The sequence below is a fragment of the Rhodanobacter glycinis genome (genome assembly GCF_006438785.1).
GTDB classification, from domain to species: domain Bacteria; phylum Pseudomonadota; class Gammaproteobacteria; order Xanthomonadales; family Rhodanobacteraceae; genus Rhodanobacter; species Rhodanobacter glycinis_A.
In genome coordinates this window covers 170,852-286,194 of the sequence record NZ_RCZB01000002.1, presented here as the reverse complement: position 1 = coordinate 286,194, position 115,343 = coordinate 170,852, and the positions used below count along the sequence as shown (strand labels likewise).

Here is a 115,343-nt window from a genome sequence, read left to right as displayed (position 1 = left end):
AAGCATGCTAGCGTGCGACGACGCAGCCTCCACTGACTCACATCAATAGCGCGACACGCCAGTCGTCGCGCGCAGAGGCTTGGATCGATGTCATATGCCCGTGACCTGGCCGGCCGGCGAGGCGGCAGAAGCACGCTCCGCACCGGAGAAGACGCCCAGATAGACAGCTGTGGGAACACATTCGATGATGCGGCCATGGCGCATGGTCGCCACTTCGTCTACCAGGGTGGACAGGCCACCGAGACGATGCGTTATCAGCAAGACGCTGCGCCCCGCCATGGCTGCTGCCAGCGCCTGGTAAAGCTGCGCCGCGGTGCCGGCATCCAGGCCTTCGGTGGGTTCGTCTAGTACCAGGATCGGCGCATCCGCGAGCAGCGCGCGAGCGATCGCGATGCGCCTCGCTTCACCGCCGGAGACGCGGACACCGTTTTCGCCCACCCAGGTATCCAGACCTTGCGGCAGGCTCGCCACATAGCCGTCCAGCTGGGCCTGCACGATCACCTTTTTCAGCTGCTCATCGGTGGCGTCGGGACGCGCGATGCACAAGTTGTTGCGCAGGCTGGCGTCGAAAAGATAGGGCTGCTGGTCGACCACCGCGATGCGGGCGCGCACGTCGTCGCCCTGCCAGGTATCGAGCGGCGTGCCACCAAGCGTGATCGATCCCTGGTACGGATACAATCGAAGCAGTGCGCCGACCAGACTGCTCTTGCCAGCCCCTGATGGGCCGACCACGGCCAGGCGATGCCCTTGCGGCAGGTCGAGATCCACGCCATCCAGCACCCATGGCTCCAGCGCACCGTAGCTCAGCCGCAAGCGGCGGATGGACAAGCCATCGTCATGGACCACCGGTGACGGCGCTTGCGGCTCGATCACCGGGGGCGGCGTGTCGGCCAACGCAAATACGCGGCGCGCGGAGGCCATCGTTGCGCCGAGTTGCGCCCACGCTTCCGGCAACGGAGCAATGGCATCGAACGCCGCCATGGCGAGCAGCACGAGCATGGTCAGGTCAGGCGGTGCAAGCGTTGCGGTGTGCAGGGCCGGCAGGCCGAACACGAGGACTCCGACGACGGCGAGCTGCGCCGCAAGAGCCACGCCGGCGCCGCTGATGGCCTCCAGCCGGTTGGTCTGCCGGCGTGCCTGTTGCAGTCGAATGGTGGCGGCAGCTATCCGTTCGGCATGAGCAGACTCGGTACCGTAGAGCGCCAGCTCGGCGCGTCCGCGCAGGCCATCGGCGGCCAGCGTGCGCAGGGTTTCCGCACACTCCACTACCGTGGCGCCCGGCGCCGCGCCTTTTTTCATCGCCCATCGCGGCAGCAGCACGCCACCGAGACCAATCGGCAACAGCAGCCACAGCGCCAGCACGGGTAGATAGAGCAGCGCCGTGGCGAGCACGATGCCTGTCACCACCAGCGCGACCAGCAGCGGTATCAATACCCCGAGATAGGCATGTTCCAGCGCATCCACATCGGCGCGCAAGCGGGAGAACAGCTCGGCACTGCGCAGTCCGCCCAGCCCGGCCGGTGCCAGCGGCACCAGCCGTCCGAACAGCCATATGCGCAACCGTGCCAGTACGCGCAGCGTGGCCTCATGGGTGATCAGCCGCTCGGCGTAACGGCCACCGGTGCGCAGGATCGCCAGCAGCCGGATCAGCGCCGCCGGCGTGTAGTAGTTGATCGCGGCGCCGCTGGCGCCGGCCAGCGCCATGCTGGTGATGAAGTGGCCGGATACGGCGAGCAGGCCGATGCCTGAAAGCGTACTCAGCAGCGCCAGCGCGGCGCCGGCTGCCATCCAGCCACGATGGCCGCGGGCGAGGCCGAGCAGGCGCCGCAGCACTTGGCCGGAATCGGCGAACGGCGCGTCGCGAGGATCGGGAGGGCGAGCGTTCATGCCGCGCGATCCGCCGCCAGCAGCCGCGCGAAGGCGCCATGCGAGGCACGCAGCACCGACGCCGTACCCGCTTCCACGATGCAACCGTCCGCCATCACGGCCACCTGTTCGTCGGCCGCGATAGTATCCAGCCGGTGTGCGATGCGGATCACCGTGCGGCCCTCGGCCAGCTTGGCCAGGGCGCCGTCGATGACGGCCGCCGTGGCGGCGTCCAGATGCTGGGTGGGCTCGTCCAGCAGCAGCAGCGGCGCATCGCGCAGCCAGGCACGGGCCAGCGCAAGACGCTGGCGTTCGCCGCCGGACAACCCCTGTCCGTGTTCGCCTAGCGGCGTATCCAGCCCCTGCCGCAGGCGTGCGATGACCGGTACCAGCGCCGCGGCCTGCACGGCCCGTTCCAGCTGCCTGGCATCGGCCTGCGGGGCGGCGATCAGCAGGTTGTCCCGCAGCGTGCCTTGAAAGACATGCACGCGTTGCGGCACCCAGGCGATGTGCCGGCGCCACGAGGCCAGCGCCAGCGTCGTGAGGTCCTCGCCGTTGATCAGGATCCGGCCGCTCTGCGGCACGGCAAACCCCATCAGCAGATGGAGCAGCGTGCTTTTGCCGCTGCCGCTCGCGCCGACCACGGTCAGCCGGGTGCCAGCTTCGACGCTCAGCTCGAGATCATGCAGCACCTGGCGATCGGACGTATAGCCGAAGCTGACCTGCTCAAGCGCGATGCCGATTCCGGCCGCGGCGAACACCTGCGGCGACGGGCCGGCCGCGACCGCTGCCTCCTCTGCCGGGACGGCCAGCAGCGCGATCAGGTCCTCGGCCGCGGCGGCCGCTTCCATCCGCCGATGCCGCTGCGTACCCAGTGCGCGCAACGGCATGAATAGTTCCGGCGCCAGCAGCAGCACGAACAGGCCGGGCCCGAAGGCGAGCGTGCCCCACATCAGGCGAAAGCCGATCAGCACCGCCAGCACGGCGATGCTGACGGTGGCGAAGAACTCCAGCACCAGCGCGGACAGGAAGGCGATCCGCAGTACCGCCATGGTCTCTTGTCGGTACGCTTCGCCGGTGGCTTCCAGTAGCGCCTGCTCGCGGGCCGTCGCGCGGCACAGACGCAAGGTGGTGAGGCCCGACAGCGCATCCATGAACCGCGCGCCCATCCGGCGCAGACGCAGCCAGCGGCGCTGGCTGGCCTGCTCGGCTGCGCGTCCCACCAGCACCATGAACAGCGGAATCAGCGGCGCGGTAAGCAGCAGCACCAGAGCCGACCATGGATCGGCCACAAGCACGACGAGCAAGATCACCGCCGGTATCAGCGCGGCCAAGGCGACTTGCGGCAGATAGCCGGCGTAGTACGGGATGAGCGCATCGACCCCGTCGACCAAGCGCGTGACCATGTCGCCGCTCGATTGCTGCGCGGCCCAGCGCGGCCCCAGCCGGCGCATCCGTTCCTCCAGCGTCGAGCGCACGCTGGCGCTGACCCGGGCACCCGCCTCGAACGTGACCTGCCGCTGCAGCAGCGTGAGCGCGAAGCGGGCGGCGGCCAGCAGCGGCAGCGCGGCCAGGGCCGGCCACAGTTCGCCAAGGCGGCGCCCGGCGAAGATCGCCTCGGCCAGCACGTGGGCCACCAGCCAGGCGCCCCCGCACATCAGCACCGCCTGCGCGGCGCCTGCGGCGATACCCGCCGTCAGCAGGCGACGCACGGGATGGGACTGTTCGCGCAGCCAGGCAGTCGGCGAGATGGCCATCGAGGATTCCGAAATGCGGAAGCCGGCGCAAAGCCGGCCCCCATCACACTAGTTCAGGAGCGGGATTCACGCATCTCCGGTTTTGATGCTCGCCGCATGCGCAGCATGCTCATCCTGCGCATCGAGCAACGCGCCGCCGGCCGCGGTGATCAGCACGATCATGCCGGTGCCGACCAGCCAGGCGAAATACCATGCGCCCAGCTCGCCGAGCACGATGGCCATGAGGATCACCACCGCCGCCATGGCCATGAAGAGAATGAATTGCAGAAAGGTTTTCATGGCGGATCCTCAGTAAGCGTGTTCGTCGGCGGAGACATGTTCGGCCTTGACCTTTCCGCGCATCACGTAGAAAGCCCAGCTGGTGTACCAGACGACCAGCGGCACGAAGACCGCGGCAAAGCCCACCATCCAGGTCAGGGTGAGCTGGCTGGAACTGGAATTCCACACCGTGAGGCTCTGCGCCGGCGTGCTGCTGGACGGCAGCAGGAACGGGAACAGTGCCGTACCCGCCGTGCCGATGACGCCGAGCCAGGCCACCGCGCCCAGCCACCAGGCCAGATGCGAGCGTCTTGCGCCGGCAGCGAGCAGGCCCAGCAGCATGCCGGCAAAGCCCAGCGCCGGCACCAGCCACAGCACCGGATAGGCATGGAAGTTGGCGAACCATGCACCATCGAGCAGCGACACGTTCTGTTGCAACGGTGTCTGCGCGATACCCGCGGCCGGGCCGCTGGTCAGCACGAAGCCCTGCATGCCGCGTACCCAGAAACCGCCGATCGCGAACAGCACGATCGCGAGCACCGACGACACCCTGGCCAAGGTGCGGGCTCGTGCGTGGATGACGCCTTCGGCGCCGTTCATCACGGTGACCGCGCCCATGAATACCGACAACGCCGCCGACAGCAGACCGCACAGAATCGCGAACGGATTGAGCAGCCCGAGGAAGGACCCCGTATAGGTCGAAGTCAGATTCCAGCTGAACTGGAACGGCGCGCCGTGGAACAGGTTGCCGAACGCGGCGCCGAACACCACCATCGGCACCAGGCCGCTGACCAACAGCGCCCAGTCCCACGTATTGCGCCACGCTTCGGACGGCAGCTTGCTGCGGTACTCGAAACCGAGGGGACGCATGATCATGCTCCACAGCAGCAGCATCATCACCACGTAGAAGCCCGAGAACGCGGTGGCATAGATCAGCGGAAAGGCGGCAAACACCGCGCCGCCGCCGAGCACGAACCACACCTGATTGCCCTCCCAGTGCGGACCGATGATGTTCAGCGCGACGCGACGCTCGAGGTCGGTGCGGCCGACGTAGCGCAGGATGGTGCCCACGCCCATGTCCATGCCCACCATCACGGCCAGGCCGATCAGCAGCACGCCGAGCAGGAGCCACCAGGTGATTTGAAGCAGTGCGTACGTTTCCATCGCTCAAGCCTCCTGCGCGTAGCCGGCCAAGCGGGCGGCCTGCGACGTGTCTGTGAGTAGACCGGCGCCCTCGCCGGAATGGGATTGATCGGGGCCGATGCGGATGGCGCGCACCATCAGATACATCTCGGCGACGATGAATGCGGTGTACAAGCCCACGAATCCGATCAGCGAAAAGATCATGTAGCCGACGCCGTGCGTGGATGCGGACATCCAGGTCGGCAGCATGCCGTAGACCGTCCACGGCTGGCGTCCAAGCTCGGCCACCAGCCAGCCCATCTCGCAGGCCAGGAAGGGCACCGGAATCATCCACACGGCGATCTTCAGGAACCACCGCTGGTGCTCGATGTTGTTGCGCATGCTGTAGATCACCGCCAGCACGAAGTACGCCAGCATCAGCAAGCCCATCAGCACCATCACGCGGAACGACCAGAAGATCGGTGCCACCTGCGGGATGGTGTCGCGCGCCGCGGTGGCGATCTGCGCATCAGTGGCCTGGGTCACGTCCGCTGCGTAACGCTGCACCAGGAAGCCATAGCCGAGGTCCTTCTCGTGCGCGTGGAAGGTGGCCAGCGCGAAGGCATCGCCGGGTGCGGCGGAGAGCGACTGCAAGGCCGCCACCGCCGGAATGCCGTTGCGGATGCGTGCGATCGCGTCCTGCTGCAGCCGGTCGACCCCGGGAACGGTGCCATCCATGGAGTGGGTGACCAGCAGCGACAGCGCATACGGCACCTGCAGCTGGCCGCGGTTCACCTGATCTTTCTGCGAGGGAAACGCGACCAGGTTGAACGGCATCGGCGCCGGCTCGCTCTTCCACAGGCCTTCCATCGCCGCCAGCTTGGTCGGCTGGGCCTGGCCGCCGATGAAGCCCAGCGCATCACCCAGGGTGATCACCCCGGCGGTGGCGAGCACGCCGAACAGCACGGCCATGCGGAACGAGCGGCGGGCCAGCTCGACATGACGCCGCTTCAGCAGATACCAGGCGCTGACGCCGGCCACGAAGATCGCTCCGGTGACGTAACCGGCGATGCTGGTATGCACGAACTTGGCCTGCGCATCGTGATTGAAGATCAGCTCGGTCAGGCTGCTCAGCTCCATGCGCATCGTCACCGGGTTGAAGCTCGCGCCCGTCGGCGTCTGCATGAAGCTGTTGGCGATCAGGATCCACAACGCCGACAGGTTGGAGCCGAACGCCACCATGTAGGTGACCGCCAGATGCTGTCCCCGCTTCAACCGCTTCCAGCCGAACACCATCAGGCCGATGAAGGTCGCCTCGAGGAAGAAGGCCATCAGGCCCTCGATCGCCAGCGGCGCGCCGAAGATGTCGCCGACGAAGCTGGAATAGAACGACCAGTTGGTACCGAACTCGAACTCCATGGTGAGGCCGGTGGCCACGCCGAGAGCGAAGTTGATCAGGAACAGCTTGCTCCAGAACTGGGTGATCTCCCGGTAGATCGGCTTGCCGGTGGTGACGTAAACCGTCTCCATGGCGGCCAGCAGAAAAGACAGGCCCAGCGTCAGCGGGACAAACAGGAAGTGGTAAAGCGCAGTGAGCGCGAATTGCAGACGTGACAGATCGACAACGTTGATGTCATGCATGACGTGGCGTCCTGACCAAGATGAGTGAAGCCCGGATGAGTGATGCCCGAATGGGTGAAGCCCGATACCGGTGCATTGTTTCTCTTCCGCCTCGATTGATTTTGATCACGATCAAGTCGCCGGCAGATTTCCGCGCGCGACGGCGAACTGCCGCGTGCGCAGACCTGTGGCGTAACGTCGCGAACCTGGCTCCCCGCCGGTGAAACTGACCTGGGTCAATTGTCCTGATGTGCTGTTTCGGAGAATGCGCGCGGCACACACCAACCAAGGACAACAACATGAAATTCCTGCTTTCCCTGTTTATCGCCACCGCCCTCGCCGCTGGCGCAGTATCCGCCGCGCACGCCGCCGACACCGATTCCTGGGTGGTCCGTTTCGGGGCGCACACCATCAATCCCCAGTCGGACAACGGTCATCTCGCCGGCATGAAGGCCAGCATCGACAGCGACACCAAGCCGACCGCCAGCCTCGAATACCTGTTCGCTCCGTCCTGGGGCGTCGAGGTACTCGCCGCGTTGCCGTTCAAACACGAAATCAAGCTTGATGGCCAGAAGGTGGCCAGCACCAAGCAGTTGCCGCCCGTGCTTGGCGTGAACTATCACTTCATGCCTGATGCGCAAGTGTCGCCGTTCGTCGGCGCCGGCATCAACTACACACGCTTCTTCAGCACCAAGGGTGAAGGCCTGCTGCAAGGCGCCAAGGTGAAGATCGACAACAGCTGGGGCGCGGCCGCGCACGCAGGCGTCGACGTCAAACTGTCAGAGCGCTGGCTGCTGACCGCCGACGTGCGCTGGATCGGCATCAAGGGCGATGTGCATGTCGACGGCGCCAACGTGGGCACGGCGAAGGTGAACCCCTGGGTCTACGGCCTGAGCTTCGGCTACCGCTTCTGATCTAAGGACGCCCGAGCATACCTTGGGGCGCTCGTGTCTTCCTTGAGCGCCCTTTCCTTTCGACACGCAGTCAGTGATCCGCAGCAAGGGCGGGTGGCGCTGCTGGGCGCCGCCCGGTTACGCGTACATCAAGCGGACACTGCAGGATGTACTTGTACACCGCTACCGTCGCGCACGATGACGTCCACCGCAATGCCGTGACGCACGCTTTCGGTGACGATGCAGAAGTCCTCGAACTGCGCCAGCAGCCGCTCGATCTGCACGTAGTCGGCAGCGGCCTCCGGCAGCTCGATCGCCACGTCGACATGCGCCACGCGCAGGCGCTTGTGCTCGTTGCGCTCCAGCCGCGCCTTCGCCCGGGTCACGATGCTGCCCGGATGGTTCTTGAACTTGCGCAGCGAGAACAACAGGCTGGCACTCAGACAGTTGGCCACGGCGGCGACCAGCATGCGCGACGGGTTCGGACCGGTGTCGTTGCCCAGCGGCGCGGATTCGTCGGTGTGCAGCGCGGGGATCGCGGTGTCGTCGAATTCGATGCGGAAAACGTAATCCGATTCCTGGGTCAGGGTAAGCGTGAATTCCTGGGTCTCGCTCATGCTCACGCTCCTTCGGCGCTGGATGTTTCGGGTAGCGGATGGCGCTGCAGCCATACGTAATACAGCAGCGGAATCACCAGCAGGGTCAGTGCGGTCGACACCAGGATGCCGAAGATCAGCGACACCGCCAGGCCCTGGAAGATCGGGTCGTCGACGATGAAGAAACCGCCGATCATCGCCGCCACCCCGGTCAGCACGATGGGTTTCGCGCGCACCGCCGCGGCGTTGATCACCGCCTCGCGCAACGGCTGTCCGGCGGCCAGCGCGTGGTTGATGAAGTCGATCAGCAGGATCGAATTGCGCACGATGATGCCGGCCAGCGCGATCATGCCGATCATCGAGGTGGCGGTGTACTGCGCGCCTAGCAAGGCATGCCCCGGCATCACGCCGATCACGGTCAGCGGGATCGGCGCCATGATGATCAGCGGCACCACATAGCTCTTGAACTGGCCGACCACCAGCAGGTAGATCAGCAGCAGGCCGACCGAATACGCCAGCCCCATGTCGCGGAACGTCTCGAACGTGATCTGCCACTCGCCATCCCACTTCACCGCGGGGCGGGTGGTGTCGGTGGGCTGCGCGATGAAGTGCTGCTGCAGCAGTTGGCCGTCCAGCCGCTCGTGGCGAAGTTCGCCGACCAGCGAGAACATGCCGTACAACGGGCTGTCGGTGGCGCCGGCATCGTCGCCGGTAACCGCGGCATAGGGCAGCAGGTCCTTGTGATAAATCGCCTTCTCCCAGTTCGCCGCCTGCACGCTGACCACCTCGGACAACGGCACCAGAGCACCGCTCTGCGCACGCACGCGCAACGCCAGCAACTGGTTCATCGCGGCCTGGTCGCCGGCGTCGAGGCGCAGGCGTATCGGCACCGCGTATTTCGCGTGACCATCCATCAGCCAGGTCGCATCGTCACCGGACAATGCGGTGCGCAACACCTGCGCGATGGATGCCTGATCCAGCCCCAGCCGCGCCGCGCGTGCGCGATCGACCACCAGCACCTCGCGCGGCGCATCCGCCTCCACGCTGGTGTCGACATCGACGATGTCGGGGTTGGCTTTGAATTTCCGCTCCAGCGCGCGCGCCGTGCGGCGCACGCCGGCGTAGTCCGGTCCGTAGACTTCGGCCACGATCGGTGCGAGCACCGGCGGGCCGGGCGGCACCTCGACCACTTTCACCGAAGCACCGTAGCGTGCGCCGATGCGGGCCAGCGCCGGCCGCACGGCCAGCGCGATGGCGTGGCTCTGGCGCGAGCGTTCGCTCTTGTCGACCAGGCTCACCTGCAGGTCGCCGACGATCGGACCGCTGCGCAGGTAGTACTGGCGTACCAATCCGTTGAAGGTGATCGGCGCGGCGGTACCGGCATAGCCCTGCCAGTCCTTCACTTCGGGCACGCCGGCCAGGCTCTGCGCCAGCTCGCCGAGCAGGCGGTTGGTGCGTTCCAGCGTGCTGCCCTCGGGCATGTCCACCACGATCTGGAACTCGGACTTGTTGTCGAACGGCAGCATCTTCAGCACCACCGCCTTGACCACCACCAGGCCCACGGCGGCCAGCACCAGCACGCCCATCGCGGCGAACAGCAGGCGGCGCCGGCGCGGCGCGCGGTCGCCGTCGAGGAACGGCAGCATCAGCCGATGGAACACACGGTGCAGGCGGCCGTCGCCGGCGGCATGACTGGCGGTCGGCGCAGCGTCGGTGTGGCGGTGATGGCCAAGCAGCTTGAGCGCCAGCCATGGCGTCACGATCAGCGCGACCGCCAGCGACAGCAGCATGCCGGCCGAGGCGTTGATCGGAATCGGCCGCATGTACGGCCCCATCAGCCCGGACACGAAGGCCATCGGCAGCAAGGCGGCGATCACCGTGAAGGTGGCCAGGATGGTCGGCCCGCCGACCTCGCTGACCGCCGCGGGAATCGCCTCGCGCAGGGTGCGCCCGCCCAGCGCCATGTGCCGGTGGATGTTCTCCACCACCACGATCGCATCGTCGACCAGGATGCCGATCGAGAAGATCAGCGCGAACAGCGAGACGCGGTTGATGGTGAAGCCCATCGCCCACGACGCGAACAAGGTCAGCGCCAGGGTGATGACCACCGCGCTGCCGACCACGATCGCCTCGCGCCAGCCCATCGCCAGTAGCACCAGCAGCACCACCGAGAAGGTGGCGAAGATCAGCTTGTGGATCAGCTTGTCCGCCTTGTCGGTGGCGGTCTGGCCGTAGTCGCGGGTCACCGTGACGTGCACGCCTGCGGGAATCACCACGCCTTCGAGCACATGCAGTTGCGCACGGATCGCGCCGGTGATGTCGGCGGCGTTGGTACCGGGCTTCTTCGCCACCGCGATGGTCACCGCCGCTGCGTTGCCGGCAGCGGGGCCGGCCTTGCCGGCGGGTGCGCCGAACCAGACATAGCGGCTGGGCAGGTCGGCGCCCTGATGGATCGTGGCCACGTCGGAGAGGAACACCGGCTGGCCGTTCTTCAGGCCGATCACCAGTTGCGCCACATCCGCCGCGTCGGCGAGAAAACGCCCGGCGGTCACCGGCACATTGTGATTGCCCGTCACGCGATCGCCAGCCTGGGTCACCACATTGGCCGCGCGCAAGGCATTCGCCAGGTCGCCGACCGCCATGCCGTAGGCGGCCAGTTTCGCCGCATCCAGATTCACCACCACCGCCCGCTCGGGCGCGCCGATGGTGTAGACGTCGCGCGTGCCGGGCACGCGCTTCAATTCGGTTTCCAGTGTATGCGCGACCTCGGCCAGCTGGGTCGGACCTTGCGCGGGGTCGTCGCTCCACAGCGTGAGCGCCATCACCGGCACGTCGTCGATGCCCATCGGCCGCACCAGCGGCTGGCCCACGCCCAGGTTGGGCGGCACGAAGCCCTGGTTCTGGAACACCTGGTTGTACAGCCGCACGATCGCGGTCTGCCGCGGCACGCCGACCTGGAACTCCACCGTGATTACCGCCATGCCGGGCCGGCTCATCGAGTAGACGTGCTTGACGCCTTCGAGCTCGGCCAGCTTCTGCTCCAGCGGATAAGCCACCAGGTTCTCGACGTCGTGCACGTCGGCGCCGGGGAACGGCACCATCACGTTGGCCATGGTCACGTCGATCTGCGGCTCTTCCTCGCGCGGCGTGATCATCACCGCGACCAGGCCAAGCAGCAGGGCCGCGATCGCCAGGATCGGCGTCAGCGGCGAACGCTGGAATGTGCGGGCGATGCGGCCGGAGAAGCCGAGCCGTGGCTCGCTCATGGCGCGACTCCGTGCCGGCTCTCGGTCAGCCAGCGCGCGGCGGCGGCCGGATCGGTGGCGACCCGTTCGCCGTCGTCGAGCCCGGCCAGTACTTCGACCTGGTCTGCGTAGCGATGACCGATACGCAACTGGCGCAACGCCGCACCGTGTTCATCGAGCACGTACACGCCCAGCAACTCGCCACGCTGCACCAGCGCGCTGGCCGGCACCAGCAGGCGTTTCGCCTCGCCGGTGGCGAAGGCGACCTTTACCGTCATGCCCGGGTACAGGCCGGTGTCGCCAGCGGGCAACTGCAGCCGCACATTGAAGGTATGCGTATTCGGGTCGGCATACGGAAACACGCTGATGCTGCTGGCGGCAACTCGTCGAGCGCCGCCGCCGAGCAGCACCTCGGCCGCATGAAAATGGCGGATGGCATCGACCGCGCTCTGCGGCACCTGCACGTTGACGCGCAGGTCGTCCAGCGCTTGTATCGTGATCAATGGCTGCGGCGATGGCGGACCCGCCTGCACGGCCTCACCCACCTGCACGTAGCGGCGGGTGATGATGCCCGCATAGGGCGCGCGCAGCACCGTGTAGTCCAGTGCCTGGCCCACCTGATCGAGCTGGGCCCGAGCCGATGCCAGCGCTGCCTGTGCCGCATCGCGCTGAGCACGCTGCTGATCCATCTGTGCCGCGGAGATGAAGCCCTTCGCGTAGACCGCGTCGATGCGCTTGTACGACGCGGCAGCCTCCTTGTAGGTCGCAGCGGCCGAAGCGACCTGCGCCTGTGCCGCGCTGCGCGCCGACTTCTGCTCGACGTCGGTAAAGCGCACTAACACATCGCCCTTGGCGACGATATCGTTGACGTCATGCGGCAACTCGAGCACCCGCGCGTTGGTTTGCGCCGTGATCGTGGCCTGGTTCACTGCCTCCACCACGCCGTCCCAGACCTGTTCGTCATGCGCCGTCTGGGCATGCACGACGACGCTGGCCAGCGCCGGTGGCGGGCTCTGCGTGGCAGCCGGCGGATTGCGGTTGCCGCAGCCGGCCAGCGCGATGACAACCAGCGACAAGGCGACCAGGTGCGGGACAGATCTCATGGAAATGGACTCTCGGTGTGTCATCGGGGTGGAATCGCGCCACCGGGCTGGGTCCCCGGCTTGAGCCGCTCGATGCCGAGGGCTTTCATCACGTACTTTTCGTAGACCGGCTCGGTGTTGCCCGAACGGATCTTGCGCATGAAGTATTTCTCGAATGCGACCTTGGCCAGATGCACCCACCTGCCCTGCTTCGCCCAGGTGACATTGCGCGGCGGGATCTGCGGAATGGCCACGAACGCCGCGCCGCTGTCGCCCATGTCGGCCAGGCACACCGCGTTCCAGGTCGCCTCGGCGGTGGCGGGCTTGCCGTCGATGGCGGCCTTGATGTTGGCGGCCAGCGCACTGACCATGGATTCGATCATGAAGCCGGTCTTGGGCGCCCCGGTCGGCACTGCCGTCACCTCCACCGGCGGGATCGCCACGCACACGCCGGCGGAGAAGATGTTCGGAAACGCCGGATTGCGCTGGTGCTTGTCGATCAGCACGAAGCCGCGCGGATTGACCAGTCCCTCGACGCCGCGTACCGCGGCCACGCCGGTGAACGCTGGGATCACCATCGAGTAGACAAACGGCAACGCGTGAGTCTCCAGCACCTGGCCGTGCGCGTCATGCTCGCTGACCTGCATCACTCCGGGTTCGACCTTGTCGATGCGTGCGTTGGTGATCCACTTGATATGGCGTTGGCGCAGCTCCTTCTCCAGCAAGCCCTTGGAATCGCCGACGCCGCCGAGCCCCATGTGGCCGATGTACGGCTCCGGCGTGACGAACGTCATCGGTACCCGATCGCGCAATTTGCGCCGGCGCAAATCGGTGTCGAGGATCATCGCGAACTCGTAGGCCGGACCGAAGCAGCTCGCACCCTGCGCGGCGCCGATCACCACCGGACCGGGCGCTTTCAGGAACTCCTCGTATGCCTTCCAGGCGGCGGTCGCATGCGCCGTGGTGCAGACCGATTGCGTGTAACCGGCTAGCGGTCCCAGCCCCGGAATTTCGTCGAAGGCCAGGCGCGGACCGGTGGTGATGACCAGGTAGTCGTACTGCAGCTCGCGGCCATCCTGCAGCTGCACGCGGTTTTCCGTCGGACGAACCGCGCTGGCCGGCGAGTCGACGAACGTGATGTCGTGCCGGCCCAGCGCCGACGCGGCATCGATCTGCACATCGGCAGGCTCGCGCCAGCCGATGCCGACCCATGGGTTGGATGGCGTGAACGAGAACAGGCCACCCTCACCGACCACCGTGACGCGATGGGCACTCCCCAACGCGGCCTTGATTTCATAGGCGGCGCTCATGCCGCCCAGACCCGCACCAACGATGACGACGTCGCACATGGCAGTCTCCTGCTCAGAGGGGATGCTGACAGCATGTGCCATCAGGGCCGGGGAGGACTTGAGCCTGGTCAACTCGGCGGGCAATGGCTGGTGCCGGCAAGACCCGCATGGACTTCGCGCAGGGATCGGACCTGGTCTCGGCGCCGCGGGACGCCGGCACGGCCGCGGCACTTCACCGGGCCTCGTCGATGATGCGCGTGACGACCTGCTCCACTTCGCCCGCCGTCGCCACCAGAGCGGGATCGGTCGAGAGCATGCCCAGCATCGGCACCGGCCGGATCATGCCGATCCAGGTCTTGCCGCCGTCGGTGTAGACCGAAATGCGGCAAGGCAGCGCCATGTTCAGCCGCATGTCCGCCGCCAGCACGCTGGCCGCCTGCTGCGGATTGCACACTTCGAACACCTTGCACTGGCGCTCGAACGCGACGCCCTTGCTGCGCAGGGTGGCGCCCAGATCGTGCACGTGCAGCACGCCGAAGCCGTTGCGTACGACCGCTTCGGCCAGGTCCGCGGCGGCCTGTTCCGGCGTCTTGGCTGTTTCAACGATGTAATACATGGTTCACCTCGGCTCGACGCAATGCCACTCAGGACGGAAAGGCGCAACCGGGCTTCAGGCCCAGCTTGCGCAGCAGCATCGCCAGCGGGCAGAAGCCGGTGAACGAGGACTGCAGCAGGTTGGCGCCCACGAACACCGGGAGCCAGATCCAGCCGGGCGCCACGAAATGCGCCAGCGCGATACCCACCAGCACGACGGTGCCGGCGAAACCCAGAACGATGCGATCGACATTCATGGCGGAACTCCTGCGATGGGGTGGAAACCGGCGGGAGGCCAGCAGCCGCTGGCCAGGTCCGTCCGGACAAATCAATTTCATCTAAATTAGACTTATCTTAATTAGACTTCCATGGTAAAGTCAACTCCATGAAACAGGCAATCGCACACACCAAGAAGGTTCACCCGATGAACATGCCGGCCGATGCGGATCTGGACCTCATGCAGTCGCGCGCCGAAGAGGCCTCGCAGCTGCTCAAGACGCTGGGCAATGCGCAGCGACTGCGCATGCTGTGCCTGCTGCTGGACGGCGAGATGTCGGTGGGACAGATCAACGAGCAACTGCCCGAACTCAGCCAGTCGGCGCTGTCCCAGCACCTGGCCCGGCTGCGCGACGAAGGCCTGGTCAGTACCCGGCGCGAAGCGCAAACCGTCTGGTACACCCTGCCCGCGGGCCCCGCGCACGCCATCATCGCCACGCTGTACGGCATCTACTGCGCAACCGACACCGACTCGCGCGGTGCAAGGAACCGGCGCGCGCGGTCGGCACCCGGTCGCACGCGCCGCACCGGCTGACGCGTCCGTTCGGTCAGGATCGGTCCTCCGACACGATCCGGGCTGATCCACGTCAACGCAGCCGCCCCGGGCAACCGCCACGATGCGCCCCGAACTCCCAGCTTCGAGGTGCTCATGCAACTGGTCTGTCCTGCCGGCAACCTGCCGGCGCTGCAAGCGGCGATCGACGCCGGCGCCGATGCGGTCTACGCGGGCTTCCGCGACCAGACCAACGCCCGCGCCTTCCCCGGGCTGAACTTCAGCGACGACGAACTGCGCGATGGCATCGCCTACGCGCACCAGCGCGGCAGGCAGGTCTACCTGGCGCTGAACACCTATCCCGACAGCGCGCGCCTGCCGCAGTGGTACAGCGCGGTGGACAAGGCCGCCGAGTTCGGCTGCGACGCGATCATTGCCGCCGAAATGGCCGTGCTCGACTACGCCACGCGCACGCATCCATCACTCAAGCGGCATCTGTCGGTACAAGGTTCGGCCACCACCGCGCCGGCGCTGCGCTATGCCTACGAGCGCTTCGGCATCAGCCGCGCGGTGCTGCCGCGGGTGCTGTCGATCCAGCAGGTCGAACGCCTGTGCGAAGGCTCGCCGGTGCCGCTGGAGGTGTTCGCGTTCGGCAGCCTGTGCATCATGGTCGAGGGCCGCTGCCAGTTGTCCAGCTACGTCACTGGCGCCTCGCCGAACCGCCACGGCGTGTGTTCGCCGGCCAGCTTCGTGCGCTGGGAGGAACACGACGACGGCCGCCGCAGCGTGCGCCTCAACCAGGTGCTGATGGACCGTTTCGAACCGCGCGAACCGGCCGGCTATCCGACCGTGTGCAAGGGCCGCTTCGAAGTCGGCGGCGAGATCTTCCACGCGCTGGAGGAACCGACCAGCCTGAACACGCTGGAGCTGCTGCCGCGACTGGCGCAGGCCGGCGTGGCGGCGCTGAAGATCGAGGGGCGCCAGCGCGGCGTGGCGTATGTGGGTTCGGTCACCCGCACCTGGCGTGCGGCGCTGGACCGCTACCGCGACGCTCCCGCCAGCTGGAGCCTGCAGCCCGGCTGGCAGCAGTCGCTGTCGAAACACGCCGAGGGTCACCAGACCACGCTCGGCCCCTATCACCGCTCCTGGCATTGACGATGACGACGATGAAACTGAGCCTCGGACCGCTGCAGTATTTCTGGCCGCGCGAACGCACGCTGGCGTTCTACCGCGAGGCCGCCGACTGGCCGGTCGACGTCATCTATCTGGGCGAGACGGTATGCAGCAAGCGGCGCGAACTCGGTACGCGCGACTGGATCGCGCTGGCCGCCGAGCTTGCCCGCAGCGGCAAGCAGATCGTGCTGTCCTCGCTGGCGCTGATCGAAGCCGAGTCCGAACTGGGCGCACTGCAGCGGCTGGTCGATCACGGCGACTGCTGGATCGAGGCGAACGACCTGTCCGCGGTGCAGCTGTGTCGCGAGCGCGGCGTGCCGTTCGTGGCCGGCCCCACGCTCAACGTGTACAACCACCAGGCGCTGGCGATGCTGATGGAAGACGGCCTGCGCCGCTGGGTGCCGGGTGTCGAACAAGGCCACACCTTGCTGCGCGAATTGCGCGAGGCGATGCAGGCCGAAGGCAGGACGATGCCCGAGCTCGAAGTGATCGCGTTCGGCCGGCTGCCGCTGGCTTTCTCCGCACGCTGCTTCACCGCACGCGCACTAGACGTGGCGAAAGACCAGTGCGGCTTCCGCTGCATCGACTATCCCGACGGCATGCCGCTGGCCACCCGCGAGGGCCGGCCGTTCCTGCGCATCAACGGCATCCAGATCCAGGGCGAGGAGATCACCGACCTCGGCCCCGAGCTGCCGGTGCTGCGCGAACTTGGCGTGGACATCTTGCGGCTGTATCCGCAGGCCGAAGGCATGGCCGAGATGGTGGCGCACTTCCACCTCGCCCGCCGCTCACCGGTGGCGCCGCCACGCATCGGCGCGCGCAACGGCTACTGGCACGGCGAGCCGGGCATGCGCATGACCGAAGCGCCGGCATGAACGCCGCCGCTCAGTACGCGTAACGCAACACCGTGGCGTAGTGGCAGCCGGTGCCGGCCAGCACGAACAGGTGCCAGATGAAATGGCTGTAGCGCAGCCGTTCGTGCAGCATGAAAAACACCACGCCCAGCGTATACGCCACGCCACCGCCGAACAGCAGGATCAACCCGCCCGTCGGCATATGCAGCCACAGCGGCCGGATCGCGATCAGCGCCATCCAGCCCATCGCCACATACAGCGCGGTGGACAGCCGCTCGAACCGCGCGCCCACCACCAGCTTGAACACCAGCCCGAGCAGCGCCAGGCTCCAGATCACGCCGAGCAGGGCCAGGCCCCAGCTGTCACGCAACACGCCCAGTGCGATCGGCGTGTAGGTGCCGGCGATCAGCAGATAGATCGCGCCGTAGTCCAGCCGCTGCAGCCACGCCTTGGCCCGCTCGTGCGATACCGCGTGATACAGCGTCGAGGCCATGTACAGCAGGATCGCGCTGCCGCCGAACACGGCCGCCCCCACCATCGCCGCGGTGCTGCCGATGCGCACCGCGTTGACGATCAGTACCGGCAAGCCAACGATGGCCAGCAACACACCGAGGCCATGACTGATGCTGTTGGCAAGTTCCTCGCCAAAGGTCGATGGGCGTGAGGCTGGGATGGATGGCATGGCGCTCTTCCGGAGGATGGGAGTGGTGAAAGGCAAGGGTGGCCGCCCGTGTGCAGGACCCGCTGGCGGGCCCTGCGGCGGCAGCGCAGGTGTTGCCATCACACCTTGGCGAACACCAGGCTGGCGTTGGTGCCGCCGAAGCCGAAGCTGTTCGACATCACCGTGTGCAGCTGCGCATCGCGGCTCGCACGCACGATCGGGAACCCTTCGGCGCGCGGGTCAAGCTCGTCAATATGGGCCGAGCCGGCGATGAAACCTTCGTTGAGCATCAGCAGGCTGTAGATCGCCTCGTGCACGCTGGCCGCGCCGAGCGAATGACCGGTCAGCGCCTTGGTCGAGGACAGCGGCGGCACCGCATCGGCGAAGACCTTGCGCACCGACTGCAGCTCGACGATGTCGCCCAGCGGTGTGGCCGTGCCATGCGTGTTGAGGTAGTCGATCGGCGCGCGCAGGTCGGCCATCGCCATCTGCATGCAGCGCACCGCGCCTTCGCCGGACGGCGCCACCATGTCCGCACCGTCGGAAGTGACGCCGTAGCCGACCAGCTCGGCATGGATATGCGCGCCGCGCGCACGGGCATGCTCGTATTCCTCCAGCACCAGCATGCCGCCGCCACCGGCGATGACGAAGCCGTCGCGGGCGACGTCGTACGGGCGCGATGCCCGCTGCGGCGTGTCGTTGCTGCCGGTGGACAGCGCGCCCATCGCGTCGAACTGCGCGGTCATGCCCCAGTGCTCCTCTTCGCCGCCACCAGCCAGCATCACGTCCTGCGCGCCATGCCGGATCAGGTCCGCCGCGGCGCCGATGCAATGCCCCGAGGTGGCGCAGGCGGCGGCGATCGAGTAGCTCAGGCCGAGAATGCCGAACGCGGTAGCCAGCGTGGCCGACACGGTGGAGCACATCGTGCGCGGCACCATGAACGGGCCGACCTTGCGCACGCCCTTGTTGCGCAGCAGGTCACCGGTTTCGATCTGCCAGCGCGGCGAGCCGCCGCCGGAGCCGGCGATCACGCCGGTGCGCGGGTGGCACACCTGCTCGATGGCCAGCCCGGCATCGGCGATCGCCGAACGCATCGCCACGTAGGCGTAGGCGGCGGCGTCACCCATGAAGCGGCGCAGCTTGCGGTCGATCTCGGCGTCCAGGTCGATCTCCGGCACGCCCGCCACCTGGCTGCGCAGGCCAAGCTCGGCGTAGCCCGGCATCGCGCGAATGCCGCTGCGGCTTTCTCGGAGCGCGCTCGACACCGTCGCCGGCTGGTTGCCCAGGCACGACACGATGCCCATGCCGGTCACCACGACGCGGCGCATCTCAAAAGCCCTCGGTGGACTGGAACAGGCCCACGCGCATGTCGCTGGCCTCGTAGATCAGGCGATCGTCGACGAAGGTCTTGCCGTCGGCGATCACCAGCCGCAGCTTGCCGCGCATCACGCGGCGGATGTCGATCTCGTAGCGCACCAGCTTCGCCGTCGGCATGACCTGCCCGGAAAATTTCACCTGGCCGACGCCCAGCGCGCGACCGCGACCAGGTTCACCCAGCCAGGGCAGGAAGAAGCCGCTGAGCTGCCACATCGCATCGAGCCCGAGGCAGCCGGGCATCACCGGATCGCCGATGAAATGGCAGCCGAAAAACCACAGCTCCGGATGGATGTCCAATTCGGCGTGGATCAATCCCTTGCCATACGCCCCGCCTTCGGTGGCGATATGGGAAATGCGGTCGAACATCAGCATCGGCGGCGCGGGCAGTCGCGCATTGCCGTCGCCGAACAGTTCGCCACGGCCACAGGCCAGCAGTTGTTCGTAATCGAACGAAGATGGACGTGTCATGGAAGGCTCGCTGGGTGAGGAAGCTGCAGTATGCACAACTGCGTCTGCGCGCGTCTTGACGAGAGTCACCAGCGCCACTGGTAATGGCCACGGCGGGCGTTGCGGCGTGGGGCATATCGCCGCAGCGCACCGCTTCAGCCGGAGCAGCCGCGATCAAGCCGGCAATGCGCGCCGAGGCTGCGCCGGCGCAACGCGGCCGCGCGCAGCAGCGACCTGGCCAGACGCATCTGCCAGCCGGCGTCCGCGGCAGCCGCACAGGCACGCCATGCGTCGCGCAATGACGATGCCTCGCGCACCGGACCGGCGGCATGCCACAGCAGCGTGCGCAACGCGGCCAGCGATGCCGGTGACAAACCGTCGCCACGCTCGACCCAGCGGTGGCTGCCCGGCCCACTGCGCACCGGCGCGGCAATCGCCAGCGCGGCGCCGAGCCGGCGACCGCACGCCACCCCTTCCAGCAGCGAATTGCTGGCCAGCCGGTTGGCGCCATGCACGCCGTTGCAGGCGACCTCGCCCACCGCGTGCAGGCCGGCCAATGTGCTGCGCCCATCCAAGTCGGTAGCGATGCCGCCCATGTGGAAATGTGCGGCGGGCGTCACCGGCAGCGGCACCTGCCGTGGATCAAGACCATGCGCCAGGCACGCCGCCAGCACGGTGGGAAAGCGGAGGTTCCAGTCGCCACTCACCGCCGTCGCATCGAGCCAGACCTTGCCGCCCTCGCGCTGCATCTGCCAGACGCGGCGGGCCACCACATCACGCGGCGCCAGATCGCCGAGCGGATGCAGGCCGCGCATCAGCGGTTGCCCGGCGGCATCGAGCAGGCGCGCACCGGCGCCGCGCAGAGCCTCGGTGATCAGCGGCAGGCAATGGCCGTGGACATCCAGCGCGGTGGGATGAAACTGCATGAACTCCAGATCGCGCGACGCGGCGCCGCTGGCCAGGCCCAGCGCCAGCCCCGCACCGTCCGCACCGACCGGATTGCTGGTGTGCGCAAACAGCGCACCGATGCCGCCGGTGGCGAGCACCACGGCGGCGGCCTCCATGTGTTGCCGGCGGCCGCGCTCGTCGCAGGTGCGCACGCCGACTACGGCACCATCGCGCAACAACAGCGCGTCGACATCGACGCCACCGCGCCACTGCACATGCGCCGACGACTGCACCCTGGCGCGCAACGCGCGCACCAGCGCCGCACCGGTGGCGTCGCCGCCGGCGTGCACGATGCGCGCGGCGCCATGGCCGCCCTCGCGACCCAGCTGCAGGCTGTCGTCGACGCCGCGATCGAACCGCACGCCCTGCTGCTGCAACCAGGCGATCGTGCCCGGCGCCTCGCCGGTCAGCCATTGCACCGCGGTCGCGTCGTTGTGCCGGGCGCCCGCCTCGATGGTGTCGCCAGCGTGCGCAGCAGTGCTGTCGTGCGGTTCGATCGCGGCAGCGATGCCACCCTGCGCCAGCGCGCTGGCGCTGCCGCTGCCGTCGTGCGCACGGCACAGCAGGCGCACCGGCGCCGGCGCCGCGGCATGCGCCGTGACCAGACCGGCCACACCACCGCCTACCACCACGATGGGTCGACGTTCGCGCCTCACACGGTTTCGCGCCGGCCCACGGCCAGCATCCGCTGCAGCGCCGCGCGGGCACGCACGGCAACGTGCGGCGGTACCTCCACGGCATGCCTCAGGTCACGCAGGGCTTCGTAGATCTTCGGCAGGGTGATCCGCTGCATGTGCGGGCACAGGTTGCACGGCTTGATGAATTGCGTCGCCGGGAACTGCGCGCGCAGGTTGTCGGCCATCGAGCACTCGGTGATCAGCGCGACGCGTGCCGGCTTTTCGCGTTCCAGCCACTTGCCCATGGCCGTGGTGGAACCGACGAAATCCGCCTCAGCGAGTACCTCCGGCGGACACTCCGGATGCGCCACCAGCATCGCGTCGAACTGTTCGCGCGCGTGCCGTGCCTGTTGCGCGGTGAACTTCTCGTGCACCTCGCAGCGGCCATGCCACAGCACCAGCTCGACCCGGGTCTGGCTGGCGACGTGGCGGCCCAGGTACTCGTCGGGCAGGAAGATCACCTTGCCCGCGCCCATCGACTCGACCACCTGCACCGCATTCGCCGAGGTGCAGATCGCATCGGACTCCGCCTTCACCGCGGCCGAGGTGTTGGCGTAGCTCACCACCGGCACGCCGGGGTGTTGCGCGCGCAGCGCACGCACATCGGCGGCAGTGATCGACGAGGCCAGCGAGCAGCCGGCTTCGAGGTCTGGAATCAGCACGGTCTTTCCCGGCGCCAGGATCTTTGCGCTCTCGGCCATGAAGTGCACGCCGCACAACACGATCAGGTCGGCGTCGCAGTCGGCGGCGGCCTGCGCCAGCCCGAGCGAATCGCCGGTGATGTCGGCCACGCCGTGGAAGATCTCCGGCGACTGGTAGCTGTGCGCCATGATCACCGCACCGCGCTGCTTCTTCAGCGTGTTGATGGCGTCGATCCACGGCAGGTGCAGGGATATTTCCAGACACGGCACCAGCGGTTCCAGGCGCTCGGCCAGCGCGGCGTACTCGTGTTCGAGTTCGTCGCGCCAGACCGGCACGGGCAGCGTTGCGGAGGCGGTCATCGTGATCGCTTTTCAGGGGAGGGAAACGGGATGGCTCAGACGGCTTCGCCGCGGTGTGCGGCGCGGGCAGCGCGGGCGAAGCGCGCGCCGCGGTTCAGCGCGATGCGCAGTCCCAGCGGCACCGACTCCCACGGCAATCGCTCCAGCAGGTTGCGCGCGGTAAGGCCGAGCTCGGTATCGCCGGTCAACTCCAGCGCGCGCTGGAAGAACAGCGTGTCGGCATCCTCCAGCCGGCTGGCCAGCAGCAGCAGATCGGTGGCACTGCCGCGCACGCTGGCTTCAGGTACGCCATCGCCGACGCACAAGCGTCCATCGCGCCACTCCAGCACCCAGCACAGTTGCAGGTCGCTGACCTCGATCCCGAGCCGGCGACCGCGCATGAAATCCAGCGTACCGTCCTGCAGCGGCACGGCGAGCACGCGCGCCATCGCACGCTCCAGCAGGTTGCGTTGCCAGCGCTGTGGCAGCGCGCGCAGCAGCGGCGCGAGCCGGCGCGGCGGTGGCAGCAGGCGCAACCAATGCAGTGCGCGGGATTCGGAGCGAAGCGTGTCGGGCATGATGGGCTGCATCATGGCGGGAGACGGCGCGAGCGCGCCTTGATCGAGGTCAATCGCCATGCCCTGCTGGCGACAGGCATCGACGATCGCCAGGTCCAGCAGACCCGCCGCGGTATCCGCTGGCAGATCCAGCCGATGTGCCAGCGACTGCGTGCGCGTGCGCACCTGCCGCTCGCGCGCCAGGTCACGCGGCGGCACGCCGGCACGCGGCTTCAGCGCCGCCACCACGCGCACCAGCCGACGGCGTGCGGCGAGCAACACGATCAGGCCATCGTCGACACGGTCGATCGCACCGCGCATGTGCGCCAGCGCGAGACGCTCAGGGTTGGGCAGCAACATCGGTTGGCTCCATGGGTGATCCGGCGGTCATCGCCTCAAGTAGTGCCTGCGCCGCCAGGCGCACCTCGGCCGCGTATACCTGCTGCGCCTCGGTGAGATTGAAATCGGCATGCTGGCGCTTGCGCACACCGTAGTCGGAGAGCACCAGGTGCGTGTCGGCGACGACGCCTGCATTCGCAAGACAGGCCGAGGCGCATTTCAGCACGCAGCCATCCAGCGCGAGGATGCGACGCCCGCTCTGCGCCGTGCGCACCAGACCGGTGACGCCACCACCGACGCCGGCGATGCAGGACATCTCGGCGATGCCTTCGCGATCCAGCTTCAGCGCCAGATGGTTGGCCATCTGCGCCGCACTCGAACAGCCGGAACAGGAATAGACCAGCGGCAACTTCGCGCTCACGGGCGATCCTCCAACGTCAACAGAAAACCATTCGCGCGTCTGCGTACGCCGCGCAGCGCCGACCACACGCCCAGCCACGCGAACAGCAGCGCCAACCCGGCGGCGCGGGTCAGCCATACCGAGGGCCACAGCGCCGCGGCCGGCAACAGCAGCAGCGGCAGTTGCGCCAGCAGCACACCGAGTTTGTCGCTGTCGGGCAGCAGGCGCTGCACACCGGGTAGCTGCACGCCGCGACCGCACACCCGGTGCAACTCGATCCAGCCGATGAAGGCGACGATCTCCAGCGCCATGCCGAGCAGTAGTAGCGGCAAGGCGATACCCAGCCCCAGCACCGCGGCCAGCAGTCCGCCACGCGGCCCGGCGACCAGTGCCAGCGCCGCCAGCGACAGCACGATCAAACCGGCGCGCCAGCTCCACAGCAGCGGGCTGCGGCGTTGCCGTGGCGCGCGCCACTGCAGCCACAGGGCGGCGCATGCAAACAGCGTTGCATGCAACGCCACCGTACCGATCAGCCAGCGGCCATCGGCGTGAGTCAAGCGCCACCACGCTGCGCCGGACAGCATCACCAGCGTGCTGCCGAGCCACAGCGCCTGCACCCGAGCGGGAAGCGTTCCGGTGCCCTGGAACATCGGCATCACCACCCGCGCCACGCTAGCCAGCAACACCACGATCCAACCCAGCACGCCCCAGCTGGCATGCACGTCGACAAGCGCGCCCACCGGCCACGCCCACCCGTCTGCAAGAGCCAGCGCCAGTGCACCACCGAGCAGCGCAGCGAGCACGCCGAACCCGATCGCCACGCCGAGCCCCGCGCGCAGCAGCCGCTGCCCGATCGCTGCCAGCAGGCCGGGCAAGGTCATAGCGGCGAGCAGCATGAAAGCCAGCGGCAATAGCACCGCGGCACCAAGCAGCGCCGCACGCCAGCTCTGATGCAGTCCCGCCACCAGCAGCAGCGCGCCGAGATTGAACAGGACATGCAGCGGCACTCCCAACAGCATGCTGCCACGCACCCGCACTCCGGCAGCCGCGGGAAGAAACTGCAGCACGCTGCCGAACATCACGTTGCCGAGCACGCCGAGCGTGAACACATGCACCAGCGCCAGCGTGGCCGGATGCCAGCGTGAGCGCAGCAAGGCATCACCGTCGACGAACAACAACAGGCCGGCGAGCATGCCCCACAGCGGCGCACTCAGCAGGAAGCGGCGCGGCAACGAGACCGCAGGTGCCTGATCAAGCGCCAGCCGGGCCATCATCATCCCGGCGGCGGATCAACACCCGAGCGGTGCCGCCCGGCAGCGTGACCGCCGACGTGTACAGCCCGCGCGTCGCCAACGCATCGAGCAAAGGTATCGGCAACAGCGGCGTGAGCACCTGCACCGCCTGCCCTGGCAGCAGCGCGTCGGCTGCTGCCAGCGCGCGCAACATCGGCTCCGGTGACGGCAGCCCGCGCAGATCGAGTTCGGCCGGCGCGGCGTTGTCGGCGCGGTGCGGGTACAACGACTGGATAGCTTGCATGGCGCTATATCAACGCAGCGCGAGCGCGGGCGCGCTGACCTGGGTCAACGCACCCGCAGCAAGGCTGCCATCGGTCAATGTGCGTTCGCCAACGCCTGCTGTCCACGCCATTCGAGTTGCAGCCACAGCTTGGCGCTGTCGCGACCCAGACCGTCGGCGCGATAGTCCGCCACCTTGATCAGGCCCGTGAGGCCCGTTGCCAGCGGAAAGCTCAGCGACGCATTCCACTCGCTGCCGTAACGGCCACCGCGATCGGCATGGTAGTCGTGGTACGACACCACCCAGCCCAGCTTGCTGACGAGGCCGGCACGACCGAGGTTGCCGCCGACGCCCACATAGCGATCTTCCAGGCCGCCGGCAGGCGTCACGTTGAACTGGTCATCCCAGCCATTGAACGCGTGCAGCGTGGCCAGCGGCGTCTGCAAGGCATGCTGGCCGTTGCCGCCCAGATGCTCCCAGCCCAGCTTGGCGGTGAACCCTTGCAGCGTCCATGTCGGTTCGAGCAACCAGTAGCTGTGCGCAAAGTGCAACGGGTTGTTGGCGTAGTCGACCTGCCGCGCTGCCTCCAGCGTCCAGCCCGGACCGTTGCCATCGTGCAGTGCCTTGCCGCTCCAGCGCAGGCCATAGGTCTCGCTGGACGCGCTGGCCACGTCGCGGTCTTCATGCAGGTAGGCATAGCCCACCCATTGCTGCGCGCCTTGCGTCCACGCGGCGTTCAACAGGTGGGTATTCAGCCGGCGCTCGCGCGCCAGCGGGTTGAGCGCATCGCGGCCGGCCACGCGGTGCACGCGATCGAGCCAGTGATAACGCACCGTCAACGCGGCCAGCGGCTGCCATTGCAGCGCCACCGCATCGTAGGTCTGCTCGTGCTGTCGCCAGCCGCTGTTGCCGACCCAGCGCTGGTTGTCCAGCAGCAGTCGCTGGCGGCCCGCGGTCACGCCGAACGCATCGCCCTGCCAGCCCAGCCAGGCCTGGTTGAGTTCGCTGCCGCGCGGGTCGGTGATCGCCGGATACGCGGTACGCCCGTTCGCACCACTGTTGTAGTGCTGACCGGCGCTGGCCACGCCGGCACCTTCCAGCAACGCGTTCCAGCCATCGCCGAAGTTCGCGCGCAGGCCGAGCCGCAGCCGCAAGGTGTCGGCATTGGCGTCGTGGCTGAAGGCGTCGTCGTCGACCTGCTCGTGGCGCAGACGCGCGTCCCACTCCAGTTGCAGCGGCGCGTTGACCGGCGCTGCCTGCGTGCCGGCGCCGTCGGCCCAGACCGATGGCGCGGTCATCGCCGTGGCCAGAAGGCATGCGACGGAAAGAATCCTGCGTGTCGTTTTCATCGTGGTTCCCCTTGTGGATGTGCGCAGTCTGCGCACACCAGGGCACCGACAAATTGACCGCGGTCAGGCCGGCTCGATGAATAGGCCAGCTGTGACAACACGCCACGGCCATGCACACGAGAACGCCGCCATGACGGCGGCGCTTCGATGCACGACGGACGTACAGACGTCCATATCGCGGGAGGCTCAGTGCCTGGAAACGGTCTCGGTGATCGCCTTGACGAAGGCCGGGTCGAGCCTGCCGATCACGTTGGTATGCGCCGCGATGCGGCCCTCGGCGTCGAGCAGGATCAACTCGCTGCTGTGGTTGAACTCGCCATCCGGCAATTGCCGGTACTGCAGGCCGAGCACGCCGGAAAGCTGACGCACCTGCGCCGGTTCGGCGCGGGCCAGAGTCCAGACGCGCGGGTCCAGATGGCGCTTCAGTGCATAGCCCTGCAGGGTGGCCACATCGTCCCTGGCCGGATTGAAACTCACCGCGAGCAGGTCGATCTGCGAGCGAATCGCCGGGTCCAGCGCATTGCGGGTCAGCCGCAGGCTGTCGATGATCAGCGGGCAGACCATCTTGCACGAGGTATAGAACATCGTCACCAGCTGCGGCCGGCCGCGCCGCGCCGACAGCATCTGCTGCCGGCCGTCCTGGCCGGTCAGCTGCACCGGCAACTGATAGACCGAATCACCGGGCAGCGGCTGGGCTGCGTGGGCGCTGCCGCCCAGCAGCAGGAGCATCGCAAGAGAGGACAGCAGACGTTTCATGACGGGTTCCTCAATCGGACTTCGCGCAGCGGAAGCCCATGTTGTTGGTGGTGTCGGCGGCCTTCATCGCGGACAGCATCGCGATGCGCATCAACACTGCGTAGTTTTCCTTTTCCTGCATGCTGAGTGCACCGGCGCCGCAGAACTTCAGCAGGTCCGGATCGCCCTGGTCGCGGCTGTCGCTGGCGACCATCAGCGCATTGAAATCGTCGACCCACTCCCACACCAGGCCATTGATGTCGCGCACGCCGTAGACGTTGGCGGCGCCGCCGATCTCCGGCAGCGCCGTGCTGGAAGGCCGCGAGTACCAGCCCAGGATGCTTTCGCGCCAGGCCGGGTCGGCGCGTGCATCGCGGCGGGTGGCATCGGCCGCTGCCGCAAACTCCCACTCGTACCAGCTCGGCAGACGCGCCTGCTCGCTTTCGCAATAGGCTTGGGCGGCAAACCAGCTGACCCGGGTCACCGGTTGACGCGGCAGCACTTCGTCACCCAGCGTATCGGTGCTGGCCCATTGCGTGAGGTAACGCGCGTCGGCAAGGATGCGCGCGACCTTGTCGCGCTGCCATTGCGGGTGGGCTTTCACGAAGGCCAGAAACTCGGCATTGGTGACCAGCTCGGTGCGCAGACGGAATGGCGCGACCTGCGCCGCGGCCGCCTTGCCGTCCGCCGGCAACACGCTGGTGAAACGCCCTCCCGGCAGGGCGACGTAATCCGCCGCCACTGCCGGAAGCGCCAGCAACAGGCCCAGACAGACCAGTGCCAATGCGCGCATCTCAGTGCGCCGCCGCCGGTGCCGGTGTCGCCGCCGCGCGTGCCTTGGCCACCTCGTCCTTGCTGAACTGGCCACCCGGGTTGCCCCAGCTGTTCAGCACGTAGGTCAGGATGTTGGACACTTCATCGTCGGTTAGCTGCGACATCGGTGGCATCACCGAATCGTATTCGTGACCGTTGACGGTGACCTTGCCGGTCAGGCCGTGCGTCACGATGGTCATGGCGCGCTTGGGATCAGCCGCGAGAAGATCAGACTTCGCCAGCGGCGGGAACACATTCGGCAAGCCTTCGCCGTTGGCCTGGTGGCAGACCGAGCAGGTGCCGGCGAACAGTTGCTTGCCCGCGGCGATCTGGTCTTCCTTGGTCAGCGTACCGGCGGCATGCGCCGTGGCAGCGGTGGTCACGGCCTGCAGGTTGCTGCCGGCGCGATCGCCCAGGTAGACCGAGTCCACCTCCTTGCCCGAGTAGACCGACTTGTTCTCCGGGCCGTCCACTTTCAGGATGCCCAGCGCGCCCTTGTTGAAGGCGCGGAAGATCGAGTGGTCGACCAGCACGTAACTGCCCGGCACGTCGGTGTGGAACTCCACGATCGCGGCACCGCCGGACGGGATCAGCGTGGTCTGCACGTTGTGCTGCGCCACCGTGCCGCCCTCGGGCTGCACCTTGTCGAAGATCTCGCCGATCACGTGGAAGCTGGAGACCAGGTTCGGGCCGCCGTTGCCCACGAACAGGCGCACGTTCTGGTTGGTCTTGGCGGTCAGCGCGTTGTCGCCGGTGATCGAGCCTTCCTTGCCGTTGAACAACACATAGGTCGGACGCTCGTCGATCGCCTTCTCCATGTCGAACGGCTGATGGCCCTTCTCGCGGTACTTGCCGGTGGTGTAGAAGTCACCCTGCATCACGTAGTACTCGTGGTCGACCGGGCTCAGACCCTCCGGTGGCTCGACCAGCAGCAGGCCGTACATGCCGTTGGCGATGTGCATGCCCACCGGCGCGGTGGCGCAGTGGTACACATAGATGCCCTGGTTGAGCGCCTTGAAGGTGAACTGCGACTCGTGCCCCGGCGCGGTGAAGCTGGATGCGGCGCCGCCGCCCGGGCCGGTCACGCCGTGCATGTCGATGTTGTGCGGCATCTTGTTGTTGGGGTTGTTCTTCAGGTGGAACTCCACCGTGTCGCCCTGGCGCACGCGGATGAAGCTGCCCGGCACGGTGCCGCCGAAGGTCCAGAACGTGTAGCTAACGCCCTCGGAAATCGGCATCTCCTTCTCGATCACCTCCAGCTCCACGATGACCTTGGCCGGATAGTTGCGATGGATCGGTGGCGGTACGTGCGGCGGGCTGGTCAGCACGGCGTGGATCGGCTCGCCCTGCGGTGGGCCGAAGTCGCCGCGCTCGGAGGCGACGGAGGTGCTGGCGGTGGGTGTGGCTGCAGTCGCGGCCGGGCCGGACGAGGCAGATGGTTTGCCAGAACATGCCGCCAGCGCAAGCATCGCAGCGGCGGCGAGGTAAAGGTGCGGACGTGTCATCAACGTTCTCCCTGGGATCTGCTGCCAGCCTATGAGAACGCAGTATGTCGTGTTTGACCTGGGTCAAACGGGAATGATTCGGGGCGTCGCTGCGTCACCCTGCCACAGCTCTTGGCTCGCCCTGCTTCAACCCGGCTTGCCGTCCACCCGCGGCGTCAGGTAGATCCACGCCGAACGCAGCACCCACGGCAGGAACGCCAGCAACCAGCCGTACGCGGCGATCACCAGCCACAGGTAGACGTCGCCGCCGAACTCGGCGCGGATGCGCACCAGCACCACCAGCTGCAACAGCGCGAAGCAAACCCACGGCACCGCACCCATCTGCATCGGCCGGCCCGAGTGACCCTGGGTCACGCGCGTCACCATCGCCACCAGCATCGAGCCGAAGTAGCCGATCGCCAGCGCATGCAGCGGCGCGCGAAAGAACAGCATTTCGCCGCGCATGGCGTAGATCACGTCCTGCACGGCATACAACGCGAAGGCCACCGGCAGCCACGCAAAGGACAGGTGCAGCACGGCGAGCACGCCGGGCCGCATCGCCTTCCACGGCTGCCATGCCAGCGCATGCCAGGCGAACACCAGCGCCAGCGGAATGTCGGCCAGCCACAACCAGCTCAGCGCGCCGCGCCAGTCCAGCAGCAGGTGCGCCAGCAGCAGCACCCACACCACCGGCAGGCTCCAGCGCGGGCGGACCACCGTGTAGCCCTTGATCATGTTGCCGCTGAAGAACGGCAGCATCCGGTGCGTCACCGAGAAGAAGATCGGCAGCAGCAGGCCGAAAGTGCCGATCCGCACGGCCAGTTGCGCACACTCGTCAGGTGCGCCAAACAGAAAGGCGATGAATGCGATCAGGCCCAGCGTGCCCAGCGCCATGCCCAGCACGCACGAGCGTGCGTGATCGTTGCGATCGCGCGATGCCCGCAGCACCGACGCCAGCGTGACCAGGCCGATCAGGTAACCGGCCAGCATCATCACGAAGCCCAGCTTGAGCAGCCACGGCAGATCCAGCAGGCCCACGTTGGCCAGTACATAGCCACCGAATACCAGGCCGGCCACCGGCACATAGCGCGAACGCGGCAGCGAAGGCTGGTTCAACCAGCGCGGAAACACCGTCAGCAGGAAGCCGAACATGAAAAGCGGAAACATGCCGTACTGGATCAGCATGCCATGGGCATACGCCGGCGAGATCGTCGGCTGCGGCCAGCTGCCCAGCCCGAAGCGCATCCAGGTCAACTCCACCGCCCACCACGCCATGCTCAGCAGCACCGCAACGGAGCCGGCCAGAAATAGCAGCCGGTGCGGCGCCGAGGCGAGCAGGGCCGGCAGTTCGGCAAACGTCGCCGGCTTGACGTTGGAAGTGGACGATTCAGCCATGGTGAGCCAGCTCGAATGAGAACGATTCGTCATGTTGGCAGATTGACGGGGGTGGCGGCCATGACCTGCATCAGTTGCCGCGGCAGCGCAGAACGGTGCTGCTCGCCGACGCAACGTGGCGTTCAATTGACCCCGGTCAACACCGGTCCGCGCCGCGTCGCGCACGCTGCACCCATCCACACGGGAGACACGACCATGGGCAGGCTGAGTGGCAAGGTGGCACTGGTGACCGGCGGCGCGGTGGGCATCGGAGCCGCCTGCGTCGCGCGCATGATCGAGTCCGGCGCGCAGGTAGCCATCGTCGACCTGCACGACGACATCGGCCGGAAGCTGGCCGCGCAGCTTGGCGACAACGCCCGCTACTTCCACGCCGACGTGTCGGCGGAGGCCGAAGTGGCGGCTGCGATCGCCAGTACCGTGGCGGCATTTGGACGGCTGGACGTCCTGGTCAACAACGCCGGCATCGCCGGGGCGAACAAGCCCACGCACGAGCTCACCGAAGCCGAGTGGGACCGGGTGCAGGCGGTCAACGTGAAGGGCGTGTTCTTCTGCACCAAGCATGCGATCGCGCCGCTGCGCGCGGCCGGCGGCGGCAGCATCATCAACCTGTCGTCGATCTACGGTCTGGTCGGCGCGCCGGATCTGCCGCCCTACCATGCGTCCAAGGGCGCGGTGCGGCTGATGAGCAAGACCGACGCGCTGATCTATGCAGCCGACCGCATCCGGGTCAACTCGATCCACCCCGGCTTCATCTGGACGCCGCTGGTGGAACAGCACCTCGCCGCGATGGGTGGCGACGCGCAGCAGCACCGGCGCGAAGTCGGCGCGCTGCATCCGCTCGGCCACATGGGCGAACCGGACGACATCGCCTGGGGCGTGGTCTACCTCGCCTCGGACGAGTCAAAGTTCATGACCGGCAGCGAGCTGGTCATCGATGGCGGCTACACCTGCCGCTGAATATTCATCCCTGTCGAGGAACCAGCCATGTTCAAGCACATCCTTCTGCCTACTGATGGCTCCGATCTGTCGCTGCGCGCGGCAAAGCTCGGCATCGAGTTGGCCAGGACCTGCGGCGCACGGGTGTACGCCCTGCATGTGATTGCGCCGTATCACACCATTGCCTACATGGCCGAGATGCTGGCAGCCACCGAGATCACCTACACCCAGGACGCCACCGTGCGCGCCGAGCAATACCTTGCCGAGGTGCGGCGCATGGCCGAGGCAGCCGGAATGGAATGTTCCACCGAATACGTGTTCGACGATCGCCCGCACGAGGCGATCATCCGCGCCGCGAGCGAGCAGCATTGCGATCTGGTAGTGATGGCAACGCACGGCTGGCGCGGCTTCACCCGGCTGCTGCTGGGCAGCGAGGTGCACAAGGTGCTGCTGGAAAGCGAGATCCCCGTGCTGGTCTGCCGTTGAGCCGGCGCCCACCGGTATCCGCGGCGCTCGAACGTAGCGACGTAACCTAGGAGACACCCATGTTCAAGCACATCCTGCTGCCCGTCGACGGATCCGAACTATCACTGCACGCGGTCGACCTCGGCATCGCGCTGGCTGCCTCACTGGGTGCCCGCATCCATGCGCTGCACGTGTTGCCACCGTTTCCGGCGGTGACGTATTTCGCGGCGATCGCCCAGGCCAACGAGACGATGTACATCGAGCGCGCCGTGGCCAGCGCCGAACGCGTGCTGGCCGAAGTGCAGCGGCGCGCAGAGGACGCCGGGGTTGCCTGCGTGGGGAGTCACGAGATCGACAGTCGCCCCGAATGCGCGATTGCCGCCGCTGTCTCGAAGTACCACTGCGACGTGATCGTGATGGCCACGCATGGCTGGCGCGGCATCGAGAAGCTGCTGCTGGGCAGCGTGACGCAGAAGACACTGCTGCTGGCCGATGTTCCGGTGCTGGTCTGTCGTTGAAGGACACGGTAGTTGCGGTCAATGCGCCATACCCGGCCGCGGCCCGGTGAGCAATCGTCGGCCGCTTTCCGTGGACGGCAACAGCGCACGCCAGGAGATCGCATGAGTACCGTGAGACCGCCCCAACCCGCCAGCCTGACCGGGCTGGATCCGGCCGAGGCCGCGCGCCGGCTGGCCGCCGAGGGTCCCAACCTGCTGCCGGGCAGCACGCCCAAGCCGATCCTGGCCATTGCCATCAGCGTGCTCACCGAGCCGATGTTCCTGATGCTGCTGGTGGCGGGCGGTCTGTATCTGGCGCTGGGCGATCGGGCCGAGGCGACCTTCCTGCTCGCGTCGGTCTTCGTGATCATCGGCATCACCCTGGTGCAGGAGCGCAAGACGCAGCGCGCGCTGGAGTCGCTGCGCGAGTTGTCCGCGCCGCGTGCGCTGGTGATTCGCGCGGGGCAGGAGATCCGCATCCCCGGACGCGAGGTGGTGTGCGGCGACGTGCTGGTGCTGCATGAAGGCGATCGTGTCGCTGCCGATGCCGTCTTGCGCGAGGGCGATCTGGACGTCGACGAATCGCTGCTGACCGGCGAGTCGGTTCCGCTCACCAAGTCGCCGGGCGAGACCGGCGGCCAGCTGTTCGCCAGCACCGTGGTGACCCGCGGCGTGGGTGTTGCCGAAGTAAGCGCCATCGCCACCGCCACCGCGGTGGGACGCATAGGCCAGGCACTGGCCCGAACCACCGAGCCGATATCCCGCCTGCAGCAGGCGTCCCGCCGACTGGTACGCAACCTGGCTATCGCCGGCCTGCTGCTGGCCATCGCCTATTGCCTGCTCAGCTGGCTGTGGGACGGCCATACCTTCATCGAAAGCGTGTTGTCGGGCGTGGCGCTGACCATGGCGATCCTGCCCGAGGAGATCCCGGTGGTGCTGACGGTGTTCCTGGCATTGGGCGCCTGGCGCATCTCGAAGCACAAGGTGCTGACCCGGCGCGTGCCGGCGGTGGAGACACTCGGCGCGATCTCGGTGCTGGCCGTGGACAAGACCGGCACGCTGACCCAGAACCGCATGCAGGTGGCCGAACTGGGGCTGGCCGATGCGGACTTTTGCGACGCCGGCGCGAGCGAGCTGCCCGAGCCGTTCCACGAACTGGTCGAGTTCGCCATGCTGGCGACGCCGCCGGATCCGTTCGACCCGATGGAAAAGGCGATCAGCCGCTTCGGGCTGCACTGGCTCACCGACACCGAGCACGTGCATGCGCAGTGGTCGTCGGAAATCGAGTACGGCCTGTCACCGGACATCCTGGCGATGACCCGCGTGTTCCGCGGCGAGGTGCGTACGCAACACCTGCTGGCGACCAAGGGTGCACCCGAGGCGGTGATCGACCTGTGCCACCTGGCGGCGCCCGACGCGGCAGTGATCCTGCGCCAGGTCGAGGCCATGGCCGCGCGTGGCCTGCGTGTGCTGGGCGTGGCGCGCGGCGAGTGGCAGGGTGACGCGTGGCCGCAGAGCCAGCATGACTTCACGTTCCGCTTCCTGGGCCTGGTGGGGTTGATCGACCCGCCACGCCCGGAGGTACCCGCCGCGATCGCCGAGTGCCGCAGCGCGGGGGTGCGCATCATCATGCTGACCGGCGACCACCCGGTCACCGCGCGCGCGATCGCCCGCCAGGTCGGGCTGAGCGAACGCGCCGAGGTGATCACCGGCCCGGAGATCGACGCCCTCGACGACGACGCGTTGCGCCTGCGCCTGCATCAAGTGGACCTGTGCGCGCGACTGAAGCCCGAGCAGAAGCTGCGGCTGGTGCAGTTGCTGCGCGACGGTGGCGAGGTGGTGGCGATGACCGGCGACGGCGTCAACGACGCACCCGCGCTGAAGGCCGCGGACGTCGGCATCGCGATGGGCGAACGCGGCACCGACGTGGCGCGCGAGGCGGCCGCCCTGGTCTTGCTGGACGACAGCTTCGCCAGCATCGTGGCGGCGATCCGCCAGGGCCGGCGCATCTACGACAACATCACCAAGGCCACCGGCTTCGTGTTCGCCGTGCACGTGCCGATCATCGCGCTGGCGCTGGTGCCCGCCCTGCTGCACTGGCCGGTGCTGCTGATGCCGGTACACATCGTGCTGCTGGAGCTGCTGATCGATCCGGCCTGCTCGGTGGTGTTCGAGGCGGAGCCCGCTGCCGACGACATCATGCGGCGGCCGCCGCGCGCCCCGTCGGACTCCCCGTTCGCCGCCGCCAACCTGCACTACGCGGTGATCCAGGGACTCGGCTTCGCCGGCATCCTGCTCTGCGGTTACGGCCTGCTGCTCGGCCGAGGCCTCGACGCTGCGCAAGGCCGCAGCGCCGTGTTCATCGCCCTGGTGATCGGCCTGTTCCTGCTGACCCTGGCCAACCGCGACCTGTCCCACCATGCACTGGCCCGCACCGCAGCGAAAAACCCCTGGCTGTGGCGGATGTTCGGCGGCGTGGCACTGATGCTGGCAGTCGTGGTCGGGGTACCTTTCTTTCGCAATGTGATGGGGCTGGCGGTGCCAGGCGTGTTCATGCTGCTTGCCATTGCCGGGATGCTGGCCGCTGCCATGGCGTGGCTGGAACTCCTGCGCCGCATGACGCACTGCGGCCTGCGCGAGGCGGCAGCACGCTGATGCGACCGCGCACGCCGAAGTGCCGCGCGCAGTGGAGGCGATTGCGCCCATCGCGCAACGAGCCCACGGCCTTGGCCGTGCTTCAACCCGCCCGCCGCAGCACGCCGGAAAGGCGGGTGCCTGGCGCGACCGTGTTGAACACCGTGCCGTACTTGCGCACGTTGTCGTGCAGTAGGGCCAGTCGCTGCTCGCTCTCGTCGCTGTCGACCAGGATCTCGTAGTCAATCGATTCCAGGCGCGGCGGCACGTCCTGGCGCACGCCATGCACGCGCACCTCGACCCCGCGCAGTTGGAACTTCAGGATCGGCGTGACGCGCTCGATGCCCTTGATCATGCAGGCCGACAAGGCGGCCAGCAGCAGTTCGGCGGGGTTGAACGCATCCATGCGGCCGGCCAGGTCGGTATCCAGCGACAGTTCGGCATCCTTGCAGCGGGCGACGCTGCCGTGGGCGTCGGTTCGACGTGCGCTGACCTGGAAGCTCAGCTTGCGGGTGGTTTCGGTCATGGGATTCTCCGCGGACATCCATGGGAGCCCGGTGGCTCAGACATATCCGGGTACATGCGGCGCGGCGCCCGCCACGCGTGGAAGGCTCAGACTAACCCGCGCACCGCCCAGAGCGGAGCGACCGAAGGCGAGCCGGCCGTGATGCAGGCTGGCGATCGCCTGCGCGATCGACAGGCCCAGCCCGCTGCCCTCACCCACGCTGCCTTCGGGACGGTGGAAGCGTTCGCCCAGCCGCGCGGCATCGGTGGACGCGAAGCCGGCACCGTCGTCATCCACCTCGAGCGTGACACCGTCGGCATGACCACCGACGCGCACGTTCACCTGGCCGTGGTCGGGCACGTGACGCAAGGCGTTGTCGAGCAGGTTCTGCACCAGGATGCCGAGCAGGCCGCGGCTGCCCAGCACGAAGTCGTTGCCGTCGTGGTCCAGCGACAGCTCGATGGAGCGCGCCGCCGCATGCTCGCTGGCGTCGCGCAGCGCGGCTTCGGCCACGCTCGCCAGGCGCAACGGACCAGCGTCGTCAAGCTCAGTCAGTTTCTCGACGCGCGCCAGCAGCAGCAACTGGGTCACCAGTCGCTGCATGCGGTCGAGCGCCTCCTGCGATCGCTGCAGATGCAGCGCGCGGGCGGCCGCATCGTCCCCGCGCCCGGCAAGGTCCAGCTCCAGCCGCAGCGCCGCCAGCGGATGGCGCAGTTCGTGGGCAGCGTCGGCGGTGAAGCGGCGCTCATGCTCCAGGCTGAGCTTGAGGCGATCGACCAGCCGGTCGATCGCTTCGGTGAACGGCGCCAGCTCGACCGGCACGCGTTCGTCGTTGAGCGAGGCGGCCATCGGGCTGGCGCCGGCGGACAGGCTGCGGGTCAGCCGGCGCAGCGGCTTCAAACCGCTGCGCAAGCCGGCGAACACCGTCGGCGGCACCAGCACCAGCAGCGCCAGCAGGGCCAGCAGCGCCGGCGCCAGCAGCTTGCGCATCAACTCGTCGCGCTCGTCCAGCGGCGCGCCGACCTGGATCCAGTACTGGTGCCGCGCGTCCCAGCGCTGGAATACCCGCCAGCGCCGTCCTTCGTGGGTGACCGAATGGAAGTGCGCGTCGCCCGGATCGAAGCGCAGCACTGGCAACTCGGCGCTTTCGACCAGCAGTTCGCCGCGGGCATCGCGCAGCACGATGGCCGGTCGCTGGGCGGTGGCGTCCGAGCCGACCAGCTTCTTGTCCGGCAGGCGTACCGCACCGACGCGTGCCGCCGTGTCCGGCATCACCGCGAACACGCTGGCGGCGGTGCGCACGAGCATCTGGTCGAAGATCTCGTCGACCTCGTGCAGGCTGCGCCAGGCCAGCCAGCCGCCGGCGGCACACCACACCAGCACGATGCCGGCCACCAGCCGCAGCACCAGCCGCCGGTTAAGCGAGGGGCGGATCATGCGGCCGGCCCGCCGGACCGGTTGATCGCGTAGCCGATGCCGCGCAAGGTGCGGATCCAGCCCGGCCCGAGCTTGTGGCGCAGGTGGTGGATGTGCACTTCCACCGCGTTGCTGGCCACTTCCTGATCCCACCCGTACAGGGCTTCTTCCAGCTGGTCGCGCGAGTAGGCACGCCCGGGATGGCGCACCAGGGTTTCAAGCAACTGGTACTCGCGCGCGGTGAGGTCCAGCGCGGTGCCCTCCAGCGTAGCCACACGCGCGGCCGGGGTGACTTCGAGTCCAGCCACGCGGATCGCCGGCTCGATCTGGCCGGCGGCGCGGCGCAGCAGCGCGCGCAGGCGGGCGGCCAGTTCGTCCAGATGCACCGGCTTGACCACGTAATCGTCGGCGCCGGCATCCAGCCCGGCGACCCGGTCGGCGAGCTCGTCGCGGGCGGTCAGCAGCAACACCGGGGTGGCGTCGCGGCGCCGGCGCATGCCGGCGATGATCGCCGGCCCGCTGCTGCGCGGCAGATTCCAATCCAGCACGGCGGCGGCGTAGCTGGTGTCGGCCAGCGCGGCGGCGGCCTGGCTGCCGTCGGTGATCCAGTCCACCGCATAGCCGAGCTGGCGCAGGCCGTCGGCCAGCGCCTGCCCCAGTGCCCGATCGTCTTCGGCTAGCAGGATGCGCATGGCCTCATTCTTGTCGCGTGATTGGACGGCTCACTTGACTTGCCGCAAGTCGCGGTGATTTTCCGCCGGCTGCGGCATCCTGCCCCAGCGCGCGCTTGCGGCCGTGGATCATCGCAGCGACCAGGTTCTCGCGGTAGTGGACGCTCTCGCCCACCGCCGCCAGCACGTGCACGACGACCAGCCCCAGCACGCCGTAGGCCAGCAGCTCGTGCAGTTCCTCCAGCCAGGGCGTGCCGAAGAACGCGTCGGTGGTCTGCAGCCAGCCGGTGGCGCCCACCAGCAGCACGCCGGCGAGCAGGGCCAGGATCATCACCGCCGCGCCCGGGTTGTGCCCCAGCTGCCGCCGCGAACGGCCGGCCAGGCGATCGCGCAGATAGCCGCGCACGCGGCGTGGGCCGGCCACCCAGTCGCCGAAGCGCGCGTGCCGCGTGCCAATCCAGCCCCACGCGAAACGCACGGCGAGCAGGGCCAGGATGGCGTAGCCGATCCCGCGATGGGCCAGCTCGCCGTCCTCGGTGAAGAAATTGGCGAGGAACAAGCCCGCCAGCGACCAGTGAAATACGCGTATCAGCGGATCCCACACCTTGACCATGGCATTCATGGGCTTGTCCTCGCGTCAGTGGTTGATCAGCCGCCCTTCTTCTTGACGATGCGGCCGTCGGTGGGATCGAAGTAGATCTCGACGTTCTTGCCGGCCTTGTCCTTGCCGTAGATTTCGTAGCAGTTACCCGAGACCTGGAACACCTTGATGGTGTAGCCCTGGTCGAGCACCTTCTGCTTCATCGCCGCTTCGGTCAGCCACTGCGCACGCGGTGCACTGGTGCATTGCGGTGCGGCGAAGGCGGACGCCGACAGCGCGGCGGCGGCAAGGAACAGGGGTGCGATGACGATGCGTTTCATGATGCGTCTCCGGTTTCGGCATGATTGCCTTGGGTGGCATTGCAACCGGGGTGGCTTACGTGGGTCTTAAGGCGCGGCCCGTTGCACACATGCCCTCGGGCGGGCCGGATGTGAGTGCCATCCGTCGGCACGAGACAGGCGATGCGGCGCTCCGGGGCGCGTCGAAACGGGTGGCCGGGCAAAGGTCTCGCGCACAGTGCCGCACGGCGCAGCTCTAACCGCGCGAGCGATCCCGCGGGATGACCGGCGGTACCGCGTTACTGCACGCCCGCACCGGCCCGGTGCGGCCGGCAACGCCAGCTGCGGAAATGCCGGTGCGAAGTGCGCGTCAGGTCCCCGATCGGACCGCCCCAGGAGACACGACCGCTGTTGCCACCATCACCCTGTCCCGCCCCGCGTGCTTGGCGTCATACAACATAGCGTCGGCACGCTGGATCAGATCCGTGCTGCCATCGCTGGGGGCGGACTGCGCCACGCCAATGCTGATGGTGACCGCGCGCTGCGGCCATGCAAAACCGCGGAACGCATCGAGGATGCGCGCTGCCACCTCGCCGGCACGGGTCACATCGGTATCGGGCAGCAGCAACGCGAACTCCTCGCCGCCGTAGCGCGCGGCCAGATCCGACGGGCGCAGCGCGGCCCCCAGAAGATGCCCGGTGATGCGCAAGACCTCGTCGCCGGCGAGGTGGCCGAAATCGTCGTTGTAGCTCTTGAACCTGTCCAGGTCGAGCATCAACAGCGAGAACCTCATGTCATGCTCGCGTTGCCCGCGCAACAGGTTGGCCAGCGCATCGTCGAACGCGCGCCGGTTGGCCAGTCCCGTCAAAGTGTCGGTGTCGGCATCGTTGCGCAGCAACAGGGATTTCCGGCGCTGGCGTTCCAGTTTATCCAGCAAGGTCGCCACCCACCACACGAGCCAGGCCACCGCGCCGCCGCTGAACAAGGCCACGAATGAAAAAGCCAACGCTTCCGACAAGCCAAGCCGGGATTGCAACATCTCGAAGACAAAGGCGACGATCACCGGCATCAACAACGCCGGCAACAGCAAACGGCGCGCAAACGCGCCCCCCAGCGTGTCGGCGGTGGTCACCCGGGTGAGGCCGATGGTGGGTGTGGAGGCTATCCAGCCCAGCGTCGCCAGCAGCAGCAGGAGTGTCGTGTAGATCGGCACCCGATTGAACGGCCCGCTGTCCCTGCCCGCCAGTGCAAATCCGTACGAGGCCAGGCCGGTCATTGCGATGGCCAGCAGGACGACCGCGAGTCCTTCGCGCAAGTACAGCCAGCGCCGCGTGGATACCATGACACCCAGACCGCCGAGCAGCACGAACGCCGTGGCGACCAGCTCCGCCATGCGCCCGGACAATGGATCTGGCTGGCGCGCGAACGAATCATCCAGCAACCGGTCGATGCCGATATCCAGCGACCAGACATACTCGGCGAGCGTGGCCAGGCCGATGCCCATCACGGCCAGTGACAACCAGGGGCCGAGGCGCGATCGCACGCGCCCGGAGCCCTGACTGAGCAGCAACGCACTGCCGGACAGGGCGAAGCCGATCGCCGCATTGACCTTCATGGAACGCTGCCCCGGCACCACCGCGGTCGGCAGTCGCGCGTCCCACCACCAGGCCACCAGCACGATCGATGCAACCGCGATCATCAGCACGGCGATGGTGCGCGAAAAGCGGATGAAGCCCCGAACGACCTGCGAATCCTGATGGAACGGCACTTCAATCATGGTCACCTCGCTGACGGGTAAGTCCGCAACTGTCAATCCGCGACCGGACGATGGCACGCAACCAAACGGTGCACCACCGATCGGCGGCGGCGCTACGGTTGACGCCGATCAATCCGCCTCCCGCGCCACCCTGCCACAGTCCCGACATAAACTGGCCGAACGTCTGCAACCACGGGCAAAACGAACATGATCATCTACAGCTGCCACGGTGCCGCCAGGCAGGTCACCGGTTCCTGCCACCTGATCACCTGCAACGAGCGGCGGGTACTGATTGACTGCGGCATGTTCCAGGGCGGTGCGGAGGTGGAGCGCGGCAATGCCGAGCCATTCGGCTTCGATCCGGCCAGCATCGACGTGCTGCTGCTGACCCACGCGCACCTTGATCACTGCGGACGGATTCCGTTGCTGGTGCGACGCGGCTTCCGTGGCCGCATCCTCGCCACCGCGGCCACCCGCGAACTGGCCCGCGTGGTGATGCTCGATGCGGCCGGCCTGCAGGAGGAGGATGCGCGCCGGGCGCAACGCACCAATCGCCGCGGCGAAACGGCGACGACGCCGCTGTACACGCTGGATGACGCCCTGCACGCACTGGATTTCTTCGGCCCGGATGTCGGCTACAACGACACTGTACCCGTCGTTGACGGCATCAGCGCGCGCTTCCTCGACGCCGGCCATATCCTCGGCTCGGCCTCGATCCTGCTGGACGTCGACGACGGCACGCTGCGCCGCAGCCTGCTGTTCTCCGGCGACCTGGGCAATCCGGGTCGGCCGATCCTGCGCGATCCGGTGCCCGCGCCGGCCGCCGACTACGTGGTGATGGAAACCACCTATGGCGACCGCCCGCACCGCTCGGTGCCGGATTCCATCGAGGAGATGTACCAGGCGATACGCGACACGCTGGCGCGCCGTGGCAACGTGGTGATTCCCACCTTCGCACTGGAGCGCACGCAGGAGATCCTCTACTACCTGCATCGCGGCATCCTCGGCGGGGCGATTCCGGCCCACGTGCGGGTGTTTCTGGATTCGCCGATGGCGATCTCCGCCACCGAGATCTTCCGCCGCCACTCCGAGTGCTTCGACGACGACTTTCTCGCCGAGTTGCAGCATAGCGATCCGTTCGCCATGCCCGGCCTGCACTTCACCCGCGACACCAGCGAGTCGATGGCGATCAACAGCATCGAGGACGGCGCGGTGATCCTGGCCGGCTCCGGCATGTGCAATGGCGGCCGTGTGCGCCACCATCTGAAGCACAACCTGTGGCGCGAGCGCAGCAGCGTGGTGTTTGTCGGCTATGCCGCGCAGGGCACGCTGGCGCGCCGGATCGTCGACGGCGCCGCGACGGTGCGCATCTTCAACGAGGAGATTGCGGTACGCGCGCAGGTGTGGACGATCAACGGCTTCTCCGCACATGCCGATCAACCGGCGTTGCTGGCCTGGCTGGGCAATGCACCCCGCCGCAAGGTACTGCTGGTGCACGGCGAGTACGAACGCGGCATGCAGGCGATGCGCGATTGCCTGACCGGCCGCGGTGTGAGCTGCCAGCTGCCGGGCCTGCACGAGCCGATCAAGATCGACTGAGCACCGCCGGTCACGCCGGCCGGTTCCTCCGCGGCAGCATGCGCAGCAAGGTGTTGTCGCGCGCCATGTAGTGGTGAAACAACGCCGCCGCCGCATGCAGGCCGATCAGGTAGTAGCCGATCGTGCCGATGGTTTCGTGGAGCTCCTTGAATGAATCGGCAAGCGCCTTGTCGGCACCCATCAGGGCCGGCAACGACAGACCGAAGAACGGGATCGACTTGCCCGCAGCGCTGAGCGTGAGCCAGCCCAGCAGCGGCATCGCGATCATGAAGACGTACAGCGCCAGGTGCATCAGGCCGGCCAGGCGCCGCTGCCACAGCGCGGGCTGCGGCTGGATGCGCGGCGGGGCGCCCAGCCAGCGGATCGCCAGGCGCACGAATACCAGCGCAAGGACCGCCAGCCCCAGCATGACATGCCAGGTCTTCAGGCCCTCGCGCAGATCGCTGCCACGGGGAAACAACTCGCGCAGGTTGATACACGCGTATACGCCAACCAGCAACAGCAGCATCAGCCAGTGCATGGCGATCGACAGCGAGCCGTAGCGATCGGTGGTGTTTTTCCAGTTCATGGCAATCCTCAACAATGGGTTTCGGTCACGTTCGGTCGATGCATCAGCCATCCCGGCCGGTTCATGCGCCAGCAGCGTGCTCCCAAAGGCGGCGGGCCGACTTGAGCGCGGTCAAGTTCGCGGGTGACAGGCGACGCAGCCGCTTGCGTTGTTTCGCCGCACCCGCCCCCTTTCACTGCCTTGCGGCAGTCGTGTGCTAAGTTCCGAAGACAGGAAACTTCATGATTGATGATTTCCGCCCGCGCGCGAGGCGTTAATGGAACCCACCGCCACTGTGCTCGATCTCAATCAGTTGCGCCGCAGTTGCAGCACCTGCGCACTGCACGAGCTGTGTCTGCCGGCCGGCATCGGCGTTGACGACCTGAACCGGCTGGATGCCACGGTGAAGGACAAGCGCATGCTGGACCGCGGCGCCGTGCTGTACCGCGACGGCGACAAGTTCGATGCGCTCTACGTGGTGCGTTCCGGTTCGCTGAAGACCTTCGTGCAGAACGAGGCCGGCGACATGCAGATACTCGCGTTCCACCTGCCCGGCGAGATCATCGGCTTCGACGCGCTGGCATCGAACCAGCATGTCAGCCAGGCCGAGGCGTTGGAGCGTTCCAGCATCTGCGAACTGCCCTACGTCCAGCTGCAGCAGGTCACCAGCGATGTGCCTGCGTTGCATCGGCAGCTGATGCGGGTGATCAGCCGCGAAGTGGTGGAGGAACACCGTCATCTGATGATGATGGGCCGGCAGCAGGCGCAGGAGCAGCTGGCCACCTTCCTGCGCAGCCTGTCCGACCGCTACCAGCGCCTGCAGCGCGACGGCAACGCACTCAACCTGTCGATGTCGCGCTACGACATCGCCAACTATCTCGGCCTGGTGGTGGAGACGGTGAGCCGGCTGTTTTCGCGCATGGAGGAAATGGGCGTACTGGAGGTCAATCGCAAATCCGTGCGCATCCTGCGTCCCGACCTGCTGGCCAGTCTCTGCCGCACCGACGCCGCATCGAAGCAGAAGAGCAGCGGCTGAGCTTCTTCGCGCCATACGCCGTCGTCCGCCCCTTTTGCCTGCGCATGACGCGCACCCGGCGACCAGTTGACGGAGATCAACTGGCATCGGCCGGCGCCGGCGTACAAATCGATCGTGCAGGAAGCCAAGCCGCCATGCCCGATCGCCGGGCATCGGAGCCGCACGATCACCCGCATCGAGAACCATGCCATGTCCGATATCGCCCACCCCCAAGCCCTCACTGACGACGCCTCCGCCATCCACTTCGAAAAACTGGGTGGCTCGCACTGGATCGAATCCCTGGCCGATGGCACGCGAGTGCTGATCCGACCGCTGCGGGAAGAGGATCGCGAGCGCGAGGAAGATTTCATCCATCGCCTGTCACCCGATTCGCGCCGGTTCCGGTTTTTGGGCGGATTCAAGGAGGCCAGCCCGCAGTTGATCAACCAGTTGATGGATGTCGACTACGACCAGCGGATGGCATTCGTTGCGCTGGCCCACGACAACGGCAAGCTGCGCGAAGTGGGCGTGAGCCGCTACAGCGCCACCGACGAGTCAGGCCACTGCGAATGCGCGGTGACCGTGGCCGACGATTGGCGCCAGCGCGGCCTTGGCGTGCTGTTGATGCGGCACCTGATCGACCTCGCCCGCAGGAACGGCTTCAAGCAGATGATCTCGATCGACGCCGCCGACAACGAGGCGATGCGCGATCTCGCCAGCTACCTGGGCTTCCATCGCCGACTTGATCCGGACGATTCGAGCCAGGTCATCCACATCCTGGATCTGTGACCACCGCCCTGCCTGCCGGGATACCGCCCATGTCCATGCACTCGGAACGAACCGCAGCCGCCCCTGTCGATGTCGTCGCGGATACCGCGAAGGTCGCCGGCCCCGGCGACATACTGGCGTTGGTGACCTCCACCAGCCCGTGGAGCACCGCTGCGGTGGCGGGTGTGGCGCTCGCCGCGCGCTGGGGCAGCAACCTGACCGGCTGCTTCGTGGATCCGTCGACCCGCATGCTGCGCGACGCCGATGGCGACCCCACCGTACTCGGACTGCTGATGGCGCCGCGCATCGACGACGCCGACGCGCACGCCGCGTTTGGCGAGCTGGCGCGACATTCGGGGGTGCACGAGGCCACCTGGGCGGTCAGCAGCACCGGGGTGGCGCAGACCCTGCGGCATGTTGGCGCCTGGCATGACCTGGCGGTGATCGAACGGGACATGGTGGACGCATCCGGGCTGCTCGACATTCTCGGCGAGGCGATTCTCGGCAGCCAGCTGCCGTGCCTGATCCTGCCGCCGCACTGGAGCGGCGAGCCCAGCTTCGAGCACGTGGTGATCGGCTGCAACGGCAGCATCGAATCGATCCGCGCGATCCACGCCGCCCTGCCGTTCCTGCAGATGGCCAAACAGGTCACCCTGATCGATGGCGACGTGCGCAGCGCCCACGACGCCGACGGCCGCCTGCCGCACTTCGATCCGTTCATCTATCTGCTGCGCCACCACGTCACCGCCAGGCCGCGATACATCCGCGCCTCGTCCGACCTGGCCGGCGACATCCTGCTGAAGGAAGCACGCAATGCGCAGGTCGACCTGCTGGTGATGGGCGCCTACGGCCACTCGCCGATGCGCGAGCGTGTGTTTGGCGGCGCCACCCGGCGCGTGCTGGAGGAGGCGCATATCCCGGTGCTGATGCAGCACTAGGCCGGCACCTCACTCCGGCAGCAGCGCCTGCCCGATTGCGCGCAGGCCTATCGGATCCAGCACCTGCAGTTCGCGCCCTTCGATCTGGATCAGCTTCTGGATGCGGAAGCGGCTGAGCACGCGGCTGACCGTTTCGGCGGCCAGGCGCAGGTAATTGGCGATGTCGCCGCGTGACATGCTGAGGTGGAAACGGGTGGCGGAAAAGCCGCGCGCGGCGTAGCGGCTGGCCAGATCCATCAGGAACGCGGCCACCCGTTCGTCGGCACTGTGATCACCGGCCAGCAGGCTGGCGGTGCCCAGCTCCTTGCTGAGCATGCGGAACAGATGCTGCTGCACGGCCGGAATGCGCGAAGCCAGCGCGCTCATCGCCGGGAACGAGAAGCGGCAGAAGAACGTGGTGTCCAGCGCCACCGCGTCGCACGGAAAATGTTCCGGGTAGATCGCGTTGAGGCCGACCACCTCGCCGGGCAGGTAGAAGCCGAGCACCTGCTCGCGGCCCTCCTTGTCGACCATGCGGGTTTTCACGGTGCCGCCACGCACGGCGAAGATCGCGCGGAACGGATCGCCGGTGCGAAAGATGTGTTCGCCTGCGCGAAACGGCCCGACATGCTCCACCAGACACTGCAGCTCGGCCAGCTCCGGCTTGTGGTAACCGGCCGCAATGCAGGCACTGGAGAACGCACAGGTACCGCAGAAACGCGTCTCGTCGCCATCGTCGGCGATCGGGTTGGGCGGATCGGGCAGGCGGCCTGCCGGGTGCTTGGATTGCATGATGGTGATGGGATGCCGGGTTGGGGCTGCGTGGATCCGCTCGATCTGATCAGACTCGATCACATCACGCGCGAATATCGCGAAGTCTGTGCCGCGTCGTCCAGATAGGCGTCGAAGCACATGGCGATGATACGCAACAGCAACCGCCCCCGCGAGGTCACCCGCAGCATGCGTGCATCTTCCTCGAGCAGACCATCGGCCAGCAAGGGCGCCAGATGCTGCCGTTCGCGCAGGAAGTACTCATCGAACAGCAGCCGGTGGCGCGCGCCGAAGGCGAGTTTGTCCAGCATGCCATGGCACATCAGCTCGCCGATCAGCTCGCGCCGGATCAGGTCGTCCTCGTCCAGTTGCAGGCCACGCGCCACCGGCAGGCGGCCGGCGTCCAGCGCCGCGTAGTAGCCGATCAGGTCGCGCGCGTTCTGGCTGTAGCTGTCACCGACGCGACCGATCGCGCTGACGCCCAGCCCGACGATGTCGCAATCGCCATGCGTGGAATAGCCCTGGAAATTGCGCTGCAGCGTGCCGGCGCGCTGCGCCCGCGCCAGCTCGTCATCGAAGCGGGCAAAGTGATCCATGCCGATGTAGACGTAGCCGGCCGCGCTCAGCTTCTCCAGCGCGCAACCGAACAGCGCCAGCCGGGTGGCCGCATCGGGTAACTCGGCCGCGTCGATCTGCCGCTGCGCCTTGAACATCTCCGGCAGGTGCGCGTAGCCGTAGACGGCGACACGATCGGGCCCCAGCGCCACCACCTGGTCCAGCGTGCGGCTGAAACCGTCGATCGTCTGCAGCGGCAGGCCGTAGATCAGGTCGACGCTGGCCGAACGGAAGTGCGCAACGCGGGCCGCCTCGATCACCTCGCGGGTCTGCTCGAAACTCTGGATCCGGTTGACCGCCTGCTGCACCGCCGGATCGAAATCCTGGATGCCGACCGAGATGCGGTTGAAACCCAGCTCGCCCAGGCCGCGCACATAGTCGCCATCGGCAAAGCGCGGGTCGATCTCGATGCCGTACTCGCGATCCGTCTCGTGGCTGAAACTGAAATGGCGCGCGAGCGACTCCATCAACTCGCGCATGCGCGGGGCGTCCAGAAAATTGGGCGTGCCGCCACCGAAGTGAAGCTGGCGCACCGGCCGGTCGCGGTCGAACAGCGGCGCGATCAGTTCGATCTCGCGGTACAGCCGCTCGAGATAGCGATCGGCCTGGCCCACGTCGCGGGTGATCACCCGGTTGCAGCCGCAGTAAAAGCACGGACTCATGCAGAACGGCACATGCACGTACAGCGACAACGGCCGCGGAATCGGCTCCTCGTTGGAAGCTCGTATCGCCTCACGCAAGGCCGTCTCGTCGAAATCGGCGGTGAATTGCGGCGCCGTCGGATAGCTGGTGTAGCGCGGGCCGGCCACGTCGTAGCGGGCAATCAGCGCGGGATCGAATTCGGGAATGGAGACAGGACTGGCCATGGATGGAGTCTGTCGAGGTGGCCGGCTGCGCGCCTTGATCAGGATCAACTGGCGCGGCTGCCGCGACGACGTGCCGCAGATGCACCAGGGACAGCACTTTGCGGGAGCGACTTCAGTCGCGATGCTTTTGCCCTGGAGCTTCAAAGCAAGAACATCGCGACTGAAGTCGCTCCCACAGAACCCGCCCAGCCGCTCAGCGCTTCAGCGGTTCGATCTGCTGTTCGATCGAACCAAAGATCGAGGCGCCGACCGTATCGGTGATGTCGATCTTCAGGCGGTCGCCGAACTTCATGAACGGCGTGCTGGGCTTGCCGTCGCGCAGCGTTTCCACCGTGCGCTGTTCGGCCAGGCAGGAGGCGCCCTTGCCGGTATCCTCGTTGGCGATGGTGCCGGAGCCGACGATGGTGCCGGCGGTCAGTGGGCGGGTCTTCGCCACGTGCGCGACCAGCTCGGCGAAGCTGAACTGCATGTCGACGCCGCACTCGGCCTCGCCGAACCACGCACCGTTCAACCAGGTGCGCATCGGCAGGTGCAGCTTGTCGCCCTGCCAGGCGTCGCCGAGTTCGTCCGGCGTCACCAGCACCGGCGACAGCGCCGAGCGCGGCTTGCTCTGCAGGAAGCCGAAGCCCTTGGCCAGTTCGCCGGGGATCAGACCACGTAGGCTCACGTCATTGATCAGGCCGATCAGCTGGATGTGTTCGGACGCCTGCGCGGACGTGGCACCCATCGGCACGTCGTCGGTGACCACGATGACTTCGGCCTCCAGATCGATGCCGTAATCCTCGCTCGGCACCACCACCGGATCGCGCGGGCCGAGGAAACCGGCGCTGGTCGCCTGGTACATCAGCGGGTCGGTGTAGAACGACTTCGGCACCTCGGCGCCGCGCGCGCGGCGCACGCGCTCGACATGCGGCAGGTAGGCGCTCCCGTCGACGAACTCGTAGGCGCGCGGCAGCGGCGAGGCGAGCGCTGTCATCTCCAGCGCAAATGCGCCAGCGGCACGGCCTTCGTTCAATTCGTCCGACAGTGCATTGAGTCGCGGCGCCGCGTTCGACCAGTCATCCAGCGCCGCCTGCAACGTCGGCGCGATCGCGGTGGCACGCGTCGCGTGGGTGAGGTCGCGACTGACCACGATCAGCGTGCCATCGCGGCCGCCTTCCTTGAGACTTGCGAGTTTCATTGCGACTCCGGATTGGCAGATCTACAGGCTTTCTGAAAAGTCCGCCAAGGATGGCGGTTTTATTCTTCGCCGTCAGGGAGGACGGCACTCATCAACCCAAAGTCCGCCATGGATGGCGGTTTGTTCTGCAGTCAGGGGGGACGGCATCCATCAACCGCAACCTTCCACGTAATCGACCTGCGGCGGCACACCCACGCGCCACTGCGTCACCTTGCCCGTCGCATCGGTTTCGAACAGCAGCGCGGCGTTGCCCTGCGCTGCCGCGATGCGCAGGTATTTTGCGCCAGCCACATATTTGTGCGGCTGCTCGACGACGCGATCGCCGTACAGGCTGCCGATCTGCGCCTCGCTCATGCCGACCTTGCCGCCGCCCGGCGCGATCTCCTTCGCTGTGCCGACGTCGTAACGCACGAAATGACCGCCTTCGAACATGAACGCGAAATCCGTCGGCGCCTTCACCCATTGAGGCCGTTTGCTGATGCAACTCGAACCCGCCGCAGGCGTGGTCACTTTCAACTCGCCGGCCCACGCCCGGTCGAACGTCGCTTCGTCCATGCCGAAATGCATATCGCCATAACCGTCGTAGCGCGCCAGCGCAGCGGGCTGCACCGGCGCGGCGGGTACCGCGGAAGCGACAGCCGAGCTGGCCATCGCCGCGGGTGCCGCCGTCGGCGCAGCCGGATGATCGGGACTGCTGCAAGCCGCCAGCACCGTCGCACATGCCAGGGCAAGGCCGACGCGCATCATGACTTGCGACCGGCGTCGAAATGCTTCGCGATGCCCTGCCAGCATTCGTGATAGTTCGCTTGCAATTGCGGCGAAGCCAGCGCCTGCCGGGTGGGGCGGATCACCTTGCGCGTCTCGAACATGAAGGCCATCGTGCCGCCGATCACGTCCGCTTTCGACAGGTCGGCGTTTGAGGCCTTCTCGAACGTGGCCGCGTCCGGGCCGTGCCCGCTCATGCAGTTGTGCAATGACGCGCCGCCGGGCACGAAGCCCTCGGCCTTGGCGTCGTACACGCCGGTGATCAGGCCCATGAACTCGCTGGCCACGTTGCGATGGAACCACGGTGGCCGGAACGTGTGCTGCGCCACCAGCCAGCGTGGCGGGAAGATCGCGAAGTCGACATTCGCCGTGCCCGCGGTGTCGCTGGGTGAGGTCAGTACCGTGAAGATCGACGGGTCGGGATGATCGAAGCTGATCGAGCCGATCGTGTTGAAACGGCGCAGGTCGTACTTGTACGGTGCGTAGTTGCCGTGCCAGCCGACCACGTCCAGCGGCGAGTGATCGATCTTCGCCGACCACAGCGCACCCTGGAATTTCGCGATCAGCTCGAACGCGCCGTCGACATCTTCATACGCTGCATGCGGAGTGAGGAAGTCGCGCGCATTGGCCAGACAGTTCGAACCGATCGGGCCCAGATCCGGCAGTCGCAGCAGCGCGCCGAAGTTCTCGCAGACATAGCCGCGAGCCTCATCGTCGAGTAGCTCGACGCGGAAACGTACGCCGCGCGGAATCACCGCGATCTCCTGCGGCTCGATCTCCAGCACGCCCAGCTCGGTGGCCAGCCGCAAGCGGCCCAGCTGCGGCACGATCAACAGCTCGCCGTCGGCATCGTAGAAGAAGCGGCCCTGCATCGATCGATTGGCCGTATAGACATGGACACCGATACCGGCCTGCTCGGCCGGGCCGCCGTTGCCGGCCAGGGTCACCAGGCCGTCGACGAAATCGGTCGGCGCGCCCGCCAACGGCGGCGGATCCCAGCGCAGCTGGTTCGGCGTGGCTGGCGCTTCGTCGAAGCGGTTGTGGAAGGTGGCGTGCGCCAGCGGCTGGAATGGCTGGTGCACCGCCGCCGGCCGGATCCGGTATAGCCAGCTACGCCGATTGCTGTGGCGCGGAGCGGTGAACGCGGTGCCGGAGAGTTGCTCGGCATACAAACCATGCGCCACGCGCTGGGGCGAGTTCTGCCCGACAGGCAGCACGCCCTCGATCGCCTCGCTGGCGAATTCGTTGCCGAAGCCGGATTGGTAACCGTTGCTGACGATCGTCGCCATGAGGGCAGCTCCTTACAGAAAACCGCGCTTCATCTGGTCGCGCTCGATCGACTCGAACAGCGCCTGGAAATTGCCCTCGCCGAAACCCTCGTTGCCCTTGCGCTGGATGATCTCGAAGAAGATCGGGCCGATCGCGTTCTGGGTGAAGATCTGCAGCAGCTTGCGCTGCCTGGTCTCCAGGTCGGCATCGATCAGGATCTTGTTCTTCGCCAGCCGCGCAACGTCCTCGCCATGGTTCGGCACGCGCTCGTCGATCACCTCGAAGTACGCATCCGGTGTATCGAGGAATTCCACGCCGGCGGCGCGCATCTTCTCCACTGTCGTGTAGATGTCGTCGGTGAAGCAGGCGATATGCTGGATGCCCTCGCCGTGATACGCGTCGAGGTATTCGTTGATCTGGCTCTTCGGATCGTTCGACTCGTTGAGCGGGATGCGCACGATACCGTCCGGCGCGGTCATCGCCTTGGAGACGAGACCGGTCTTGGCACCCTTGATGTCGAAGTAGCGAATCTCGCGGAAGTTGAACAGCCGCTCGTAGTAGTCCGACCACTTCTGCATGTTGCCGAAATACAGGTTGTGAGTCAGGTGGTCGATGAAGGTGAGGCCGAAGCCTTTCGGATGCTGATCGGCACCTTCGATCGCCTCGTAGTCGGCGTCGTAGATGCTGCCCAGGTCGCCGTAGCGATCGACCAGGTACAGCATGCAGTCGCCGATGCCCTTGACCACGGCCGCATTCACCGCCTTGCTGGTTTCCTTGTGGTCGATCTTCTCGCCACCGTTGTCGAGGACGGTCTGCAGTACCTGCACGCCGGGCTTGCGGAATCGGATCGCGAAACCGCAGGCACTGGGGCCGTGCGCCTTGGCAAAATCCGCCGCGAAGGAATCCGGATCCTCGTTGACCAGGAAGTTCACGCCGTTCTGCCGGTATACGGTGATCGGCCGCGTCTTGTGCTTCAGCACGGCGGCGAAGCCCATGCGCTTGAACTGATCGTGCAGCTCGCTGACGCGACCGGCCGGCGCGGCAAACTCGACGAACTCGAAACCATCGATACCCATCGGGTTGTCGAACGTGGTGACCTGCATGCCAAGATTCGGCTGGGCGTTCATGGCGCTCTCCTGATTGTCGGTGCACGATGACGACGGGTGAGCCTGCCACCATCGGAGTAATTCCCACGTTATAGTTTCATATGAAACCATTTGCAAGGAACACCGCCGCAATGCCCGCCAAACGCAAGTCAGCCTCGGCCACGGCCGAACACGCCCCGCTGCAACTGGAGCATTTCCTGCCGTACCGGCTTTCCATCCTGTCCAACACGGTCAGCCAGGCGATTGCCGACGACTACCAGCGTCGCTACGACATCTCGGTGACCGAGTGGCGGGTGATGGCGGTGCTGGCACGCTTCGAGGGCCTGTCGGCGCGCGAGGTGGCCGAGCGCACGGCGATGGACAAGGTCGCAGTGAGCCGTGCGCTGGCGCGGCTGGTCGGCGCCGGGCGGGTCAGCCGGGTGACTCACGACGACGACAAGCGCCGCTCGGTGCTGGGCCTGACCGAAGCCGGCTGGCGCATGCACGATGAAGTCGCCCCGATGGCCCGTGCGCGCGAGCGCGAGCTGCTGGCCAGGCTCGATGCCGAGGAACGCGCGTGGCTCACGCGCATCCTGGACAAGCTGCTTTCCGACGGAAACGGAAACCCGGAAGCAGCGAATCGCTGAGGCCTGCGCTTGCGCTGCCCGTCACCGCGCCGCTACCCCCGACTTGCCGATTTCAGCGCACCCCGTGCATCAGCTTGTTGATCAGCGGCGCGGCCAGAAACAGCAGCGCACCGGGGATCACCAGCAGCCAGAAGCTGAAAGTGAAGCCGCCGAGCGCCGAGGCCACCGTCATGCCGGTCTCGCCGCTGACGTGTCCGGCGAAGATGCCCGACAGGTTGTTGCCGATGCCGGTGGACAGGAACCAGCCACCCATGGCGAAGCCGACCATGCGCACCGGTGCGAGCTTGGTGGTCATCGACAGGCCGATCGGCGACAGGCAGAGCTCGCCGATCACCTGCATCACATAAACCAGCACCAGCGGCCAGAACGGAATGTGGCCGCTGCCGTCCACCAGCCGCGACAGTGCATACATCAGCACCGTGAATGCCAGCGCATTGAACAGCAGGCCGAGGCCGAACTTGCGCGGGATCGACGGCTCGGCCCTGCGTCGATCCAGCCACGCCCAGGCCAGCGACACCAGCGGCGCCAGCAACACGATCGACAATGGCGCGATCGACTGGAACCAACCCACCGGGAACACCCAGCCATCGAACATCCTGCGGTCGACGATGTTCTGCGCAAGGAAGTTGAACGAACTGCCGGCCTGTTCGTAGAACATCCAGAACAGCACGTTGAACGCGAAGATCAGCAACATCGCGATCACCCGATCGCGTTGTACCTTGCCCTCGCGCACGCCCTCGACCAGCAGCATCACCGACAGCCCGACGAACAGCGCGCTCAGCAACCACTGCAGCACCACCGCACCGGCCTGCGCCATCAGCAGGTAGACCAGCGGAATCGACAGCGCGCAACCGATCAGCACATAGACCATGCGCATGCGGCTGGCCTGTTCCGGCGCCGGCCGGCCGACGCCCTTGAGCTGGTGTCGGCCGATCAGGAACCACGCCAGGCTGATCAGCATGCCGATGCCCGAGGCCAGGAACACCAGCTTGTAGTTCTGCTGCATCGGCGTGTCGGTGAAATGGCTGGCCAGCCAGCCCGTGAGCAGCGGTGCCACCAGCGCACCGCCATTGATGCCCATGTAGAACAGCGTGAAGCCGCGGTCACGGCGCGGATCGCCCTGGCCGTACAGACGTCCCACCATCGAGGAGATGTTCGGCTTGAACAGGCCGTTGCCGACGATCACCGTGGACAGCCCGAGCAGGAAGATCTGCTGATTCGGCAGCATGATCATGAACAGGCCGGCCGCCATCACCACGGCGCCGACCAGGATCGAACGCTGGTAGCCCAGCACCTTGTCTGCCACATAGCCACCGAACACCGCCGCCGCGTACACCAGCGCCAGATAGGCGCCGTAGGTGCGGCTGGCATAGGCCTGGCCGGCGGGATCGCCGCCGAAGAACTCCGCCACGATGTACAGCGTCAGCGCCCAGCGCATGCCGTAGAACGCGAAGCGCTCCCAGAACTCGGTCATGAACAGCATCCACAACGGCCGCGGATGGCCGAGCATCTGTGGATAGTCGGGCGCGGCGCCCGGCGTCGTGTCGGTGGCTTGGTTCATGGATTTCCCCGTTGATGGATCGGCACTTCACGTGCGGACCAGTAATTTCTTGCGGGAAGGTGTAACCGCTGGTCGCACGCTGCGTCAAATGCACTGCAGCACGACGCATCGATCCGGCATCGACATTTGCACGACATACATGCAGAAGAGCGACCCAGGGGTCGCCCTTCATCTTGACGCCCCGCGCCCGGATCAGCGCACGCCGTGCATCCGCTTGTCGATCAACGGCGGATCAGCAGCAACAGCCAGATGCGTTGGGAGCATAATCGCAAAAATGGCACGCGCGGCGCCCTGCGGGCGTCACTGAAGTTCCAGCGACAATGAACACGGTCGGATCGGAGCCCGTGGACCTGCGCTCCGGCAATGGGAGCCTGTTGTGCTGCTGCGAATCAACCTGATACTGCTAGTCGCATTCGCGCTCGGCATGTTCGCGATCTCCCTGATCGTGACCTCGACGTTGCAGCAAAACGCAACGCGCGAGGTGCTCGCCCAGGCCGGTTTGATGCTGGACAGCGCCAAGGCGATCCGCTCCTACACGGAAACCGAGATCGGGCCGCTGCTCGACGAGAAGATGGTCAGCGCGTTCCGTCCGCAGAGCGTGCCGTTCTATGCCGCGACGCAGAACTTCCTCACGCTGCACAAGGAACACCCCGACTACTCCTACAAGGAAGCGACGCTCAACCCGACCAATCCACGTGACCGCGCAACCGACTGGGAAGCGGACATCGTGCAGCGCTTCCGCAACGACACCAGCACCAGGCAAGTGAGCGGGACGCGCGACACCCCACTGGGCAGGGTCCTTTACCTGGCGCGCCCGATTCGCGTCGAGCCCGGGTGCCTGAGCTGTCACAGCCTGCCTTCGATGGCACCGCCAACGATGCTCGCACGCTATGGCAGCGACAACGGATTCGGCTGGCAGCCCAACGAGATCGTCGGCGCACAAATCGTCTCGGAGCCATTCGCCAGCGCCGAGTCGAGCGCCGGACGCGTCCGCCGCGACGTGCTGACCGCCATCGCCGCCATGCTCGTCAGCGTACTGCTGGTCGTCAACGCCTCGCTCTATGTGCTGGTCATCCGCCCGGTGCGCCGGATCGCACGGATAGCCGACCAGGTAAGCCTCGGCGATACCTCGGCGGCGGAATTTCCGCGTGGTGGCGGGCCTGAGGTGGCCGCACTGTCGGCCGCCTTCGACCGCATGCGCAAGAGCCTGGACAAGGCGCTGCGGATGCTGGGTGGCTGAGCCGTGGCCCACGACCTGTTCGTCAGCTATTCGCAACCGGATCGGGAAGCCGCGTTCACTCTCGTGCAACGCCTGGAGGCGCGCGGCATCAGCGTATGGATCGCACCGCGCGACGTGTCTCCAGCGGCCGACTGGGCCGCCGAAATCATCGATGCGATTTCCAGTGCGCGGCTCATGGTTCTGGTTTTCTCCGGCAGCAGCAACGACTCGGGCCAGGTGCGGCGCGAGGTCGAGCGGGCCGTGCACAAGCAACTACCGATTCTTCCGTTCCGGATCGAGGATGTGTTGCCATCAAGGAGCCTGGAGTACTTCCTCAGCGCACAGCACTGGATGGATGCGTTCCCCCCGCCACTCCAGCCGCACATCGATCGCCTGTGCGACTACCTCGATACCACCATGGGCGGACACGCCGCGCACGATCTCCCGACCGGACACCGGCCATCGCGGGACACCGGACCAGCCGATATCACCCACCCGACTGGCGTCGATGCCGCGCACTTGCGCCTGCTGGAGGTCGAACTCGCCAGGCGCATCGGGCCCGTGGCCGGGCACCTGGTACGTCGGGCCGCGCAGAGCGGCGGCGATCTGGATGTCATCGCGCAGCGCCTCGCAACGGAAATTGATGGCAAATCGGAACGACGGCTATTTCTTGAAGCCTGCTGGCGAATCGGCAAGGGCACATAGCGGACGGCGCCATCGTGCATGCCCGGTTCCCCGTGCCGATCAGCGCACGCCGTGCATCAGCTTGTTGATCAACGGCGAGATCAGCAGCAACAGCACGCCGGCGCCGACCAGCAACCAGAAGCTGAAAGTGAAACCGCTCAACGCCGACGCCGCGGTCATGCCATTGTCGCCGCTGATGTGTCCAGCCAGCAGGCCCGACAGGTTGCCGCCCACCGCCAGCGAAAGAAACCAGCCACCCATCGCCAGGCCGACCAGCCGCGGCGGCGCCAGCTTGGTCACCATCGACAGGCCGATCGGCGACAGGCACAGCTCACCCACCGTTTGCAGTACGTAGCACAGCACCAGCGGCCAGAACGGAATCAGGCCATGGCCATTGAGCAGTTGCGACAACGCATACATCAGTACCGCAAAACCCAGCCCGTTGAAGACCAGGCCCAGGCCGAACTTGCGCGGAATGGATGGCTCGCGCCGGCGAGCGGCGAGCAGCGCCCACACCAGGGACACCAGCGGCGCCAGCAGGATGATCGCCAGCGGACTGACCGACTGGAACCAGCCCACCGGAAACTCCCAGCCACCGAACATCTGTCGATCGACCAGGTTCTGCGCCAGGAAGTTGAACGACGTGCCCAGCTGAAAGTAGAACATCCAGAACAGCATGTTGAACGCGAAAATGATCAGCATCGCGATCACCCGGTGCACCTGCACGCGATCGTGGCGCTGCCCTTCCACCAGCAACATCACCGCCACGCCGATGAACAGCACCCCCAGCAGCCACGATAGGTAGGCGGCGCCCACATACGCCAGCATCAGGTAGACCAGCGGCACCGCCACCACCACGCCGAGCAGCACCCACACCACGCGCATGCGGCTGGCCTGGTCCGCGAGCGGACGGCCCACGTTCTTGAGCTGGCGACGGCCGATCCAGAACCACAGCAGGCTCAGCAGCATGCCCACTCCGGCCGCGCCGAACACCGCCTTGTAGTTCTGTTCCAGCGGCGTGTCGGTGAAATAGCTGGCCAGCCAGCCGGTGAGCAGCGGCGCCACCAGCGCGCCGCCATTGATGCCCATGTAGAACAGGGTGAAGCCGCGATCGCGGCGCTCGTCATCGCGTGCGTAGAGCTGCCCGACCATCGAGGAGATGTTGGGCTTGAACAGGCCATTGCCCACGATCACCAGCGAAAGGCCGACCATGAACAACTGTTTGTCCGGCAGCATGATCGCGAACAGCCCCAGCGCCATCACCGCTGCGCCAATGAGGATGGAACGCTGGTAGCCGATCACCTTGTCCGCGATGTAACCGCCGAAGATGCCCATCGCGTAGATCAGCGCCACCCATGCACCGTAGATGCCGCTGGCCCAGCCCTGCCCCGCCGGATCGCCGTGATAGAACTGCGCCACCACGTATAGCGCCAGCGCCCAGCTCAAGCTATAGAACGCGAAGCGCTCCCAGAACTCGGTCATGAACAGCATCCACAGCGGGCGCGGATGGCCAAGCAGTTGCGGGTAGTCGGGTGCGTCGCCGACGGCGTCGATGTTCTGGTTCATGCTGTCCCTGGGTCTTGTCACCGCGGATCGTGCGGCGATCGGTAGATGGCGAATCAATCGCACAGGTGTAACCGCGGCGCACCGGTGCCGTCAATGCAGCGCAACCGCGTCAGCTGCCGAGCAGGGTGCGCACGTCCAGCAGCTCGGGGAAGAATTCCAGGTCCAGCGCCTTCTTCAGGAAGCTCACGCCGGACGAACCACCGGTACCGCGGCGATGGCCGATGATCCGCTCCACCGTCTTCATGTGGCGGAAGCGCCACAGCTGGAAGCTCTCTTCCACGTCCACCAGTTGCTCGCACATGTGGTATTCCGGCCAGAAATCCGCACGGCCTTCGTAGATGCGCTTGAGCACCGGCAGCAAGGCCTCATTGCGCCGATAGGCCCGGGTCCAGTCGCGCTGCAACAGTTCGGCCGGCACCGCATGACCGCGGCGCGCCAGATAACGCAGGAATTCGTCGTACAGGCTGGGCGCCTCAAGCACCGCGCGCAGCTGGGCCTGTGCAGCCGGATCATGCGCGAACACCTTGAGCATGTCGGCGTTCTTGTTGCCGAGCAGGAATTCGATCTGACGATACTGCAGCGACTGGAAGCCGGACGAGGGCCCGAGCACGCCGCGAAACTCCAGGTATTCCGACGGCGTCAGCGTCTCCAGCACCGCCCATTGCTCGAACAGCTGGCGCTGCACCTGCTTCACCCGTGCCAGGATCTTCAGGCAGGCGTCGATGTCGTCTGCCTGCAGATGCGTCACCGCGGCCTTCAGCTCGTGGATCAGCAGCTTCATCCACAACTCGGACACATGGTGCTGCACGATGAACAGCATCTCGTCGTGATGCGGTGGCTGGCTCAGCGGCTGCTGCGCGGACAGCAACGTGTCCAGATGCAAGTAACCGCCGTAGGTCATCTGGCCATTCAGATCGGTCTGGATGCCTGCCTCGATATCACGCTGGTTGTCGCTCATGCGGCTTCGTCGTCCTGCAAAGATCGATCATTTTAGCGGTTGCTGCGGGTCGTGCCGTACGCACACGAATGCTGCGCCGTACCTTGCAGTGCAACATGCCGGCCTGTTATCAAGTGCGGTCTTATCCGGACATACGGCCATCGCCGACCCTCGGTAAAATGCCGCGTTCCATGCCTTTCCCCTCTCTTCCTCACCCCGGAGCGAGTCGTGACCATCGCCGCCAAGTTTGAAATCGAATACCTGCAATACCTCGATGCCGAGGGCAAGCAGGTCCGTGACGATCTGCCAGAATTCGCGAAGGACCTCGACCACATGGTCGAGCTGTACAAGCTGATGCTGTCGACCCGTGTATTCGACGCCAAGTCGATCGCGCTGCAGCGCACCGGCAAGCTCGGTACTTACGCCAGTTGCCTCGGCCACGAAGCGGCGCATGTCGGTATCGGCAGCGCGATGAAACCGGAAGACGTGTATGCACCGAGCTACCGCGAATACGGCGCGCAGCTCTATCGCGGCGTGCAGCCGCGCGAGGTGTACATGTACTGGGGCGGCGACGAGCGCGGCAACGACTACCAGAAGGAACCGGCGCGGCACGACTTCGCCTGGTCGGTGCCGATCGCCACGCAGTGCCTGCATGCGGCCGGCAGCGCGCTGGCGTTCAAGATCCGCGGCGAGAAGCGCGTGGCGGTCTGCACGATCGGCGACGGCGGTTCGTCCAAGGGCGACTTCTACGGCGCCATCAACATCGCCGGCGCGCAGAACCTGCCGCTGGTCTGCGTGATCGTCAACAACCAGTGGGCGATCTCGGTACCGCGCAAGATCCAATCCGGCGCGCCGACGCTGGCGCAGAAAGGCATCGCTGCCGGCCTGTTCTCGATCCAGGTGGACGGCAACGACATCATCGCCGTGCGCAAGGCAATGGAAGATGCGCTGGAACGCGCCCGCAGCGGCAAGGGCGGCAGCGTGATCGAGGCGGTGACCTATCGCCTCGGCGACCACACCACCGCCGACGATGCGCGCCGCTACCGCGGCGAGCAGGAAGTGAAGGACGGTTGGGAAAAGGAGCCGATGAAGCGCCTGCGCAACTGGCTGGTGGCCAAGGGCGTGTGGGACGACGCCAAGGAAGAAGCCTGGAAGGCCGAGTGCGACGAGTGGATGGACAACGAGGTGAATGCCTATCTCGAGACCAAGACCCAGCCGGTCTCGGCGATGTTCGACTACATCTTCGCCGAAGTCCCCGCCGATCTCGCCAAGCAGCGCGATTACGTCCTCTCGCTTGAAAACAAGGGTCATTGAGTCATGGCACAAATCACTCTTATCGAAGCCGTCACCCAGGCACTTGCCTATGAGATGGCCCACGACGACAGCGTCATGGTGCTGGGCGAGGACGTCGGCCTCAACGGCGGCGTGTTCCGCGCCACCCAGGGCCTGCAGGAAAAATTCGGCGAGCTGCGCGTGCTCGACACGCCGCTGGACGAAACCACGATTGCCGGCGTCACCGTCGGTCTCGCCGTGCAGGGCATGAAGCCGGTCGCCGAAGCGCAGTTCGAAGGCTTCATCTACCCGATGATGGAGCAGATCGCCTGCCACGCCGCCCGCATGCGCAACCGCACCCGCGGCCGCCTGACCGTGCCGGCGGTGTTCCGTGCGCCGTGGGGCGGCGGCATCCGCGCACCGGAGCATCACTCCGAGGCGAACGAGCACCTGTTCACCAACATCCCCGGCCTGCGCGTGGTGATGCCGTCGTCGCCGGCGCGTGCCTATGGCCTGCTGCTTGCCGCGATCCGCGATCCCGATCCGGTGATGTTCTTCGAGCCGAAGCGCATCTATCGCCAGTACAAGGAGGAGGTGCCGGACGACGGCGAGGCGCTGCCGCTCGACGTGTGCTTCGTGCTGCGCGACGGCACCGACGTGACCCTGGTGACCTGGGGCGCGCAGGTTAAGGAAGCGCTGGAAGCGGCCGATGAACTGGCCGCGCAGGGCATCAGCGCCGAGGTGATCGACGTCGCCACGCTGACCCCGCTGGACTTCGACACCATCGCGGAGTCCGTGCAGAAGACCGGCCGCTGCGTGATCGTGCACGAAGCACCGAAGACCGCCGGTTTCGGCGCCGAGATCGCCGCGCGCCTGGCCGAGGAGTGCATGTACGACCTGCTCGCGCCGGTCGAGCGCGTCACCGGTTTCGACACGCACATCCCGCTGTTCCGCCTGGAAATGAAATACCTGCCGAGCGTGGAGCGCGTCGTCGACGCCGCCAAGCGCACACTGGCCGCCAGCTAACCTTCAACGGACCCGATCCCATGGCTGATATCAAGACGTTCTACCTGCCCGACCTCGGCGAAGGCCTGCCCGACGCCACCATCGTCGAGTGGCACGTGAAGGTGGGCGACAGCATCAAGCTCGACGCGCCGCTGTGCTCGATGGAAACCGCCAAGGCGGTGGTCGACGTGCCCTCGCCGTACACCGGCAAGGTCACCAAGCTGCATGGTGCCGCTGGCGACATCATCGAGACCGGCGCTGCACTGGCCGAGTTCGAGCCGGACCCGAACGCCAAGCAGCGCGCCGAGGCCGAATCCACCGGTCATCATCACGGTCCGAAGAAGAGCGTCGGCAGCCCGGCCGCGGACGACAGCCGCAAGGTGGTCGCTTCGGATGAAGGCGGCGAAGTCGAAGAGACCGCGGCACGCGAAGACGAAGGCACCGTGGTCGGCGCGATGGTCAGCGGCAGCCACGTGCACGTCGAGCAGGCCGCCAACATCGGCGGCGTGAAGGCCGTGCCCGCCGTGCGCGCGCTGGCGAAGAAGCTCAAGGTCGACCTCTCCCGCGTGCGCCCGAGCGGTGCCGACGGCGTGGTGACGATGAAGGACGTGAAGGATGCTGCCGCGAACGGTTCGGCCGCGCTCGGCGCTGCTCCGGCGCGTGCTGTTCCCGCCTCCGCCGGTCGCCATCTGGCACCCGAACTGCCGCAGCCCGACGCCACGCGTACACCGGTGTCACTGGCCGGCAAGCCGGTGCGCACCGCGCCGCCGTCGCAGACCGCCAGCGGCCAGCCCGAGCAGCTCAAGGGTGTACGCCGCAACATGGCCCGCGTGATGGCTGATGCCCACGCCCAGGTCGTGCCGACCACCCTGGTCGACGACGCCGACCTGCATGCGTGGATCGGCAAGCAGGACATCACCGCGCGGCTGATCCGCGCCATCGTGTTCGCCTGCAAGACGGTGCCGGCACTGAACGCCTGGTTCGACGGCAAGAACCTCAGCCGCACCCTGCACCCACAGGTCGACATCGGCATCGCGGTGGACACCGACGACGGCCTGTTCGTGCCGGCACTGCGCAACGCCGACGTGCTCGACGCGGCCGGCGTACGTGCCGCGATCAAGCGCCTGCGCACGCAGGTCGAGGACCGCACGATCCCGGCCTCGGAGTTGTCCGGCCACACCATCAGCCTGTCGAACTTCGGCATGTTCGCCGGCCGCTACGCCACGCCGGTGGTGGTGCCGCCGACCGTCGCCATCGTCGGTGCCGGCAAGCTCAGCCACGACGTGGTCGCGGTGATTGGCGGCATCGAAGTGCATCGCCGCATGCCGCTGTCACTGACCTTCGACCACCGCGCCGCCACCGGCGGTGAAGCCGCAAGGTTCCTCAAGGCGATGCTGGACGATCTGGCGCTGCCGAACTGATCCGGCATTCGACGCAATGAAAGACAGGGCGCCTGCGGGCGCCCTGTCCGTTTCCGGCGGCGATCAGTAGTCGCGCACGTCCAGCAAGACGAAGCAGCTCGCGCTGTAGTCGGCGCCATCCGGCCACGCGACCGCGTCGAGCGCCAGCGTTCCCGCCGTCCACGGCTCATTGTCGAGCAGGGCTTCGCAGCGCGCGTCGTCGCCGGTATGGCGATGGGTCAGTCGCAGCCAGTGAAGTTCGGGCGTGAGCGCTTCGCGCTTCAACGCGATCTCGATCGAATCCATCACTTCCGCGGGAACGGTCAGCTCACCATTACCGCGCACGTTGAACGGGCCGATGAAGACGTCCCAGGTGCGCACGCCGATATCCCACGCCGTGATGCGCATCCGGCGGTCGTCGGTGACATACCAGCAGGCGGCCAGCAGCGGGTGGAACGCGTTGTGCTCGAAGGTCTGCAGCGCATCGCGGCAACCGGCATCCGCACCGCCGAAGCCCACGAAACTTTCCTCGATGCGCCGCTCCTCGCTCAACACGACGTCGACGTCCAGCCGGCCCGGCTCACCCGCGACGCCTTCGTGCCAGCTGGCGCGGATCGCCGGAAAGTCGTCATCGGTGACCAGCCAGCCGTCTTCGTCCGGCTCCAGCTCGACATCGTGCCGCTCGAACAACCGCAGCAGGTATTTCTGCAGCGCCGCACTGTCCATCGTCATTCCTGCTTGTGTGTGTTGGTCATTGACGGCAGCTCGCGCCAGGTCAGATATACGCGCAGGTCGAACTCCAACTGGTGATAGTCCGGCAGCATGTACGTGCACAGCTGGTAGAACGCCTTGTTGTGTTCGTATTCCTTCAGGTGCGCCAGTTCGTGCACCACGATCATCTGCAGGAATTCCGGCGGCGCCGCCTTGAACAGCGCGGCCACCCGGATCTCCTTCTTCGCCTTGAGCTTGCTGCCCTGCACGCGCGAGATTGCCGTGTGCAGGCCCAGCGCGTTGCGCACCACGTCGAGCTTGCTGTCGTACAGCACCTTGTCGATGCCCGGCGCATTCTTCAGATGCCGCTGCTTGAGGTCCATCGTGTAGCCGTACAGCGCGCGGTCGCTCTGCACGTCATGGCGTGCCGGATAGCGCTGTGCCAGGTGCTCGCCCAGGCGTTGCTGCGCGATCAGGTCGCGCACCCTGTCCTGCAGCGCGGCGGGGTACGCCTGGAGATATTTCAGCGCGGTCATGCCGCACATTCTCGCATTGCGCCGACTCACGCGCATTGGCGCGGCCAGCTGCACCCACTCCACTTCCCGCGGACGGCAACGGTGCGCCCGTTGGTTGACGGCTCAGCTCAGCCCAGCCACCAGCCCAGCCAGGTCGCCGCGAGCACCACCGCCAGGCCAGCCAGCACCGGACGCGCATATTCGCGCTGGCCGCTGACCCACGCGACCACGGCCTTGGACACGGTATTGCTGGTCAGCGCGATCAGGATCGGCACGGCGGTGGCCGCCGTCTCGATCCTGCCCGCGGCAGCCAGCGTCGCCACCGACACCGCGGGCGCATGCGTATCGGCCAAGCCGGCGATGCCCACGGCGATGGCCAAGCCGCGCCCGCCCAGCCACACGCGCATCGCGGCGGACACCAGCAGCACCACGGCGATCGTCAGCCCCAGCAACAGCGACGCCTTGACGCTGAAGACGACACTGCCCTGGACCGGATCGGCCGAGTGCAGGCGCAGGCCCTTCCATGTCCACAGCGCGCCGTAGATCGCCGCGGCGGCACCGCCGCAGATCAGTGGCACCGCCAGCGCGCGAAGCGTCGCCACGTCGGTTACCGCGAGCACGGCGGCCATTTGCACAAAGGTGGCCACGGTGGACAACACTGCCGCCGCGATGGCCGCACCTCGCCATGCCGGCAGCTCGCGCGCCTTGGCGCCCATCACGCCGATGGTGGCCAAGCTGGAGACGAAGCCGGAGAGCAACCCGGCCAGCGGCAAGCCGATGCGGCTGCCCACGATCCGCAGCAGCGCGTGGGCAGCCGCCCCGATCGACATGATCAGGATCACGATCAGCCAGAGTGCGCGCGGGTTGATTGCGTCGAACGGCCCGAGCTGTCGATCCGGCAGCAGCGGAAGTATCAACAGCGTGGCGGCGGCCAGCACCAGCAGATTGTTCAGTTCGTCTGCCGTCAGCACACCGCGGACGAAATGGTGCATGGGCTCGCGTGCCGCCAGCAGGATCGTCACCGCCACCGCCAGTGCCGCAGCCAGCGTGGGTTGGCGCGTGGCCAAAGCGCCCAGCACCAGGCAAAGCAGCAGGCTGACTTCGGTGGTGAGGCCGCGATCGCTGTCGGTATCGCGCGCATAGGCGATTGCCAGCAACGTCGCCAGCGCAGCCAGCGCCAGCAGCAGCATCGCGACGCCGAAGCTCGCGCTGATCGCTCCCAGCAGCGCCACCAGGGCGAACGTGCGGATGCCCGCCACCGCACTGCCGCCACCACCCTTGCGGCGCTCGCGCTCGGCCCCGATCAGCAGGCCGAGGGCCAGTGCGATCGCAAAACCGGTCCAGGAGAAAACGACACCCATGTAGCCACTCCCGCGCCGGATCAGAAGCCGCGTCCCGGCCAAGGCACGATCATGCCGCAGCGCCGGCCGAAAGTCGTGCCGGCAATCCGGTGGTTGCGCATCCCCTGCGCGAACAACCAGGCGCGTCCGCCCGCGATGGCGTCGCTGCTAGATGTCGAAGCGGTAGCTCAGCTTGACCAGCAGCTGCTCGTCGTCGCGCAGCGCAAAACTGTTGCCGAATACGTCGCTGGCGTTGCGCGCGTAACCGTCCAGTGCGTAACCGCCGCGGCCGTACACCACGTAGAGGTACGACAGCGGGGCCAGCTCGTAGCGATAGCGGATCTGCAGGCCGAGATTGCGCAGGCTGAAGTCATCGACCGGGTCGGCACTGGCAACGGCGCGACCGCTGCCATCGACACGGTAGCCGCCACGCACGCGCGCGTTCAGGCCAATCGCCTGCAGCTTCACGCGCAGTTCCTGACGCCCGTCGATGGTCCAGTCGAAACCGGCATCCAGCTGCACGGTGTGCTCGTTGTAGCGACCGATCAAGGTATCGTGCTGCCATACCAGCCAATCGGGCAGGTGTTCGTAGTACGGGCCGGCGTAGATGCTGAACGCGTCGCTGACGAAATAGGTCGGAATGAACTTGACGTCGTAGCCGAGCTGCCGGTTGCCACCGAGTCCGCCGCTGATGAGCTCCGCATCCAGCTTGAACGCCCAGTCGCCGTGGCGCGGGCTGATGCGCTCGTAAACCAGGTCCACCGACGGCGGCAGGAACACGGCGCCGTGGCCGCGAGTCAGCAAGTCGTCCCAGCCGGCACTGTTGACATTGAGCTGCACCACTTCGGTGGCGCCGTTGCGCAGGGTGCTGTTGCGGGCGATGCGCAGCTGGCGACGAAGGCGCAGCCCCTGATCGTTGTCCAGCGCGTCGATGCGAAAGCGCCAGTCGTGCGAGCTGTAGGCCGAATCGGCGGGCAGCGCGGTGTAGCGCTTGCGCACTTCCCAGTGACCGTAGTTGAAGTTGTTGCGCTCCAGGTAGCCGAAGTCATTGACCTGCAGTTGCTTGCCGAAATGCATGCCCAGCCATTGCTGGCGCCAGCCGTCGCCCATCTCGTAGTCGGCCAGGATGGTGCCGCCACTGTCGCGCGTATGCGTGCCGGATTGCAGGATGTCGCTGGCGACCACGTTGGTTGCTATCGTCAATTTCGGAGTCGGTCGCCAGTGATGGTCGACACCGAGCACGGTCGCCTCGCGATCCAGCCACGGCCGGTCGACGCGGGTCAGCATCATGCCCAGGCTCTGGTCGCCAAAATCGTGGGTCAGCCGCGCCGCGCCGAAGAAGCGACCCGCCGGGCCATCCTCGTCCGCTGCCAGCACGCCGTAACTGGTGGTGCCGACACTGCCGTTTAGCTTCACTGCAGCGTTGATGTCAGCGGCACCTTGGCCGTCATCGGAAGGCCCGCCAACGCGGCGGGTGTAGATGAGCTGGCTGTTGTCGTCGAGCAGGCTGAAATCGAAGATGCCCTGGTTCTCGGTGAAGAACGGGCGCTTGTCGCTCACATAGGTTTCGGTGGCACCGAAATTCACCACCAGGTCATCGCTCTCGACCTGCCCGAAATCCGGATGCAGCGCGGCGGTCAGCTGGAACTGGCCGTTCGGCTTCCACAGCAGGTCGGCGCCTTCCTGGAAATGGCTGCGCCCGTGCACGTTGTCGTAGAGGCCGGACATGTACGGCGTGACGGCCAGCAGCGACTGGCTGTACTGCGGCACGACCACCGGGCTGAAGTCGGACAGGAAACGCGAGCGCATGAAGCTGGCCGCCGGCCACGAATCGCGCTCGCCGGTGGAACCGGTCACCCGGTCAAGATAGACGCCGAGCGTGCGCTTGCCGTTGTGGGCCGTGTGCATCGGCGCGATGTACCAGGGAATCAGCATTTCCACGGTCCAGCCGCTGGCGTCCTCGCTGACCGCGTGCTGCCAGTTGCCGTCCCAATCCTTGTTGAAAGTGATTTCGTTGGTGATGACGGCATCGTTGACGCCGCCGGTCGAGCTGACCACGAAGTCGTAGCCGGTACGTCCGTCGCCGTCGAAATCGACCATCAGGTTGACCCGGTCGACCTGGTCCTCGAAATCGCGCTGCACGCGCTGGTGCGTGCGCGGAACATCCGCCGGCTGATCGCAGCGGAATGCCACCGCCAGACCTTTCGGCGTAGCCAGAATCCAGGCCTCGGTATGCAGCGAGCCAGGCTTGCCGCTGAGCGGCTGGGTCTGGCGAAAATCGGTGATGTGGCGCGCACCCCTCCATTCATCGGGCTTGATGTGGCCGTCGATGTGGACAGCCAGTGCGGGTGCCGACAGCGCGGCAAGGGTCACAAACAGCAGGCATGCCATGCGCATGTCGTGGGGATTTCCAGATGAGGTCGCGCCCGATTGCGCCACGCCGCGATGAATTCGCCGCGTCGGATAGATGCGCAGAATGCACTTTGCGTTTAGCTGGAATCGACAGCCATAAGTCACGCATGACTTGTGGCAGGCAGTTGCCCGCCGTGATGGACGGCTTACTGTTATGCGCGCGACAAATTCATCGGCGCGGTGCAACTGCCATCGGGCAGGGTCAGCGGCGACGGCCCCAGATCACATGGCGCAACAGCATCGCCAGCACCAGTACGGCGGTGAACGCGCCGTAGCCGTACAACGCAGGCAGCACCTGTTGCCAGATCGCGCCGCTGGCACGCCCGAAGCCGTCGACCACGGGCAACTCGACCTGATCGAAGCCGATCACCGCGCACTGCGCAGCGGCGATCAGCGCCAGCAGCAGGGCTGCAACATCCAGGACGCGTCGGGGCGACGTGCGCGGCAGACTCTTCGGATAGGCCCAATAGGCCCAGCACAGGATCAGCAGCCACGGCGCAAGCAGCAGGATGGCGAGGTAACGCATCGGTCAATCACTCATGAATCGCGGCGCATCATTCGTGCGCGGCGAGTTGATCCAGTGCCTCGTGCAGTTGCGCGAGGGCGTCGTTGCGTTCCGATTCATCGCGGTAATCCGGTGTACTTGCAACCGGCTCACCGTCCAGCACCAGGCTCATGCCTGACGACTGAACCTGCAACACGGCAGCCGCTGCGCCCAACGCCCGGAGACGTTTCTGCAACGCACCGGCCGCCTTCGGATCGGCGAACGGCATCGACAGCAGCAACTCCTCGCCATCCGCGGAGAACAGGCGAAAACGGAAGTTACCATCGGCGTCGCGGAAACTGGCGAAGCGCGGCATTTTGCCCTGCTTCGGCACCGGCTTTGGCTGGCCCGCCGTCGTGGCTACCGACCTGGCCGAACGCAGCCCCAGTGCTTCGCGCAAGGCGGCGATTTTTGGTGTGGCGATCGCACGTGCCTTCTGCGCACCCTGCTGCAGGATCGCTTCGATCGCCACCGGATCGGCCATGAACGCTTCGTAGCGTTCGCGCATCGGCGCCACGTCGGACTCGATCCGTTCGTACAGCACCTGCTTCGCCTCTCCCCAGCCGAGGCCACCAAGCAACGCCTGACGGAATGCGGCCGTTTCAATCTCGCTGGCGAACGCACGGAAGATCGTGAACAACGCAGCGCTATCCGGATCCTTCGGCTCGCCCGGCAGGCGCGAGTCGGTCACGATGCGCATGATCGTCTCGCGCAATTGCTTCTTGCCGCCGGCAAACAGCGGGATGGTGTTGTCGTAGCTCTTCGACATCTTGCGCCCGTCGAGGCCGGGCAGTGTCGCCACCTGCTCCTCGATCAGCGCCTCGGGCAACACGAAGAACTCGCGGCCATGGATGTGGTTGAAGCGCTGGCCGAGATCACGCGCCATCTCGATGTGCTGGATCTGGTCGCGCCCCACCGGCACCTTGTGCGCGTCGAACGCGAGGATGTCGGCGGCCATCAGCACCGGGTACATGTACAGGCCGGCAGTGATGCCGGCATCGGCGTCCTCGCCGGTCTCCGTGTTTCGGTCCACCGCCGCCTTGTACGCATGCGCGCGATTGAGCATGCCCTTGGAAGCGACGCAGGTGAGGAACCAGGTCAGCTCGGGAATTTCCGGAATGTCCGACTGGCGGTAGAACGTGACCCGTGCCGGATCGAGGCCGGCCGCCAGCCACGTGGCGGCGATCTCCAGTCGCGAACGTTCGATCCGCGCCGCATCATCGCTCTTGATCAGCGCGTGGTAGTCGGCCATGAAATAGAACGCATCGACGTCGTCGCGACGACTGGCCTCGACGGCGGGGCGGATCGCGCCCACGTAGTTGCCAAGATGCGGGGTGCCGGTGGTGGTGATGCCGGTCAGTACACGAGTCTGCATGGTGTTTGCTTGGGGTGTCTTCGGGTGAGGGCAATCAGCGGATCAGCGTGGACTTGCCGAACAGCGACTCGACCAGATCCACCGCCAGCTTCGCGGTCTGGTTGCGCTTGTCGAATGCCGGGTTCAGTTCGACGATGTCCAGCGAGGCCATCCGCCCGGTATCGGCGATCATCTCCATGCACAGCTGCGCCTCGCGATAGTTCGGTCCGCCGCGCACGGTGGTACCGACACCGGGCGCGATGCTGGGGTCGAGGAAATCGACATCGAAGCTCACGTGCAAGTGGGTGTTGTCGTCGATACCTGCCAGCGCCTCCTCCATCACACGCTTCATGCCGACCTCGTCGATATGGCGCATGTCGTGAACCTGCATGTTCGCCCCACGCACCAGTCGCTTCTCGCCTTCGTCGACCGACCGGATGCCGATGTAGCGGAACACGTCCGGCGTGGTTGCCGGCGCATGTCCGCCGATCCCGGTGAGCTCATCCGGACCATTGCCGCACAGGCAGGCCACGGGCATGCCGTGGATATTCCCCGAGGGCGTGGCCTGCGCCGTGTTGAAATCGGTGTGTGCATCCAGCCATAACACCCGCAGCTTCCTGCCTTGATCGTGGCAATGACGGGCTACCGCCGAGATCGACCCGATGGCCAGACAGTGATCGCCGCCAAGCATGATCGGCAGACAACCCGCCTGAAGCTCCTGGCGGACAGCCGTATAGACGGCCGTATTCCAGGCCACCACTTCTTTCAGGTGGCGATAGCCCTGCTCGGGTGGCAGCCACGGATTGAGCGGCCCCTGCAGGTTGCCGCGGTCGACAACCTGCAACCCGCGACGTTCCAGCCGCGCGGCCAGATTGGCCACCCGCAATGCCTCCGGCCCCATCGCTGCGCCGCGATGGCCGGCTCCGATATCGGTCGGCACGCCGATCAGTGAAACGGTCTGTTTGCTCATAACCTCTTTTACCTGCCTGCGGCATGCAGACGACACAGTCCAGACGCGTCGCGCATCGCCATGTCGGCCGGCGAAGTGCAGCGGCATGCCAGCGCGACCGCGCGATCACCGTCGCTCATGTAGGAATGACATTCGCGACATGATTCATCGCCAGTCCGATGAAGTTTACCGGAATGGTCCTGCCCGCGCCGGCAGGCGTCTCTCTGCACAACACCTCTCGCCCGGAGAATGATCGAACCGGCGAGGCCGGACGTCCGACGCGCAACCGATATCCCGGCAACCGGACAAAGCGCCGTCCGCGGATAATGTGGCGGGGTTGCGGTCTGGGTACTCGTGAATGCCTGCCACGGCAGAAGCTGGCTGATGCTCCGCCAGTCGGATCGTCCAGGGATGGCATCCCCGGATCGAGTCTCTGGAATCCACTGGTTGCGGTCCGTGGCGATGCATCCGCGCGTCGGTACCCGCGTATTCGCTCAGTGCAATTCCGTCCGGCGGCTTCGCGCCAGTTCGTCCTCACGACGCGAACGCGCACCCGCGCACCACGATACCAGTTCGTCGTCGCGAACCAGCGTGGTCACGGACCTTGTATCCCTGATGGCTTTTCCTAACAGCATCCCTGCAAACAGCGACACTCCACGCCAGAAGGCGGAATGTGCAAGAAGCGTTTGCATGTCAGTTACTCCCGGCTGCCCCCGTGCAACCGTTGTACTGATCGTAGCAAGCTTTCACAGCACCTGCACATGAACTTTGCATATAAAAATCGATTGAAATTCGACCGGGCAGCTGGCATGAAAGCTGCCTGATGCCAGGGGAAACCCGTCCCGCATCCTGAACATGGCACTTCCAACTGAATGCGGGTTCGTTCGAACCCTCATCGATCGTGCGACGCCTACCCCGCCTGGCGAAGACTCTGTTGCTCCGGATGAGGTACGTGGCCGTACTTCGCCAGGATGACCGGTTGCGAATACTCGTCACGGTCGATGTTCGCAGCCTGCGCGTACACCAGCACCCCATCCCGCTGGCCCGCCAGCATCTCGCCCCGCGTGCGCGCCAGTTGTTCCATGCCGTGAAGAATCGGCTTGTCGGCGACAACATCACCATCCACTTCGTAAAAGCCCTGCACCACGTATAGCGTACCCATGGATGTGTCCTCACGCCCGTTAATCGCTGGAGACTGAGGCGTTTGAAGTGCACGGATCGCGATAGCAACGTTAAGCATCCGTGGAGGCTTAACCCTGGTACAGGTTTGTCAGCCGACCCCGCGATAAACGGCAGGGACGGCCAGCTTTCAGGCTGGTCGAAGGCATCGACATCGACATCGGCATCAAGACGATCAGGCAAATGGCCTGTGATCATTGCCCGGCGCGACCATCGCCATGAAAAAAAACCGCCATCCCTGGCGGTTCTTGAAGAGCCTTCTGGTCCCGCGTGTCAGGTCGCCGTGGCTAGAAGTCCTGCTTGAAACGAACGCCGAAAGTACGTGGCTGGTTGGTGACCGTGTAGACCTGTCCGTTGGGATATTGCGGCACCACGCCGTGGGCCGCGCAAACTGCCTCCGCGCATTCGGCATATTTGTAGAGTTGCCCGCGTTTGTCGAACAGGTTGTTGACGTACGCGTCCACCGACCAGCCGTTCTTGTGGAAGCCCGCGGAGACGTCCATGGTCGTGTAGGCAGCGAGATTGCCGGTCAGGCTGTTTTCAAGCTTCCGCAGGTCGGACCTGCGTTCACCCACATGCACCATCGCACCCTGGATGAACACTTCGTTTTCACCAACATCGAAGGTGTAGCGGGCGATGAAGTTGCCCTTGAACTTGGGCGTCACCGGCAACTGGGTGCCCGTCGGTGCCAACTCCGCGCCGGGACAGTTGGTGACCGGCGTACCGCTGGCGTCGGTGAATCCGCAATAGTTCGCGGTCAGCTTGGCATCGTAGAAGGCTACCCCACCACTGAGTTCCAGATTGTAGGTGGCGGCCCAGTTCAACTCGGTCTCCAGGCCCCTGATACGTGCCTGGTTGGCGTTCTTGATCTCGGTCAGGCCGTTGGCACCCAGGATGCTGAACTGGAAATCCTTCCAGTCCTGCTGGAACACCGAACCGTTGAGCGACAGCCGGTTGCCGAACCAGGTGGTTTTCCAGCCGAATTCGTAGCTGGTCAGGTAATCCGATTTGTATGGCGGCAGCGAACCGCGACGGTTGATGCCGCCGGGGCGATAGCCTTCGGATCGGGTGAGGTAGAGCATCTTGGTCGGCGTGATATTCCAGGTCAGGTTGGCCTTGCCGAGCGAGCCGGTTTCCTTCACGTTCTTGTTGAAGTCCAGGCAAGGTGCGCCATGGAACGGCTGCGGCGAAATGCAGCCCGCCTCGCCATAGGTGGAACTGGGCGAATAGCCCGAGCTGAAGCCGTAGAAGCCGCCCAGGCTGTTGTCGGCACGGAAGTAGCGCCCGCCAACCGTGGCTGTGAGCGTGTCGGGGATGAAGTCGTAGGACAGCTCGCCGAACACGGCTTCATCGCGATCGGTTCGAACCTGCTCGGTCAGCCAGAGCGTGCTCGGCCAGCCGGTCACCGAAATGGAATCGGCGATGCCGTTGATCATGTAGCGCTGTTCGATGTCATGCACCGACTTTTCCCAGAACAGGCCGCCGACCACGCGCAGGCGATCTTCCTTCGGCGAGGCCAGGCGCAATTCGTGGCTGTTCATGGCGTACTTGTCTTTGCCAATGATGTACTGGGACGGATTGATCAGTGCGCCGCTGTTGTCGTAGATGTAGGTGCCGTAGGAATAGGGAAGCTGGTCATACCAGAACGAATAGTCGCTGTAGTCGTTGTGCTCCACCTGATTCCGCTTGAGATGCGCGTAGGCATAGGTCAGGTCGAAATTGCCGATCTTGCCCTGCACCGTCAGCGCCGCCTGCCACCAGCGGTCGGAGGTACGTTCGGGATAGAAGTGAGTCACGGCCAGATCGCCGATCGCCGGATCGGTGGCGATGTTGCCGTTGGCAACCACGTTCTGCCCCATCACCGTGCCGTTGATCGACCAGTCGTCGTTGAGATCGACCTTCAGCGCCGCGCGCGCGCCGTCGATGTCGTTGGTGTTGTAGTTCTTCTTGGCCGCGGGCATGCAGACCAGCAGACTCGCCGACGTGCAGTTCCTGGCGTTGCTGACGGTGCCACCCCAACTCGGGTACGAGCGCGTGCCTTCCTTGTTGTCGATATAGCCGGCGTCGTGTTCATGCCAGCCGACGAGACGGATCGCCGCACTTTTCGAGATCGGGATATTGACCATCCCTTCGACCACATGCCCGATGCCGCCGTGGGCCACCGAGTCGATGCCGACACTGTAATTGGCGGCAAAACCGCTGGCATCGGGTTTGTTGGTGATGATGCGCAACGCACCGGATTCCGCGCTGGCGCCGTACAGGGTGCCCTGCGGGCCGACCAGGACCTCGACGCGGGCGATGTCGTACATGTGGATGTCGAGCGGGCCGGTGACGGTGGTGACCGGCTGCTCATCGAGATACACGCCAACGCTCGGCCGCGAACCGGAATGATTGCCGTCGCCGCCGCTGGCCACGCCGCGCATGTAGATCTCGGAGAAGCCGGGGCCGGCACTCTGGTAGGCCACGCTGGGCAGGTACTTCACATAGTCGTCGAAGTTGGATATGTGAAGCTGCTCGATTTTTTCCGTGCCCAGCACCTGGATGCTGATCGGCACCTTCTGCAGGTTTTCGGTACGTTTCTGTGCGGTCACGGTCACCGCACCCAGGGTCGCAACCCTCGGCTTGGTCTGTGTCGTGTCCGGCGGCTGGGTCTGGCCGGCATCCTGCGCGAACGCCGGCATGCTCATGGCGAAACAGATCGCCGCGGCCAGCGGCAATCGGTGCAATCTCGCTCGTGGCGTGTTTCTCTGTATGGACGTGTGCCTTTGCATCATTTGCCCCTCCCTCAAAGTGACGACAATCGAACGTGCTACATCGCTTCAGATTCCGGTACGTCGGGATATCGCCCTAGCACCGCCCCCAACGCCTGCTCCAGTGGCGCCAGCCATGGCGCGAAGTGCTTCCAGTGATCCATGCCTTCACGGTAGATCGGCTGGCGCACCTGTTCCGAACTGGCGGTGCGTACCGGCCGCGCGTTCTGGAAGAAGCGCAGACACGATTCCTCGAACGGAAGGCCGCAATGGTCGAGCAGGCGCCGAACCTCCCCTTCGGTGTCCTCGACCATCCGCTCGTAGATGACGCGATAGATGCGCCCCGGCAAGACCTTGTCGAAATGCGCCATCAACGCGACATAGTCCCGATAGTAGTGACCCATGTCGTCCAGGCTGTAGCTGAAGCTCTGTCCACGCGCGAAATGCTGCTTGAAGCCGGAAAAACAGCAGGCCAGCGGATGCCGGCGCGCATCGATGATCCTCGCGTTCGGCAGCATCAGATGAATCAGGCCGACGTGCATGAAGTTATTGGGCATCTTGTCGATGAACAACGGCGCCGCGGTCTTGCGCTGGATCCGGGTGTGGGCGAGGTAGCGCTCGCCCAGCGCGCGCAAGGCGTCGGCATCGAGCGCGGCGAGCGCGCCGTGGTAGGGCATGGCACTGTCGGCGTCGCCCTGCCCGCGCAGCATGCGGGTGATCGAGGTGACTTCAGGCAACTCCATCGTGCCTTCCACCTGGCTGTGGCTGGACAGGATCTGCTCGATCAGGGTGGAGCCGGCGCGCGGCAGGCCGACGATGAAGATCGGATCGCGCGCCTGGCAGCCGGCGCCCGCGCGCGCGGCAAAAAAGTCCTGTGTGTAGTTGTCGCGGATGTGCTGCACGCGCGCGCTGGTGTCGTCGGCGCTGTAATGCAGTTGCGAGCGACGCAGCGCGTTGCCTTGCGCGTAGTGGTGGAAGGATGACTCGTACGCGCCCTCGTCCTCGAGCGCCTTGCCGATCGCAAACTCCAGGTGCAACCGATCGTCGTCGCCCAGCCCGGTACGCGCCAGCTCCCGGCGCATCGTGGCGAGATCGTCGGCGCTGAAGCGGAAGGTCTTGAGGTTGGCCAGGCTCCACCAGACCTCGCCGAAAGACGGCTCGAGCTCCAGGCTGCGCCGATAGGCGGCGATGGCGCGATCGCCGTGGCCGGACGTCTTGAGTGCGTGGCCATAGCTCATCCAGACCTTCGGGTTGCCTGGATAGTGTTCAAGCAGGTCGGCGTAGATGGCGATGGCCGGCTCGTAGTCGCCGATCCGGCACAGCACCACCGCCTTCAGGTTGCGGTAACCCGGATGGACCGGATCCGCCACCAGCAGGCGCTCGATCTCGGCCAGCGCCTGCTCGGGCTGGTTGCTCCGGTGCAGGACCAGAGCGTAGTTCTGCCGCGCGGCATGAAAGCTGGGCGCCAGCTCCAGGCAGCGCGCCAACAGATGCTGGGCGTCCTCGTTGCGGCCCACGCGAACAGCCACCTCGGCGAACATGCGAATCGCGGCGACATCGGTCGGCGCCTGTTTCAGGTGCTGGCGCAGCAGGGCCTCGGCCTCGGGGATGCGGTTCTCCACCAGCGCGATGGCAGCGCTGAGCAAACCCGGGTCGCTGGTGGAATGGCGCACGTGGTTGGCATAGGCGACATCGGCAGCAGCAAAGTCGCCGGCCGCCATCAGGTGGTCGCCCAGCGCGCGCCATGCCTGCGGCAACTCCGGTTTCAGCGTCACCGCCCGGCGCAGCGCGTCGATCGCTTCCTGGCCGCGGCCGCGGCCGCCCAGCGCCAGGCCGAGATCGAGATGGGCAAGCGCCCAGTTCGGCTGGGTTCCGGCCAACGACACGAGGGTCTCGATCGCGCCCGCGGAATCGCCCTGCGCCGCCTGTGCCGCTGCCAGCAGCCGCAGCGCGACCGGGTGGCCCCCGGCCACCTTGAGGATCTCGGTCGCCTGCACACCAGCCAGCACCGGGTCGCTATCGAGCAGGCGTTCGGCATGGGCCAGCGCCTGTTCCAGCGTGCCGGTAGCGCTCGTATCAGTCATGGCTCGCACATCCGCAGCAATGCAACGCAGGGTGACGCACCGATGGAAACCTGGCGTGTCGGGCGGGGCAACAGGGCTTGGTGCGATGCATGGGCGGCGGCAACCCTCAGAGAGCTTTCAGCAATCTATAGCTGAAATCCAGCGACTGGTAGTAGGAGTCGACCAGGATGCGTTCGTCCTGACCGTGCGAGCGGTCGTCGTCGACGTCATAGGCGATGCCGTTGAAGACATAGGACGGCATGCCGACGCCGCGCAGGAATACGCTGTCGGAGGCGCCGGCGGACATGTAAGGCGCCACCGGAATCGGTCCCCACAGACTGTTCGCGACCTGGGCGATCTGCGCGAACAGCGCCTGGTCCACCGGACTGGGCGGACTCGGTTGCGGTGCGGCGACACGGGCAATCGCGATGGCGGGATCGGCCACCGCCTTTTTCAGCATGGCATCCACCTGATCCGGATCCTCGTCCGGCAGCAGACGGCAGTTGATCGTGGCGCGCGCCATCTGCGGCAGCGCGTTCTCGGCTGCCCCACCCTGCAGCAAGGTGGGAACGCAGGTGCTGCGCAGCTGCGCGTTGTTGTAGACGGAGGACGCCGCCAGCCGCTGCAGTGCGGTGGGATCGGATGGCTCACGCGCGACGGCGCGCATGTCGTCTGCGGTCCGTCCGGCGTAGAGCGTGGCGAGCCCGCCGTAGTAACCGCGCGTGGCCGAGTTGCTGCGCAGCGGGAACTGCAGCGACGACAGCCGATCCAGTCCCTGCGCCAGCCGGTAGATCGCGTTGTCGGGGGTCGGCAGCGAGCTGTGCCCGCCGGGATTGTGCACGGTGAGGGTGTAGCTCAGGTAGACCTTTTCCGCGGTTTCCACCGACAGCAGCGCCGGCTTGCCGCCGCGGATCTCCGGGCCGCCGCCGTCGACATTGATCGCGTACATGGCATGGATCAGCTCGGGCCGGTGCGCCAGCAGCCATTGCACGCCGTTGGATACGCCATCTTCCTCACCGGCGGTGAGTGCGAGGATGTAGTCGCCCTTCGGCACGCTGCCTTCGCGATGTAGGCGCAGCAGCGCACTGACCAGCCCCGCGGCGCCACCCTTGATGTCCATGCTGCCGCGGCCGTAGAAGTAGCCGTCGCGCTCGGTCAGGGCGAACGGATCGACGTGCCAGTCCTCGCGGCGAGCTTCGACGACATCGAGATGCGCCAGCAGCAGGATCGGTTCGCGTTCGCCACGACCGCGCAGGCGCACCACCAGGTTGCGCCGGTGCGCGTCGTCGCCGACCACCTGCACGTCCGCCGGCGCGACGCCCGCCTTGAGGAAGCGCTGCGCCAGCTTGTCCGCCGCCACCGTGGTGCTGCCGTGTTCGGAGGTGGTGTCGATGGCGATCAATTCGCTCAGCAGCTCGCGGCCGAGCGCACGTTCGCCAGCGGGAGTGGGTTCTGTCGCCTTCGTGCCCAGCGGCAGCAGCAACAGCGCAACAAGCAGGCAGACGGTCATCACGCGCTTCATGCTCGCTCCATGGCCAGGGCCAGGCCCTGGCCGACACCCACGCACAGACTGACCAGCGCGCGGCGTTGTTGATGACGACGCAGTGCGAACGCCGCCGTCATCGCCAGCCGCGTGCCGCTGGCGCCGAGCGGGTGGCCCAGCGCAATCGCGCCGCCATTGGCGTTGACGTGGGCGGCATCATCGGGCAGGTCGAGTGCGCGCGTGCAGGCCAGCACCTGCGCGGCGAAGGCTTCGTTGATCTCGATGCGGTCGAAGTCGGACAGGCGCAGGCCGGTGCGTGCGAGCAGCTTGCGAATGGCCGGCACCGGGCCGATACCCATCACCCGCGGCGCGACGCCAGCCGAGGCCATGCCGACGATGCGCGCGAGCGGCCGCAGATCGTATCGCTTGAGTGCCGATTCCGAGGCCAGCAACACAGCGGCAGCGCCATCGTTCAGACCTGACGCATTGCCCGCGGTGATGCTGGTGCCGGTCCCGAGCAGCGGCTTCAACGCCGCGAGTTGTGCCGCCGTGGTCTCCGGGCGCGGATGCTCGTCGACCCGCTCGACGACCGATTCCCCGTCGCGCGGTGCATGCACGGCGGTGATTTCCTCCGCCAGCCAGCCTCGCCGCTGCGCGTTCGCAGCGCGCTGCTGGCTGCGCAGGGCATAGGCGTCCTGGCTGTCGCGGTCGATGCCGTGTTCGCGCGCGAGGTTCTCGGCGGTCTGCGTCATCGAGTCGGTGCCGTGCATCGCCTGCATCCGCGGGTTGATCAGGCGCCAGCCCAGCGTGGTGTCCTCGAGCTGCTGGTCGCGGGCCAGCGCGCCGCCGGCCTTGGCCATCACGTAGGGCGCACGGCTCATGCTTTCGACACCGCCGGCGACGATCAGCTCAGCCTCGCCGCAGGCAATCGCGCGCGCCGCCTGGCCGATCGCTTCCAGGCCGGACGCGCACAAGCGGTTCACGGTGACCGCGGGAATGCTTTCGGGCAATCCGGACAGCAGCACGGCCATGCGTGCCACGTTGCGGTTGTCCTCGCCGGACTGGTTGGCGCAACCCAGGATCACTTCGTCCAGCGCCGCCCAGTCCAGCGCCGGGTGGCGCGCCATCAATGCAGCGATCGGCAGTGCCGCGAGATCGTCGGTGCGCACGCCGGCCAGCGCGCCGCCAAGGCGGCCGAACGGAGTGCGCGTCGCGTCGAGCAGCCAGGCGCTAGTCATACGCGCTCTTCATCGCCATGTGCGGCAGCCAGCCACCGCGGCGAATCGCCTGCTCGATCGCGTGCTGCGCCTCGCGCAGGGCCGGCAGCATCTGCTTCACCGCACGCGCAGGAGCTTCGTCGCTGTACGGCATGCCGATGTTCAGCGCGGCCACGACGCGGCCATCGCCAGCGCGGATCGGCACCGCGATCGAGCAAAGTCCGGGCTCGAGCTCACGCGAGGCCAGTGCGTAACCCAGCTCGCGCACGCGCAGCAGCTCCGCCTTCAGCGCGCTGGCAGTACGGATCGTCTGCGGCGTGTAGGCACGAAACTTCTGACCACGCAGCCAGGCGGCCAGCTCGGCGGCAGGCAGATCCGCCAGGATCACCCGCCCCAGCGAGGTGGCGAACGCGGGCAGGCGCGCGCCCACTCCCAGGGCCACGCTCATCACCCGGCGCACCGGCACGCGCAGCACGTAGACGATCTCGTTGCCATCCAGCACCGCCATCGAGCACGACTCGCCCACGCGCTGCGACAGCTGTTCCAGGCTTTGCTGCGCCAGCTCGGTCAAATCCAGCGAACTGAGGTAGCTGTAGCCAAGCTCCAGCACGCGCGGGGTCAGGAAGAAATTCCGGCCGCGACTGCCGACATAACCCAGGTGCTGCAGGGTCAGCAGCGAGCGGCGCGCCACCGCGCGCGACAGCCCGGTGCGCTCGGCGACCTCGGACAGGCTTGGGCTGGACAGCTCGCGGTCGAAAGCGCGCAGTACACGCAGGCCGCGCGCCAGCGATTGCACGTAGTCCGCACTCTGTTCGAAGGGTGTCGATGCCATACGCCACGGATTCCCATTGACAGCCCGAGCGTAGAAGCTTTCAAATGGGTTCGCAATACGAATTGTTGTGCGATTACCGAACAAACGGATTCGAGGTATACGCGTGGCGAATGAACGCGACAGCGTCCTGCACAGCTGGTGCATGCAGTCGACATGGCAGGCGCCGACCGTGGTCGGCGGCAGCGGTGCATACCTCGAACTCGAGGATGGCCGGCGCATCCTCGACATGAGCAGCCTGGCCGAATGCAGCAACCTCGGCCACCAGCACCCGGCCGTGGTCGAGGCGATCCGCCGGCAGGCACAGCAGCTGTGCTTCGTCACCTCGGCGTGGGGCGCGCAGCCACGCGCGGAACTGGCCGAGACGCTGCTGGAGAAGGCCGGCTTCGACGGCGGGCGGGTGTTCTTCACCCTCGCCGGCGCGGATGCCAACGAGAACGCGGTCAAGTTCGCGCGCCAGGCCAGTGGCAAGCCGCGCGGGCATATCGTCACGCGCGATCGCTCCTACCACGGTGCCAGCTACGCCTGCATGGCGCTGTCCGGCGATGCGCGCACCCGCTCCCAGGTCGATCCGGAACCGTTCGGCGTGCTGCATGTACCACCGCCGGATACTTATCGCTGCCCGTTCGGCAGCGAGGACGCGCAAGCCTGCGGCGAGCACGCGGTCGCGGCAGTGGCGGAGACGATCGATCAGCACGGCGCGGCGACGATCGCCGCGGTATTGATGGAACCCAACGCCGGCACCAACGGCATCGTGGCGCCGGACAACTACTGGCCCGGCTTGCGTGAAGCGACCCGCGCGCGCGATGTCTATCTGATTGCCGATGAAGTGATGAGCGGCTTCGGCCGCTGCGGCGAATGGTTTGCGTGGCAGCGCCACGGCGCCGCCGGCAAGCCCGACCTGATGACGCTGGCGAAGGGCCTGACCGGCGCGCACCTGCCGCTCGGCGCGGTGGTGATGTCGGCGCAGATCGCTGCGCGCCTGCAACATCAGATGCTCTACACCGGCCTGACCTACTGCGGCCATCCGCTGTCCTGCGCGGCCGGGCTGGCGGCGCTGCGTGCGTACCAGGACGAAGGCCTGATCGCCCGCTCGCGCATCCTGGGCGGATGGATGCGCGCCGAGTTGCACAGCCTGCAGTCGCGCCATGCGGTGATCGGCGATGTACGCGGCGGCCACGGTCTGTTCGCGGTGGTCGAACTGGTCGCCGACCGCGTCACCCGCGAGCCGCTGGCACCATGGCCGCGGACGCCACCCGCATTGAACGCACTGGTCGACGCGGCGATGGCCGAAGGCGTGTCGTTCGCCTGCCGCGGCAACCTGTTGCTGCTGGCGCCGCCGCTGGTGATCGAAAGCCATGCGCTGGCCGATGCGCTGACGCTGCTCGACCGCCTGCTGGCGCGCTTCTTCCCTGCTGTTGCCTGAGGATTCGTCGATGAGTTTCCGCCTTACCTACGCCACCATGTACAACCCGCCGGACGCCATGCACGAACGCTTCGAGGCGGCGCTGGCGCATGTCGAGGCCGGGCTCGGCGCGCATCACCGGCTGTTCATCGACGGCGCCGACCGGGACTCGGCGCGACACGTCGCGCGCTACAGCCCGATCGACCACGAATTGCGGCTGGGCGAGTTCGCGCTGGCCGACACCGCCGATGTCGAGGCCGCGATGAGCGCCGCGCGGGCGGCCTATCCGGGTTGGCACGCGACGCCGGTGGCCGAACGCGCACGCCTGTTGCATCGCGTTGGCGAGATCATCGAGGAACGCGTCTACGAGATCGCCGCCGCGATGGTGCTGGAGGTCGGCAAGAACCGCATGGAGGCGCTGGGCGAGGTGCAGGAGACGGTGGATTTCTTCCACCACTACGCCGACGATTTCGAGCGCCACGCCGGCTACACGCACGTGCTGCCGGACGATCCGATCGCCGGCTTCGCCTCGCACAACGCCAGCGTGATGCGGCCCCATGGCGTGTGGGTGGTGATCGCGCCGTTCAACTTCCCGCTGGCACTGGCCGGTGGCCCGGTGGCGGCGGCGCTGGTCACCGGCAACACCGTGGTGCTCAAGGGCGCCAGCGACACGCCGTGGGCCGGCCGCATGCTTGCCGATTGCGTGCGCGACGCGGGATTGCCGCCTGGCGTGTTCAACTACCTGTCCGGCGCCGGACGCGATATCGGCGAGGCGCTGGTGCAGCACCCGCTCACCGCCGGCATCACCTTCACCGGCTCGGTGCCGGTGGGCCGGCAACTGATGCAGCAGATGGCCGGCGGTGCGTATCCGCGACCGTGCATCGCCGAGATGGGCGGCAAGAATCCATGCATCGTCACCGAGCACGCCGATCTTGATCGCGCCGCCGCGGGCATCGTGCGTTCCGCCTACGGCATGGGTGGACAGAAGTGCTCGGCGCTGTCGCGACTGTACGTGCATGAGCGCGTCGCCGATGCGCTGATCGGACGCCTGCAGGCGCAGATCGCCGCGATCCGCATCGGCGATCCGCGCCGGCGCGAGAACTGGCTGGGGCCGGTCGTCAACGCCACGGCCTACGACAACTACCAGCGTCATGCGGAGGCACTGCGCGTCGCTGGCGCCAGCATGCTTTGCGGCGGCGCGAGGCTCGGGCTGGGTAGCGCAGGCAGGACGGCGCTCGCGCGTGGCTACTACGTCGACCCGCTGCTGGCCGAGCTGTCGCTGGAGCATCCGCTGTGGCAGCACGAGATGTTCCTGCCGATCCTCACCGTGCACCGCTACCGCGAACGCGACGAGGCGATGCGGCTGGCGAACGACTCGGTGATGGGCCTGACCGCGGGCTTCTTCGGCGGCGCCGACGAGGTGAGCTGGTTCCACGATCACATCGAGGCCGGCGTGACCTACGCCAACCGTCCGCAGGGCGCGACCACCGGCGCGTGGCCCGGCTATCAGCCATTCGGCGGCTGGAAGGGTTCGGGTTCCACCGGCAAGGCAATCGCCTCGTTCTATTACCTCGCGCAATACCTGCGCGAGCAGTCGCGCACGGTGGTGGAGTGAGCATGCTCCTGCCGCTCGCCGACGCGATCGAACGCTTCGTCACCGATGGCGCCAGCGTCGCGCTGGAAGGCTTCACCCATCTCATTCCGTTCGCGGCCGGGCATGAGATCATCCGTCAGCGGCGGCGCGAGCTGCACCTGATCCGGATGACGCCGGACATCATCTATGACCAGATGATCGGCATGGGCTGCGCACGCAAGCTCACGTTCTCCTGGGGCGGCAACCCCGGCGTCGGCTCGCTGCACCGGCTGCGCGACGCGGTGGAACACCAGTGGCCGCGCCCGCTCGAACTCGACGAGCACAGCCACGCCGGCATGGCCGCCGCATTCTGCGCAGGTGCGGCGCGGCTGCCGTTCGGCGCGCTGCGCGGCTACCTGGGCACCGACCTGCCCGCGCACAACCCGAACATCCGCCGCGTGGCATGCCCGTTCACCGGCGAGATGCTGGCAGCGGTGCCCGCGCTGAATCCGGACGTGACCATCCTGCACGCGCAGCGCGCCGATCGCGCCGGCAACGTCGCCATCCACGGCATCGTCGGCGCCGCGCGTGAAGCTGCACTGGCAGCGAAGACATTGATCGTGACCGTCGAGGAAATTGTCGACACGCTGCCGCCGGCGATGAACGCCATCATGCTGCCGCACTGGGTGGTCAGTGCCGTGGTGGAATGCCGCGGCGGCGCGTATCCGTCCTACGCGCAGGGTTGCTACGCGCGTGACAACGCGTTCTACCGGCAGTGGGATTCGCTCGCGCGCGAGCGGACGGACTTTCTCGCCTGGATGGATGAACACGTGCTCGGCAACACCGACCACCACGCGTTCCTCACGGGTCTGCAACAGGATGTTGCATGAGCACCTGTACGCGCGACGAGTGGATGACGGTCGCCGCGGCGCGGTTGCTGCACGACCACAGCGTCTGCTTCGTCGGCATCGGCCTGCCCAGCGCGGCCTGCAACCTGGCGCGGCTCACGCATGCGCCGGAGATTGTGCTGATTTACGAATCCGGCACCATCGGCACGCGCCCGGACGTGCTGCCGCTGTCGATCGGCGACAGCGAACTGGCCGAGACCGCAGCCTGCGTGGTGACGCTGCCGGAGATCTTCAGCTGCTACCTGCAGGCCGGGCGCGTCGACATCGGCTTCCTCGGTGCGGCCCAGATCGACCGCCATGGCAACCTCAACAGCACCGTGATCGGTCCCTATGACGCGCCGCAGACGCGCCTGCCCGGCGCCGGCGGCGCACCGGAAATCGCCCTGCACGCGCGGCAGGTATTCGTGATGCTCAAGGCGTCCAGACGCAGCTTCGTCGAACGCCTCGACTTCCGCACCAGCGCCGGCTACCTCGATGGCCATGGCGCGCGTGCACGCAGCGGCGCTCCCGGCGGCGGCCCGCGCGCGGTGATCACCGACTTCGGCATGCTCACGCCGCACCCGCAAAGCGAGGAGCTGCAGCTCACTGCACTGTTCGCCGACGCCAGCGTCGACGAGGCCCGCGCCGCGGTCGGCTGGCCACTGCTGGTCGCCGACCGCATCGACACGATCGCCCCGCCCAGCGCGCACGAACACGCCACCTTGCGCGCGCTCAACACCCGCACCCGCGAGGCGCATGCGCGCCCCGTACGCATCCCTCTGTGAACCGGAAGACTGCCGCCATGCCGAGCCCCGCCCACATCAAGACTGCCCTGCCTGGCCCGAAGGCCCGGGCGATGATCGCGCGCGATGCCGAGGTGATCTCGCCCTCGTACCCGCGCGACTACCCGTTCGTGATGTCGCACGGCCGCGGCACCGAGGTATGGGATGTCGACGGCAACCGCTTCCTCGACTTCGCTGCCGGCATCGCGGTATGCGCCACCGGCCATGCGCACCCGCAGGTGGTCGCCGCGGTGAAGGCGGCGGCGGATGATTTCCTGCACATCTCCAGCGACTACTGGCACGAGCAGATGGTGAGCCTCGGCGAGCGTCTGGCGCGGATCGCACCGATGCAGACACTGGCCGGCGAACCGGCGATGAGTTTCCTGTGCCAGTCCGGCACGGAGGCGGTGGAAGGCGCACTGAAACTGGCGCGCTACGTCACCGGGCGGCCACGCTTCATCGGCTTCCTCGGCGGTTTTCACGGCCGCACGATGGGCTCGCTGTCGTTCACCTCAAGCAAGTACACGCAGCAGCTCGGCTTCGCGCCGCCCATGTCGGGCGTCACCCACGTGCCGTATCCGAATCCGTACCGGCCGCTGTTCGCCGGCGCCGACCAGGGCCGGGCCGTGCTCGACTACATCCGCATGCTGTTCGAACGCAACGTGCCGCCGTCCGAAGTGGCGGCGATCCTGGTCGAGCCGATCCAGGGCGAGGGCGGCTACGTGGTACCGCCGGAGGGTTTCCTCGCCGGCCTGCGCGCACTGTGCGACCAGCACGGCATCCTGCTGATCTTCGACGAGGTGCAGTCGGGCATCGGCCGCACCGGCAAGATGTTCGCCTGCGAGCACTGGGGCGTGGCGCCGGACATCGTCACCTCGGCGAAGGGGCTGGGTTCGGGCCTGCCGATCGGCGCAGTGGTGGCGAGGAAGTCGCTGATGTCGCAGTGGAAACGCGGCGCGCACGGCAACACCTACGGCGGCAATCCGATCGCCTGCGCCGCGGCCAATGCCACGATCGATCTGGTCGCCGGCGGCTACGCCGACAACGCCGGGAAGGTGGGCGCGCATTTCATGGCGTGCCTGCACGAGCTGGCGCGCGACTATCCGTGCATCGGCGAGGTGCGCGGCCGCGGCCTGATGATCGGCATGGAGCTGGTCGAGACCGATGCCGGGCACACGCCGGCGCGCGCGCTGTGCGACAAGGTGGTCACCCGCGCCTTCCACAACGGCCTCCTGCTGCTTTCATGCGGCACCAGCACGGTGCGCTTCATGCCGCCGTTGAGCGTGAGTACCGACGAGATCGACGAGGCGATGACGCTGCTGCGCAGCAGCCTCGATCAAGCACTGACGGGGAGCTGAGCCATGCCGCGCCAGCTGATCGTCCTGTTCACCCTCTTGTTGTGCGCGGGTGCAGTGCAGGCCGCGCGCGAGCCCGTGCTGAAGCAGGTCGACCTGCCGCACAGCTACTACTGGCGCGAGCTGTATCTGCCGCAGCTGACCACCGGGCCGTCGTCGGCAAGCTTTCTGCCCGACAGCGCCACGCTGGTCTACAGCATGGCCGGCTCGCTGTGGCGCCAGCGCATCGACGGCGACACGGCCACCGAACTCACCCACGCCGCACGTGCCTACGACTACCAGCCCGACGTGGCGCGCGACGGCCGCAGCGTGGTGTTCGCCCGCTACGACGGCAACGCGATCGAGCTGTGGCGGCTGGATCTGGCCAGCGGCCGCGAGCAGGCGCTGACCACGGACGGCGCGGTCAACGTGGAGCCACGACTGTCGCCGGACGGTCGGCAGATCGCCTGGGTCTCGACGCAAGGCAGCGGCCACTTCAACCTGTTCGTCGCCGACCTCGACGCCGGCGGCCTCCATCACGTGCGGCTGCTGCTCGGCGAGCGCAAGAGCAAGCTCGACCGCTACTACTATTCCGCGTTCGACCATGCGATCAACCCGTCGTGGTCGCCGGACGGCAAGACGCTCTACTACGTCAGCAATCCGGAGATCGGCTGGGGTACCGGTGACATCTGGTCGGTGCCGGTGGCCGATCCGGCGCAGCGCCGCAAGGTGCTCAGCGAGGAAACCAGCTGGAGCGCGCGCCCCGAACTCGCGCCGGACGGCAAGCGCCTGCTCTACGCCAGCTACCACGGCCGCCAGTGGCAGCAGCTGTGGCTGACCACGCCCGACGGCGCCGCGCCGCTGCCGCTGAGCTTCGGCGAGTTCGACCGTCGCAACGCGCGCTGGTCGCCCGACGGCAGCCGCATCGCCTATATCGACAACCGCGACGGCAACACCGCGCTGCGCGTGGTCGAGGCGCTCGGCGGCGCCACCCGCACGGTCGCGCCGACGCATCGCCAGCCCCGCTTCGCGCAGGCGCATCTCGTGCTGGACATCGTCGACGAGCACGGCGAACGCACGCCGGCACGCGTGGCCGTGCTTGCCAGCGACGGTCGCGCCCATGCGCCGGACGATGCCTGGATGTACGGCGACGACGGCTTCGACCGCACGTTGCAGGCCACCGAGACGCACTACTTCCACTGCACGTCGCCGTGCGCTATGGACGTGCCCGCGGGACCGGTGACGGTGTGGGTGCAACACGGTTTCGCCTATGCGCCGTGGCGAAAGAGCATCGCCGCGGTGGCGGGCCAGGACACGCCGATCAGGGTTGCGCTGCAGCCACAGCGACTGCCCGCTGCGTTCGGCGATTTCATCAGCGCCGACCTGCACATTCACATGAACTACGGTGGCCACTACCGCAACACGCCGACGCACCTCGCCACACAGGCGCGCGCGGAAGACCTCGACCTGGCCTACGACCTGGTCGTCAACAAGGAGGAACGCGTGCCCGACATCGCCGCGTTCCGCACCGACCCCGATCCGGCCAGCACGTCGCGCACGCTGGTGCTGCATGCCCAGGAATACCACACCAGTTTCTGGGGCCACCTGGGTCTGCTCAACCTCGGCGACCACTATCTGACGCCGGGCTTCGCCGCCTACCGGCACACCGCGCTGGCCAGCCCGTATCCGCACAATGGCGTGATCGCCGACCTCGCGCATGCGCAGGGCGGCGTGGTCGGCTACGTGCACCCGTTCGATACCCTGCCCGATCCCGCGCACGATGCGGTGCTCAGCAACGAATTGCCCGCGGACGTCATCGAAGGCAAGGTCGACTACATCGAGGTGATGGGCTTCTCCGATCACAAGGCCACGGCCACGGTGTGGTACCGGTTGCTCAATCTCGGCTTCCACCTGCCCACCGGCGCGGGTACCGATGCGATGGCCAACTACGCCTCGCTGCGCGGCCCGGTCGGGCTCAACCGCGTGTTCCTCGACACCGACGGCAAGCGCGATGGCGCCGCGGCGATGGCCGCGCTGAAGGCCGGTCACGGCTTCGCCAGCAACGGCCCCTTGCTCGGGCTGCTGCTGGACGACGCGAAGCCCGGCGACACGCTCGCCGCAACCGGTCGACACCGCTACCGCGTGTCGCTGCGCTCGCCGGTGGCGGTCGACCACCTGGAACTGGTGCAGAACGGCAAGGTGGTCGAGACATTCACACTCGGCGGCAACCATCAACGATTCGACGGCGCCGGCGAGATCGACCTGGCCGCGGGCTGGGTGCTGCTGCGCGCCTGGAACGACAGCGCCGATCCGCAGGTGCTGGACCTGTATCCCTACGCCACCACCAATCCGGTGTGGCTGAGCGACAAGCTGCTGGCACCGAGCGCGCGGGACGATGCGGCCTGGTTCGCCGCCTGGCTCACGCGGGTGATCGAAGCGGCTTCCGCCCGCGACGACTACAACACCGCCGCGGAAAAACGCGCCACGCTCGACTACCTCGGCCGCGCGCGCAACGCCTACTTGGCGTTGGCCGCCGGCGCGCAGCCGTCCAGACCAATGACGCGAGGTGGCCGATGAAGCGAACCCTGAGCCTGGGCCTGCTGGCGCTGCTGGCTGCAGGGTCCGCGCTGGCGCAGGCGGACGACGCGCGCTTCAGCGCCGCCGACCTCGGCCGCCTGGCCGACGTCAGCGAGCCGGCGCTGTCGAGGGACGGCGTGTTCGTGGCCTATACCGTGACCACGGCCAACCCCGATCGCGATCAGCCGCAGTCGGACCTGTGGCGCGTGCGCTACGACGGCGGCGAACGCACGCAGCTCACGCATACCGCGGACAGCGACGAGTCGCACCCGCAGTGGTCGGCCGACGGCAGGTCCATCGCGTTCCTGTCCGATCGCAAGCACGATGCCGAACAGGCCGACGACGAGACGAAGACCCAGGTCTGGCTGATGCCCGCCGATGGTGGCGAGGCACGCCAGGTCACCGACCTCCCGAGCGGCGTCGAGGATTTTGTGTGGTCACCGGACGGCACGCAGCTCGCCGTGATCGCCTTCGATCCGGAGCAGCCGCCCGGCGCGAAGAAGCCGAAGAATTCGCCACCGATCGTCACCGACCGTTTCCAGTTCAAGGACGACGACAGCGGCTGGCTCGGTCGCCGCCACAAGCACCTGCACATCGTCGACATCGCCAGCGGCAAGGCCACCTTGCTCACACCTGGCGTGCACGATGAGCAGCTGCCGGCGTGGTCGCCCGACGGCAAGTGGATCGCCTATGTCACCAAGCGCGGCGCCGATCCCGATCGCCACCTCAACTACGACATCTACGTGATCGCGCCCCACGCTGGCGCAAGTGAGCGCCAGCTCACCCGCTTCCCCGGTTCCGATCTCGATCCGTACTGGGAGACGCGCCCGGCCTGGTCGCCGGACAGCACGCGCATCGCCTATCTGCAAGGCGGCGAGGACAAGTGGATCTATTACGCGCCGTGGCAGTTGGCGGTGATCGACGTCGCCAGCGGCAATGCCACGCTTCCGGCGCCGATCGACCGCTGCTTGACCAAGGTGCACTGGTCGCCGGACGGCCGCAGCGTCTATGCACTGGTCGAACAGCGCCAGGTCACGCTGCTGTCGCGTATCGACCTGCGCAGCGGCAAGGTCAGCGAGCTCACGCACGGCGATCGTTTCGATGTCGACCTCGACGTCTCGGCGAATGGCCGCATCGTCGTGCTCGGCGGCGACGACACCCATCCCTACGCGCTGGCTGCGGTCGAGCCCGATCGCCTGCGCCCGCTCGGCAATCACAACGCCTGGCTGCGCGACAAGCGCCTGGCTGCGAGCGAGACCCTGCACTTCGTCAACCCGGATGGCACGGCGATCGACGCGCTGCTGGTCAAGCCGCTCGACTACGTGCCGGGCCAGCGCTACCCGACCATCGTGCGCGTCCACGGCGGTCCGGTCTATCAGTTCAGCCACGAATTCATGCCCGACTGGCAGGTCTATGCCGCCCATGGCTACGCGGTGCTGGCGGTGAATCCGCGCGGCAGTTCCGGCCGCGGCTTCGATTTCGCGCGGGCGATCTATGCCGACTGGGGCCACAAGGACATGCAGGACGTGCTCGCCGGCGTCGATCACGTTGTCGCGAAGGGGCTGGCCGATCCCGCACGCCTCGGCATCGGCGGCTGGAGCTACGGCGCGATCCTCACCGACGCGATCATCGCCCGCGACACGCGCTTCAAGGCGGCGATCAGCGGTGCCGGCAGCGGCAACATGTACGGCATGTACGGCGACGACGAATACGCGCGCGAGTACGAGTTGGAGCTGGGCACGCCGTGGGGCAACCGCGAGGCCTGGGACCGCGCGAGCTACCCGTTCCTGCATGCCGACCGCATCACCACGCCGACCCTGTTCCAGTGCGGCGAACGCGACTTCAACGTGCCCTGCATCGGCGCCGAGCAGATGTACCAGGCACTGCGCTCGCTGAAGGTGCCGACCGAGCTGGTGGTCTATCCCGGCCAGCACCACGGCATCACGGTGCCGAGCTACCTGCGTGACCGAATGCAGCGCAACCTGGCCTGGTACGACCGCTTCCTGAAGCCTGCAGGCAGCGGTCCGTGAACCGCACGGCGTCAGTGCGGCGGACGGTAGCGGTTGAAGCGCTTGAGCAGCTTGACCAGCGCCGCATGCGGGATCGCCCTGGCGTAGTGTCCACCGTCGCCCTGCATGTCGCGCGCGGCGATCATCGCATTGACGATCGCTTCCTCGGCCGCCTGCGCCGTCGCCTCAAACAGGCCGTCGAGATGGTCGTTGCCGATGAAGCTGGCCTGTTGCAGCGGCTGGTCGCGCAGCGCGTCGGCATTGGCGGTGGAGAACGCCACGAAGATGTCGCCGGAACCGTTGCCGGCGTAGCTGCCCATCCGCGCCAGGCCCATGCCGGCGCGCTTGGCGATGCGCTTCAGCTGCTGCGGCAGCAGCGGCGCGTCGGTGGCGACCACGATGATGATCGAGCCGGTATCGCCCGCGGCGGGGTTCGACGCGCTGTAGATGCGGTCGTCGCGCAGGTACTGGCCCACCGGCACGCCGGCGATGCGCAGGCTGTCGCGCAGGCCGTAGTTGGCCTGCACCAGCACGCCGATCGTGTAGTCGCGCGCGCCGACGCGCACGCGCCGCGAGGCGGTGCCGATGCCACACTTGAACTCGTGGCAGATCATGCCGGTGCCGCCGCCGACGTTGCCCTCGGCGACCGGCCCGCCCTTCGCCTCGTGCAAGGCCCGCGCGGCATCCTCGGGATGCACGTGGAAGCCGTTGATGTCGTTGAGCTCGCCGTCCCAGGTCTCGGCCACCACCGGCAGCGACCACCAGTAGCCCGACGCGTCGGCGCCGCCCGCGCGCACCCGCTCGGCGATCACCGCGTCGCGCACCACGCCCACGCTGTGCGTGTTGGTCAGCATCACCGGGCCTTCGAGCTGGCCGGATTCCTCCAGCCACGCGGTGCCGGTCATCTCGCCGTTGCCGTTGAGCGCGAACCACGCACCGAACGCCGGCAGTTCGTAGCTGGCGTGCCCGCGCGGCAGGATCGCGGTGACGCCGGTGCGCACCTTGTGGCCGTTGGCGAGATCCTCGATCAGGGTGACCTGGCCGACCGCGACCCCGGCGACGTCGGTGATCGCGTTCAACGGCCCCGGCGTTCCGTCGAACGGTACGCCAAGGTCACGTGCACGCGGCTCGGCGGCAGACGCCAGGCCACACACGACACACAATGCGAGTGCGAGACGGAAGCGGGGCATGGATACTCCGGTAGGCGGCCGTTCGTCGCACCAGTCTATCCCGGGAGTGGAGTCATCCATGCAGCAGCCTGACACGACGATTGAAGATCTCGACCACGCCCGTGCCCTGCCGGCCCGTTACTACTTCGGCGACGCCATGCTGGCGATGGAACAGCGTGCGGTGCTCGCGCGCAGCTGGCAGCTGGTGGCGCACCAGGGCCTGCTGGCCGAGCCGGGCGACCACGTGGTCGAGCAGATCGCCGGCGTGCCGGTGCTGCTGGTGCGCGGCCAGGACGGCACGCTGCGCGCATTCCCGAATGTCTGCCGCCACCGCGCGGGGCCGCTGGCGCTGTGCAACGGCAAGGGCGCCAAGGCACTGCACTGCAAGTACCACGGCTGGACCTACACCCTCGCCGGCCAGCTGCGCAGCGCGCCGGAGATGCAGGACGCCTGCGACTTCAAGGTCGAGGACATCAGCCTGCCGCCGCTGCGCGTGCACGAATGGCAGGGCCTGGTGTTCGTGGCACTGAGCGACGACGTGCCGGCGTTCGGCGAGGTCTACGCCGGCATCGCCGAACGCATCGCGCCGATCGACCTGTTCGCGATGCGCTACCTGCGCCGCGACAGCTATGAGCTCGCGTGCAACTGGAAGGTCTACATCGACAACTTCCTCGAGGGCTACCACCTGCCGCACGTGCATCCGGGCCTGTCCCGCGTGCTCGACTATCGTGCCTACGACACCGAGCTGTTCCCGTGGCATTCGCTGCAGTCCTCGCCGCTGCGCAACAGCGGCGACATCTACGGCGACGGCCAGGCGTTCTACTACTTCATCTACCCCAACGTGATGCTCAACATCATGCCTGGGCGGATGCAGACCAACCGCATCCTGCCGCTCGGGCCTGGCCGCTGCCGGGTCGAGTTCGACTACTACTACGCACAGGACGAGCAGGCGCAGGCGCGCATCGCCGCCGACCGGTCGTTCAGCGACGAGGTGCAGAGCGAGGACATCACGATCTGCGAAGCCGTGCAGAAGGGCCTGGCGTCCGGCTTCTACACCGCCGGGCGGCTGTGCCCGAAGCGCGAAGGTGGCGTCTGGCATTTCCAGAACCTGCTGCGCGCCGCCTATGCCCATGACGCCGGGGAATCCGCATGACCACGAGACTGTACAGCCTGTGCTTCGCGCTCGCGGCGCTCGCAGCTGCGCCGCTCGCCCACGCCCAGGACGCGCAACGAACCGTGGTGCACGCCGGCCACCTGCTCGACGTCGACAGCGGCCGCATGCTCGCCGACCAGGCGGTGACGATCGAGCACGGCCGCGTCGTCGCGGTCGCGCCGTGGACGCCTGCCGCCGCGGGCGCGCGCGTGCTCGACTGGTCGGCCTGGACCGTGGTGCCAGGCCTGATGGACATGCACACCCATCTCGCCGACGAAGGCCAGATGGCCGACCCCGGCGCGCCGCTGAAGAGCAGCGCGGCACGCGACGCCTTCATCGGCGCGAAAAACGCGCGCGACACCGTGCGCGCCGGCTTCACCACCGTGCGCGATGTGGGCGTCTATCGCAGCTTCGCCGATGTCGCCCTGCGCGATGCGATCAACGCCGGCTACGTGCCGGGCCCGCGCATGTTCGTCGCCGGCGCCTACATCACCGTGCCCGGCGGCGGCGGCGAGATCACCGGCCTGCCACAAGGCACCGTGGTGCCGGAAGTATTCCGCCGAGGCGTCTCCAAGGGAGTGGATGACGTGCGCCGACATGTCGACATCGTGCTCGATGGCGGCGCCGACCTGATCAAGGTCATCGCCACCGGCGCGGTGCTCACCGCCGGCACCGAACCGGGGGAATCCGAATACAGCGAAGCCGAGATCCATGCCGCCGTGGCGGAAGCTGCGAAGCGCGGCGCCTTCGTCGCTGCGCACGCACATGGCGCCGAGGGCATCAAGCGCGCGATACGCGCGGGCGTGCGCTCGGTCGAGCACGCCTCGCTGATCGACGACGAAGGCATCGCGCTGGCGAAACAGCATGGCACCTGGCTGGTGATGGACATCTACAACGGCGACTACATCGACAGCGTCGGCCGCACGGCGGGCTGGTCGCCGGAAATCCTGCGCAAGAACATCGAGACCACCGACGCGCAGCGCGAGGGTTTCCGCAAGGCGGTCAAGGCCGGCGTGCATCTGGCGTTCGGCACCGATGCCGGCGTTTACCCGTACGGCGACGATGCGCGCCAGTTCGCCTACATGGTGCGCTACGGGATGACTCCGCTGCAGGCGATTCGTTCGGCCACCATCGACGCCGCGCGCCTGCTCGGCAAGGAACGCGAGCTCGGCTCGATCGCGCCCGGCAAGGCCGCCGACCTGGTCGCGGTAGCTTGCGATCCGCTGCACGACATCGAATGCCTGCGCCAGGTGCGCGGCGTGATCAAGGCCGGCCAGCCGGTTTCCCTCGACTGAACACCAACGAGTGCTGACATGAGCGACGGCAACAAGATCGGCTTCTGGACCTGTACCGCGCTGGTTGTGGGCAATGTCATCGGCATGGGCATCTTCCTGCTGCCGGCGTCGCTGGCGCCGTTCGGGTTCAATGCGCTGATCGGCTGGACCATCGTCCTGCTCGGCTGCCTGGTGCTGGCCCGCGTGTTCTCGCATCTCGCGCATGCATTGCCGGACGCGGATGGACCGTACGGCTATATCCGCAGCACGCTCGGCGAGCTGCCGGCGTACATGGCGCTGTGGGCGTACTGGGTGTCGCTGTGGCTCACCAATGCCGCGCTGGCGACCGGCGTGGTCGGCTACATCACCGTGGTGTTCCCGATGCTGGGCGCGATCCAGCCGGCGCTGTTCGCCCTGCTGCTGCTGTGGTCGATGGTGATCGTCAACCTGTTCGGCGTGCGCACCGGCGGCCGGGTGCAGATCGTGACCACCGCGCTGAAGCTGTTGCCGATGCTGGCGATCGCGCTGCTCGGCGGCTGGGTGCTGCTCACCTCGCCGGCGAGCTACGTCGCGCATCCGCCGACCACGCCGATCACCCTGGGCGACGTGATGGCGGCCTCGACCATCGCGCTGTTCGCGATGCTCGGCATCGAATCGGCCAGCGTGCCGGCGGCGCGGGTCGACAACCCGGGGCGCACGATTCCACGCGCCACGATGACCGGCACCGTGCTGACCGCGATCGTCTACATCATCGTCTCGGCCGTGCCCCTGCTGCTGATCCGGCAACAGGAACTGGCCAATGCGAGCGCGCCGTTCGCGCTACTGATGGAGCGCTTCGGCGCCGCAGGCTCCGGCCGCTGGCTGGCGCTGTTCGTGGTGATCAGCGGACTCGGTGCACTCAACGGCTGGACCTTGCTGGTCGGCGAGCTGACCCGCACGATGGCCAGCAATGGCGTGCTGCCGGCAGTGCTTGCGCGCAACAACCGTCATGGCGCGCCGGTGGTGGCGCTGCTGGTCACCGGCCTGCTGGGCTCGGCGATGATCTGGATGAGCTACAGCAAGTCGCTGGTATCGGCCTTCACCTTCCTCACCCGGGTGGTGACCGCGGCCAACCTGCCGCTTTATTTCTGCTGCGCACTGGCCCTGGCGGTGCTGTGGCGGCGCGGCGCCGCCAGCTGCACGGCGCGCAAGGTGCTGCTGGTTGCCATCGCGGGGGCGGTCTTCGTGGTCTTCGCCTTCATCGGCATCGGCCGCGAGCCGTTCCTGTTCGCGCTGGGCCTGGGCGCGGCGGGCCTGCCGCTGTATGCGTTCATGCGCCTGCGGCGCAAGCCGGCGCCACCCGTCAAGGCCATCACCGAATGAGAGATCCACGCTACGACATCCTGTTCACTCCGATACAAATCGGCCCGGTGACGGCGAAGAACCGCTTCTTCCAGGTGCCGCACTGCAACGGCATGGGCCACGCGATGCCGCTGGCGCATGCGGCAATGCGCGAGATCAAGGCCGAGGGCGGCTGGGCGGTGGTCTCCACCGAGGAATGCGAGATCCATCCCAGCGGCGACCTCACGCCTTACGTGGAGGCGCGGCTGTGGGACGACCGCGACATCCCCGCGCTGGCGCTGATGTGCGACAAGGTGCACGCGCACGGCGTGCTGGCCGCGCTGGAGCTTTCGCACAACGGCCCCACCGCGTCGAACCTGTATTCGCGCGAGGTGCTGCTGGCGCCCTCGCATCAGCCATCGAAGTACGGCTATCCCTCGCAGGCGCGCGCGATGACCCTGCACGACATCCGTGAGTACCGCCGCTGGCATCGCGAGGCGGCGATCCGCGGCAAGCGCGCGGGCATGGACATCATCTACGTCTACGCCGCACACGACCTGTCGCTGGCGATGCACTTCCTGCAGCGCCGGCGCAACCAGCGCAGCGACGAGTACGGCGGCTCGCTGGAGAACCGCGTGCGCCTGCTGCGCGAAGTCCTGCAGGACACGAAGGATGCCGTCGGCGACACCTGCGCGGTGGCGCTGCGCTTCGCCACCGAGGAACTGCTCGGCCCCGGCGGCGTGGAGCTGGCCGAGGCGAAGGAGATCGTCGGCATGCTGGCCGAGCTGCCCGACCTGTGGGACGTGAACCTTGCCGCCTGGTACAACGATTCGGTGCCCTCGCGCTTCGCCAGCGAGGGCGCGCAGGAACCGTTCATCGACTTCGTCAAGCAGACCACCAGCAAGCCGGTGGTCGGCGTGGGCCGCTTCACCTCGCCCGACACCATGGTGTCGCAGCTCAAGCGCGGCGTGCTGGACATGATCGGTTGCGCGCGCCCGTCGATCGCCGACCCGTTCCTGCCGCGCAAGATCGAGGAAGGCCGCATCGATGACATCCGCGAATGCATCGGCTGCAACATCTGCGTCTCAGGCGACATGACCATCTCGCCGATCCGCTGCACGCAGAACCCGACCATGGGCGAGGAGTGGCGCAAGGGCTGGCACCCGGAACGCATCGCGCCGAAGCGCTCGGCCAGCCGCGTGCTGGTGGTCGGTGCCGGCCCGGCCGGGCTGGAGGCTGCGCGTGCGCTCGGCCAGCGCGGCTACGAAGTGAGCCTGGCCGAAGGACGCAAGGAGCTCGGCGGCCGCGTCACCCGCGAGGCGCGCCTGCCCGGCCTGGCCGAATGGGCGCGCGTGCGCGACTGGCGCGTCGGCCAGATCGACAAGCTTGCGAATATAGCCGTCTATCTCGATTCAGCCTTGACCGCGCAGGACGTGCTCGACTTCGGCGCGGAACACGTGGTGCTGGCCACCGGCTGCCACTGGCGCCGCGACGGCTACGGCCGCAGCAACGGCTTTGCCATTGCCGGCTTCGCCGACGGCGCGCGGGTCTATACGCCCGACGACCTGATGGACGGCCGCCTGCCGGAAGGCCGCGTGGTGGTCTTCGACGACGACGGCTTCTACTACGCCAGCGTCGCGGCCGAGATGCTGCGCGCGCGCGGCTGCGACGTGACCTACATGACCCCCGACGACAGCATCGCCCCGTGGAGCCTGAACACGCTGGACTACCGGCATATCCGCAAGCGCATGGCCAAGCTCGGGATCGAGCCGGTGGTGTCGCACAACATCATCGGCTTCGACGGTTCGACGCTGACCCTGGAAGACGTCTGGAGCGGTCGGCGCCGCGAACTCGCGTGCGACGCGCTGGTCACCGTCACCGCGCGCGTGCCCGACGATGCGTTGCATCAGGAGCTGCGGCAACGCGAAGCGGCATGGAGCGAGGCCGGCATCCGCTCGCTGCGCTGCATCGGCGATGCCGAGGCGCCGGGGCTGATCGCCCACGCGGTCTACGCCGGCCACCGCTACGCACGTGAACTGGAGGAGCCCGAGTCCGGCGACGTGCCGTTCAAGCGGCATTTCCACACGGCACACGCTACCGACCTGCTGCGCGATCCAGCGGCGTAGGGACGTCGCGCGGCCGAAAATCGGGAGTGGCCGCAAGCGACCGACTGTCGGAGCAACGCGGTGCTTTCGCCGGCCCTTCGTGAGGCTTCCATCGAGGGATGAATGTGTCGTACGGGTTTCATTTGTGACTCAAGTCACGGATCGACATCGATGAACATGAGTAAATGTGAACCGCATCACCTCTGTAGCTATTTCGCCGTGAGGCGTGCAATCCCAAGCCTCCCCCGGCATAGATGGACAAGCCCGCTTCGGCGGGCTTTTTTACGCCGATGACAGGCAATCCACGCGGTAGCAGGGACACTGATGGCCGCAAGAAAGAAACCGCCCGTGGATTCATGGGCGACCACCGCGAATCCTTCCCAAGGCGGGCACCAAAATCCGGATTCTGGGCAAAGAAAAAGGGTTCGCACTGCTGCGAACCCCTGATTTCATGGTGCGGCACCAGCACCACATGATGCGTATCAGGCCCTTATCCCATGCGATTCATGCCAAATCGCATGTTTATGTTGCCCCCAAAATTGCCCCCAGACCTAGAAGCAACGGCCGTCACCTCGACCAAACGGCGTTTGGCCGTCAGAACGTGGAGAGCACGTTCACGAAGACGCCGCGGTGGTCGTAGGACAGATCGGTGAGGCTGTCGGAGAAGTCGGTGAAGTTGTAGCCCACGCCGAGCTTCACGTGCTTGGCCAACTGGCGGTACACGCCGACCAGGATGCCCTTCTTGGTATCGCCTGCTTCGCGTGCATGCAGGCGGCGCACTTCTACCAGGCCGCTCCATTTGCGCACGAAATGCCACTCGCCGCGCAGCACCATCAGGTCGGCGGTGCTGTCGAACCAGTCGCCCGCCGTGCGCGTGGGTTTCAAGCTGCCCCAGCGGTAGCCGTACTTGGCGCCCAGCGACAACCACGGGTTGACGTCCCAGATGGTGTCGATCGAGAACACTTGGCTCTTCTGGCTGTAGTCGGCCACGGTGCTGGCGTACAGGCCGGAGCCCTGGTCGTAGCCGGACGAAGGCGACAGTTGGCCAGGCGACGGCAGGTCGTACATGTAGGTGTACTTGACCAGCGTGTTCCAGCGGTCGTTGTCGACCGGACGGTAAGCCGCGCCCAGCACGCCCTCGGTGTAGTCGCCATCGAAGAACACGCCCTGGCTGGAGCTGCTGCGCGCCATGTCCAGCTTGCCCAGCAAACGCCAGGCCGGCGAGAGCTGATTGCCGAGCGTGTTGCGGGTGAGCCAGGAGGTGCGCCGGCCGGACAGGTTGCCGTCCTCGTAGCGGTACTCCAGGCTGGAAGCCAGCTTGGTGAAGTCATCCTTGTACGCCAGCGAGACGCCGGCGGCCTGGCGGCGCATGTCGCCCGACAACGGGTCGCTGACCGTGCCCTGCTCCAGCTTGAGGCCGGTGGTCCAGCGGTCGCTGGCGGCCAGGTCGATGCCGAAGGCGTTCACCAGGCTGTCCTGGCCGCTGCCGGTGGTCTGGCGGGATTCCTGATAGACGCTGACACGGTCGTTGAGCTTGCTGCGCACGCCGCCGAGCAAGGTGCCGAAGCGGCCGCGGTAGGCGAGATCCGGGCGCTCGGTTTCCATCAGGTACTGCGCGTAGGCGTTACTGCGATCGTTGATGCGGTAGTCGGTGCCCAGCTTGCCGCCGGTGCCGCCGTCGCCGTCGGAAACCTCGGCGTCCAAGTGCACGCGGTCGGTGGCCTGCCAGCCGCCGCCCAGGCCCACGCGATCGTTGTCGCTGCGGGTGCCCGTGCGCACGAGAGTCTGCTGCACGAAGCCGTAGCCGTTCCACGCATTGACGGCGGCGAGCTTGGTCGTCGGCGCGTGGGTATCGAGCGCCTCGGAAGCGTAATCGAACCGCGCGATGGCGTCGGTGCGGGTGCCGTTCTCGGCCAGGATGTCGCTGCGGATCAACGTGGTGTCGGCAATGCCGCGGTTCTCCGAACGCATGCCAAGGCTGCCGGTCCAGTGCGTCGCCAGCCGCCGGCGCACCGAGGCTTCGCCGACGCGGGTGTCCTGGCTGGGCGCATCGCGGCGGTCGACCTTGAGCGACACATCGGTACGCTCGCCCAGCGGTACGTCGGCGCGCACGCCGGCCTGGCGGGTGGCTTCGCCGCCCAGAGTGATCTGCCCGGGTGCCGAGAAGCCCGCATCGCGATCCTGCCAGTAGGCGTTGATCTGCCCACGCGAGTTCTCGATGAAGTCGGCCAGCGACAACGCGCCGTCGATGCGCTGTGCCCAGGCGATGCCGCCGGTGCTGCCTGGCGCCTGCGGCTGGAAGCCGAAGCCGCCGTCGATCGAACTGTAACTGCCCAGACCGTCGCCCTTCGAACGTGCGGATTCGGCGCGCAGGAACGTGCCAGGCTTGTAGCGCAGCGTGGCGTCCAGCCCGCCCAGGCTCTGGTCGGTGCCGTCACCGGCCTGGCGATAGCTGGTGGCGCCCAGGCGGAAGTGGTCGTTGAACCAGTGCTCGCCGCGCGCGCCGGTGGCGAGCTGGTCGATGGCGGTGATGCCCGGCACGAACTCGTAGTTCGCCACCAGGTAGACCGGGTTGCCCGAGAGGCTTCCGGTCTGCACCAGGCCGCTGCCGTCGGCGACCGAGGACAACGGCTCGCGCAGCAGGATGCGGCCCTGCAGGTAGCTCAGGTCGTAGTCGGAACCGGGCACCAGCAGCGTGCGCTGAAGCACCAGTCCCGAGTCGCGGTCGCGGATTTCGACCCATAGGCGCTCCGAACCCACCGTGACGTCCTGCTGGTGCAGGTAATACAGCGAGCCGCCCGTGCCGCGGAATTCCTCGCGCGAGGCGATCGTGCCGGGGTCGGCGGCGAACGCGTTGAGGCTGCTGCGCCGTTCGCCCAGGCTGGTGCTGTCCTGCGACTTCCACAACAGGTTCGCGCCATACAGGCCGCGCGAGTACTGCACCAGTTCGCTGCCGGTCCAGGCGGTGAGGAAGTCGCCCCACATCAGCTCGCTGTCGTTCTTCTTCAGCTTGACGAAGAACTTGCCCTGGGTCGGCGCGTCGTCGATCGCGGTGGAGTCGTCGCCGTAGACCGGGTAGTACTGGTCCGGGTCGATCCGCCGCAACAGGTAACGTGGGTCCTTGCTGGCGAAGTTGGAGAACAGGTCCGAGAGCGGCTGCTCGCGCGTATCGGCCGAGGCGGTCAGCTGGTAGCCGTTGGCGAACTGGCCCCTGGTATAGAAGGCCAGACGGCCATCGACGAAGCTGTGCTTGGTCTCGTCCTTCAGGCTCGGGTCGACCACCAGCGCATTGGCGCTGGCACGGCCGTGGCCGGCGGTCACGTCCGCCATTGCGACGTAGAACCAGTCCTCGCCGGGGATGACGATGTTGCGACGGTAGTTCGCCTCGATGCCATCGGGCGTGCGCGTGGTGACCACCACGGCATGGCTGCCCGCAGGCAGGATCTGCTGCATGGCGAACTTGCCATCGCGGCCCACCGGCACCTGCTCGCCCAGTGCCGATACCGCGGTGGCAGCATCGTCGACGTGGCCGTTGACGGTCACGGTGCCGCCATGCACCGGGATGTTGGCCACTTCGCGGGTGTTCTCGCCGTAACCGGCGAGCGCCTCGCGCTGGGCGCTCTCAAGGTCGTCGTGCGTGGTCAGGTGCTCGACCAGGGTCAGCGCCTTGGGCGTGGTTTCGTCGAAGCGGCCCTTGGCGTCGCTCACCCGCAGCACGTAGAACAGCTGGTCTGGCGCATCGGCGGGCGCCTGCCATGATGCCTGCCCGCCGAGGGGAATCGGCAGCACGGCGAGCGGCGTGTCCTGGGTGCTGCGGCCGCGTTCGAAGATGCGGATCTCGGCCTGCCCGACCCAGGCGGCGTAATTGCTCCAGCTGCGGAATACCACCGGCTGATCGCGCTCGGCGCCGCTGGCGGCCCAGGCGTTGAGTGCCGGGGCGACGTCCATCGGGTCGTAGCGCACCTGCAGCGTGTCGCTGGCCAGGGCCACATCCACGCAGCGCTGGCGATCGGCTTCGGCCGGTGTCTGGCCATCCAGCGGTGCACCGTCGAGGCTGAGCTGGAAGGGTTGTGCGAGGGTCGTGGTGATGTTGCCGTCGGCGGGCCCGCAGAGGCTTTGTGCGGATGGTGCCGGCACCGTCGCCGCGATGGTCTTGCGGGTGCCCCACACCTCGATGGTGACGCGGCGGTTGCGCGCCATGCCTTCGGTCGTAGCGTTGCTGGCGACCGGCTCGCTCGGGCCCTTGCCGGCGATCGCAAAGGTGTCGGCGGAAAGACCCAGTCGCTGCTTGAGGTACCCCGCCACGGCGGCGGCACGCGCTTCGGACAAGGCTTGATTGTCCGGATAAACCGGTTTCAAACGCGCGCTGATGCGCTGGCTGTCGGTATGTCCGACGACGATCGCGTGCTGGATGTCGTAGCCGTCCAACTGCGCAGCCAACGCAGCCAGCGAGGCTTTGGCCGCATCGGTGAGTTCCGCGCGGCCGGAGACGAAGTTGGCCTGCGTGTCGTCGCCGAGCTGGGCGGAAACCTGGCTGGGCGTGGCCGGTGCCGGCTGCGCCGCATCGGCACGCATGCGCCGCAGTTCGCTCGGCGCCAGGCCGCTGGCGGCCAGGGTCGCGCGCTCAGCTTCGCTGGAGGGCGGCGCGTCGGCGCGGAACACAGCGGCGTCGTTCACCACGCGGCCGTTGAGGCGGTCATGGCACAGGGCATCGCCATCGGCACAAGCGGGCATGGCGTCCTGCGCGTGCGCGGCGAAACCGTGGTCCAACGGCGTGCCCAACGCCAGGCACACCAGCGCGGCAAGGGTCTTGCGGGGAACCGCGATCATGGCTGCACCTCGATGATTTCCTGCTCGACCTGCAGCGGGTACTGGCGTCCCTGGCTGTTCCAGTCGTCGGTGATGCGCCGGCGCAGCGCGTCGATCCGCGGCTGTGCGCGGTCGCGGCTTTCGCTGCCGGTCAGGTGGTACGCGATACGCACCAGCGAGGGCTTGCCCTGCAGGGTCGCGTAGAGCTTCGACAGTTGCGCCTCGAATGCCGGCAACAGGTGCTCGCCGTCGAAGGCCGCTGCACTCACGTCGATGCGCAGCACGCGGTGGATGGTGGCGCCGAAGTTGATCTTGGCCATCTTGCCGGCAGTGACGCGCACGTCGCCCGGGTTCTCGGTGGTGAGGCGATAGCCGGTGGGCAGCGTGCGTTCGTCCAGCTTGATGACGAAGTTGGCGCCGCGGTCATGCTCGGGCACCGCCGCGCACGGGATGTGATAACGGCCATCGGCATCGGTGGTGACCAGCAGGCCGCGCGGGGTGACCAGCCGCACCGCGGGCAGACCGGGTTCGCCCTGGTCCTGGTAGCCGTTGCCGTTCCTGTCGTCGAACACCTTGCCGATCAGGTCGGCGCAGTCGAAGGTCGGGTCGGGCACGATGCGCACGGTGGCCGTGCCCACGTTAGACACCACGCGGTCGGCGAGCGTGTTCAACGCCCAGGCCTGGTTGGTGTACTCGCCCTCGCCCACACCGGTGCCGACGATCAGCACCAGCTGCACGGTGCGCGTCTGGTTGGGGCCGAAGCTCAGGTCCGGCCAGGAGAGCTCGCGGCCGCGGATCTCAGGCTCGCGGGCCACGCCGTCCACGCGTGCGCTGCCGCTGCGGTACTTGAAGCCGGCCGGCACCAGGTCGCGCGCGGCGATGCTGCTGAGCGGCACCGCCAGCGTGTTGGTGATCTCGATCGTGTACGGCACGAGATCAGCCTTGGTCACGTTGACCTTGGACGTGGTCTTGCGCACGCGCAGTGCGCCCTGCAGCACAGGATCGAGCGGCACGTGGTTGCCGGTGACGCCGGCGGACATCCCCGTGATCACGAAGCTCAGGTAATACGGCGGCAGCTCGCCCTCTGCCGGCGGACCAGCCAGCGGCGAGACGTGGTACGGCGTGGTTCCCCCCGGCACCGTCAGCGCGTTCGCTGCCGGCGCATGGATGCCCGAGGGCGCCGGCAAATAACCGGTCGGCGACTCGATGCGCAGGCTGTAGGCCCCTGCAGGTGCCCCGGGCAGCAGCAGGAACTGGTAATAGCCGTCGGTGTCGGTGGTCTGGGTCACGTTGCCCGCGCCGCCGGCGAGATACTGCGGCGGCACCGGCTGGCCGGAGGGATCGAGCAGGGTCACGCGCGCACCGGCCAGCGGCTTGCGGGTGACGCTGTCGTAGACCACGCCGCTCGGATCGACCGGCAGGTCCTGGCCGAGCACTTTCACGCCGGAGCCTACGGTGACGCCGGTGATCGCGGGGATGCTCGCCGCATGGTCGACCGTGCCGTTCCATTGCGCATCCGGACCCTGCGACACCGGATAGCCGTAGTGCACGCCGTTGGGGCTGAGGAAGCGGATCTCGTAGCCGCTTGCCGCCGGTACGCCGGTGATCAGGTAATGGCCGCCCGCATCCGTGGTGACCGCGTCCACGCCCGGCACGCGATTGCCGTTCTGGTACAGCTCGACCTGCCAGCCGGACAGGCCGGTTTCGCCCGGGTCCTTCGACTCCGGGTTGCCGCCCGGCTGGTTGAGCCAGGCGGTGCCGGCGATGCTGCCGTCAGCGCCGGTCAGCTCGGGGAAGTCGTAGCTGCTGCCATTGCCGCCGGCTGGCAGCGCGATCGCCACGATCGCGTTGGTGCCAGCGGTGCCGCCGACTGTGCCGACGTGTACGCCTCCATCCTTGTACAGCGGCGGCTGCGCCTCGGTGACCACGTAATTGCCGCCGACCAGGCCGACGAAGCGGTAGCGTCCGTCGGCGTCTGTCATGGCCGTGCGGCTGGCGTCGCCCGACAGCGTGATGGTCACGCCGGGCAGGCCCGGTTCGCCGGCATCGCGCTGTCCGTTGGCGTTCTTGTCGAAGAACACCGAACCCGCCAGCAGGCCGCCCTGTTCGAGGAAGTCGTAGCCGGTGCCGGCCGCGCCCGAGGTCAGCACGATGGCGGAGATCGCGTTGGTGCTGGTGCTGCCGCCGAGATTGCCGGCGTGGCTGCCGATGTCGGCCAGGCCTGCGGGCTGCGTCTCGGTGACCACGTAGGTGCCCGGGCGCAGGTTGTCGAAGTGGTAGCTGCCGTCGGCCGCGGTGGTGGCGGTCAGGTTGATCGCCTTGCCCTGGTCGTCGGTGCCGGTCAGGGTCAGGGTCACGCCCGCCAGCGCCTCGTCCTTGCCGAGCACGCCGTTGCCGTCGACGTCGTCATACACGCTGCCGGCGAGGGAGCCCGGCGAGAGCTCGGGGAAATCGAAGCCGGAGAATGTCTGGCCCGGATCGAAGGCGATGGTCGCGGTGCGGTTGGCCGTGGCGATGTCGCATGCCGCACAGGGCGAACCGTCGACCATGCCCGGCACGGCCTTGCCATCGAGGTAGCCCGCCGGCTGCGTCTCGGTGACGGTATAGCCGCCCGGACCGGCGTGGGTCAGGCCGTCGAAGACGTAGTTGCCGTCGGCGCCGGTGACCAGCGTACGGTCGACCGGGTTGCCGTCGACGTCGGTGCCGGTCAGGTGCACGGTGACGCCTGCGATGCCCTTCTCGCCCGTGTCGCGCACACCGTCGTTGTCGGCGTCGACGTAGGCGCTGCCGGCGATGCCGCCGGTCAGTTCGCCGAAGTCGTAGGCAATGCCCTGGCCGCCCGCACCGACGACGATGCCGCCGATGGTGCTGGTGCCAGCCGCGCCCGCGCTGCCGCCGAGGTTGCCCGGGTGTTCGGCACCATCGGCATAAGCGCCCGGCTGGGTCTCGGTGAGGGTGTAGCCGGCGCCGTTGGACGGCAGCAGGTCGTTGAACAGGTAGGCACCGCTGGCGTCGGTGGTCGCCGTGCGGCTGACCGCCGCGCCGTGCATGTCGGTACCGCCGAGAACGACGGTGACGCCCGCAATGCCCGGTTCGCTGGTATCGCGCACGCCATTGCCGTTGCTGTCGATGTACACGCTGCCCGCCAGGCGGCCGGCACCTTCGCCGAAGTTGTAGTTGGTGCCGACCTGGGTCACGCCCAGCGGGATCGAGGTGATGGTGTCGCTGCCGGCCAGCGAGCCGCCCAGCGAACCGACGCTGTCGCCGCTATCCACGTAGTCGGCCGGCTGCGTTTCGTCGATGCGCCAGCTGCCTGCAGGCAGGTCGGCGAACAGGTACGCACCGCTGGCATCGGAGGTGGCACTGACTGGCGTACCGCCGCCCAACGGGGCGGCAACCAGCGTCACGCCCGCAATACCCGGCTCGCCCGCGTCGCGCGTGCCGTTGCCGTTGCTGTCGACGTAGACGAAGCCGGCCAGGCCCTGGCCCAGCTCGCCGAAGTTGTAGCCGGTGCCGTTCTGGCCAGCGGCCAGCGTGATCGCGCTGACCGTGTCGTTGCCCAGCGTGCCGCCCAGGCTGCCGACGCTGTCGCCGCCGTCGTCCCACGCCGCCGGCTGGGTCTCGATGACGCTGTAGGTGCCTGGGCGCAGGTTGTCGAAGTGGTACGCGCCGCTGGCATCCGTAGTGGTGGTCAGATTGACCGGCGTGCCCTGGTCGTCAGTGCCGGTGAGGGTCACGGCGGCGCCCGCGATGCCCGCGGTTTCGCCGCCGTCGCGAGCGCCGTTGCGGTTGGAGTCGACGTAGACGAAGCCCGCCAGGCCGGTCGGCGGCAGTTCGCCGAAGTTGAAGGCGCTGCCGCCCTGGCCGGCGGTGAGCGTGACGCCGGCGATGCTGTTGCCATCGCCCGCTGCGCTGCCCGCAGCGGCGGTGCCCGCGCCCGGGGTCGCTTTGCCCGGGAGGAAGCCGGCCGGCGGCGTCTCGGTCACCGTATAGGTGCCCGGGCGCAGCGGGCCGAAGCTGTAGCTGCCGTCCGCCGCGGTTGTGGTGGTGAGGCTGACCGCCTGACTGAGGTCGTCGGTACCGGTGAGCGTTAGCACGACACCGGCGATGCCGGTCTCGCCCGCGCCGGCATGCACGCCGTCGTTGTTGAGGTCACGGTAGACCACGCCGGCCAGCGTGCCCTGCGTATATTCGCCGAAGTCGTAATTCGTGGCCGCGCTGCTGGAGATGAGCGTGACGCCGCTGATCTGGTCGCCGGGCGCGATCGCGGCCGTACCGCCGGCGCTGCCGGGACTATCGCCGCCATCGAGCCAGCCGGAGGGCTGGGTTTCGGTCACGCTGTACGTGCCGGCCGGCAGCTTGCTGAAGCTGTAGCTGCCGTCGGCCACGGTGGTGGCGGTGAAGGTGACCGGCGTACCGTCGGGCGCCGTGCCGGCAATCTTCACCGTCACGCCCGCGATGCCCGCTTCGCCGCCGTCGCGGCCGCCGCTGGCGTTGGCGTCGTTGTAGACGTGGCCGGCCAGAGTCGCGGTCTGCACCTGCACCGGACCGGTCTTGCTGTTGTTCGACGGCACCTCGTCCTTGGAGTTGGTGCTCACGGTCGCGGTATTGGTCAGCGTGCCGGGACTGGCGCCGGCCGGCGCCGTGGTGATGATCACCGGCACGGTGATCATCGCGTTGGCGCCCGGCGCGACGTCATCGCCCAGGCTGCAGACGAAACTGCCCGCGCCCGCGTTGCCCGTGCAGGGCGCACCCGGCAGCGAGGGAAAATCGGCCGTGTTGCCCGGCACCACGCTCGGCGTGCCGGTGAGCACCATGCCCGCGGGCAGGCTGTCCGCGACTTGCACGTTGTCGCCGACGCCAGGGCCGTGGTTGGTGACGCTGATCTGGTAGTTGAAGGCTTCGCGCAGGCCGACCGTGCCCGGTACGGCGGTCTTGCTGACCACTTCCATGTCGGCCTTCGGGCGCACGGTGGTCTGCTCGGTGACGGTGTTGTTGCCCATCTGGCTGTCGAAGCCGGCGATCGTCTCGTCGGAGCTGACGGTCAGCGTGCTGGTGTCAGTGCCCTTGGCTTCGCCCTTCATCTGCACGGTGACCTGCAGGCTGGCATTGGCCGCCAGGCCGCCGAGCTGGCAATCGACGTTGCCGCCGATGGCGCCGATCGCCGGGCTGGTGCAGCTGGCACCCGCGGGTGACGAGAGCGAGACGAAGCTCAGCTTGCTCGCCGGTAATGCATCGATCAGTCGCACATTCTCCGCGAAGGAGGGGCCGTTGTTGGTGACCGTGAGGGTGTAGGTCACCAGGTCGCCGACGGCCACCGGATCGGGGCTGTCGCTGATGTTGGCGAGCAGGTCCAGTGCCGGCACGCTCACCGGCGTGTCGACCGATGCGCTGTTGTTGGTGGTGTCGGTTTCGGTCGTCGCGGTGTTGACGGTCACGCCGTTGGTCAGCGTGATGCCGCGCGTGACGGTGTTCGGGCGCACCTTCACCGTGACGGTCTGTTGTGCGGCGTTGGCGATGCTGCCCCAGCCGCAGGCAAGCGTCCGATTGCCGGCGTTGATGGTGGCGCCGACGACCGGCGCAGTGGTGCAGCTCCCGCCACCGCTCGGGGCAGCGGAGACGAACGTCACGTCCAGCGGCAGCGTGTCGGTGACGCCCACCGTCTGCGCCCGGCTGGGGCCGGCATTGCGCGCGGTGATCACGTACGTAAGCGTCTGGCCGGCAACGGCGGGCGAAGGCGTCGCGGTCTTGGTCACGCTGACGTCGGCGCGTGCGTCGACCTGGTTGGAGGCGCTGTCGCCGTTGTCGGAGTAGTCCGGATCGGCGGTGGTGTTGGACACCGCATCGGCATTGTTGACACGTGTGCCGCCGTCGCCACCGGGGCGCACGTGCACCGTCACCACCGGGCAATTGCTGCCGGCGGTGCACACCGGCACGCTGGTGAAGCTGCAGCTCAGCGCGCGCACGTTGGCAACCGGCGCTGTGCTCGTACAGCTGCCGCCGGTCGCGTTGCCCGCGGCTATCGTGGCGTCGATGAAGCCCTTCCCTGTTGGGCCGACGCCGTTGTTGATCAGCGTGTCCAGCGTGTCGCTGAGCACCACGTTTGCGGCGGTGGCGGGCCCGGCGTTGACGATCTCCATCGTGTAGGTGAGCACGTCGCCCGCCGGAACCGTGGCCGGACTCACGCTCTTGTGGAGCTGCAGGTTGGCGGACTCGGTCGAGGGCTGCACGCCCACGCCCGAACTGGCGCAGTCGTTGGAACTGTTGCCGTCCGCCGCGGGCGTATCGCTGCCCGAGGCGGTGGCTGAGGCGCACACGGTGTTGTTGTAGCTGCCGTCGCTGGCGGCGCTGACGTCGTAACTGACCGTCGGCGTCTTGGCGCCGACGGCGAGCCCGGCCCCGCTGTAGATCCGCGTGCAGGTGACCGTCTGGTTGCCCGCACTGGCGGTGAAGGGTGCCGCCGGGCTGCAGCTCCAGCCGTTCAGGGCGGTGTAGCTGTTGAGCGTGATGCCCACGGGTAACGTGTCGGTCATCACCGCGTTGCCGACCAGGATTGCCGGGCCGACGTTGCCCATGCCGATGGTCCAGGTCCAGTGCGAACCGGCGCTCGCCAGCGCCGGGTTGGGTCCGGTCTTGCTGGCGTACAGATCGGCGGTGGGCGCCACCACGGTCAACGTGGCCTGCCCGGTGTTGTTGCTGGAATCCGGGTCGGGGGTGCTGCTGTTGACGGTCGCGAGGTTGATCACGCCGTTGCCAGGCGTGACCGCCTTGGCCTGCAGCACGATGTCGCCGACGTTGACGTCGTTGCCCGCGCCGGCGCCGCCTGCGGCGCGCGTGCACTGCAGGTTCTGCCCGCTGACCGTGCAGGCCCAGCCGTTGCTGGTGAACGAAGACGGGCTGAGAATCTGGAAGTTGGCCGGAACCGCGTCGGTGACGACTAGGTCCTGCGGCGCGTCACCGGTGTATAGCGTCTTCAGCGTGTAAGTGAAGTTGGTCGAGGTCAGCACCGGCGAAGCCACGCTGGCCTGCTTGGTCAACCGCACGTCGCTGCCGGTGGTGACCGCGGTGCTCACCGTCGAGGTGTTGTTGGTGCTGGCCGGATCCTGCGCCGCACTGCCCGATGTCACGGACACGCTGGCGGCGAAGGTCACGGTCGAGCCGCCGCCGGCGGAGATCACGCCGTTGACCGGGCCTACCGCGCGCGAGGCGCCGCTGGCGATCGTGCCGGACAGATCGCAGGTGAGCACGCCGACGGCGACGCTGCATCCGGCCGGCAACGAGCCGGAGGGGTTGAAGCCGGGCGGCAGCGTGCCGCTCACGCGCACGTTGCTGGCTGTGTCCGGGCCCTGGTTGGTGACGCTGAAGTTATAGGCGAGCGAGCTGCCTGCCTGCACGCTCGGGAGGCTGGCGCTCAGCGTGAGCCCCAGATCCGCCCCCTGCGTGATCGTGGTCTGCTGGGTGATGTTGAGGTTGTTGGACGTATCGGTGTCGGCCTCGCTCGAACTGACCGAGGCGGTTTCGCTGATCAACCCGGGTGTCGGCGCGCGGACCTGCACGGTCACCGTAGCCGTCCCCAGCGACGCCACCGAGCCCAGGTTGCAGGTCAGCACGTTGCCCACCGGAGCTGCGCAGCTGCCTTGGGTACTGCTGCTGCCGACGAAGCTGGTGCCCGAGGGCAGATTGTCCGTCAGCACCACACCGGTGGCGCCGGTGCTGCCGTTGTTGTCCACGCGCAGGGTGTATTGGACGATGCCGCCGGCCGGCATCGGGTCGTAGCCGGTGTCGGTGTGATTGAGCACCAAGTCCACCGCCGCGAACGCCTGAGCGCTGCACAAGAGCGCAGCCAGCGCCACGCATGCACGCCATCCGCGACGCGGCCGGGTGCGGGCAACTAGCGGGACGCCGCGTCGGCGAAATGGAACCTGGGGCTGAGTGGACATAAAACTGGCTCTCGCTGCTGCGCGGGCGCCGGCGCGTCTGCCCGGCCACTCCGGCCCCGCCATCCGACGTACCGGTGCAACCGACAAACACGCCCGCCCGGCCGCGTTTGGCGGCTGGTTGGATGACTTCGGAGGAGCCCCCTGTTAAGGCTGTGCCCGAGGCGCGTGCGCCGTCGAATGAATCGTCGGCGCAGCTGCGCGCGAGGGCATACTAGCCCTCTTTCCAGGTGTCAAGAAGACGTTATAGCGTGATCGTATGTCACGCTTGTCGTGACACATGGATGGAAATCCACATGTCCGATGGGCTAGAACGGTAATTTCATGGGCTTGGCTGGGCGTGTGGCCTTTGCCCGAGCCACTCGTCCACGGTTGAGAACAGCGGACTTTTTTTCAGAAGGCCTGCCTTTGGGTCGCATTACGACACGCGGGCCGGATCCCAGCGGGAAAGGCGGGCCGGTTCGACTCCGGTCAGACCGGAAGCCGAAGCCCCAGCCAGCTCAGCTATCTGGGACAGCAGCGCATCGGGCTGCAGGGGCTTGAGCAGACAAGCATCGAACGCGAGCGCGGACTCGGCTCCCTCGGGACGGCGAGGCGGCGCGGCGGAATAGAGCAGCACCGGCAGGCGCGGCCATTGCGCGCGTACGGCAGCCAGCAGGCCCCAGCCGTCCAGGCCATCCATGCATTGATCGGTCACTACCAGATCCACGTTGCGCTCCCGCAGCAGGTGCAGCGCCACATGCCCGTCGGCGGCGGCGAGAGCGACAAAGCCGAAGCCATCAAGCAGGTCGCACAGCAGCTCGCGATTCTGCAGTTGATCGTCGACCACCAGCACGGTCCGTCCAGCCCCATCGACCGCGACAGTTGGAACTTCGCCGCCGGTTTCGATCGCCTCTTCGTCGGCGATCGGAAGGGCCAGCTCGAAGGCAAACCGGCTGCCACCGCCGGACGCGTCCTCCATGCGCAAAGTACCGCCCATCAGCTGCAGCAACTGCGTCACGATCGCCAAACCCAGGCCGCTGCCCTCGTGGCTGCCGGCGTTGCTGCCACGGGCGAACGGCTGCAGCAGCCGCCCGCGCTCGGCCTGCGGAATGCCCATACCGTTGTCTTCCACGGCGACGGCCAGGCAGATCTGGCCCGGCGTAGCCGGTCGGGCCTGTACCGCAAACACGACGCGTCCGTCGCGTGTGAACTTGGCCGCATTGCCCAGCAGGTTCGCCAACACCTGGCGCAAGCGGCGGAAGTCGGCCACCACCACCGGCGGCAGGTCCTCGGCGAACCGGCATTCGAGCGTGTTGCCGCGCCGCGCCGCCTCGAGGTGGGCCTGCTCGGCCACCTCGTGCAGGAAACCATGCAGGTAACCGGGCGCCTCGATCAGCTCCAACTCCGCCAGCTCATCGCGGGAGAACTCCACCAGCTCGTCAATCATTTCCATCTGGTGGCGCGCGTTGCGTTCGATCACGCGGGGAAAATTCTTTTCAACGGCGCCAGCCTGCCATTGGCGCGCCGAGTCCAGCATCGCCGCCAGCGGCGCGCGCAGGTCGTGCCCGATCCGCGCCAGCAGCCCGCTACGCGCGCGCAATGCCTGCTGCAGTTGGGTGGTGCGCAGACCCACCAGTTCCTCCAGACGGGTGCGTTCGGTCTCGCGCTGGCGTTCCAGTGCCTCCTTGGCGTTCAGTTCGTTGCGCCGTGCCTTCGCCATCTGGCTGATCAGTGTGGCGATCAGGATCACACCGCCGGGCAGCACCGTGACCGAGAACAGGTGGTTGTCGGCGGTGTAGAAGGTATGCAGGCCCACGCGATAGGCCGCACGCATCGCCGGTTCCAGCAAGCCGAGCGCCAACAGTGTCGGCGGAAACCAGCCGACAGCACGCTGGCGCAACTGGATGGCCAGCACGACCAGCAGCAGCAGCACCGCCACCGAATCGATCCGATGGATCGTCGCCTGCCACAGCCCCGGCTCGATCCACTGGCTTCCCAGCGCCAGCAGCAAGAAAGCAGACCGGATCGCCGCCAAGGCGAGGCTCCAGGCACGGTGCAGGCGCGACACGCGCAGTACGTCGCAGAAGTAAAGGTTGCCCGCGAAGAACGTCATGGCCATCATGAAACGGGTGAGCCAATCGTTGAGCGCGCCGTTGCCGGGCCACAGGTGGACGTAGCCGTAGTTGTAGAGCAGGCCCACATAGAACGTATAGGCCAGCACCGCCAGCGCGAGGTAGACCAGCCGGGGTCGCCGGAACACGCCGCCCAACGCTACGCCGAAACACACCAGCAACAGCATCGCCCCGAATACCGCGCCATCGACGAGGCTCTCGAAGATGCGCGCGCGTTCGAAGGCGTGCTCGGCCCACAGTTGCGGAGTGAAGGCCAGACGCCGCCCCGGGCTGCTGATGCGCAGCAGCACAACGGAGTCGGTCGCGGCCTCCAGGGTGAGCGGAAACACCGGCTGGCGAACGGGCGCGGGCCATGCGTTCAACGGGTGGTCCGCGCCAGCCACCATGTGTGTCCAACCTCCATCCTGGCGTGGCAGGAAAGCCTGCACATCGCGCAATTGCGCCGGCCCCGCCAACAGCCAGGCGGCGCAGGCTTCATGGCCCGGATTGCGCAACCGTATCCGCAGCCACCAGGCGGAGGCGCTGTAGCCCGGCTGCAGCGAACGCACGCTGGCCGGGCGCCAGTCCGCACCGGTGCGGCGCAGCACTACGTCGGGCGTAAGTGTGCCGCCCGGATCTTCCAGTACCTGCGTCACCGCCGACAGGTCTCGACCGGCGGCCACGCAGTCGGACATGGTCGCCTGTGCGAGCAAGGGAAGCAGGCCCAACACCACGGCGAGCAGCAGGCGCAACATCGGGTGCGCTGCTTGCTCAGCGGACGTCATCATGGCCTTCCGCAACAACATGGCCGGCGCGCAATTCCTCGCGGTAGCGGCTCGGGGTGAAGCCGTGACGCTCGCGGAAGGCGGTGCTGAAGTTGCCTGCTCCGCGGAAGCCGACCGCATTGGCGATCGCCTGCACGTCCAACGTCGTATCGGCCAGCAAGCGGCGGCCCTGACGCAATCGCTCCTCGCGAATCCAGGCAAACATTGTGGTGCCCAGTTGCCGGCGGAAGATCGCCGAAAGGCGGTTCTCGGTCACCCCCACGCGTTCGGCGATCACTGCCAGTGGCGGTAATGCGGCGAGCTCCTCGCTGATCAGCCGCGTGGCGGCACGCAAGATCACCTCGGTGTCCGGCATGGCTGGCGTATCGCCATGCGCCGGTTTCGCATGGCGGCGCGCCAGTTCGAGATGGATCTGTATGCGCGCGAGCAACTCGGCCGGAGGGCAGGACTTCATGACGTAATCGACCGCGCCTTGGGTGAGTCCTTCCAAGCGCTCTTCGGGTGCTCCCGCGATGGTCAGGAACAGCACCGGAATCGCGCAGGTCCGCGGCGACTCGCGCAGGCGCCGGCATACCGCAAAACCGTCCATGCCTGGCAGGCGCACATCCAACAGGATCAAGTCGGGCGCCAGCAGTTCCGCGCGGCGGCAACCCTGCGCGCCGTCGGTGGCCAGGCTTAGCCGCCAGCCACTTGCGCGCATTGCGGCGAACGGCGCGCCGAGCGCGTCGGGCTCGTCGTCGATAACCAGAATGTGTGGTGGCTGCGCCCCGGTCATGTGTTCCCTCCGTGAGGGCGGTCATTCTAGCCGTCCACCGCGGCTGCTAAGGTGCGTCGATGCAAATGGAACAGACCGACAATCTGGCCGACCTGCACCTGCTCGTGCAAGTGATAGACGGTGGCAGCCTGGCGGCTGCCGCGCACACCCTCGGCACTACGCGGTCGCTGGTCAGCCGCCGCCTGATGGCATTGGAATCGCGGCTGGGTGCCCGCTTGCTGCACCGAAATGCACGCGGGCTCAGCATCACCGCCATCGGAGAAGAGGTGTACCGCCACGCCGTGCTGATGTGCGAGGCCGCGCAGGCCGCGCTGCTCGCCGCACGCCAGGGCCGAGCCGACATATTGCGCATGGGAGCACACGGCCTGCTGCTGCCGTTGCTGGACGAACTCATTACCGCTTGGGGACTCGCCCATCCGGCCGAACGACTCACGAGCCAGACGACCGGCGGCAATGCCACGGCCTTGTTGCAGGAGCGTCTGGACGTGCTGCTCGACGTGGGCGTGCCGACGCAGGCCGGGGGGCTGGTGCCTCACGCGCTGGGCAGTGTGCGGTTGGTGGTCGTGGCCAGTCCCGAGTTGCTGGCGCGGCTCAAGCGCCCTACGCGGCCGGAGCTGGTGCAGGACGAACATTGGCTGGCCTTTACCGGGGCACCTTGGAACCTGCGTGGCGTCGCCCCCCGCAAACTGCATCCACGGCTCGAAAGCGACCATCTGCCCACGTTGCTGGAGGCGGCCCGCCTTGGGATGGGGGTGGTGCAGTTGCCAATGTATGCCTGCCATGCGCATCTACAAGAGGGCCGGCTGCAGGCCGTGTTCGAAGGCTTCGAGGCTCGACCGCTGCCACTGCACGCGCTTGCGCCGAAAGTATCGCCCGCGCAGGCTTTCATTGCCTTCGCGCGGAACCACCTGGCCGGCATGGAAGCGCGCGGTGTATCCGCTTCCGCCTGACAGCCCCTCTCCCATGCGCTACCTGCCGGAGCTTCCATGACGCGTCGCCCATTCCTGCCGATTGCGTGCATCGCATTGTTTTCCCCGGCGACCCATGCGCAGCAAGAGGTCACGGCGCTGCAACCGGTCGTGGTGACAGCACAAGGCAAAGCGCAGGACTCGCAGATGGTCCCGATCACGCTGGACGTGATCGGTGCCGAACGGCTGGATGACTCCGTTGCGGTGGATCTCTCCGACCTGGATCCGCTGGTGCCGGGGCTGGACGTTCGCGCGCATCAGCCTACCGAGCCGATGCTCAGCATCCGCGGGATCGGTACGCTCGATTACGGCATCGGCACCGATCCGGCCGTGGGCGTCTATATCGACGGCATCTACCAGACCCGCGCCGGCGGCGCGCTGCTGGCGCTCAACGACGTCGAGCGGGTCGAAGTGTTGAAGGGGCCGCAGGGCGCGCTGCTCGGCCGCAACACCGCGGCGGGCGCGCTCGCCATCGTCACTCGCGAGCCTGGCGATACGGTGGAAGCGAAAGCGCGCGTGCGCATGGGCAACCAGGGTCGACGTTACGGCGACGCTCTGCTCAACTTGCCCTTGTCTCCTAGCCAGGCGCTGCGCCTGAGCGTGCTGGACAACCGCAGCGATGGCTGGATCCGTGATGCGCGCAGCGGTCGCCACTACGGCAAGGATGGTGAATGGGGCTCGCGCGCATCGTGGCGCTGGAACATCTCGCCGGCCACGCGCGTACTCGCTTCATGGACGCACGACCGGCTGGACGAACCGGCCAGCGCGGGCATCAGCCTGGTGCCGCTGAGTGACGATCC

91 protein-coding genes (1 of these 91 cut by a window edge) are annotated in these 115,343 nt (G+C 67.2%); 31 read left to right on the top strand and 60 right to left on the bottom strand.

What is annotated here, in order from left to right; translation table 11 throughout:
- Positions 1–90: 90 nt before the first annotated feature.
- The 5 genes from cydC to EAH75_RS09350 all read right to left on the bottom strand — a co-directional run bounded on the left by cydC (position 91) and on the right by EAH75_RS09350 (position 6,644).
- On the bottom strand, positions 91–1,887 hold the full coding sequence (cydC, locus tag EAH75_RS09370; protein ID WP_140648366.1) for a thiol reductant ABC exporter subunit CydC: 1,797 nt from the start codon (positions 1,885–1,887) through the stop codon (positions 91–93).
- The gene (gene cydD / locus EAH75_RS09365) at positions 1,884–3,623 is read right to left on the bottom strand and encodes a thiol reductant ABC exporter subunit CydD (protein WP_140805238.1); all 1,740 of its coding nucleotides are present in this window, start codon (positions 3,621–3,623) and stop codon (positions 1,884–1,886) included. Before cydD ends, cydC begins: the two co-directional genes overlap by 4 nt.
- Before the next feature lie 66 nt (positions 3,624–3,689).
- Positions 3,690–3,902 carry a hypothetical protein gene (locus EAH75_RS09360; RefSeq protein ID WP_140648364.1) on the bottom strand — a complete coding sequence of 71 codons (213 nt, stop codon included), beginning with the start codon at positions 3,900–3,902 and terminating at the stop codon, positions 3,690–3,692.
- Between the two features lie 9 nt (positions 3,903–3,911).
- Complete coding sequence (gene cydB, locus EAH75_RS09355) at positions 3,912–5,045, bottom strand: cytochrome d ubiquinol oxidase subunit II (RefSeq protein WP_140805236.1); 1,134 nt, start codon at positions 5,043–5,045, stop codon at positions 3,912–3,914.
- A 3-nt stretch (positions 5,046–5,048) separates the two neighbouring features.
- The gene (locus EAH75_RS09350) at positions 5,049–6,644 is read right to left on the bottom strand and encodes a cytochrome ubiquinol oxidase subunit I (RefSeq protein ID WP_140648362.1); all 1,596 of its coding nucleotides are present in this window, start codon (positions 6,642–6,644) and stop codon (positions 5,049–5,051) included.
- Between the two features lie 278 nt (positions 6,645–6,922).
- Between EAH75_RS09350 and EAH75_RS09345 the strand changes: the two genes are divergently transcribed.
- Positions 6,923–7,537: an OmpW/AlkL family protein gene (locus tag EAH75_RS09345; RefSeq protein ID WP_140648361.1), complete on the top strand. Its 615-nt coding sequence runs from the start codon at positions 6,923–6,925 to the stop codon at positions 7,535–7,537.
- Positions 7,538–7,665: 128 nt separating this feature from the next.
- Here EAH75_RS09345 and EAH75_RS09340 read toward each other — a convergent pair whose 3' ends face one another.
- From EAH75_RS09340 to EAH75_RS09315, 6 genes are all read right to left on the bottom strand, one after another.
- Positions 7,666–8,133, bottom strand: a complete 468-nt coding sequence (locus EAH75_RS09340; RefSeq protein ID WP_140648360.1) for an OsmC family protein — start codon at positions 8,131–8,133, stop codon at positions 7,666–7,668.
- A gap of 2 nt (positions 8,134–8,135) precedes the next feature.
- Positions 8,136–11,378 (bottom strand): efflux RND transporter permease subunit, encoded by a 3,243-nt coding sequence (locus tag EAH75_RS09335; protein ID WP_140648359.1) that lies wholly within the window; start codon positions 11,376–11,378, stop codon positions 8,136–8,138.
- A complete protein-coding gene (locus tag EAH75_RS09330) occupies positions 11,375–12,460 on the bottom strand; it encodes an efflux RND transporter periplasmic adaptor subunit (protein WP_140805234.1) in 1,086 nt (361 codons plus the stop codon). Before EAH75_RS09330 ends, EAH75_RS09335 begins: the two co-directional genes overlap by 4 nt.
- A gap of 20 nt (positions 12,461–12,480) precedes the next feature.
- Complete coding sequence (locus EAH75_RS09325; RefSeq protein WP_140648357.1) at positions 12,481–13,788, bottom strand: NAD(P)/FAD-dependent oxidoreductase; 1,308 nt, start codon at positions 13,786–13,788, stop codon at positions 12,481–12,483.
- 172 nt (positions 13,789–13,960) lie between these two features.
- Positions 13,961–14,344: a DUF302 domain-containing protein gene (locus EAH75_RS09320; RefSeq protein ID WP_140648356.1), complete on the bottom strand. Its 384-nt coding sequence runs from the start codon at positions 14,342–14,344 to the stop codon at positions 13,961–13,963.
- A 28-nt stretch (positions 14,345–14,372) separates the two neighbouring features.
- A complete protein-coding gene (locus EAH75_RS09315; protein WP_140648355.1) occupies positions 14,373–14,579 on the bottom strand; it encodes a YgaP family membrane protein in 207 nt (68 codons plus the stop codon).
- A gap of 167 nt (positions 14,580–14,746) precedes the next feature.
- Here EAH75_RS09315 and EAH75_RS09310 point away from each other — a divergent pair, with 167 nt between their 5' ends.
- The 3 genes from EAH75_RS09310 (at position 14,747) to EAH75_RS09300 (ending at position 17,139) form a co-directional block, all read left to right on the top strand.
- Entirely contained in the window at positions 14,747–15,133 is a 387-nt protein-coding gene (locus tag EAH75_RS09310; protein WP_140805420.1) for an ArsR/SmtB family transcription factor, read from the top strand.
- Positions 15,134–15,247: 114 nt separating this feature from the next.
- Entirely contained in the window at positions 15,248–16,246 is a 999-nt protein-coding gene (gene ubiU / locus EAH75_RS09305) for a ubiquinone anaerobic biosynthesis protein UbiU (RefSeq protein ID WP_140648354.1), read from the top strand.
- 11 nt (positions 16,247–16,257) lie between these two features.
- Complete coding sequence (locus tag EAH75_RS09300; protein ID WP_140648353.1) at positions 16,258–17,139, top strand: U32 family peptidase; 882 nt, start codon at positions 16,258–16,260, stop codon at positions 17,137–17,139.
- A 10-nt stretch (positions 17,140–17,149) separates the two neighbouring features.
- On the opposite strand, the gene trhA is transcribed toward EAH75_RS09300, so the two are convergent.
- The 14 genes from trhA to EAH75_RS09230 all read right to left on the bottom strand — a co-directional run bounded on the left by trhA (position 17,150) and on the right by EAH75_RS09230 (position 30,795).
- Positions 17,150–17,800 (bottom strand): PAQR family membrane homeostasis protein TrhA, encoded by a 651-nt coding sequence (gene trhA, locus EAH75_RS09295; RefSeq protein WP_140648352.1) that lies wholly within the window; start codon positions 17,798–17,800, stop codon positions 17,150–17,152.
- Between the two features lie 98 nt (positions 17,801–17,898).
- Complete coding sequence (fabB, locus tag EAH75_RS09290) at positions 17,899–19,107, bottom strand: beta-ketoacyl-ACP synthase I (RefSeq protein ID WP_140648351.1); 1,209 nt, start codon at positions 19,105–19,107, stop codon at positions 17,899–17,901.
- A 1-nt stretch (position 19,108) separates the two neighbouring features.
- Positions 19,109–19,624, bottom strand: coding sequence for a 3-hydroxyacyl-[acyl-carrier-protein] dehydratase FabA (fabA, locus tag EAH75_RS09285; protein ID WP_140648350.1), 516 nt, complete (start codon positions 19,622–19,624; stop codon positions 19,109–19,111).
- A gap of 134 nt (positions 19,625–19,758) precedes the next feature.
- Positions 19,759–21,207, bottom strand: coding sequence for an L-aspartate oxidase (locus EAH75_RS09280; RefSeq protein ID WP_140805232.1), 1,449 nt, complete (start codon positions 21,205–21,207; stop codon positions 19,759–19,761).
- Positions 21,204–22,229 (bottom strand): quinolinate synthase NadA, encoded by a 1,026-nt coding sequence (nadA, locus tag EAH75_RS09275; protein WP_140648349.1) that lies wholly within the window; start codon positions 22,227–22,229, stop codon positions 21,204–21,206. The genes EAH75_RS09280 and nadA overlap by 4 nt, the downstream gene beginning before the upstream one ends.
- A 35-nt stretch (positions 22,230–22,264) precedes the next feature.
- Positions 22,265–23,125, bottom strand: coding sequence for a ubiquinone anaerobic biosynthesis accessory factor UbiT (gene ubiT, locus EAH75_RS09270; RefSeq protein WP_140805230.1), 861 nt, complete (start codon positions 23,123–23,125; stop codon positions 22,265–22,267).
- Positions 23,106–23,525, bottom strand: a complete 420-nt coding sequence (locus tag EAH75_RS09265) for a putative zinc-binding protein (RefSeq protein WP_140648347.1) — start codon at positions 23,523–23,525, stop codon at positions 23,106–23,108. Before EAH75_RS09265 ends, ubiT begins: the two co-directional genes overlap by 20 nt.
- Positions 23,522–24,775, bottom strand: coding sequence for a hypothetical protein (locus tag EAH75_RS09260; RefSeq protein WP_140648346.1), 1,254 nt, complete (start codon positions 24,773–24,775; stop codon positions 23,522–23,524). The genes EAH75_RS09265 and EAH75_RS09260 overlap by 4 nt, the downstream gene beginning before the upstream one ends.
- Positions 24,756–25,040: a DUF2249 domain-containing protein gene (locus EAH75_RS09255; protein WP_140648345.1), complete on the bottom strand. Its 285-nt coding sequence runs from the start codon at positions 25,038–25,040 to the stop codon at positions 24,756–24,758. The genes EAH75_RS09260 and EAH75_RS09255 overlap by 20 nt, the downstream gene beginning before the upstream one ends.
- Positions 25,041–25,114: 74 nt before the next feature.
- Positions 25,115–26,368, bottom strand: coding sequence for an alginate export family protein (locus EAH75_RS09250; RefSeq protein ID WP_140805228.1), 1,254 nt, complete (start codon positions 26,366–26,368; stop codon positions 25,115–25,117).
- Positions 26,369–26,554: 186 nt separating this feature from the next.
- Positions 26,555–27,124 carry an SCO family protein gene (locus tag EAH75_RS09245; RefSeq protein WP_140648343.1) on the bottom strand — a complete coding sequence of 190 codons (570 nt, stop codon included), beginning with the start codon at positions 27,122–27,124 and terminating at the stop codon, positions 26,555–26,557.
- A gap of 10 nt (positions 27,125–27,134) precedes the next feature.
- The gene (locus EAH75_RS09240; RefSeq protein ID WP_140648342.1) at positions 27,135–27,896 is read right to left on the bottom strand and encodes a formylglycine-generating enzyme family protein; all 762 of its coding nucleotides are present in this window, start codon (positions 27,894–27,896) and stop codon (positions 27,135–27,137) included.
- A gap of 1 nt (position 27,897) precedes the next feature.
- On the bottom strand, positions 27,898–29,421 hold the full coding sequence (gene nirK, locus EAH75_RS09235) for a copper-containing nitrite reductase (RefSeq protein ID WP_140648341.1): 1,524 nt from the start codon (positions 29,419–29,421) through the stop codon (positions 27,898–27,900).
- A 126-nt stretch (positions 29,422–29,547) separates the two neighbouring features.
- Entirely contained in the window at positions 29,548–30,795 is a 1,248-nt protein-coding gene (locus EAH75_RS09230; protein WP_140649565.1) for an NnrS family protein, read from the bottom strand.
- 195 nt (positions 30,796–30,990) lie between these two features.
- Between EAH75_RS09230 and EAH75_RS09225 the strand changes: the two genes are divergently transcribed.
- The 4 genes from EAH75_RS09225 (at position 30,991) to EAH75_RS09210 (ending at position 35,348) form a co-directional block, all read left to right on the top strand.
- A complete protein-coding gene (locus EAH75_RS09225; protein ID WP_140805226.1) occupies positions 30,991–31,752 on the top strand; it encodes a glucose 1-dehydrogenase in 762 nt (253 codons plus the stop codon).
- Positions 31,753–31,779: 27 nt separating this feature from the next.
- Positions 31,780–32,217: a universal stress protein gene (locus EAH75_RS09220; RefSeq protein ID WP_140805224.1), complete on the top strand. Its 438-nt coding sequence runs from the start codon at positions 31,780–31,782 to the stop codon at positions 32,215–32,217.
- A 59-nt stretch (positions 32,218–32,276) separates the two neighbouring features.
- On the top strand, positions 32,277–32,714 hold the full coding sequence (locus tag EAH75_RS09215; RefSeq protein ID WP_140648338.1) for a universal stress protein: 438 nt from the start codon (positions 32,277–32,279) through the stop codon (positions 32,712–32,714).
- A gap of 102 nt (positions 32,715–32,816) precedes the next feature.
- A complete protein-coding gene (locus EAH75_RS09210; RefSeq protein ID WP_140805222.1) occupies positions 32,817–35,348 on the top strand; it encodes a cation-translocating P-type ATPase in 2,532 nt (843 codons plus the stop codon).
- An 82-nt stretch (positions 35,349–35,430) separates the two neighbouring features.
- Here EAH75_RS09210 and EAH75_RS09205 read toward each other — a convergent pair whose 3' ends face one another.
- From EAH75_RS09205 to EAH75_RS09180, 6 genes are all read right to left on the bottom strand, one after another.
- The gene (locus EAH75_RS09205) at positions 35,431–35,853 is read right to left on the bottom strand and encodes an OsmC family protein (RefSeq protein WP_140805220.1); all 423 of its coding nucleotides are present in this window, start codon (positions 35,851–35,853) and stop codon (positions 35,431–35,433) included.
- A 36-nt stretch (positions 35,854–35,889) separates the two neighbouring features.
- Complete coding sequence (locus tag EAH75_RS09200; protein WP_140805218.1) at positions 35,890–37,269, bottom strand: ATP-binding protein; 1,380 nt, start codon at positions 37,267–37,269, stop codon at positions 35,890–35,892.
- Positions 37,266–37,940 (bottom strand): response regulator transcription factor, encoded by a 675-nt coding sequence (locus EAH75_RS09195; protein WP_140648334.1) that lies wholly within the window; start codon positions 37,938–37,940, stop codon positions 37,266–37,268. Before EAH75_RS09195 ends, EAH75_RS09200 begins: the two co-directional genes overlap by 4 nt.
- A gap of 4 nt (positions 37,941–37,944) precedes the next feature.
- Complete coding sequence (locus tag EAH75_RS09190; protein WP_140805216.1) at positions 37,945–38,541, bottom strand: cytochrome b/b6 domain-containing protein; 597 nt, start codon at positions 38,539–38,541, stop codon at positions 37,945–37,947.
- Positions 38,542–38,567: 26 nt separating this feature from the next.
- The gene (locus EAH75_RS09185; RefSeq protein ID WP_140648332.1) at positions 38,568–38,840 is read right to left on the bottom strand and encodes a PepSY domain-containing protein; all 273 of its coding nucleotides are present in this window, start codon (positions 38,838–38,840) and stop codon (positions 38,568–38,570) included.
- A gap of 328 nt (positions 38,841–39,168) precedes the next feature.
- Positions 39,169–40,575 (bottom strand): GGDEF domain-containing protein, encoded by a 1,407-nt coding sequence (locus EAH75_RS09180; protein ID WP_140648331.1) that lies wholly within the window; start codon positions 40,573–40,575, stop codon positions 39,169–39,171.
- 186 nt (positions 40,576–40,761) lie between these two features.
- Between EAH75_RS09180 and EAH75_RS09175 the strand changes: the two genes are divergently transcribed.
- Positions 40,762–42,153, top strand: a complete 1,392-nt coding sequence (locus EAH75_RS09175; RefSeq protein ID WP_140648330.1) for an MBL fold metallo-hydrolase — start codon at positions 40,762–40,764, stop codon at positions 42,151–42,153.
- Positions 42,154–42,163: 10 nt separating this feature from the next.
- Here EAH75_RS09175 and EAH75_RS09170 read toward each other — a convergent pair whose 3' ends face one another.
- Entirely contained in the window at positions 42,164–42,721 is a 558-nt protein-coding gene (locus EAH75_RS09170) for a cytochrome b (RefSeq protein WP_140805214.1), read from the bottom strand.
- A 256-nt stretch (positions 42,722–42,977) separates the two neighbouring features.
- Here EAH75_RS09170 and EAH75_RS09165 point away from each other — a divergent pair, with 256 nt between their 5' ends.
- The 3 genes from EAH75_RS09165 (at position 42,978) to EAH75_RS09155 (ending at position 45,421) form a co-directional block, all read left to right on the top strand.
- Complete coding sequence (locus EAH75_RS09165; RefSeq protein ID WP_140648328.1) at positions 42,978–43,736, top strand: cyclic nucleotide-binding domain-containing protein; 759 nt, start codon at positions 42,978–42,980, stop codon at positions 43,734–43,736.
- A 189-nt stretch (positions 43,737–43,925) separates the two neighbouring features.
- Entirely contained in the window at positions 43,926–44,504 is a 579-nt protein-coding gene (locus tag EAH75_RS09160; RefSeq protein ID WP_140649563.1) for a GNAT family N-acetyltransferase, read from the top strand.
- 29 nt (positions 44,505–44,533) lie between these two features.
- Positions 44,534–45,421 (top strand): universal stress protein, encoded by an 888-nt coding sequence (locus EAH75_RS09155; RefSeq protein WP_241668923.1) that lies wholly within the window; start codon positions 44,534–44,536, stop codon positions 45,419–45,421.
- Between the two features lie 9 nt (positions 45,422–45,430).
- On the opposite strand, the gene EAH75_RS09150 is transcribed toward EAH75_RS09155, so the two are convergent.
- From EAH75_RS09150 to hppD, 6 genes are all read right to left on the bottom strand, one after another.
- On the bottom strand, positions 45,431–46,192 hold the full coding sequence (locus EAH75_RS09150) for a helix-turn-helix domain-containing protein (protein ID WP_140648327.1): 762 nt from the start codon (positions 46,190–46,192) through the stop codon (positions 45,431–45,433).
- A 59-nt stretch (positions 46,193–46,251) separates the two neighbouring features.
- Positions 46,252–47,652 carry an oxygen-independent coproporphyrinogen III oxidase gene (gene hemN, locus EAH75_RS09145; protein ID WP_140648326.1) on the bottom strand — a complete coding sequence of 467 codons (1,401 nt, stop codon included), beginning with the start codon at positions 47,650–47,652 and terminating at the stop codon, positions 46,252–46,254.
- A 193-nt stretch (positions 47,653–47,845) separates the two neighbouring features.
- Positions 47,846–48,832 carry a fumarylacetoacetate hydrolase family protein gene (locus tag EAH75_RS09140; RefSeq protein WP_140648325.1) on the bottom strand — a complete coding sequence of 329 codons (987 nt, stop codon included), beginning with the start codon at positions 48,830–48,832 and terminating at the stop codon, positions 47,846–47,848.
- 150 nt (positions 48,833–48,982) lie between these two features.
- Positions 48,983–49,579: a lectin gene (locus EAH75_RS09135; RefSeq protein WP_140805212.1), complete on the bottom strand. Its 597-nt coding sequence runs from the start codon at positions 49,577–49,579 to the stop codon at positions 48,983–48,985.
- Positions 49,576–50,886, bottom strand: coding sequence for a homogentisate 1,2-dioxygenase (gene hmgA, locus EAH75_RS09130; RefSeq protein ID WP_140805210.1), 1,311 nt, complete (start codon positions 50,884–50,886; stop codon positions 49,576–49,578). The genes EAH75_RS09135 and hmgA overlap by 4 nt, the downstream gene beginning before the upstream one ends.
- 12 nt (positions 50,887–50,898) lie before the next feature.
- Positions 50,899–51,969 carry a 4-hydroxyphenylpyruvate dioxygenase gene (gene hppD / locus EAH75_RS09125; protein ID WP_140805416.1) on the bottom strand — a complete coding sequence of 357 codons (1,071 nt, stop codon included), beginning with the start codon at positions 51,967–51,969 and terminating at the stop codon, positions 50,899–50,901.
- Between the two features lie 134 nt (positions 51,970–52,103).
- Here hppD and EAH75_RS09120 point away from each other — a divergent pair, with 134 nt between their 5' ends.
- On the top strand, positions 52,104–52,598 hold the full coding sequence (locus tag EAH75_RS09120; RefSeq protein ID WP_140648322.1) for a MarR family winged helix-turn-helix transcriptional regulator: 495 nt from the start codon (positions 52,104–52,106) through the stop codon (positions 52,596–52,598).
- A 52-nt stretch (positions 52,599–52,650) separates the two neighbouring features.
- Here the strand turns inward: EAH75_RS09120 and EAH75_RS09115 are convergent, their stop codons facing one another.
- On the bottom strand, positions 52,651–54,159 hold the full coding sequence (locus EAH75_RS09115; protein ID WP_140805208.1) for a peptide MFS transporter: 1,509 nt from the start codon (positions 54,157–54,159) through the stop codon (positions 52,651–52,653).
- Between the two features lie 376 nt (positions 54,160–54,535).
- Here EAH75_RS09115 and EAH75_RS09110 point away from each other — a divergent pair, with 376 nt between their 5' ends.
- A complete protein-coding gene (locus EAH75_RS09110) occupies positions 54,536–55,399 on the top strand; it encodes a Tll0287-like domain-containing protein (RefSeq protein ID WP_206666210.1) in 864 nt (287 codons plus the stop codon).
- 3 nt (positions 55,400–55,402) lie between these two features.
- Positions 55,403–56,083: a toll/interleukin-1 receptor domain-containing protein gene (locus EAH75_RS09105; RefSeq protein ID WP_140648320.1), complete on the top strand. Its 681-nt coding sequence runs from the start codon at positions 55,403–55,405 to the stop codon at positions 56,081–56,083.
- A 39-nt stretch (positions 56,084–56,122) separates the two neighbouring features.
- Here the strand turns inward: EAH75_RS09105 and EAH75_RS09100 are convergent, their stop codons facing one another.
- Both EAH75_RS09100 and EAH75_RS09095 read right to left on the bottom strand, forming a co-directional pair.
- Positions 56,123–57,628, bottom strand: coding sequence for a peptide MFS transporter (locus EAH75_RS09100; RefSeq protein ID WP_140648319.1), 1,506 nt, complete (start codon positions 57,626–57,628; stop codon positions 56,123–56,125).
- 109 nt (positions 57,629–57,737) lie between these two features.
- Complete coding sequence (locus EAH75_RS09095; protein WP_140648318.1) at positions 57,738–58,586, bottom strand: tryptophan 2,3-dioxygenase; 849 nt, start codon at positions 58,584–58,586, stop codon at positions 57,738–57,740.
- Between the two features lie 207 nt (positions 58,587–58,793).
- Here EAH75_RS09095 and pdhA point away from each other — a divergent pair, with 207 nt between their 5' ends.
- The 3 genes from pdhA to EAH75_RS09080 are packed head-to-tail and all read left to right on the top strand — an operon-like array spanning position 58,794 to position 62,263.
- Positions 58,794–59,879 (top strand): pyruvate dehydrogenase (acetyl-transferring) E1 component subunit alpha, encoded by a 1,086-nt coding sequence (gene pdhA / locus EAH75_RS09090; protein ID WP_140648317.1) that lies wholly within the window; start codon positions 58,794–58,796, stop codon positions 59,877–59,879.
- 3 nt (positions 59,880–59,882) lie between these two features.
- Positions 59,883–60,863 carry an alpha-ketoacid dehydrogenase subunit beta gene (locus EAH75_RS09085; RefSeq protein WP_140648316.1) on the top strand — a complete coding sequence of 327 codons (981 nt, stop codon included), beginning with the start codon at positions 59,883–59,885 and terminating at the stop codon, positions 60,861–60,863.
- A gap of 20 nt (positions 60,864–60,883) precedes the next feature.
- Positions 60,884–62,263 (top strand): dihydrolipoamide acetyltransferase family protein, encoded by a 1,380-nt coding sequence (locus tag EAH75_RS09080; RefSeq protein WP_140648315.1) that lies wholly within the window; start codon positions 60,884–60,886, stop codon positions 62,261–62,263.
- 63 nt (positions 62,264–62,326) lie between these two features.
- Here the strand turns inward: EAH75_RS09080 and EAH75_RS09075 are convergent, their stop codons facing one another.
- From EAH75_RS09075 to EAH75_RS09010, 14 genes are all read right to left on the bottom strand, one after another.
- Positions 62,327–62,968 (bottom strand): DUF6348 family protein, encoded by a 642-nt coding sequence (locus tag EAH75_RS09075; RefSeq protein WP_140648314.1) that lies wholly within the window; start codon positions 62,966–62,968, stop codon positions 62,327–62,329.
- A 2-nt stretch (positions 62,969–62,970) separates the two neighbouring features.
- A complete protein-coding gene (locus EAH75_RS09070) occupies positions 62,971–63,489 on the bottom strand; it encodes a M48 metallopeptidase family protein (RefSeq protein ID WP_140648313.1) in 519 nt (172 codons plus the stop codon).
- A gap of 107 nt (positions 63,490–63,596) precedes the next feature.
- A complete protein-coding gene (locus tag EAH75_RS09065) occupies positions 63,597–64,829 on the bottom strand; it encodes an MgtC/SapB family protein (protein WP_140805206.1) in 1,233 nt (410 codons plus the stop codon).
- 147 nt (positions 64,830–64,976) lie between these two features.
- Entirely contained in the window at positions 64,977–67,205 is a 2,229-nt protein-coding gene (locus EAH75_RS09060) for a DUF5916 domain-containing protein (RefSeq protein ID WP_140648311.1), read from the bottom strand.
- Positions 67,206–67,422: 217 nt separating this feature from the next.
- Entirely contained in the window at positions 67,423–67,746 is a 324-nt protein-coding gene (locus tag EAH75_RS09055) for a hypothetical protein (protein ID WP_140648310.1), read from the bottom strand.
- 28 nt (positions 67,747–67,774) lie between these two features.
- Positions 67,775–69,139 carry a tryptophan--tRNA ligase gene (locus EAH75_RS09050; protein ID WP_140648309.1) on the bottom strand — a complete coding sequence of 455 codons (1,365 nt, stop codon included), beginning with the start codon at positions 69,137–69,139 and terminating at the stop codon, positions 67,775–67,777.
- A 34-nt stretch (positions 69,140–69,173) separates the two neighbouring features.
- On the bottom strand, positions 69,174–70,088 hold the full coding sequence (gene rocF, locus EAH75_RS09045; protein ID WP_140648308.1) for an arginase: 915 nt from the start codon (positions 70,086–70,088) through the stop codon (positions 69,174–69,176).
- A 473-nt stretch (positions 70,089–70,561) separates the two neighbouring features.
- Positions 70,562–70,759, bottom strand: coding sequence for a hypothetical protein (locus EAH75_RS09040; protein ID WP_140648307.1), 198 nt, complete (start codon positions 70,757–70,759; stop codon positions 70,562–70,564).
- Between the two features lie 218 nt (positions 70,760–70,977).
- Entirely contained in the window at positions 70,978–71,229 is a 252-nt protein-coding gene (locus tag EAH75_RS09035) for a hypothetical protein (protein WP_140648306.1), read from the bottom strand.
- A 304-nt stretch (positions 71,230–71,533) separates the two neighbouring features.
- Entirely contained in the window at positions 71,534–74,020 is a 2,487-nt protein-coding gene (locus EAH75_RS09030) for a TonB-dependent receptor (RefSeq protein WP_428993503.1), read from the bottom strand.
- 35 nt (positions 74,021–74,055) lie between these two features.
- Positions 74,056–76,080: a tetratricopeptide repeat-containing sulfotransferase family protein gene (locus EAH75_RS09025; protein WP_140648304.1), complete on the bottom strand. Its 2,025-nt coding sequence runs from the start codon at positions 76,078–76,080 to the stop codon at positions 74,056–74,058.
- Between the two features lie 106 nt (positions 76,081–76,186).
- On the bottom strand, positions 76,187–77,581 hold the full coding sequence (locus EAH75_RS09020; RefSeq protein ID WP_140648303.1) for a M20/M25/M40 family metallo-hydrolase: 1,395 nt from the start codon (positions 77,579–77,581) through the stop codon (positions 76,187–76,189).
- Positions 77,578–78,780 (bottom strand): 3-oxoadipyl-CoA thiolase, encoded by a 1,203-nt coding sequence (gene pcaF / locus EAH75_RS09015; protein WP_140805204.1) that lies wholly within the window; start codon positions 78,778–78,780, stop codon positions 77,578–77,580. The genes EAH75_RS09020 and pcaF overlap by 4 nt, the downstream gene beginning before the upstream one ends.
- Positions 78,773–79,591, bottom strand: coding sequence for an IclR family transcriptional regulator domain-containing protein (locus EAH75_RS09010; RefSeq protein WP_140648301.1), 819 nt, complete (start codon positions 79,589–79,591; stop codon positions 78,773–78,775). Before EAH75_RS09010 ends, pcaF begins: the two co-directional genes overlap by 8 nt.
- A gap of 103 nt (positions 79,592–79,694) precedes the next feature.
- Between EAH75_RS09010 and EAH75_RS09005 the strand changes: the two genes are divergently transcribed.
- Genes EAH75_RS09005 through EAH75_RS08975 form a run of 7 tightly spaced genes read left to right on the top strand, consistent with a single transcriptional unit; the run spans position 79,695 to position 90,176 of the window.
- The gene (locus EAH75_RS09005) at positions 79,695–81,014 is read left to right on the top strand and encodes an aspartate aminotransferase family protein (RefSeq protein ID WP_140805202.1); all 1,320 of its coding nucleotides are present in this window, start codon (positions 79,695–79,697) and stop codon (positions 81,012–81,014) included.
- Between the two features lie 10 nt (positions 81,015–81,024).
- Entirely contained in the window at positions 81,025–82,608 is a 1,584-nt protein-coding gene (locus EAH75_RS09000; protein WP_140648299.1) for an aldehyde dehydrogenase family protein, read from the top strand.
- A gap of 2 nt (positions 82,609–82,610) precedes the next feature.
- Positions 82,611–83,456, top strand: a complete 846-nt coding sequence (locus tag EAH75_RS08995) for a CoA transferase subunit A (RefSeq protein ID WP_140648298.1) — start codon at positions 82,611–82,613, stop codon at positions 83,454–83,456.
- Complete coding sequence (locus tag EAH75_RS08990; RefSeq protein WP_140648297.1) at positions 83,453–84,238, top strand: CoA-transferase subunit beta; 786 nt, start codon at positions 83,453–83,455, stop codon at positions 84,236–84,238. The genes EAH75_RS08995 and EAH75_RS08990 overlap by 4 nt, the downstream gene beginning before the upstream one ends.
- 17 nt (positions 84,239–84,255) lie before the next feature.
- Positions 84,256–85,593: an acetyl ornithine aminotransferase family protein gene (locus EAH75_RS08985; RefSeq protein ID WP_140648296.1), complete on the top strand. Its 1,338-nt coding sequence runs from the start codon at positions 84,256–84,258 to the stop codon at positions 85,591–85,593.
- 3 nt (positions 85,594–85,596) lie between these two features.
- The gene (locus EAH75_RS08980) at positions 85,597–88,146 is read left to right on the top strand and encodes a CehA/McbA family metallohydrolase (RefSeq protein ID WP_140805200.1); all 2,550 of its coding nucleotides are present in this window, start codon (positions 85,597–85,599) and stop codon (positions 88,144–88,146) included.
- A complete protein-coding gene (locus tag EAH75_RS08975; protein ID WP_140805198.1) occupies positions 88,143–90,176 on the top strand; it encodes a S9 family peptidase in 2,034 nt (677 codons plus the stop codon). Before EAH75_RS08980 ends, EAH75_RS08975 begins: the two co-directional genes overlap by 4 nt.
- A gap of 11 nt (positions 90,177–90,187) precedes the next feature.
- Here the strand turns inward: EAH75_RS08975 and EAH75_RS08970 are convergent, their stop codons facing one another.
- Positions 90,188–91,345 (bottom strand): P1 family peptidase, encoded by a 1,158-nt coding sequence (locus EAH75_RS08970; protein ID WP_140648293.1) that lies wholly within the window; start codon positions 91,343–91,345, stop codon positions 90,188–90,190.
- 58 nt (positions 91,346–91,403) lie between these two features.
- On the opposite strand from EAH75_RS08970, the gene EAH75_RS08965 reads away from it, so the two are divergent.
- Genes EAH75_RS08965 through EAH75_RS08950 form a run of 4 tightly spaced genes read left to right on the top strand, consistent with a single transcriptional unit; the run spans position 91,404 to position 97,197 of the window.
- Complete coding sequence (locus EAH75_RS08965; RefSeq protein ID WP_140648292.1) at positions 91,404–92,477, top strand: aromatic ring-hydroxylating oxygenase subunit alpha; 1,074 nt, start codon at positions 91,404–91,406, stop codon at positions 92,475–92,477.
- Positions 92,474–93,772: a metal-dependent hydrolase family protein gene (locus EAH75_RS08960; protein ID WP_140805196.1), complete on the top strand. Its 1,299-nt coding sequence runs from the start codon at positions 92,474–92,476 to the stop codon at positions 93,770–93,772. Before EAH75_RS08965 ends, EAH75_RS08960 begins: the two co-directional genes overlap by 4 nt.
- An 18-nt stretch (positions 93,773–93,790) precedes the next feature.
- Positions 93,791–95,113, top strand: a complete 1,323-nt coding sequence (locus EAH75_RS08955) for an amino acid permease (RefSeq protein ID WP_140648290.1) — start codon at positions 93,791–93,793, stop codon at positions 95,111–95,113.
- Positions 95,110–97,197, top strand: a complete 2,088-nt coding sequence (locus EAH75_RS08950; RefSeq protein WP_140805194.1) for an FAD-dependent oxidoreductase — start codon at positions 95,110–95,112, stop codon at positions 97,195–97,197. Before EAH75_RS08955 ends, EAH75_RS08950 begins: the two co-directional genes overlap by 4 nt.
- Before the next feature lie 573 nt (positions 97,198–97,770).
- Here EAH75_RS08950 and EAH75_RS08945 read toward each other — a convergent pair.
- The 4 genes from EAH75_RS08945 to EAH75_RS08930 all read right to left on the bottom strand — a co-directional run bounded on the left by EAH75_RS08945 (position 97,771) and on the right by EAH75_RS08930 (position 113,575).
- A complete protein-coding gene (locus tag EAH75_RS08945) occupies positions 97,771–102,006 on the bottom strand; it encodes an OmpA family protein (protein ID WP_140805192.1) in 4,236 nt (1,411 codons plus the stop codon).
- Positions 102,003–109,784, bottom strand: coding sequence for an SdrD B-like domain-containing protein (locus EAH75_RS08940; RefSeq protein WP_161596296.1), 7,782 nt, complete (start codon positions 109,782–109,784; stop codon positions 102,003–102,005). Before EAH75_RS08940 ends, EAH75_RS08945 begins: the two co-directional genes overlap by 4 nt.
- A 556-nt stretch (positions 109,785–110,340) precedes the next feature.
- Complete coding sequence (locus tag EAH75_RS08935) at positions 110,341–112,803, bottom strand: hybrid sensor histidine kinase/response regulator (protein WP_161596295.1); 2,463 nt, start codon at positions 112,801–112,803, stop codon at positions 110,341–110,343.
- The gene (locus tag EAH75_RS08930; RefSeq protein WP_140648285.1) at positions 112,787–113,575 is read right to left on the bottom strand and encodes a response regulator transcription factor; all 789 of its coding nucleotides are present in this window, start codon (positions 113,573–113,575) and stop codon (positions 112,787–112,789) included. Before EAH75_RS08930 ends, EAH75_RS08935 begins: the two co-directional genes overlap by 17 nt.
- Before the next feature lie 65 nt (positions 113,576–113,640).
- Between EAH75_RS08930 and EAH75_RS08925 the strand changes: the two genes are divergently transcribed.
- Together EAH75_RS08925 and EAH75_RS08920 are read left to right on the top strand one after the other, a co-directional pair.
- A complete protein-coding gene (locus EAH75_RS08925; RefSeq protein WP_161596171.1) occupies positions 113,641–114,525 on the top strand; it encodes a LysR family transcriptional regulator in 885 nt (294 codons plus the stop codon).
- Between the two features lie 36 nt (positions 114,526–114,561).
- On the top strand, positions 114,562–115,343 hold the beginning of the coding sequence (locus tag EAH75_RS08920) for a TonB-dependent receptor (RefSeq protein ID WP_140805186.1). Its footprint extends 1,624 nt past the window's final position; 782 of the gene's 2,406 nt are visible here — the first part of the coding sequence; its start codon is at positions 114,562–114,564; the stop codon falls past the right edge of the window.

Bases quoted from the DNA above. Each gene is read 5' to 3' on its own strand.
- EAH75_RS09310 (WP_140805420.1), top strand. From the start codon at position 14,747: ATGAACATGCCGGCCGATGCGGATCTGGACCTCATGCAGTCGCGCGCC.
- EAH75_RS08925 (WP_161596171.1), top strand. From the start codon at position 113,641: ATGGAACAGACCGACAATCTGGCCGACCTGCACCTGCTCGTGCAAGTG.
- EAH75_RS09080 (WP_140648315.1), top strand. From the start codon at position 60,884: ATGGCTGATATCAAGACGTTCTACCTGCCCGACCTCGGCGAAGGCCTG.
- EAH75_RS09155 (WP_241668923.1), top strand. From the start codon at position 44,534: ATGTCCATGCACTCGGAACGAACCGCAGCCGCCCCTGTCGATGTCGTC.
- EAH75_RS09190 (WP_140805216.1), bottom strand. From the start codon at position 38,541: ATGAATGCCATGGTCAAGGTGTGGGATCCGCTGATACGCGTATTTCAC.
- EAH75_RS09085 (WP_140648316.1), top strand. From the start codon at position 59,883: ATGGCACAAATCACTCTTATCGAAGCCGTCACCCAGGCACTTGCCTAT.
- EAH75_RS09185 (WP_140648332.1), bottom strand. From the start codon at position 38,840: ATGAAACGCATCGTCATCGCACCCCTGTTCCTTGCCGCCGCCGCGCTG.
- EAH75_RS08970 (WP_140648293.1), bottom strand. From the start codon at position 91,345: ATGCCCCGCTTCCGTCTCGCACTCGCATTGTGTGTCGTGTGTGGCCTG.
- EAH75_RS09205 (WP_140805220.1), bottom strand. From the start codon at position 35,853: ATGACCGAAACCACCCGCAAGCTGAGCTTCCAGGTCAGCGCACGTCGA.
- EAH75_RS09200 (WP_140805218.1), bottom strand. From the start codon at position 37,269: ATGATCCGCCCCTCGCTTAACCGGCGGCTGGTGCTGCGGCTGGTGGCC.
- EAH75_RS09225 (WP_140805226.1), top strand. From the start codon at position 30,991: ATGGGCAGGCTGAGTGGCAAGGTGGCACTGGTGACCGGCGGCGCGGTG.
- EAH75_RS08950 (WP_140805194.1), top strand. From the start codon at position 95,110: ATGAGAGATCCACGCTACGACATCCTGTTCACTCCGATACAAATCGGC.
- EAH75_RS09315 (WP_140648355.1), bottom strand. From the start codon at position 14,579: ATGAATGTCGATCGCATCGTTCTGGGTTTCGCCGGCACCGTCGTGCTG.
- nadA (WP_140648349.1), bottom strand. From the start codon at position 22,229: ATGACCGCCTCCGCAACGCTGCCCGTGCCGGTCTGGCGCGACGAACTC.
- EAH75_RS09035 (WP_140648306.1), bottom strand. From the start codon at position 71,229: ATGGGTACGCTATACGTGGTGCAGGGCTTTTACGAAGTGGATGGTGAT.
- nirK (WP_140648341.1), bottom strand. From the start codon at position 29,421: ATGACACGTCCGCACCTTTACCTCGCCGCCGCTGCGATGCTTGCGCTG.
- EAH75_RS08945 (WP_140805192.1), bottom strand. From the start codon at position 102,006: ATGATCGCGGTTCCCCGCAAGACCCTTGCCGCGCTGGTGTGCCTGGCG.
- EAH75_RS08960 (WP_140805196.1), top strand. From the start codon at position 92,474: ATGACCACGAGACTGTACAGCCTGTGCTTCGCGCTCGCGGCGCTCGCA.
- EAH75_RS09100 (WP_140648319.1), bottom strand. From the start codon at position 57,628: ATGAACCAGAACATCGACGCCGTCGGCGACGCACCCGACTACCCGCAA.
- EAH75_RS09215 (WP_140648338.1), top strand. From the start codon at position 32,277: ATGTTCAAGCACATCCTGCTGCCCGTCGACGGATCCGAACTATCACTG.
- EAH75_RS09095 (WP_140648318.1), bottom strand. From the start codon at position 58,586: ATGAGCGACAACCAGCGTGATATCGAGGCAGGCATCCAGACCGATCTG.
- EAH75_RS09160 (WP_140649563.1), top strand. From the start codon at position 43,926: ATGTCCGATATCGCCCACCCCCAAGCCCTCACTGACGACGCCTCCGCC.
- ubiU (WP_140648354.1), top strand. From the start codon at position 15,248: ATGCAACTGGTCTGTCCTGCCGGCAACCTGCCGGCGCTGCAAGCGGCG.
- hppD (WP_140805416.1), bottom strand. From the start codon at position 51,969: ATGCAGGTCACCACGTTCGACAACCCGATGGGTATCGATGGTTTCGAG.
- EAH75_RS09075 (WP_140648314.1), bottom strand. From the start codon at position 62,968: ATGGACAGTGCGGCGCTGCAGAAATACCTGCTGCGGTTGTTCGAGCGG.
- EAH75_RS09195 (WP_140648334.1), bottom strand. From the start codon at position 37,940: ATGCGCATCCTGCTAGCCGAAGACGATCGGGCACTGGGGCAGGCGCTG.
- EAH75_RS09325 (WP_140648357.1), bottom strand. From the start codon at position 13,788: ATGTGCGACGTCGTCATCGTTGGTGCGGGTCTGGGCGGCATGAGCGCC.
- ubiT (WP_140805230.1), bottom strand. From the start codon at position 23,125: ATGTTGCTGCCCAACCCTGAGCGTCTCGCGCTGGCGCACATGCGCGGT.
- EAH75_RS09250 (WP_140805228.1), bottom strand. From the start codon at position 26,368: ATGAAAACGACACGCAGGATTCTTTCCGTCGCATGCCTTCTGGCCACG.
- EAH75_RS09230 (WP_140649565.1), bottom strand. From the start codon at position 30,795: ATGGCTGAATCGTCCACTTCCAACGTCAAGCCGGCGACGTTTGCCGAA.
- EAH75_RS09320 (WP_140648356.1), bottom strand. From the start codon at position 14,344: ATGTATTACATCGTTGAAACAGCCAAGACGCCGGAACAGGCCGCCGCG.
- EAH75_RS09070 (WP_140648313.1), bottom strand. From the start codon at position 63,489: ATGACCGCGCTGAAATATCTCCAGGCGTACCCCGCCGCGCTGCAGGAC.
- EAH75_RS09010 (WP_140648301.1), bottom strand. From the start codon at position 79,591: ATGGCATCGACACCCTTCGAACAGAGTGCGGACTACGTGCAATCGCTG.
- fabA (WP_140648350.1), bottom strand. From the start codon at position 19,624: ATGACACGTCCATCTTCGTTCGATTACGAACAACTGCTGGCCTGTGGC.
- EAH75_RS09065 (WP_140805206.1), bottom strand. From the start codon at position 64,829: ATGGGTGTCGTTTTCTCCTGGACCGGTTTTGCGATCGCACTGGCCCTC.
- EAH75_RS09020 (WP_140648303.1), bottom strand. From the start codon at position 77,581: ATGAAGCGCGTGATGACCGTCTGCCTGCTTGTTGCGCTGTTGCTGCTG.
- EAH75_RS08955 (WP_140648290.1), top strand. From the start codon at position 93,791: ATGAGCGACGGCAACAAGATCGGCTTCTGGACCTGTACCGCGCTGGTT.
- EAH75_RS09180 (WP_140648331.1), bottom strand. From the start codon at position 40,575: ATGATTGAAGTGCCGTTCCATCAGGATTCGCAGGTCGTTCGGGGCTTC.
- EAH75_RS09245 (WP_140648343.1), bottom strand. From the start codon at position 27,124: ATGAAACGTCTGCTGTCCTCTCTTGCGATGCTCCTGCTGCTGGGCGGC.
- rocF (WP_140648308.1), bottom strand. From the start codon at position 70,088: ATGAGCAAACAGACCGTTTCACTGATCGGCGTGCCGACCGATATCGGA.
- EAH75_RS09030 (WP_428993503.1), bottom strand. From the start codon at position 74,020: ATGATGCAAAGGCACACGTCCATACAGAGAAACACGCCACGAGCGAGA.
- EAH75_RS08985 (WP_140648296.1), top strand. From the start codon at position 84,256: ATGCCGAGCCCCGCCCACATCAAGACTGCCCTGCCTGGCCCGAAGGCC.
- hmgA (WP_140805210.1), bottom strand. From the start codon at position 50,886: ATGGCGACGATCGTCAGCAACGGTTACCAATCCGGCTTCGGCAACGAA.
- EAH75_RS09345 (WP_140648361.1), top strand. From the start codon at position 6,923: ATGAAATTCCTGCTTTCCCTGTTTATCGCCACCGCCCTCGCCGCTGGC.
- EAH75_RS09300 (WP_140648353.1), top strand. From the start codon at position 16,258: ATGAAACTGAGCCTCGGACCGCTGCAGTATTTCTGGCCGCGCGAACGC.
- EAH75_RS08975 (WP_140805198.1), top strand. From the start codon at position 88,143: ATGAAGCGAACCCTGAGCCTGGGCCTGCTGGCGCTGCTGGCTGCAGGG.
- EAH75_RS08965 (WP_140648292.1), top strand. From the start codon at position 91,404: ATGCAGCAGCCTGACACGACGATTGAAGATCTCGACCACGCCCGTGCC.
- EAH75_RS09175 (WP_140648330.1), top strand. From the start codon at position 40,762: ATGATCATCTACAGCTGCCACGGTGCCGCCAGGCAGGTCACCGGTTCC.
- EAH75_RS09060 (WP_140648311.1), bottom strand. From the start codon at position 67,205: ATGCGCATGGCATGCCTGCTGTTTGTGACCCTTGCCGCGCTGTCGGCA.
- EAH75_RS09350 (WP_140648362.1), bottom strand. From the start codon at position 6,644: ATGCATGACATCAACGTTGTCGATCTGTCACGTCTGCAATTCGCGCTC.
- EAH75_RS09165 (WP_140648328.1), top strand. From the start codon at position 42,978: ATGGAACCCACCGCCACTGTGCTCGATCTCAATCAGTTGCGCCGCAGT.
- EAH75_RS09330 (WP_140805234.1), bottom strand. From the start codon at position 12,460: ATGAGATCTGTCCCGCACCTGGTCGCCTTGTCGCTGGTTGTCATCGCG.
- pcaF (WP_140805204.1), bottom strand. From the start codon at position 78,780: ATGACTAGCGCCTGGCTGCTCGACGCGACGCGCACTCCGTTCGGCCGC.
- EAH75_RS09240 (WP_140648342.1), bottom strand. From the start codon at position 27,896: ATGCGCGCATTGGCACTGGTCTGTCTGGGCCTGTTGCTGGCGCTTCCG.
- EAH75_RS08935 (WP_161596295.1), bottom strand. From the start codon at position 112,803: ATGATGACGTCCGCTGAGCAAGCAGCGCACCCGATGTTGCGCCTGCTG.
- EAH75_RS09055 (WP_140648310.1), bottom strand. From the start codon at position 67,746: ATGCGTTACCTCGCCATCCTGCTGCTTGCGCCGTGGCTGCTGATCCTG.
- EAH75_RS09150 (WP_140648327.1), bottom strand. From the start codon at position 46,192: ATGCAATCCAAGCACCCGGCAGGCCGCCTGCCCGATCCGCCCAACCCG.
- EAH75_RS09220 (WP_140805224.1), top strand. From the start codon at position 31,780: ATGTTCAAGCACATCCTTCTGCCTACTGATGGCTCCGATCTGTCGCTG.
- EAH75_RS09260 (WP_140648346.1), bottom strand. From the start codon at position 24,775: ATGGCCCGGCTGGCGCTTGATCAGGCACCTGCGGTCTCGTTGCCGCGC.
- fabB (WP_140648351.1), bottom strand. From the start codon at position 19,107: ATGCGCCGCGTCGTGGTGACCGGCATGGGCATCGTGTCGTGCCTGGGC.
- EAH75_RS09140 (WP_140648325.1), bottom strand. From the start codon at position 48,832: ATGAAACTCGCAAGTCTCAAGGAAGGCGGCCGCGATGGCACGCTGATC.
- EAH75_RS08980 (WP_140805200.1), top strand. From the start codon at position 85,597: ATGCCGCGCCAGCTGATCGTCCTGTTCACCCTCTTGTTGTGCGCGGGT.
- cydD (WP_140805238.1), bottom strand. From the start codon at position 3,623: ATGGCCATCTCGCCGACTGCCTGGCTGCGCGAACAGTCCCATCCCGTG.
- EAH75_RS09170 (WP_140805214.1), bottom strand. From the start codon at position 42,721: ATGAACTGGAAAAACACCACCGATCGCTACGGCTCGCTGTCGATCGCC.
- EAH75_RS09360 (WP_140648364.1), bottom strand. From the start codon at position 3,902: ATGAAAACCTTTCTGCAATTCATTCTCTTCATGGCCATGGCGGCGGTG.
- hemN (WP_140648326.1), bottom strand. From the start codon at position 47,652: ATGGCCAGTCCTGTCTCCATTCCCGAATTCGATCCCGCGCTGATTGCC.
- EAH75_RS09255 (WP_140648345.1), bottom strand. From the start codon at position 25,040: ATGCAAGCTATCCAGTCGTTGTACCCGCACCGCGCCGACAACGCCGCG.
- EAH75_RS09115 (WP_140805208.1), bottom strand. From the start codon at position 54,159: ATGAACCAAGCCACCGACACGACGCCGGGCGCCGCGCCCGACTATCCA.
- trhA (WP_140648352.1), bottom strand. From the start codon at position 17,800: ATGCCATCCATCCCAGCCTCACGCCCATCGACCTTTGGCGAGGAACTT.
- cydB (WP_140805236.1), bottom strand. From the start codon at position 5,045: ATGGAAACGTACGCACTGCTTCAAATCACCTGGTGGCTCCTGCTCGGC.
- EAH75_RS09340 (WP_140648360.1), bottom strand. From the start codon at position 8,133: ATGAGCGAGACCCAGGAATTCACGCTTACCCTGACCCAGGAATCGGAT.
- EAH75_RS09025 (WP_140648304.1), bottom strand. From the start codon at position 76,080: ATGACTGATACGAGCGCTACCGGCACGCTGGAACAGGCGCTGGCCCAT.
- EAH75_RS09210 (WP_140805222.1), top strand. From the start codon at position 32,817: ATGAGTACCGTGAGACCGCCCCAACCCGCCAGCCTGACCGGGCTGGAT.
- EAH75_RS09000 (WP_140648299.1), top strand. From the start codon at position 81,025: ATGAGTTTCCGCCTTACCTACGCCACCATGTACAACCCGCCGGACGCC.
- EAH75_RS08990 (WP_140648297.1), top strand. From the start codon at position 83,453: ATGAGCACCTGTACGCGCGACGAGTGGATGACGGTCGCCGCGGCGCGG.
- EAH75_RS08930 (WP_140648285.1), bottom strand. From the start codon at position 113,575: ATGACCGGGGCGCAGCCACCACACATTCTGGTTATCGACGACGAGCCC.
- EAH75_RS08995 (WP_140648298.1), top strand. From the start codon at position 82,611: ATGCTCCTGCCGCTCGCCGACGCGATCGAACGCTTCGTCACCGATGGC.
- cydC (WP_140648366.1), bottom strand. From the start codon at position 1,887: ATGAACGCTCGCCCTCCCGATCCTCGCGACGCGCCGTTCGCCGATTCC.
- EAH75_RS09135 (WP_140805212.1), bottom strand. From the start codon at position 49,579: ATGATGCGCGTCGGCCTTGCCCTGGCATGTGCGACGGTGCTGGCGGCT.
- EAH75_RS09040 (WP_140648307.1), bottom strand. From the start codon at position 70,759: ATGCAAACGCTTCTTGCACATTCCGCCTTCTGGCGTGGAGTGTCGCTG.
- EAH75_RS09335 (WP_140648359.1), bottom strand. From the start codon at position 11,378: ATGAGCGAGCCACGGCTCGGCTTCTCCGGCCGCATCGCCCGCACATTC.
- EAH75_RS09050 (WP_140648309.1), bottom strand. From the start codon at position 69,139: ATGCAGACTCGTGTACTGACCGGCATCACCACCACCGGCACCCCGCAT.
- EAH75_RS09120 (WP_140648322.1), top strand. From the start codon at position 52,104: ATGCCCGCCAAACGCAAGTCAGCCTCGGCCACGGCCGAACACGCCCCG.